We start from the raw sequence: 111,838 nt of genomic DNA, 5'->3' as shown, positions 1-111,838 counted from the left end.
GCGCGCCGCGCCGGTCGTCCGTCGATTCGTCCGCGCGCCGTGCGGGTCGTCCGTCGATTCGTCCGCGCGCCGTGCGGGCCGTCCGCCGAAAACCTGCCGTCCGTCCGCTGAACCCCCTCGTCCGCCGCTTCGTCTGCCGCCCGGAGGCCTGACCCATGCGACAGTTCACCGCCGTCGTCAACCCCACCGCAGGGGGTTCCAGTGGCACGGCGGGTCTGCTCCCGCTGGCCCGGCTGCTCCGGGAGGCGGGCGCGCGGCTCGACACCGTCTACAGCCGCAGCCTGGAGCACGCGCGGGAGATCGCCCGGGAGGCCGGCGCGCGCGGCCACGTCGTGCTCGCCGTCGGCGGCGACGGCATGGCCGGCTGCGTCGGCGGGGCGCTCAGCGGCACGGACACGGTGTTCGGCCTCGTGCCCGCGGGCCGCGGCAACGACTTCGCCCGGGCCCTGGGGCTGCCCACCGACGCACCGCGGCTCGCCGAGGTGCTGCTCGAGGGCACGCCCCGGGCCGTCGACACGATCGAGGTGGAGTCCGCGGCACACGCCCGGGTCTGCGTCCTCGGGAGCGTGTACGCCGGCGTCGACGCGGTGGCCAACCGCCACGCCAACCACTCGCGGCTGCTGCGGGGAGCGGCGTCGTACTACGTCGGCGGCCTTCGGGCCGTCCTCGCCTGGAAGCCCGCCACGTACCGGCTCACCGTCGACGGGGAACGGCACGAGCGCACCGGATACACGGTGGTCGCGGCGAACTCCGGCTTCTACGGCTTCGGCAGGAACATCGCGCCGGGCGCACGGCTCGACGACGGTCTCCTCGACGTCGTGGTGATCAAGGCGGCGCCGAAGCGCCACTTCTTCGCCATGATGAACGAGCTGAAGACGGGCGCGCACCTGGAGCGACCCCAGGTCGAGATCCTGCGCGGCAAGGAGATCCGGATCGAGGCCGACCGCCCCCTGCCGTACGGCGCGGACGGCGAGGTCGACGCCACCCTGCCGGTGACGGTCCGCGTCCGGCCCGCCGCCCTCAACGTCCTGGCTCCCTAGGGTCCTCCCCGGGAAACGCCCGGCCCGGGCCGCCCGGCCTGGGCCGCCCGGCCGGGTCGGTCCGGCCCGGGGGCGGCCGGCCCGTGGCCCGGCTTCACGCGGGCGGCGTCGGGGCCAGGACCACGAAGTCCGCGTTCGACGGGTCGAGACAGACGGCGAGCCGGCCCACGCCCTCCGCGTCGGCCGGCCCCATCTGCACCGAGCCGCCGTTCGCCGTCACCGCCGCGGCCGCCGCGTCGCAGTCGTCGACGGCGAACACCGGGTGCCAGTAAGGGCGCCCGCCGGCCAGCGCCAGGTCCTCCTTCGACAGCTCCATGAGACCGCCCTGCATCCGCTCCTCGGGCAGACCGACGGGCGTGATCAGGGTGTACGTGCCTCCGCCGCCCGGCAGTTCCATGTCGCTGAACTGCCAGCCGAGGACGCCGCCGTAGAACTCCCGTGCCGCGGTCGCGTCGCTCGTGTACAGCTCGGTCCAGTTGAGCGAGCCCGGCTTGTCGACCAGCTCCACGCCCGTGTTCGTCCCGGGCTGCCAGACGGCGAACTGGCCGCCCAGCGGATCGGTGTACTGGGCCATCCGGCCCCACTCGTCCAGGTCCCTGGGCGCCACGCGCACCGTACCGCCCGCGCTCTCGACGGCCTCCGTCGTGGCGTCCGCGTCGGTGACCGTGTAATAGATCATCCACGCCGACCGCGCGCCCTCCTCGGTCAGCTTGCCGAGGCCCGCGACGATCTTGCCGTCCTTCCGGAACATGCCTCCCTCCATGTCCTCGCTCTCTCCCATCGACTCGTAGTCCCAGCCGAGGACAGCGCCGTAGAAGTCGGCGGCCGCGCGCACGTCCGGCGCGCCGAGGTCCAGCCAGCAGGGGGTGCCGGGGGTGAAGTCCGTGGTGATCATGGGCCTTGCCTTTCACGGAAGCGCGGGGATGCGCGGGACGGAGGTGCTGGTGTGTCTCCTGCGGTCATTCGTCCGTACGACCACAGCCTGACATCCGCCACTGACAGTCGCCCCCCGGCCGTCAGCGCCCGCAGGTCGTGCCCGGACCGACCTTCGTGAGGTGCACCAGATAGTCCTCGACCTTCCGGTCGACGCACGCGTCACGGCCGTAGCCGGTGTGGCCCGCCCCCTCGAAGGACAGCAGCATGCCGCCGGGGAACTGGCGGGCCAGGCTCACCGCCTCCTCGTACGGCGTGGCCGGGTCGCCCGCCGTGCCCACGACCAGGACCGGCGGTACGCCCGGTGCGTTCACCCGGTGCGGGCGCTGCGGTCCGGCCGGCCAGTCCTTGCAGACCAGCTCGCCGGTCAACCCGCTGGTGCCGTACACCCCCGCCGCGCGGTCGGCGGGCCCCAGGGCGTCCCAGTAGGCGCGCTCGTCCCGCGGGTGGGGCACGTCGAGGCAGTTGACCGCCAGCAGGGCGGCGTCGCTGTTGTCCTCGGGCACGGAGTCCGCGGACGCGGCTCCCGTCTCACCGTCCACCGACCCGTCCTCCTCTTCCTGCCCGTCCCCCTGTACCGGCTGCTCTTCCTGCTCCTGTTCCTGTTCCTGTTCCTGCTCCTCGTCCTCGGGCCGGGCCTCGTCGCCCGCCGCGAGAGCCGCCAGCTTCGTACCGTCACCGCCGTCCGCCGCTGCAAGCGCCTCGGACAGGGCCTCCCACTGGGCCTCCGGCGTGTACATGGACAGGCTGAGCGCGGACACCAGCGTCGCCGCGTCCAGGCCCGAATCGGAGCCGTCGACCGGCAGAGGCTCGCGCTGGGTGCGCTCCAGGAGCCGGTCTATCAGCGCCCGTATCTCCCCGGGCGTGGCACCGGGACAGCCGTCGCCCACCGTCTCGCCGCAGGTCCGCGCGTAGTCCTCGACCGCGTCCCGGAAGCCGGTGGCCTGGCTCAGCATCCGCTGCCGCCAGTCGAGCGACGGGTCCACCGCCCCGTCCAGGACCATCGCCCTCACCCGGTGCGGGAACTGCTCGGCGTACGAGGTGCCCAGGCTCGTCCCGTACGACCAGCCGACGTAGGTCAGCTTGCGCTCGCCGAGCGCCGCCCTGAGCACGTCGAGGTCCCGCGCCGCGTCCACCGTGCCGACGTGCGGGAGCAGCGGGCCGCTGGCCTTCCGGCACGCGTCGGCGGTCGCCCGGGCCTCGGCCAGGACCTCGGCGCGCTCGGCGGCGGTACGGGGGTGGAGCGGCGCACCGGACGCCTCGGCCGTGTCGCCTGACGCCTCGCCCGACTCCGACTGTCCGGGGGTGAGGCAGGTCAGGGCCGGCCTGCTCTCCCCGACCCCGCGCGGGTCGAAGGCCACGATGTCGAAGTGCTCGCGCACGCCGCGGCCCAGCTCGTCGGCCAGGCCGTCCCTGAGCGCCTGGACGCCGCGCTCGCCCGGCCCGCCGGGGTTGTAGAGCAGGGCGCCCGTGCGCCGTCCGGCGGTCGCGGTGGCCGCCTTCGCGACCGGCAGCACGAAGGTCCTGCCGTCGCCGGGCCGGGAGTAGTCCATGGGCACGGTGAGCGAGGCGCACGCCAGGTCGCCGCAGGGCTTCCAGTCCAGCTTCTGCCCGTAGAAGCGCCGCAGGTCGGGGCGTTCGGCCGGATCCACGGCGGCCCTGGCCCCCGGCCTTCCGGCGTCGGGGCCGGATCCGGCCGTGCATCCGGCCGCCAGGGAGGCGGCGCCGAGGACGGCGAGGGCGATGACGAGTGCCTGGCGGCGGCGAACGGCGGCGCGTATCACGAGTTGCTCCCTGAGTGGTCGGTCCGGGGAAGCTTCGCGCGCGGATGCTGAGGATTTCGTGAGGGCGTGAGGGCGTGAGGGCGTGAGGGGGCGTGGGCGTGCGTGGGGCGCGAGGCGTGAGGGTGTGAAGGTGCCACGCGTAAGGGTTGGGCCGGCGCCGCCTGGCCTACCGGCGGATCAGTCGGGTGTCGGCAGGCGCAGGACGAAGCGCGCCCCGCCGTGGGCGGTGACGGGTGCCGTGAGGGTGCCGCCGTGGGCGTGGGCGACCCAGGAGGCGATGGAGAGGCCGAGGCCGGTGGAGCCCGAGCCGCTGCGGAAACGCTCGAACAGCGCGCCCGCGACCTCCGGAGGCAGGCCGGGTCCCGCGTCCTGCACCGTCAGCGTGCCGTCCCGCGTGACCGTGAGCAGCACGTCCGCCGGAACGCCCGGCGCGTGGCCGTGGGTCAGCGCGTTGCCCAGCAGATTGCCCACCGCCCGGCGCAGCAGGTCGGGATCGGCGAGGACGACCGTCTCCTCGGCCTCGACCCGCACCCGGTGGCCGCGCGCCGGTCCGTCGGCGGCCTCCTCGGCGACCGCCTCCACCAGCTGGTCGAGGCGGAGCGGCTGGCGCGCCACGGCCGCCGTCCCGGACATCAGCCGGGCCCGGGTGAGCAGCCCGTCGACCAGCCGGCCCATGCCCTCCGCCAGACGCAGCGTGCGCCGGTGCACGTCCGCGCTGTCGGTCTCCCCGCGCAGGGCCGTCTCCGCGAGGGTCCGCAGCGAGGCGGCGGGGGTGCGCAGGTCGTGCGCGGCGTCCGCGAGGAACGCCTCCTGCTGGGAGAGGGCCGTCAGCGCCGGCCGTACCGCCCGCCCGGAAAGGACGTGACCGACGGCCGCCGACAGGAGCACGAGCACCGCGCAGCCGCCCGTCACCAGCCACACCAGACGGCGGTGGTCGTCGCGCTGGGCCGTGGCGTCGGCCAGCGTCACCAGGACGCCCTGCGGACCGTCGGCCTCGGCGCCGTCCGCCGCGGTCTCGTCGTCCGACGGATAGAACGGCATCGCGAACACCCGTACCGGCGCGCCGTCCGTCGTCCGCCGGTCGAAGGCGCGCGGCTCACCGGCGCGTGCCGCGGCCCGGCCGGCCTCCAGGACGGCGCCCGGGCCCACCGTGAGGCACGGCCCCGCCGGGGCGTGCCGGACGGTGAGGTCGCCCGGGTCGTCGCCGTTCACGAGGAGGACGGTGAGCGGCGGGCACGCGGTGTTCACGTTGTCCGCCAGGACGCCGGTGTCCAGCCGCCCCTTCTCGTCGGTCTCCAGGAGACCGAGCGCCCAGCTGGTGTCCGCGTCCATCGCGTGGTCGAGCTGCTCCCGCCAGCGCCCGCTGTCGCTGCGCACCGCCAGCACGCCCATCGTGATCAGGCCCAGCGCGCTGGTCAGCGCGAACAGCAGGCTGATGCGGCGGCGTAGCCGCAGCACGCGGGCGGTGGGCGTGAGCGGCACCGCGGTCCGTGACCGGCGGGGGAGTGCGGGCCGCCGGGCGCGGCGGACGGCCGTCACGGCGCGCCGGGCGGCGCGAGCCGGTAGCCCACCCCGCGCACGGTGTGGATGAGCGAGGGGTCACCGAGCTTGCGGCGCAGCTGGGAGACCAGCACCTCCAGCACGTTGGACTGCGGCTCCGCCATCTCGTCCCAGCAGCTCTCGATCAGCTCGGCCCGGGGTACGGCCTGGTCGGCGCGGGCCGCGAGCACCTCCAGGACGGCGAACTCCCGGCCGGTGAGCGTGAGCAGCACTCCGCCCCGGCGGACGTGCCGCCGCGCCGTGTCGATCTCCAGGTCGCCGACGCGGTGCACCGGCGGGCGTACGACGGCGGCGCGGCGGCACAGGCTGCGCACGCGGGCGACCAGCTCGGGCACCGCGAACGGCTTCACGAGATAGTCGTCGCCGCCGCTGGCGAAGCCCTCCACCCGGTCCGCCACCGTGTCACGCGCGGTCAGGAACAGCACCGGCACCGCCCGCCCGGCGCGCCGCAGCCCCTCGACGTAGCCGGCGGCGTCCCCGGACGGCAGCATCCGGTCGAAGACCGCGCAGTCGTACGCGGTCACGAACAGCGCCTCGTCGGCCTGGGGCAGATCGGCCGCCTCGTCGACGGCGAGCCCCGCGGCCCGCAACGCGGCGGCCACACCGAACCGGAGGTTTTCGTCGTCCTCGACGAGCAGAACGCGCACGTCGCACACCTTAAAGGGTGGCCGTGCCGGGGTCAGGTCGCGGTACCGTCCCGCCATGTACCCATCATCCGAGAACGGCGCCTCCAGGCCGCCCGTCACCGCCGAAGACCTCCACCACGCCGTACGCCTCGCCGTGGCCGCGCTGCGCGAGGCCCCGCCCGAGGCGTGGGACGGCAACGCCGGCTCACTGGAGTGGGACTGCTGGGAGACCGTCGAGCACCTCGCCGACGACCTCTTCGCGTACGCCGTGCAACTGGGCCCCTCCGCACCGCCCCTGGACGCCGACGTGCCCTTCGTCTGGCACAGCCGGCGCCCCGGAGGTCCCCAGAACGCCGTCCACGCCGACCGGACCGCGGGCCCCGCCGGACTGCTCCAGGTCCTGGAGGCGTGCGGGGCGCTGCTGGTCGCCATGGTGCGCACCACGCCCGCCGAGACCCGCGCCTACCACTGCTTCGGGGTGTCGGACCCCGAGGGCTTCGCGGCCATGGGCATCGTCGAGACCCTGGTCCACACCCACGACCTCGCGCAGGGCCTCGGTCTGACCTGGGAGCCGCCCGCCGCGCTCTGCGCGAGGACCCTCGCCCGGCTCTTCCCGGACGCGCCCTCCGACACGGCACCCTGGCCCACCCTGCTGTGGGCCACCGGCCGCGCCCCGCTCGCCGGACACCCGCTCCGCACCAGCTGGCGGTGGGACGGCACGCCCCGGCCGTAGGCCGCCGGGTACGGGCGACGGCGGCCGTCGGGCGGCCGTGGCCGGGCGTTGTCAGACCCTCCTCGTAACGTCGGGGGAGAAGGGTCCGGAAGACGCCGGACCCACGGGCGCGAGGGAGCGGTCATGGGTGAGATCAGTGTGGACCGGCGGCAGCTCGACCATCTGCTCGCGGACAGCGCGAGCGGGTACGACGTGCCGTACCAGGAGGCCTTCGCCGCCCTCGCCGCCTCCCACCGCGGGCGGCCCGTCGAGACGATCGTGCCGCTGCTGCGGGCGGCGGCCGAGCGGTCGCTGCTCGGCTTCACCCCGGCCGACCTCCTCGACCAGGCCCGGGCCATCAGCAGCGGAGCCCCGTACGAGCTGCGGATCCGCGTCACGGGCAGATAGCGGCGCACCGGGCGCGTCAGCGCCTGCCGGTGGCTCAGCGTCCGCCGACGGTTCAGAGTCTGCCGGCGATCAGGGCCTGCCGACGGTTCAGCATCTGCCGGTGGCTCAGCGCCTGCCGGTGGTCAGGGCCTCGCGGCCGATGCCGAGTTCGCGGACGAGTGCGTCGTCGACCCACTCCAGCATCGTGGCGCGGCTGAGCGCTCCTCCGTACGAGGTGGTCTGCACGGCCAGTCCGTCGAGCAGGGCGGTGAGCCGCCAGGCCGTGTCCTCCGGGCTGTCGCAGACGAACTCGCCGGCGGCCACGCCCTCCGCCACGACCTCGGCGATCGCGGCCTTCCACCGACGGTCGAGGTCGTGGGTGACCTTGCGCAGCGCGGGTTCGCGCAGTGCGGCGGCCCAGCCCTCGATCCACAGCCGCCAGCCCTTGGCCTGTCCGGTCGGCGCGTACCAGCGCACCGCCGACCGCAGTCGCCGGGTGGCGCTGGTGCGCGGCTTGTCCACGATCGCGCGCAGCTGGGCGAGGTCGCCCTCGGCCGCGTGGGCGAAGGCCTCGGCGACGAGGAGCTCCTTGGTGGAGAAGTGGTACAGCACCAGCGAGCTGCTGACTCCGAGGGCCGAAGCGACGTCCGACAGACGCACGTTGCCGATGCCGCGGGCCTCGATCTGCTCGACGGCGACGCGCAGGATCTCCGCCCGCCGTTCCTCCACGCTCAACCGGACTCTGGCCACGGGCTCACCCTACACAGGCCACCACGGGAAGCGTCATGCGTAGCAGCCGAAGCGTCCGGCGATCTCCGGCAGCCGGTCGGCGACCAGGCGGTGCGCCGCGACCCGTGGCGTGGTCCCGTCCGCCTCGGCGCGGTCCAGTACCTGTCCGACCAACGCCCGCATGGCGTGCCGGATGTGCGCGAAGGCCTCGTCCGCGTCGGCGCCGATGTCACCGAACAGCGTCCACCACCACCATGCGTTGGTGGCCGAGTTGACCACGACGTCCGGAAGGACCGTGATCCCCCGGGCCGCCAGGCGTTCCTCCGCCTCCGCGAGGACCGGCATGTTGGCCGCCTCCACGACCCAGCGGGCCGTGATCCCGGCCTCGTTGTCCGCGTCGACCGCGTACGACACGGCCGCCGGGACCAGTACGTCGGCGTCCGCCGACAGCCAGGCGTCGCCGGGCAGTTCGGCGTCGCCGGGACGCAGCGCGGCCCGGTCCACCGTGCCGTACGCGTCGCGCGCGGCCAGGAGCGCCTCGACGTCCAGTCCCTCGGGGTTGGCGACGGTGCCCTTGACGTCGGCCACCGCCACCACCCGCAGCCCGGCCGCGGCCAGGAAGCGGGCGGTCGCCCCGCCCATCGTCCCGAAGCCCTGCACCGCGACGCGCGTCCCCGCGTGCGGCACCCCGGCCCGGTCCAGCGCGGTCAGCACGGACTCCGCGACACCGCAGCCGCCGGCCAGCTCGTCGAGCCCGATGCCGTCGACTTCCACCGCGAACGCGTCGGCGAGCCGCCGCCGCGCCGCGGCCTCGTCGTCGAGCAGCGGGTAGACCGCCTGCACGGAGGAGACCAGGCCCGCCTCGGCCACCGCCCGGTCCACCAGGTCCTGGGTGAGCCCCAGGTCCTCGCCGGTGGTCCAGAACCGCTCGACGTACGGGCGCATCGCGCGCAGATAGCGGACGAGCACGCCGTACGCCTCGGGGTCGCGCGGGTCGCAGTCGATGCCGCCCTTGGCGCCGCCGAGCGGGACGTAGCGGGCCCGCGGGTCGTAGTGCAGGGCCTCCTTCATCGTCATGCCGCGGGCGAGTCCGGTGACCTCGTCGAGGGTGCAGCCCGCGCGCATCCGCAGCCCGCCGCTGGACACACCGCGCACCAGCCGGTCGATGACCAGAAAGCCCTGACGTCCCGTCACCTGGTCGGTCCAGGTGACCGAGAGGAGCGGGGCGGCGCCCGGCGCGGGGCCGGCGGAAGAGGCCGGGACCGGGGCAGCGGCCGGGACCGGGGCAGTGGCCGGGGCAGGGGCGGACGTCGTCATCGGGCGGACTCCTCGGGGACGGTGACGATGGTGGGGCCGGGGGCGGTCAGGGCCGTGGACAGGGCGGCGGCGAGTTCCTCCGGCGAGCGGGTGACGGCGCCCCGCCCGCCGTACGCCCGGGCCAGCGCCGGCAGGTCGACCGCCGGCAGGTCGACGGCCACGGGCTCGTCCCCGCGCGCCGCCATCTCCTCGCGGATCTCGCCGTACCCGCCGTTGTCGAAGACCACGACCGGCAGCGGCAGGCCCGACTGTACGGCCGTGGCGAGCTCCTGCACGGAGAACTGCAGCCCGCCGTCACCGCTCAGGGCCACCACCTGCCGGCCGGGGCACGCGGTCTTGGCGCCGATGGCGGCGGGGAGCGCGTAACCGAGGGTGCCGAACCCGGTCGGGTGGAGGAAGCGTCCCTCGGGGCCGACCGGCAGGTGCGGCAGCGCGCCGTAGTAGCAGCACCGGGCGCTGTCGGAGGTGATGACGGCGTCCTCCGCGAGCACCCGGCGCATCTCCCGCAGATACGGCCGCCAGCGCGCGTCGCGCGTACGGGTCTCGTCGTCGCGGGTGGTGCGCAGATCGGTGACGAGCGCACCGACGTCGGCCTCGTCGTCGCGGCCCGCGGCGTCACGGTCCCGCCCCCGGCACGCGTCGAGCAGCGCGCCGAGGACCGCTGCCGCGTCCCCGACCAGCGGGACGTCCGCCGGGAGACCCGCGTACATCTGGGCCGGGTCGAGGTCGACCCGGATCAGGCTTCCGCCGAGCGCCGGCAGCGGACCCCAGACGTCGGACTCGGCGAGCTCCGTGCCGACGGCGAGCACCACGTCGCGGTCCGCCAGCCACTTCTGCACGGCCGGGCTGTGCAGGGACACGCCCAGCGACAGCGGATGCCGCTCGTCCACGACGCCCTTGCCGTTGGCGGTGGTGACCACCGGCGCGCCGAGCAGGGCGGCGAGCGCCCGGCACTCGGCCGAGGCAGCCCGCGCGCCGCCGCCCAGGACGAGCGCCGGCCGGCGGGCCGCGGACAGCGCGTCCGCCGCCGCGCGGACCGCGGCCGGATCGGGCAGCGCGGGCCCGGTGGGCGGCGCGATGCGGACGGGCCCGGCCGGTTCGACGGCTTCCAGCAGGTCCAGCGGCACCTCGATGTGCACGGGCCGGGGCCGGCGCGTACGGAAGAGGGTGAAGGCCCGCGCCACAGCCGCACCGATCTCGTCGACGGAGGACACCCGGTGGCTGACCGCGGCCACGCCCCGCAGCGCGTCCGTCTGGCTGCGCATCTCGTGCAGCAGACCGGTCGACTGCCGAGGGTGCCGCAGCGGCATGCCGGGCGACACCACGAGCAGGGGAACGCTGTCGGAGTACGCCTGGCCCACCGCCGCCGCGATGTTCAGGAGCGCGGGACCCGTGGTGGTGACCGCGACGCCCGGACGGCCGGACAGCCGGGCGTAGGCGTCAGCGGCGTAGCCCGCGCCCTGCTCATGACGGCTCGTCACATGCCGGATTCCGTAGGGGCGGAGATGGCGGTAGATCTCCAGGTTGTGCGTCCCGGGAATGCCGAACGCGTCCGTCACGCCGTGCGCGGCCAGCGCGCGGACGACGGCCTCGCCGCCGGTGAGCGACCCGGCGCCGGTGAGGGGCCGGCCGTGGCCCGGGGCCTCGCGTGACCCGGGGGCCGGCTCGGTCGGGAGGTCGGACACGGTCTCTCCTGGCAGGGTGCGGGCAACGGGCCTACTGACTGAACCGTCAGTCAGTATCAGGAGCGGTGGGTGCGACTGTCAACGCCTGGAGGGAGGTCACCGCCCCGGGGGGGCGCGAGCGCGGGGCGGGAACGATTCCACCGGGGATCCCGTAGGGTCGGAAAATGGCCAAGTACTTCGACGTCCACCCGCAGTCCCCGCAGCCGCGCACCATCGGCACCGTGGTCGACAGCCTCCGGACCGGAGCGCTCATCGCGTACCCCACGGACTCCTGCTTCGCGCTGGGCTGCCGGATCGGCAACCACGAGGGACTCGAGCGGATCCGGTCCATCCGACGCCTCGACGACCGGCACCACTTCACCCTGGTGTGCGAGAACTTCGCCCAGCTCGGGCAGTTCGTCCACGTCGACAACAACGTCTTCCGCGCGGTCAAGGCGGCGACGCCGGGCAGCTACACCTTCATCCTGCCCGCGACGCGGGAGGTCCCGCGCCGCCTGATGCACCCCAAGAAGAAGACCGTCGGCGTCCGCATCCCCGACCACAACGTCGCCCGCGCCCTGCTGGCCGAACTCGGCGAGCCCCTGGTGTCGAGCACCCTGCTCATGCCCGACGAGGACGAGCCGATGACCCAGGGCTGGGAGATCAAGGACCGGCTCGACCACCTCGTCGACGCCGTCCTGGACTCGGGCGACTGCGGCACCGAACCCACGACCGTCGTCGACTTCTCCGGCGGTGAGCCCGAGATCGTACGGCGCGGGGCCGGTGACCCGACGCGCTTCGAGTGACCGGGGCCCCTCCCGTCAGACCGTCCGCAGCCCCAGGCCGGGGAAGGCGAACTCGTACGGAGGGCGGTACTCGGCCTCGCCGCCCAGCAGCAGGTCCGCGGGCCGCTCGACGCCGGCCGCGATCGCCGTGCGGACCAGCAGCCGCGCCACGGCACCCGCGTCGACCTCGCCCGGACCGCCCGCGTCGGTCCGCCACGGGGCCTCGCCGTCGAGGCGCGGATCCTGACGGCCCGGCGGCAGCGACTCCCCGCGCGACCAGCCGAGAGCGGCGGCGTGCTCCCCGCGGGCCGTCTCGGCGACGTCGTACTCGGTGAAGTCGAGGCGGAGACGCGTGTCGGACGTGATGCAGAACAGCAGCGGCGTCGCCGTGCCGGGGATCCGCCCGTACAGCGGCATGCTGTGCGCGATGCCGAGCGCGTACGTCTCCGCCGGGAGCGTGCGCAGCAGGACGGCCAGGCCGAGGCCCAGGTCCTCCCAGTCGCGCGGCTGCTCGTGGCGCGGATGGTCGATGCCGAGACCGGAGTCCTGCCCGACTCCCAGGAAGCCCGTGCCTTCCCGCTGGTACCACTGCTCCCAGATGCCGCTCGGTTCGAGCACGAGCTCCGGTCCCTCGGCGCCCGCCCGCAGCTCCAGGGTGGTCCCGCCGCGCCACCAGCGCAGGAAGGGCCGGCCCCAGCGGGGATCCGTCCGCGGGCCGGGCGGGCGGCGGTGGCCGTGCGCCCCGAGGAAGCCCGGCAGACCCAGTTCCTCGCGCAGCGCGTCCCCGACACGCCGGAACTCACGCGCCTGCGCGAGGGCGTCCGCGGCGGGCCGGCTCACCGGCAGCACGAGTCGCGCCGCGTCCCCGTACACCTCGGCCGGCTGCCCGAGCCGGTCGGCGAGCTCCCCCAGCCCGTTCGCGGACCCGTCGAGGTCCCAGGCCGCCTCCGCCATCGTCCGGGCGGCCGTCACCATGGTCTCCGTGCTGATCATGGAGCCATGCTGTCAGCCGTGACCGACAGCCGGGGCACCCGACCTGCTGCGATGTCGGCGGGCCGGGTTAGTGTGCCCTCATCGGCGAAACGGCATGACAGAACGACGAACCGACGCAGAAGACGCAGAAACGGAAGAACGGAGGCCGACCATGGGCAGAAACCGTGCCGGCCGGCCGCCGGGCACCCGGATCAACCACGACGGGCTGACCCAGCGCCAGCAGCAGATCCTCGACATCATCCGCACCCACACCCGGCGGCACGGGTTCCCGCCCTCGATGCGCGAGATCGCCGCGGGTGCCGGTCTGCTCAGCACGTCCAGCGTCTCGCACCAGATCCGGGCCCTGGAGAAGAAGGGCTTCCTGCGCCAGGACCCGCAGCGTCCGCGCGCCTACGTCCTCGCCGACGCCAGGCCGGACGACGACGCGGCCGACAGCGGCCGCGAGAGCCGTCTGGAGCGGGAGGGCGAGCGCCAGGCGGTGACCGTGCCGCTGGTCGGCCGGATCGCGGCAGGCGTGCCCATCACGGCGGAGGAGATGGTCGAGGACACCCTCGTGCTGCCCGCCCAGGTCGTCGGCGCCGGCCGGCTGTTCGCCGTGACCGTCGTCGGCGACTCCATGCGCGACGCCCACATCGAGGACGGCGACGTGGTCGTCGTGCGCGCCCAGGACACCGCAGACGACGGCGACATCGTCGCCGCCATGCTGGACGGCGAGGCCACCGTCAAGCGCCTCTCCCACGACGGCCCGCACGTCTGGCTCAACCCGGCCAACCCCCGTTACGAGCCGATTCCGGGCGACGAGGCGGTCGTCCTCGGCAAGGTCGTGTCCGTCCTGCGCCGCCTCTGAGCCTCCGGCCGGGCTTCGACGGCGGCCGGCCACCGCGGCGACCGGCCACCGCGGCGACCGGCCACCGCTGTGCCGGACCCCCGTCCCCGCACAGCGGCACCGGGCGCACCGGCCTCGACTCGGGCGGCCGGACTCCGGCTCAGTTCAGCGCCGAGGCGTCGGGCACCACGACCCCGTACACGTCACCGATGGTCGCGAGCGCGCCGAGGTGCAGCTGTTCGGCGGAGACCACGCCGCCGGGCGTGGCCAGCGGGCGCGTGGCACACGCGTCGGCCACGACCGTCGGGCGGTTGCCCCGCAGGAAGGCGCCGGCGGACGTGAACGCCACGCACATGTGGGTCATGAACCCGGCGACGACGACGTCCTTGTGGCCCGCGGCGTCCAGGAGCTCCCCGAGACCGGTGCCGACGAACGCGTCGGGCGCGGTCTTCACCACGACCTGCTCGCCCTCGGCCGGCGCCACCCGCGGGTGGATCTGCCCGATCTCGGCACGGATGTCGTAGGGGGTGCCCTCGCCGCCGTCGTTGATGACGTGGATGACCTCGGCGCCGGCGGCCCGGGCCTTGGCCAGCAGCTCGGCGGCGGCGTCGAGGGCCGTCTCCCAGCCGGTCAGCTCGAGCACGCCCTGGGTGTAGGTGTTCTGGTAGTCGACGAGGATCAGCGTCGACGCGGCGAGCGAGGCCGGGGTCTGGTCGAAGCCGCTGAGCTCGCGCAGGCTGGTCGAAGGCATGCTGGTGGACATGGGTGTCCCTTCTCGGGGTGTGGTCGGACACGGCCGGAGGAGCGGGCCGCGACCGCTTCGCGCGGTGGCCCGGTGGCCGTGCGTCCACGCTACGAACCGGCCCTGGATGGCGGCAATGTCATGTGACTTGCAGATCCGGACATCGCCGCCGCCCTGATCGTCGAGCGGGGCCCGATTCCCCGATTCCCCGATTCCCCGATTCCCCCGATCTCCCGGTCAGTCCGTCAGTCGTTCAGTCGGTCAGTCGGGCGGTCGGGCAGCCGAGCGGGGGCTCGCCCGGCCGGGCGTCGGGGACTCGCCCGGCCGGGCGAGGACGCCGGCGGTGGCCGCCCGGCCCCCCCGGGCACGGGCGGCCGCCTGGTGCGGGCGAGGGCAGCGATGCCTCGGTCAGGGGCGGTCAGGAACGGCCCCGTCCACCGTCCCGGCCCTCCCCGGACCGCGTGCATCGCCACCGCCCTCGCCCCGGCGATCATCCCGGCGGCGAACCGGGTCTTCCCCAAGCCCGGTTCGCCGCCGACGAAGACCGCCCGTCGCGCCCCGAGCGGGCTTCCCGAGGACCACGGCGAGGCGGGCTCATCTCCTCATCCCGGTCCACGGTTCCCGACGGGCCGGGCCGGTGCGGGCGTGCGGATCCGTCATCCGCCTCCCGCTCCGGCCCGCTCGGCGGCGCGTCGGGGACGACGATAGGAAGCGGCCGGGTGCCGCTTGCAGCCGTCCGTTTGGGGGGCTTGCGGGGTGGGGTCACCCGGCGTCGAGACTGTCCTCGCGGACCCGTCGGGCGAGGTCGATCTTCGTGTACGCGGGGCGGCCGGCCTGCTGGTACTTGGCCTTGACCCGGTCGAGGTAGTCCTTCGCCGTGTGCACGGTGATTCCGGCGCGCCGGGCGGCGGACTTGAGGGTCAGGCCGGACGCGTAGTCGAGCAGGATCTCCCGTTCGCGCGGCGAGAGTCTCGGCCGGGAGGGGCTGTCGTCGTGGGCGCAGGCGAAGGCGAGTTCGGGGGAGTGGGCACCGTGTCCGGCCACCACCTCCTTGATGGCGGCGACGAGGGTCGGCAGGTCGTTGTCCTTGGTCAGATAGCCGTCGGCGCCGGCCCGCAGGGACTCGATGACCCGGGTGCGGTCGGGGACGGTGCTGATCACCAGGACCCGGCTGCCGGCGGCGAGCAGCCGCCGGATGTTGTCGGCCGGGGCCGAGTCGTCGCGGAGCATCAGGTCGAGCAGCACGATGTCCGGCGGCGCCGGAGCGTCGGCAGGAGTCACCGTGGCCAGCAGTTCCCCGACCGTGGCCGCTGTGGCCACCAGCCGCAGCTCCGGTACGCGGCCCAGCCAGGACCGCATGCCGTCGAGCAGCATCCGGTCGTCGTCGACCACGGCGACGGTGATCACGCCGGCCATCGCAGCTCCACCCGTACGCCTTCGCCGGGCGCGGTGTCGACGACGGCCCGGCCGCCCACCTCGGCCATCCGGGCGTGCACGGATCCGCGCAGCCCGAAGCCGGGCACGTGGTGCTCGGGGTCGAAGCCCGGTCCCCGGTCGACGACCGTCACCACGGCGCCCGCTCCGTCGGCCTCGCCGGTCGCGGTGAGATAGGCGTGACCGGTGCCCGCGTGGCGGCGCACGTTGTTGAGGGCCTCGCGGGCTGCGTCGGCGAACGCGGCGGCGACGGCGGGCGGCACCTCGGGCAGGTCGTGGTACTGGGCGGTGACCCGCAGCCGGAGGCTCTCCACGGAGCTGACGGCCTCCTCCAGGGCGGCGCCCATCGCGGGGTGGTGGACCTCCTCGGCGGTCTGCTGCACGAGCCGGCGCAGGTACGCGGCCTCGCGGGCGCAACGCTCCCGCACCTCGGGCGCGTTGGCGTCGATCCCGCCGGCCGCGAGCGTGGTCAGGGTGGCGAGCACGGTGTCGTGCAGCGCCCGGTGGTGGTCGAGCCGTTCGGCGTAACGGGCCTTCTGGGTCTCGGCGGCGAGCGCGCGGGCGTTCGCCTCGTCGAGCAGCCGGCCCTGCCGGCGCAGGTACCACCACATGACCCAGGCCATCACGGCGGAGGACAGCAGCGAGTTGAGGTGTCCGCCGAGCACGGCCCGGCTCGCGCCCACCAGGTGGTAGCCGACGAGGTGGGTCGCGACGAGCAGGGCGACGGCCACGAGGGCCTGGAGCCGGGGGAGGGCGATGGCCGCGGCGGCGCTCGCCGAACCGCCGAGCAGCATGGCCCAGCCGATCGCCGGCGTCTCCCGCAGCCCGCCCCACGCGTACAGGGCGAAGGGCAGCAGGCAGCCGGTGACGAGGACGTCGGCCCGTACGTGCCGGGCGTCGAACCAGCCGCGCCGCAGGGCGGTTCCGTACACGAGCAGGCTCAGGCCGAGCGCGGCCGCCATTCCCAGGTAGGGCAACGGCTGGCCGGAGCGGCGCTGGGCGACCGCGAGGACGCCGACGGTGAGATGGCTCGCGCGGTACAGGAGGGTGGTGAGGATCATGAAGGACCGGGCGCGCTGGAGCGCGGACCCCACGCCCTTGGACTGCCGCCGCGCACGCGCCGCGGTCGCGGCGCACCACCCCATGGACCGCGACCAGACCATGGACCGCGACCACGTCACGGATCGCGCCCACGCCGCGGATAAGGACCCCACCGGCAAGACCGTGCCTCCCGTACCACCATGCCCCCGACCGTCCCCGTCGTCCCGCATTCTGCCCGAGTGCGCACCGGCCGGCAGGGCCGCTACCAGCCGATTTGTGGACGATGCGAAGGCGGTGTGCGGCTGTTGTGCCCGGAGGTCGTACTGAGGGGTAACAGGCCCGTGCCGAGGGCTTGTTGAGGGCGGTACGGTCATGCTTCCCTCGGGGGAGCCTTGCTCGCTTACCGCCGGTAAGCCCTGTCCGGAGCCGGAAGAAGGAACCCCCATGCCCTCTCCCCGTACGCCCCGTCCCGAACCCCTCCCGCGGTCCCCGCGCGGCCGGCGCCGGCGGATCGGCGGCTCCCTCGCCGCCGCGCTCGCGCTGCTCGCCGCCGTCGCCGGCTCCGGCGCCACCGCCGCGCCGGCCGCCGCGGCCCCGGCCGCCGCCGACGTGGGGCGCAGCGCCGCCGGACTCCGCGAGGTGATGTTCGTCGGCAACAACTGGGACGGCACCGCCGACGTGATCGAGTCCCGCGGGGAGTTCCGCCGGGTCGGGCGCGTCAACGTCATCCCCGACCGCGAGGAGCGGATGCGGGAGATCTACCTCGACCCGGTCAAGCTGGCCTTCTTCCTGGGCGTGCGAAACGGGCCGGGCGAGGGCCACGACCAGTTCGTCGACGACATGTACGCCACGCCCGACGGCTCCGCGATGGTCGTCTCCCGGCCCAGCTTCGCCGACGTGGTCTCCGTGGACCTGCGCACCGGCCGGATCAACTGGCGCTTCCCCGTGGCCGGTTACCGCTCCGACCACATGGCCGTCTCGCCCGACGGCACCCGCGTCGCCGTCTCCGCGTCCACCGCCGACACCGTGCACGTCCTCGACGTCGTCACCGGCCGCCAGCTCGGCTCCTTCAAGACCGGCGCCAAGCCCCACGAGAACGTCTTCACCTCCGACGGACTGCTCTGGAACATGTCCATCGGCGAGGTCACCACCGCCCTCGACGCCCCCTGGCTCGACTGGACCAAGGGCGACCGGAAGATCACCGTCGTCGACGCGAACACCTTCAGGACGGTACGCGTCATCGACATGCGCGAACGGCTCGACGCCTTCGGCCGCGGCGACCTCTCCGACGCCGTGCGCCCCCTCGTCTTCACGCCCGACGAGAAGAAGATCTACTTCCAGGTCTCCTTCTTCAACGGCTTCCTCGAGTACGACGTGGCCACCGACCGGATCACGCGCCTGAAGACGCTGCCCGGCAACCCGGCGACCGACCCCGACCGCACCACCTGGGTCAACGACTCCCGCCACCACGGCCTCTCGATGAGCCCCGACGGCACCAAGCTGTGCGTCGCCGGCACCATGGACGACTACGCGACCGTCGTCGACCGCGCGACCCTCGCCCATGGTCCGCTGGTCGAGACCGCCAAGCCGTACTGGGCCACCGTCAGCGGCGACGGCCGCTCCTGCGTCGTCTCGGAGAGCGGCGCCGACCGGGTCAGCGCGATCGACTTCGCCACCGGCGAGCGGGTCGCCTCCGTCCAGGTCGGCGACCACCCCCAGCGCGTACGGCTCGCCCACGTGCCCGCCGACTGGACCGGCCCCACGACCGGCTGACACCGAGCCGACGCGCCGTCATGGCGGAAAGGGGCCTGCCGGGCACTCCCGGCAGGCCCCTCCGTACGTCGACCCCTTCGACGCCCGGCGGATCAGGACCTGGTGACCTTCACCTCGTAGAGCGAATAGCCCCAGCCGGTCGCCCGCCGCTCGCCGTGGACCCGCACGTAACGGGCCGGCTGCGAGGCGAACTCCGCCGTGTCGTAGCCACCGTCACCGGAGTCCGTGGACCACACCGAGCGCCAGGTGCTGCCGTCGTCCGACAGTTCGATCCGGTACGCCCGCGCGTAGGCCGCCTCCCAGTCGAGGGTGACCCGGCCGACCCTGCGGGACGAACCGAGGTCCACCTGCCACCACTGGTCGTCGGACCACTCGCTGGCCCAGCGGGTGCCGGTGTTCCCGTCGGTGGCGAGTCCCGGCGAGTAGTCCACGAACGGGTTCCACCACTGGGTGGTGCTCGCGGCGGTCGGCGCCCCGGACGCGAGGTTCACGCCGAGCTCGTGCCGCTCGGTGGCCTTCCAGGTCGTCAGGTACGACTCGGCGCCGCGCGACAGCTCCTCCACGACGGCCGGACCGCCCGGCGTGAGGCGGATCTGCTCGATCCAGTCCGGGACCAGACCGTTGTGCGCGGCACCGTCCTTGTTGAGGTCCCAGGTGCGTTCGCCCGTCACCTGCCGGTCGAGCACCGAGCCGCCGTCGAAGCTCTTGAACGGGTACTTCACCGCGTTCGGGGCGCTCTCGCCGACCGGACCCGGCCAGCCGCCGACACCGTTCATGTCGGTGCCGTACCCGAGGCCGACGCCGTACTTCTTCCGCAGGTCCGCCTTCTGCGCGGCCTCGCCGACGAAGCCCTCGGCGCCGTGCATGTACGGGGCGACGAAGCCGCCGAGGCGGTAGAGCCGCTCGGTCCAGTCCAGGTCCATCCAGCTGTGGGTGGACAGGACGCCCGGGTACTCCTCGGACTCCAGGATGTCGAGCGCCCGGCCCGCCGCCTTGACGCTCATGTGGTCCAGCTCCAGCATCATCCCGCGCTGCATCATGCCCTTCACGGCGTACTCGCCGAGCCGGGTGAGTCCGCGCTTGTTGCACCGGGCGTCGGAGGCGTACGAGGGGACGGTCACGCCGGCCGGCAGCTTCTCGGCCATCGCGGCCGGGGCGGCGGCCAGGCCGATCGGGTTGTCGGTCTGCGGGCCCGCGCACTTCTCCGTCGCCCAGAACGTCCCGGTGGACAGGAACTGGCCGATGTTGACCGCGACACCGGTGGTGCCGCTGTCGAAGCGGACGCCGCACAGCGCGTTGTCGAACTTGTGGCACAGGAACATGCTGCGCACGCCGAGGCCGTACAGCTCGTCGAGCCCCTTGTCGATGTCCGCCTGGTCGCACTGGGCGACGTCGAGGATCATCTTGCAGCCGAACGGCTCCGAGGTCTCCACGCCGAGGACGACCGCGAGCTTGCCCTGCTCGATCACCGAGCGGGCCTGCGCCGAGTCCGTGACGACGCGGAACCAGCCCTTGCCCGGGCCGCCGTACATCCGGTCCACGTAGTCCTGCAGCTCGTAGGTCTTGCGCGCCTCCAGACGGATCGCGTCCATCTCGTCGCAGCCGCGGTCCCGCGGCAGGAGCGAGCAGATGAGGCCGTTGGTGACGAGGTCGTTGACCAGGACCCGCTGGCCGCCGCGCCAGGCCCGCTCGACCCACGCGTAGTAGTTCTGCTGGTGGCTCAGGGAGTCGTGGGCCGGCCAGTGCGTGAAGGTGGGCCAGCCGACGGGGTCGTGCTTGCCGTTGTCACCGCCGGTGAGGTGCTCGAAGAGCGCGCCCGAACCGTCGGGGTAGTGCTCGGGACAGTCCTTGAGCGCGTCGGCGATCCCCGCGGCGGAGAAGGTCTGGCCGCAGATCATGCGGCCGCCGAAGCCCTCGTTGGACATGAGGTGGTTGTGGGCGTCGACGAAGCCGCGCACCTTGCCGGAGGCGTCCGTCCCCGTGAACGGCGCGCCCGTGACGTTGATCTGGGAGTCGGGCGCCGGACGGGCGGCAGGCTCCCACCAGGAGCCGCCCGTGTCGGCGGCGGGGACCGGACCGGCGCCGAAGACGACGGTGGCCAGGGCGATGAACAGGGACACGAGCGCGAACCGGCCGCCCGCCCCGCGTGTTGATGGTCGATTCATGGTCAGCGATGCCTTCGGTCATGGGGGATACCGGGCTGCGAGCCGTCCAGGGGTGTTTCTTGCGGTAACAGCGGCTCCGGGCCGAGGATCGCGAGGAACGCGGAGTGAGTCAAGAGTCCGGGTCACATGACCTGTTGACGATCGCTCAGCCCTCGACGAGCGCCACCAGGTGGTCGGCGGTCGCGTCGAGCAGCGCCTCGGCGGCGCGGTCGTCCCCGAGCACGAGGTACTGGAGGGTGAGCCCGTCGATCGTCGCCGCGAGCACCCGCGCGACCAGTTCCACCGGCACCTTGGGCGCGATGCCGCGCACCGCGCACACCTGCTCGACGAGGACCACGGCGGACGCCACGTACTGCTCGTACTGGGCCCGTGCGAGCCGTTCGAAGCCCTCCTCGCGCAGCGCGTACTGGGTCAGTTCGTAGGTGAGCATGTGCTCGGCCGGGTGCTCCGTCACGTGATCCCAGTACGTCCCGAGCGCGGCCCGCACCGTCTCGCGCAGCGTCGCGCGCGGCTCGACCGCCGACATCACGCGGGCCACGTAGGTGCCGGTGATGGAGCCGATCGCCGCCTCCAGGAGCTCCTGCTTGGAGTCGAAGCAGTAGTGGAAGACGCTGAGCGAGACCTCCGCCTCGGCGCAGATCGCCCGCGTCGTCGCCCGCGCCACCCCGTCCCTGGCCATGACCCGGACCGCCGCCTCGACCAACTGCCGGCGTCGCTCCGCCGACGGCATCCGTGCCATGCTGCCTCCTCGCGTCGGGCGCCAGGGTAACCGCCCGCGCGCTCACACCACCGGGTACGCCCCCTGGAACGCGAGCCGCGCGTCCGCGTCCGCCCCGATGCCCCCGAGCACGTCGTCGAGCTCCAGGAACACCTCCCACCGCTCCCTCCCGCGGGCCGCGAGCCGGGCCACGACCAGGTCCTCGAGCTCGGGCAAGCGCCTGTTCTTCCACACCTTGACGGCGAGGCTCACCAGCAGGTCCTCGATCCCGATGCCCGGCCCGCCCCACGCCGCGTGGGTCGCGGCGAACCGGGCGAGCCGCGGCGGCACGCCCTCGGCGAGCAGGAGGTCCCGGCCGGCGGGTTCGTGGGCGGAGCCCGGCCCGGACAGTTCGGCGCGGTGCCGGACCTTGCCGATGTCGTGCGTGGCGGCGCCGAAGAGCACCGCCTGGCGGTCCACCTCCAGATCGGGGAACCGCTGCGTGAGTTCGTCGAGAAGGCGTACGGCGACGTCGTGCACGGCCCGCAGATGCGCCACCAGGCGCGGCGGCGCTGCCAGTCGGGCGAGGAGTTCGGCGACGGGGCCGGGCAGCGGCCGTAGCGGCGGGTCGTCGAGGTCGTCCAGGGCGAGGGAGAGGAGCGGGGCGGCGGGCATCGGATCAGGCTAGGCCGTTTCTTTCGGACCCGGCCAGGATCCGGAAGATACGGCCTGGCCGCGACCGGCGGAAGGGGCCGTTCCGTGTCGGCTTTCCGAACTGACGGGTACGCAGACCTTGTCAGTGCAATTTCACATTACTATGTTACAGCTCGCGCGGTGAGCTCGACGACCGTCAACTCCCCTGCGAGCCAGGGGAGTTCGCCGCGCGCACGCCATCCCCCACTTCCAGGAGTCCAGGTTGTCCCAGCACAGAGTCGTGCGCAGCTCCCTCCTCGCCACCGCCGTCGCGGTGACCCTCGTCGCCTCCGCCGGACAGTCCGTCCAGGCCGCCGAGCGACCCGCCCCGGCCCGCGCGCAGGCCCCCGCGGCCTTCCCCGCACCCGCGCCCAACCCCTTCGACGAGGTCGAGCACCTCGCCGACGCCCGCGTCGCGAAGCCCGCTCCGGCCCCCGCCCCCGGCGGCATCCAGGCCCGCGTCCCCGGCCCCGCCACGCCGAAGGCCAGGGCGGCCCGCACCACCGCACCGGCCCTCGCCGCGGGCGTCCCCTGCACCCTCGACGGCGTCACGGGCCTGTCACCCGAGCAGTTCGCCGACTTCCTCGCCGACCCCGCCGTCACCGCCGACGGCTGTCTGCGCAACCTCATCTGGACCTGGGACGCCCGCCTCGCCCCGGTGATGTCCGACGCCCACGTGCAGGCCGTCGCCCGCCGGATCTCCACTCTGGCCGCCGCCCACGACGGCCGGAACTCCACCCACCTGGAGGAGATGTTCACCTACCTCCACGCGGTGGCCTACCACGACTTCTCGCGCATCGAGATCGACATCACCGACGCCCCCACCGTCGACGCGGTCCGCCGCGCGATCGCCGACCTCGGCAACGCCGCCCGCACCTTCGACGCCACCGCCTCCAACGCCCGCACCCTGCGCGAGGCCCTCTACATCGGCAGCGCACCCGGCCTGCGCCAGCACCAGCTCGGCCTCATCGTCAAGGTCCTCGCCACCATGGACGGCGCGCACACCGCGACCAATCAGGACCCCACCTGGGGCGGCGCCGCCCTCGCCGCGCTGTCCGTCAACTACCTCGGCGTCTACCCCGGCAACCAGGACACCGCGTTCCACGCCGCCGCCAAGGCCGACCCCGCCTACCGGGCCGCCTTCAAGGCCTTCGCCGGCCACACCCACCTCAAGGGCACGGCCAACGCCTGGGTGGTCCGCGACGCGCTCTCCGAGTACGGCCGCTTCGGCCAGATATCCGGCCTCAAGGACGCGGTCACCGCCGATCTCGGCGGCCTCCTCGCCCCGGTCGAGTCCCGCTTCGGCGCCGGCAGCGCGCCGTGGGCGAGCCTGGTCAACTGGCTCAACTTCTACGAGGCCTGCGCGCCCTACAACGTCTGCAAGGCCGACATCGAGAAGCGCATCTTCCCGTACACGTACACCTACGACAACGGCGCCATCAAGGTCCGCACCGGCCTCGACCGGGCCACCGTCGACCAGCTCTACTACGCGAGCAAGCAGGTCAAGGCCCAGTACCACCGCGTACTCGGCACCGAGCAGCCGCTCGCCGGAGACCCCAACACCACCCTCAACATCGTCCTCTACGCCTCCCGCGCCGACTACGAGAACTACCACCCGATCCTCACCGGGTACTCCACCAACAATGGCGGCATCTACATCGAGAACGGCGCCACCTTCTACACCTACCAGCGCCGCGTCCCGCAGGACTCCACGCTCACCCTCGAAGAGCTCTTCCGTCACGAGTACACGCACTACCTCAACGGCCGCTTCGCGGTCCCCGGCTTCTTCGGCGAAGGCCCCTGGTACGAGGGCGACCGGACCACGGCCATGGACGAGGGCACCGCCGAGTTCTTCGACGGAGCCACCCGCGACAACGGCATCGCCGTCCGCAAGTCCCTGGTCCGCGGCATCATCAACGACACGGCCGGCGGCGGCCCTCGCATGAGCGTGCGCCAGCTCCTGCACGCCACCTACGACGGCGACGGCTTCCGCTTCTACAACTACGCGGGCACCTTCTTCGAGTTCCTGTGGACCGAGCGGCCGTCCCAGCTCCGCGAGATGTACGCGCGGCTGCGCGCCAACGACGTCGCGGGCTACGACGCCTGGCGCGAACGCCTCAGCGCCGACGCCGGCCTCCAGGCGGCCTACGACCGCTTCCTCGACGCCCAGATCGCCAAGGTCAACGACCTGTTCGTGCCGAACACCACGTTCACGCCCAACGAGCAGCTCACGTACTCCACCGTGGCGGGCGTCAGGACGGCCTTCGCCGGCGCCACCTACAGCAACCCGGACTGCGTCGAGAACGGCGACCCGGGCAAGCGGCGCTTCGTCTGCACCGGCCGGATCACCGCCAACCTGAGCAACGCGAACAGCGGGGACCAGGTCTTCAAGGACATGTCCGAGACGGTCGACTACTTCATCCTGGACCGTGCCTCGGAAGCCCGTCTGAACAACCTCGACGACATGAACTGCTCCTTCGGCCCCGTGGAGATCTGGTCCACGAGGACGGCGGGCACGTCGAGCTACCGCTGCGAGGGCCCGCTCCGCACCTGATCACCACTGGTCAGCACCTTGGTCATCACCTGACCCACCGTCAACCCGGTGCCCGGGGGCCGGAACCCCTGGGCACCGCCTGAAGAATGTGACATATTACTGTCGTGCCCAAGAGACACTCCCTGGACGCCGTGATCATCGGTGCCGGCGTCGTCGGAGCCGCCTGCGCGTACTACGCGGCCCGCTCCGGACTCACCGTCGCCGTCGTCGACCGCGGTCCCGTCGCGGGCGGCACCACAGGTGCCGGGGAAGGCAATCTGCTCGTCTCCGACAAGGGGGCGGGCCCCGAGCTCGACCTCGCGCTGCTGTCCACGAGACTCTGGCGCGAGCTGTCCGACGCACTCCCGGCGGACATCGAGTACGAGCCGAAGGGTGGGCTCGTCGTGGCGCACGACGAGCCCACCCTGAAGGCCCTCCGCGTGTTCGCCGAGTCGCAACGGACCGCGGGCGTCCGCGCCGACGAGATCGCCGCCGAGGACCTGACCACACTCGAACCCCACCTCTCACCGGACCAGGCGGGCGGCTTCCGCTACCCGCAGGACGCCCAGGTCCAGCCGGCCAAGGCCGCCGCGCGGCTCCTGGAGGCGGCCCGGGTGCCGGTCCACCTCGGCGAGGAGGTCACGGAGATCCTGCGCACGCCGAGCGGCGGAATCGCGGGCGTCCGCACGACCCGCCGCGAACTCCTCGCCCCGGCCGTGGTGAACGCCGCCGGAACCTGGGGCGGGGAAGTGGCCCGCCTCGCGGGCACGCACCTCCCCGTCCTGCCACGCCGCGGCTTCGTCCTGGTCACCGAACCGCTGCCCCGCATGGTCCGCCACAAGGTGTACGCGGCGGACTACGTCGCGGACGTCGCCAGCGGCTCCGCGTCGCTGCAGTCCTCCGCGGTGGTGGAGGGCACACCGTCCGGCCCGGTCCTCATCGGCGCCACCCGCGAGCGCGTCGGCTTCGACCGCTCGCTCTCCCTGGAGGCCCTGCGCCGCCTCGCGACCCAGGCCGCCGGGCTCTTCCCCTTCCTCGCCGACGTCGAGGTGATCCGCGCGTACCACGGCTTCCGCCCGTACCTCCCGGACCACCTCCCGGCGATCGGCGCCGACCCGAGGGTCCCGGGGCTGCACCACGCCTGCGGCCACGAGGGCGCGGGCATCGGTCTGGCCCCGGCGACCGGAGCGATGGTCGCGGCGGCCCTCACCGGCTCGGAACCGCCCATGGACCCGACGCCCTTCTCGCCGTCCCGGGACTTCGCCCACCACGAGGGAGAAGCCGGATGACGAACGGAAGCGGCCGCCGCCGCAACGGCCCCGACGCACCCACCGACCACCCAGGAGCCACGCCTTGACGACCCCGCGCGACCTCGTGGGCGGCGCGCCGCGCACCACCTTCACCCTGACCTTCGACGACCGCGAACTCCCGGCCCAGGAAGGCCAGTCCGTCGCCGCGGTGCTGTGGTCGGCCGGCATCCTCGCCTGGCGCACCACCCGGAACGGCGCCGCGCCGCGCGGAGTCTTCTGCGGCATCGGCCAGTGCTACGACTGCCTGGTCACCGTCAACGGCCGCCCGAACCAGCGCGCGTGCACGGTGCAGGCCCGCCCGGGCGACACCGTCACCACCCAGGAAGGAACGGGCCGTGCCGCACTCGACCGCTGACCTCGCCGTCGTCGGGGCGGGCCCGGCCGGCCTCGCCGCCGCCGTCACGGCCGCGGACCTCGGCCTCACGGTGACCCTGCTCGACGCGGGTGCCCGCCCCGGCGGCCAGTACTACCGCCACCCGGCGCCCGGCCTCGGCGCGGCGCGCCCCCAGGCCCTGCACCACGACTGGCGGCCCTTCGCGGCACTCACGCGGCGCCTGGAGGCGCACCGCCGGCAGGGCCGGGTCGGCTACCTGCCGAACCACCACGTCTGGACGGTCACGCCGGCGGGCGACACCGGCTCCTGGTCCGTCCACGCCCGCACCGACGGCGCCGCCGAGCCACCCGCACCCGTCACCGCCCGCGCGGTCCTCCTCGCCACCGGCTCGTACGAGCGCCAACTCCCGTTCCCCGGCTGGACGCTGCCCGGGGTGGTCGGCGCGGGCGGCGCGCAGGCCATGCTCAAGGGCGGTCTGGTGCTGCCGGGCCGGCGGATCGTCGTCGCCGGCAGCGGCCCGCTGCTGCTCGCCGTCGCCGCCTCCCTGTCGGCCGCCGGAGCGCGGGTCCCGGCCGTCGCCGAGGCGTCCGGGTACGGCGGTTACGCCGCCCACGCGGCCACCCTCCTGCGCAACCCGGCCAAACTCGTCGAGGGCGCCCACTACGGCTCCGCGCTCGTCCGCCACCACACCCGGTTGCTGACCCGGCACGCCGTGGTCGAGGCGCACGGAACGGACCGGGTGGAGGCCGTCACGGTCGCCCGCCTGGACCGCGACTGGCGCCCGGTCCCCGGCACCGCCCGCCGCATCCCGTGCGACGCGGTGGCGGTCGGTCACGGCCTGGTCCCCGAACTGTCCCTGGCGACGGCGCTGGGCTGCGCGACCCGGACGGCCGCGGACGGCACGGTCGCCCTCGCCCTCACCGACGACCTGCGCACCTCGGTGCCGGGCATCTGGTCGGCGGGCGAGACCGGCGGCATCGGCGGCGCCCAACTGGCCCTGGTGGAAGGCGCTCTGGCCGCCCATTCGATCGCACGGGCCGCACTCGCCACGGACACCGCACACGCCGCGGACGCCGCACGTGCCGTTCGGCCCGGTGCCACCGCGCCCGCCGCCCCCGCGCCCCTGCGCCGCGCCCGCGCCCGCCTCCGCGCCTTCGCCGACGCGATGGGCTCGGCGCACCGTCCCGGCGCGGGCTGGACCGACTGGCTCGCCGACGCCGCAGACGTGTGCCGCTGCGAGGAGGTCACGGCGGGCGAGGTCCGCGAGGCCGTCACGGAACTGGGCGCGCGTGACGCGCGGACGGTGAAGCTGCTGACCCGTGCGGGCATGGGCTGGTGCCAGGGCCGGATGTGCGGCCAGGCCGTCGCGGCACTGTGCGGCGCGGCCGCGGCCGACGGCGCCGCCGTGCCCCCGGCGCCCGACCGCCGCCCCCTCGCCTGCCCGGTCCCGCTGCGCCAACTGGCCTCGCTGCCCGTCGACCTGAACTGATTTCCTCCGCCACGGTCTTGTGACCGACGTACACCACTCAATAAAATGTCACACACTACTAAGGAGAGTTGCCGATGAGCGAGAGCGTGACCGCCTCCCACTGGAGCCCCACCCGCCCCTGGCGCGGCATCATGGTCGCCACCGCCCTCCCGCTGCGCGACGACCTCTCGGTCGACCACGACGCCTACGCGGAACACGTCCGCTGGCTGATCGAGAACGGCTGCGACGGCGTCGTACCCAACGGATCCCTGGGCGAGTACCAGACCCTCACCGACGAGGAGCGGGCCCAGGTGGTCCGTACGGCGGTCGAGGCCGCCGGTGACGGCGCGCGGGTCATGCCCGGCGTCGCCGCCTACGGCAGCGCGGAGTCCCGGCGCTGGGCCGAGCAGGCCGCCGAGGCCGGCGCCGGCTCGGTGCTGCTGCTGCCGCCCAACGCGTTCCGCGCGGACGAGCCCACCGTCCTCGCCCACTACGCCGAGGTCGCGAAGGCCGGCCTCCCGATCGTCGCGTACAACAACCCGATCGACACCAAGGTCGACCTGACGCCCGCCCTCCTCGCCCGGCTCCACGCCGCCGGAGACATCGTGGCGGTCAAGGAGTTCAGCGGCGACGTCCGCCGCGCCTACGAGATCGCCGAACTGGCCCCGGACCTCGACCTGCTGATCGGCGCGGACGACGTGCTGCTCGAACTGGCCCTGGCGGGCGCGGTCGGCTGGATCGCCGGCTACCCCAACGCGCTCCCGGCCTCCTGCGCCGAGCTCTACCACGCCGCCGTCGCCGGCGACCTGGCCACCGCGCTGCCCCTCTACAAGTCGCTGCACCCGCTGCTCCGCTGGGACTCCAAGACGGAGTTCGTGCAGGCCATCAAGGCCTCCATGGACCTCGCCGGCCGGCCCGGCGGCCCCACGCGGCCGCCCCGCCTCCCGCTCACCGGAGCCACGGCCGCCGCCGTGCGCGCCGCCACCGAGAAGGCCCTGGCCGACGGCCACCACTGAGAGGTCAGGACGTACCCATGCGCACCCGTCACGTCTACCACGCCGTCGACTCGCACACCGAGGGCATGCCCACCCGGGTGATCACCGGCGGCGTCGGGGTGATCCCCGGCGCCACCATGGCCGAGAAGCGGCTGCACTTCATCGAGCACCTGGACCACCTGCGCACCCTCCTCATGTACGAGCCGCGCGGACACGCCGCCATGAGCGGCGCGATCCTCCAGCCGCCCACCCGCCCCGACGCCGACTACGGCGTCCTGTTCATCGAGGTCTCGGGCCTGCTGCCGATGTGCGGCCACGGCACCATCGGCGTCGCCACCGTCCTCGTCGAGACCGGCATGGTCCCGGTGACCGAACCCGTCACCACCGTCCGGCTCGACACGCCGGCCGGCCTCGTCAGCGTCGACGTACGCGTGGAGGACGGCGCGGCCACCGCCGTCACCCTCACCAACGTGCCCGCCTTCTCCGTCGGCCTCGACCTGAAGACCGAGGTGCCCGGCCACGGCACGGTCACCTACGACCTGGCCTACGGCGGCAACTTCTACGCCTTCGTGGAGCTGGACTCCCTCGGCCTGCCCTTCGACCGGGACCGCAAGGAGGACCTGCTCGCCGCCGGCCTGGCCGTCATGGATGCCATCAACGCGGGCCCCGACCGGCCGGTCCACCCGGAGGACCCCGCCCAGGGCGGAGTGAAGCACGTCTACCTCGCCGCCCCGGGCTCCGACGCCCGCCGCTCGCGGCACGCCATGGCCATCCACCCCGGCTGGTTCGACCGCTCCCCGTGCGGCACGGGCACCAGCGCCCGCATGGCCCAGCTGCACGCCCGCGGACTGCTGCCGCTCGACACGGACTTCGTCAACGAGTCCTTCATCGGTACGGAGTTCACCGGACGCCTCGTCGCCGCGACCACGGTCGGCGGCCGGCCCGCCGTCGTACCGACGGTGACCGGCCGGGCCTGGATCACCGGCACCGCACAGTACTTCCTCGACCCGACGGACCCGTTCCCCGGAGGGTTCCTCCTGTGAGCCCGACCGGTCTCCGCCCCACCGAGATCCGCACCATCGACTACCACACGGCGGGCGAGCCCTTCCGGATCGTCTCGGAGGGCCTGCCCCCGCTCCCCGGCGACACCGTCGCCGAACGCCGGGCCACCCTCCTCGGCCCGGGAGGATCCGGCACCGCCCCGCGCCCCGGCGCACCGGACGAGCTGCGGCGACTGCTCGTGCGGGAACCCCGCGGCCACGCCGGCATGTACGGCGGATTCGTCGTGCCGCCGGACGACGACGGCGCCCACCTGGGCGTGCTGTTCTGGCACAAGGACGGCTACTCGACGGCCTGCGGTCACGGCACCATGGCCCTCGGCGTCTGGGCCGTCGACACCGGCCTGGTCACCGCCTCCGCCGACCGGGACGACGTCCAGGTCCGCATCGACGTCCCCTCCGGGCGGGTCACCGCCACCGTGCACCGCGCGGCGGGCCGCACCACCGGTGTCACCTTCCGCAACGTCCCGGCCCGCGTGTCGGCCCGCAAGGTGCCGGTGACCACCAGCCTCGGGACGGTCGAGGTGGACCTCGCGCACGCCGGCGCCTGTTACGCCTCGCTGCCCGCCCAGGCCCTCGGCCTCACCGTCGACCGCGCCGCGCTGCCCGCGCTCACCCGGGCCGGCCGGGAGATCCGCGACGCCCTCGCCGGCCACCCCGCCACCCGGCATCCCGGGGACCCGCTGCTCTCCGGGGTGTACGGCGTGATCCTCCACGAGGAACTGCCCGATACCCCGCGCGGCCCGCACCAGCGCAACGTCACCGTCTTCGCCGACGGCCAGATCGACCGCTCGCCCTGCGGCTCGGGCACGTCCGCCCGGCTGGCCCTCCTCGCCGACGAGGGCCGCCTGGGCGCGGGCGACGTGCTCACCCACGAGTCCGTCACCGGCACGGTGTTCACCGGGCGGACGGTCCCCGCGGCCACGACGGAGGACGGCCTCGTCACCGAGGTGACCGGAACGGCCCACCGCACGGGGGAGCACCGCTTCCTGCTCGACCCGGACGACGCCCTCGGCACCGGGTTCGCCCTGTGAGCCCGGAGGCGATCCGGCGTGCCGCCCGGCCCGGCACGCCGCGCGTCACGCCGCCCGGCACCCCGCTGGACGCTCCGCTCGACGCCCCGGCCGTCGCCCGGCTGCTCTCCCCGGCCGGGGCCGTCGACGCGCTGGCCGACGTCCTCCGGGAAGGACTCGACCCGGAAGAGTGCCCGCCGCGCACCGCCGTGCCCGTGCCGGCCGGCGAACTGCTGCTGATGCCCGCCGCGTCGGCCTCCTGGGCGGGGGTGAAGATCGCCGGAGTGGCGCCGGGCAACCCGGCCCACGGGCTGCCGCGCATCACCGGCACCTATCTGCTCCTGGACGGCCCGACGCTGCGGCCGATGGCCGTGATCGACGGAGCCGCGCTCACCTCCCTGCGCACCCCGGCGGTCTCCGCCCTGGCGGTCCGTCACCTCACCGCCCCCGACCGCCCGTGCCGGCTCGTGCTGTTCGGCTCGGGCCCCCAGGCGTACGGGCACCTGGAGGCGGTGCTCGCCGTGCGGGAGGTGACGCGGGCGGTGGTCGTCGCGCGGAACCAGGAGCGCGCCGGCCGCCTGGTCGCGCACGCCCGTGACCTGGGCGTGCCGAAGGCCCGTACGGGCGCGGCCGGGGACGTGGCCGACGCGGACCTGGTGCTCTGCTGCACCACGGCCCGTACGCCCCTGTTCGACGGGCGGCTCGTCGCGCCCGGGGCCACGGTGGTCGCCGTCGGCTCGCACGAACCGGACGCCCGGGAGACCGACTCGGCCCTGGTACGGCGGGCGGCCGTCTACGTCGAGTCGCGCGCCGCCGCGGCACGCGAGGCCGGCGACCTGCTGATCCCGGAGGCGGAGGGAGCCGTAGGACCCGGGCACATCGCGGGAAACCTGGCCGAACTGGTCACCGGCCGGACGGCCCCGCCCGATCCGGAGGCGCCGCGGCTCTTCAAGAGCGTGGGCATGGCCTGGGAGGATCTTGCCGTCGCCGTCGCCCTGTACCGCGCGGCGTCCGGCAGCGAAACGTGACATTGTACGCTGTCCTCCTGCGAGTTCTCGGAGGATCAGCGTGGGTGACCTGAAGCAGCACAGTCTCATCAAGGCCCAGGAGAGGCTCCGCGACCAGGTGGGCCACGCGCTGCGCGCCGCCCTGATAGCGGGCGAACTCCGGCCGGGCAGCGTCTACTCGGCGCCCGGCCTGGCCGCCGAGCTCGGCGTGTCGGCCACCCCGGTGCGGGAGGCGATGCTCGACCTCGCCCGCGAGGGCCTGGTCGAGCCCGTCCGCAACAAGGGCTTCCGGATCACCGAGGTCAGCGAGCGCGAGCTGGACCAGTGCACCGAGCTGCGCATGCTGATCGAGGTGCCCACGGTCGGCCGGGTCACCGAACTCGCCGGCCGGGAACAGCTGGAGGAACTGCGCCCGCTCGCCGAGGACATCGTCGTCAAGGCGCGCGAGCACAACCTCATCGGCTACCTGGAGGCCGACCGCCTCTTCCACCTCACGCTGCTCGGACTGGCCGGGAACGACCGGCTCGTGGAGACCGTGGGCGACCTCCGCAAGCGCTCCCGGCTCTACGGGCTCACCGGCCTCGACGAGGCCGGCAAGCTGGTCTCCTCGGCGGAGGAACACCTGGAGCTGCTGGACCTGATGATCTCCGGCGACCGGCAGGCCGCCGAGGCCTGCATGCTGCGCCACCTCGGCCATGTCCGCTCGCTGTGGGCCGAGGCCCGCGACGAGCCGGTCGAGCGCCCCGCCGGCCGCCTCGGCCCGGTCCGCAAGAACTGACCCGCCGCGGTCCGGCGGGTCAGCGCAGGGACTGCCCGTACACGTGCTCCACGGGCATCCGCATGAGCACCCGCCGGTCGGCCACCATCACCGTCCGGTACTCCTCCCAGTCCGGGTGCTCGCCCGCGGCCAGCCGGTAGTACTCCACGAGCGCCTCGACCTCGGGCCCGTGCGGATCGGTCCCGGGGCCGATCAGCGTCACCGTGCCCTCGGCCGTCGCCCAGGACCGGCCGTCCTCGCTGGTCACCTCCAAGGCCGCGCGCGGGTCACGGCGCAGGTTGGCCGTCTTGGCGCGGCCCTCGGTCATCGACACGTACAGCGTCTCCGTCTCCGGGTCGTAGTACGGCATCACGGGAGACAGCTGCGGACGGCCGTCCGCCTTGAGGGTGGCGAGCACGCCGAGCCGGCTCTTGGTGAGGAGGTCACGGGCGTCGAAGGATGTCGTCGTCATGTCCTCCTCCAAGTCCCGCGTGCCGCTGGTTTGTTCCCGCCGCGAGCCCTTTCTTCCCGCCGGGCCCGGACCGGTCCGTCAAGAACGGGGCCGGACGAGGGCGAGAGCGAGGCGGGGCCGCGAAGGCGGCCGGGACAGCAGCGCCTCCGTCACCGTCAGGGCCGTCGCCGCGCTCGCCAGACCGAGGACCGCGCCGGCCGCGACGTCACCGGGATAGTGGACGCCCGTGTGGACGCGGGAGTAGCCGACGGCGCAGGCCAGCATGCCGAGCGGGGCCGCCGCGGGAGGCAGCACCACGCCCACGGCCGTGGCGAAGGCCACCGCCGAGGCGGTGTGCCCGGACGGGAACGAGGCCGAAGTCGGCATCCGCACATGCCGGTCCACCGTGACCCGGGCCGCCTCGCGGTCAGGCCGTGGCCGGCGGACCAGCCTCTTGCCGAGCAGGTTGCCGACGGCCGAGGCGACCGCGATCGCGCCGACCCCGGCCGCCGCCGCCCTCCGCGGACGCCCGCCGGGCAGCGCGAGGGCCGCGGCCACGGCGAGCGAGATCTTGGAGTGGTCGGCGGCGTGCGACAACCGGCGCAGCGCCCGGTCGAGCGCCGGGGTCGGCGTCGCGGCGACCGCCGCGTAGAGCGCGCCGTCCACCGCGCTGAGGTCGGCGAGCACCTCGCGGAGCGGCGATCGGGGCCGGCCCGTGCCGTCGGGCAGCGGGACGGACCCACCGGTGGCGGGCGGTTCAGCCATGGGAGCCTCCTCGACGGATACGGGGGCCGAAGGCGAGCACCAGGATCCGGTACCAGTTGGTCGGCGGGGCGGCCGGCACCGTACCGGGCCGGTCCCGGGGGACGACGACGCGCAGCGCGCGCGGGCGGATGACACAGACGACCGGCGTCGGCAGGGTCAGCGCCTCGCCGTCGACCGCGACCGGCAGCGTGTCGGCGTCGGCGGTGACCTCCACCCGGTGCGCCGTCAGCACGTTCAGGCCGGTGGACTGCGCGCCGCGGACGGCGAGATCCGCCGCCTGCGCCACGCCCTCCACCCGGACGGCGATCACCCCGAGCAGGCCGCCGTCCAGACGGGGTCTGCGCCCGCCGCTGATCGGATCGGGCGAGTTGTACGGGTTGTTGCTGACGAGCAGCGCCTGCTGGTCGCGCAGCGCGGTCCTGTCGGCGCGGGCGTCGAGGCGCCGCCCGGTGTCCGCGGCCAGCAGGTCCGGCATCATGCTCAGGGCCGTCCCCGCCTTCGCGTCGCGGTACTCGGGGCGCTGCACGACATCGGCGTACACGCCGAACGAGACCGTGTTGACGAACGGCCGCCCGCCGACGTCACCGAGGTCGATCCGCAGTTCCTCGCCGTCGACGAGGGCGTCCAGACAACGGGACGGATCGGAGCGGTCGAGGCCCAGGTCCATGGCCAGGTGGTTACGGGTGCCCGCGCTGATCACCAGGAAGGGCAGGTCGTGCTCGGCCGCCACCGCCGCCACCAGCGCCTGGGTCCCGTCACCGCCCGCGACGCCCAGCAGGTCGGCGCCCTCCGCGACCGCCGCGCGGGCGAGCGCGGTCACGTCGACGGGCTCCTCGCCGGGCGCCGGCGGGTCGAGCAGCACGACCTTCGCGCCGAGCCGCTCCGCCTTCTCGACCAGCTCGAACCGGCCGACCTTGCCGCCGCCCGACTGCGGGTTCATCACGAGCACGGGCCGCCGGGGCCGCGGCGCCGGCCGGACGCGCCGACCGCGCCGGGGATGGCGCAGCGCGGACCGCGCGCAGAACAGAGCCCCGCCCCACAGCAGCAGCGAGGTCAGGGCGGAGCGCCACAGACCGCGGTCGACGTAGAGGAGCAGCACGGCGACCGGTGTGGCGGCGGCGAGCAGCGCGCCCAGGAGGCGCACCGGTCCGCGGTGGGCGAGGAACCACCACACGCCCGCGGCGCACAGCGCCAGCCCCGCCAGACCGCTCGCGACGATCAGCAGTCCGCCGCTGCCGAACGGCACGAAGAGCGAGACCACCGCGAGGGCGGCGGCGAGCAGCGCGCACCGCGCGAACAGGCGCGGCCGCGTCCGCCTCCGTATCCGATCGCGGTCCTCCGTGGTCACCGTCAGCCCTCCCGGGTCCGTGGTCCCCGCCCCAGCGTGGGGCTTCGCCGTACGTCGTACCGTCCGCGCGGGGCCGTTCGGGTGGTGCCTCGGCGGGTGCCCGCGCGGGTGCGTCCGGATCGTCCGGATACCGATTGTGGCACGGCCGGATTGACGACAAGATCGTTCGGGTGCGTGATGATGCGAAGCTCTCCGACGGGTTCGTCACCCTGTCACCGCTCGACCCCGCCGACGCGGCCCGCCTCCCCTTTGCCGCTCCGTCACCTCCCGGCGCGCCCTGGCGCGTCCACGGGCCCGCGCGCACCTTCGCCGTCCGGGCCGGGCGGCTGCTCGGCGCCGTCCAGGTGCGCCCGGCCGCCGCGGGTCCGGGGGACCTCGGGGGCCTCGCGGACCACGACGTCGACCTGAGCTACGTCCTCGCACCGGAGGCCCGCGGCCGCGGCTTCGCGACCCGGGCCGTCCTCCTCGCCTGCGACCACGCCCGCGCCGAGGGCGCCCGCCGCGCCGTGATCGTCACCGCCGCAGGGGACACGACCGCGTCCGCCGTCGCCCGGCGGGCAGGCTTCGCGCACCGGGGGCAGATCAGCCATGCGGACGGCACCCTCCTCGACTGGTACGTCAGGCCGCTGGACCGGCTGTAGGGAGCGTTTCCGGGGCACCGGTCCGCCGGACCGGCGGCGGCTTGGCCGGAAGCGGCCGGACGGGAAGCGACCTGACTGGCGGCGGTCCGGACCGGAAGCGGCCGGACCGGAAGCGGCCGGACCGGAAGTGGCCGGCCCGGAAACGACCTGACCGGGCAGCGGCCGGACCGGCGGCCACCGGCCCGGTGCGCGTTCAGGCCAGGATCCCGCTGCCGTGCGGGGCGTACAGGTCGAGCAGGCGGACCCGGGTGACCTGGAGGCGGTGGGCGAGGATCTGGCCGACCCAGAACATCACCGAGGAGCCGAACATCGGGTCCGTGCGGCACATCGAGCGCACCGCCGCCCCGTCGAACTCGTACGCCCTGACCGGCGTCATCGCCTCCGCGCCCGACTGGCACAGATACGGGGGGAACAGCCACGACAGGCCCACCAGCTCGCCGTGCCGCAGCGTCTCGATGACCGGCGACCCGCGCCCCGGCACCTTGGCGTCCAGGGTGACCGCGCCCGTCTTCACGATCCAGAACCGGTCCGCGCGGTCCTGCTCCTCGAACAGCCGGTGACCGACCTCGAAGTACACGTCCTCGGCGAAGGCCATGAGCCGCTCCCGGTGCTCGGGCGGCAGCGTACTGACCTTGGGTGCGGCGGTGCTCATGACGGCCTCCTCGGAGCTGCGGGGGTGCGTCCCGACTCCAGTGTCCGCCGCACACCCGCCGTACGCCGACACCGCACCGGCCCGTCACACGGACGCCGCACGCGTCCCCACGACCGCCGGACCGCCGGTGGCGGGGCCGTCACCCTGCGCTTACGGTGAGGGCGTTCCGGCGTGCGCTCACCAGGCGCAGGGCGGAGCATGAACGTGGGGAGGAAGCGCCGACACGGGGGCGGACCCAGGAGGGTGCCATGGCCGTCCCGCAAGGGGGCGACGCACTCGTCGTCCTCGAAGACGTCGACAAGCACTTCGGCACGCTCCACGTGCTCCAGTCCATCGACCTCACCATCCACCGCGGGGAGGTCGTGGTCGTCATCGGGCCGTCCGGGTCCGGCAAGTCCACGCTCTGCCGTGCCATCAACCGCCTGGAGACCATCGACTCCGGCACGATCACCATCGACGGGAAACCGCTGCCGGCCGAAGGGAAGGCACTGGCCGCGCTCCGCGCCGACGTCGGCATGGTCTTCCAGTCCTTCAACCTCTTCGCGCACAAGACGGTGCTGGCCAACGTCACCCTCGGGCAGATCAAGGTCCGCAAGACGGACCGCAGGAAGGCCGAGGAGCGCGCCCGCACGCTACTGCAGCGGGTCGGGGTGGCCAACCAGGCGGACAAGTACCCGGCGCAGCTGTCCGGAGGGCAGCAGCAGCGCGTGGCGATCGCCCGCGCGCTCGCGATGGAACCGAAGGTGATGCTGTTCGACGAGCCGACGTCGGCGCTCGACCCGGAGATGATCAACGAGGTCCTGGAGGTCATGCAGCAGCTGGCCAGGGACGGCATGACCATGGTGGTCGTCACCCACGAGATGGGCTTCGCCCGCTCGGCGGCCAACCGCGTGGTCTTCATGGCCGACGGCAGGATCGTCGAGTCGGCCCCGCCGGACGAGTTCTTCGGCAATCCGCGCAGTGAGCGCGCCAAGGACTTCCTGTCCAAGATCCTCAAGCACTGACCGGACGGCGGACCGCACCACCACCGCCGGACCACCGACCCGACCTGGACCACCGACCGATCCGGACCACCGACAGACCTGGACCGTCGACCCGACCCGTACCCCCGACCCCACCCGTACCCCCGACCCCACCCGTACCCCCGACCCGCCCCGTACCCCCGACCCGCCCCGTACCCCCGACCGCCCCGTATCACCGTGATCAGCGTGGAGTGATGACCATGAACCCGCTCAGGAACCGCAGGCTCACGATCGCCGCGGCCGCCGCGATCGTCCTCTCCTTCACCGGCGCCGCGTGCAGCGACGACGGTGACGGCGGGTCGGGCGGCGGAGACGGCGACAAGATCACCGTCGGCATCAAGTTCGACCAGCCCGGTCTCGGGCTCAAGACGCCGGACGGCAAGTACACCGGTCTCGACGTGGACGTGGCGACGTACGTCGCCAAGGAACTCGGCCACGACCCGGGCGACATCGTGTGGAAGGAGGCGAAGAGCGCCGACCGCGAGACGCTGCTGCAGCGCGGCGACGTCGACTTCATCGCCGCCACCTACTCGATCACCGACAAGCGGGCCGAGAAGGTCGACTTCGCCGGTCCCTACCTGCTCGCCCACCAGGACGTGCTGATCCGCGCCGACGATAACTCCATCACCAAGCCGGCCGACCTCAACAACAAGAAGCTCTGCTCGGTGACCGGCTCCACCTCCGCGCAGAACGTCAAGACGAAGCTCGCCCCGCAGGCCCAGCTCCAGGAGTACGGCGGCTACTCCGAGTGCCTCACCGGCCTGGAGAACAAGGTCATCGACGCCCTGACCACCGACGACACGATCCTCGCGGGTTACGCGGCGCAGCCCGAGTTCAAGGGCAAGTTCAAGCTCGGCGGCTTCAAGATGAGCAACGAGAACTACGGCATCGGCGTCCAGAAGGGCAGCGAACTCAAGGCGCAGATCAACAAGGCGCTGGAGAAGATGGTCGCCGACGGCTCGTGGCAGGCCGCCGTGGACAAGAACCTCGGACCCGCCGGTTACAAGAACGAACCCGCCCCGAAGATCGGCGTCGTCGTTCAGTGAGCAGGCCGCCGTGTTCGACTTCCTCGAGGGCTACGACATCCTGGGAGCGTTCTGGACCACGGTCCAGCTGACGTTCTACTCCGCGATCGGCTCCCTGGTCTGGGGGACGCTGCTGGCCGCCATGCGGGTCAGCCCCGTCCCCCTCATGCGGGGCTTCGGCACCGTCTACGTCAACGTCGTCCGCAACATCCCGCTCACCGTCATCATCGTCTTCACCTCGCTCGGCCTCTTCCAGACCCTCGGTGTCAGCCTCGGCGCCAAGGACTTCACGTCCATCAACTTCCGGCTCGCCGTCCTCGGCCTCATCGCCTACACCTCCGCGTTCGTGTGCGAGGCGCTGCGCTCCGGCATCAACACCGTGCCCCTCGGCCAGGTCGAGGCCGCCCGCGCGATCGGACTCAACTTCACCCAGACCCTGCGCCTGATCGTGCTGCCCCAGGCGTTCCGCTCGGTCGTGGGCCCGCTCACCAACGTCCTGATCGCCCTGACCAAGAACACCACCGTCGCCGCGGCCATCGGCGTCGCCGAAGCGGCCCTGCTGATGCGCGAGATGATCGAGAACGAGGCCCAGCTGATCCTCATCTCCGCGATCTTCGCCTTCGGCTTCATCTGCCTGACCCTGCCCACCGGGCTGTTCCTCGGCTGGGTCGCCAAGAAGGTGGCGGTGAAACGATGAAGGAGAAGCCCACCGTCCTCTACGACGTCCCCGGCCCGCGCGCCCGCCACCGCAACGTGCTCTACACCGTGCTGTTCCTCGTCGCCGTGGCGGCGGTCGTCTGGTGGGTGGTGGACAGCCTCGAAGCCAAGAACCAGCTCGAGGGCGAGAAGTGGGAGCCGTTCTTCACCGACCCCCGGGTCTGGAACACGTACATCCTGCCGGGTCTGAAGAACACCGTGATCGCCGCCGCCCTCGCCATGGTCATCGCCCTGCCGCTGGGCGCGCTGTTCGGCATTGCCCGGCTCTCCGACCACGCGTGGGTGCGGGCGGCGGCCGGCACGGTCGTGGAGTTCTTCCGCGCCATCCCGGTCCTGATCCTGATGCTCTTCGCCAACGCCGCCTACTCGGAGTTCACCGACGTCAGCCCCGAGACGCGCCCCCTGTACGCGGTCGTCACCGGCCTCGTCCTCTACAACGCGTCCGTGCTCGCGGAGGTGGTCCGCGCGGGCATCCTCGCCCTGCCGTCCGGGCAGACCGACGCGGCCAAGGCGATCGGCATGCGCAAGGGCCAGACCATGACGAACGTGCTGCTGCCGCAGTCGGTCACGGCCATGCTGCCGGCCCTCGTCAGCCAGCTCGTCGTCATCGTGAAGGACACCGCGCTCGGCGGCGCGATGCTCGGCTTCTCCGAGCTCCTGGCCTCCGTCCGCCCGATGAGCGCCAACTACGGGGCGAACACCATCGCCTCCTTCACGATCGTGGCCATCGTCTTCGTCGTCCTGAACTTCCTCCTCACCTCCTTCGCCTCCTGGCTGGAGGGCCGCCTGCGCCGCGGCAAGAGGACCACCGGCGCGGTGGTGGGCGTAGAGGCGGTCGAGGAACTCGCCCGCCCGGGCGAACACCCACCGGAACCGGGCGAACGGCAGTGAGGCAGCCGGACATGGCGACGCCAGCCGGAGGGGGCCGGAGTCGGCCGCTTTTGAGCGGAGGTCGGCGACCGGTCGGGAGGGGGGCGTTCGTTGTCGGCCGGGGCTGTCGGGCGTCCTCGGTCGGAGGGCGGAGGTGCCCGTGAGAGAGGCGGAGACGGGGTGCGCCCGGCTGGAGGCCGGCGGGCGCCCCTGCCGTCGTCGGCGAGCCGGCCCGCCGGACGGCCCGTGCGGCCTCCTCAGCCAGAGCCCCCGCTCTGCCGAGAATGCAGGGCATGAGCGACACGCCGCCCGCAGCCCGTCCGCCGTCCTCGTCCTCCCCGCCGCCCGGCCGCACCGACCGGCTGCTCGCCGCGCTCGCCGGGATCCTCGCCGGATACGGCGGACTCGCGGCCGCCGCGCTCGTCGCCGTGCTGGTGCGGCCCGAGGCCGGGCCGGTGCCGGCCGTCGGGGACGCCGTCGTCGACCTCTCGCCGACCGCCGTCAAGGAATGGGCGATCCGGACGTTCGGTGAGAGCGACAAGGCCGTCCTGGAGTTCGGCATCCTGGTGCTGCTCGCCGCCCTCGCGGCCGCCCTCGGCCGACTCGCGCTGCGCAGCACGGCCGCCGCGCTCGCCGGCGTCGCCGTGGTCGGTGCTGTCGGCGCGCTCGCCGCCGTCACCCGGCCCGACTCCGAATCCGCGAGCGACGCGCTGCCCTCGCTCGTGGGCGCGGCCACGGCCGCCGCCCTGCTGTACCTCCTGGTGCGGCGGCTCACCCGGGCACGCCCGGCCGCCGCCGGGGGCGCGGGCCGGCGCGGCTTCCTCGTCGCCGCGACGGGTGTGGCGGCGGGCGCCACCGGCGCCCTGGTCCTCGGCCGCACCGTGGGCTCCACGCGTTCCGAGCACGCCACGGCCTCCCGCAACGCCCTGCGGCTGCCCCGGCCAGCCTCGCCCGCGCCCGCCGTGCCACCCGGAGCCCAGCTCCCGGTCGACGGCATCAGCCCCTTCGTGACCCCGAACCGCGACTTCTACCGGGTCGACACCGCCCTCGTCGTCCCGCGCGTCGACGCCGACACCTGGCGGCTGCGGATCCATGGCAGAGGCGTGGCCGGCGAGCGCGTCCTCACGCTGTCCGAGCTGCTGCGCCGCGAGGTGATCGAGCGCGACATCACCCTCGCCTGCGTCTCCAACGAGGTCGGCGGCCCGCTCGTCGGCAACGCCCGCTGGCTCGGCGTCCGCCTCGCCGACCTGCTGCGCGAGTGCGGCGTGCGACCGCCCTCGGCCGGCGGGCCCGCCGACCAGCTCGTCGCCCGCTCCGTCGACGGCATGACCATCGGCACGCCGGTGGAGGACGTCATGGACGGCCGCGACGCCCTGCTCGCCTTCGGCATGAACGGCGAGCCGCTCCCGTTCGACCACGGCTTCCCGGTGCGCATGCTCGTCCCCGGCCTCTACGGCTACGTGTCGGCCTGCAAGTGGATCTCGTCGGTGGAGCTCACCACCTTCGACGCGTACGACGCCTACTGGGTACCGCGCGGCTGGGCCGCCCAGGCCCCGGTCAAGACCCAGTCGCGGATCGACACGCCCCGCGCCTTCGGCCGCGTGACCGCGGGGACGGTCGCCGTCGCCGGAGTCGCCTGGGCCCAGCACCGGGGCATCTCGCGGGTCCAGGTACGGGTCGACGAGGGGCCCTGGCAGGACGCCGAGCTCGGTGCCGAGGACAGCCGCGACACCTGGCGCCAGTGGCTCTACCGCTGGCCGGCCGCCCCCGGCCGGTACACCCTGACCGTACGCGCCACCGACGGCACCGGCGCCGTGCAGACCGAGCGGCGCACCGGCACGATGCCGGACGGCGCGACCGGCCTCCACTCCGTCGTCGTCACCGTCGACGCGGCGTGAGGGGCCGGGCGGGCCGGCTGGCGGTCCGTCCGGCCGTCCGGCCGTCCGGCCGTCCGGCCGTCCGGCCGTCCGGCCGACCGGCCGACGGGCTGACCGGCTGGCGAGCTGGCTGTCCGTCCGTCCACCCGTCCGGCTAGCCGACTGGTCGGCTGACCGGCCGTCTGGCTGCCGACCGGCTGACGAGCCGACCGGCTGGCTGGGTGTCCGTCCGTCACCCGTCCGACTGGCCGACTGGTCGGCTGACCGGCCGTCCGGCTGTCGACCGGCTGACGGGCGGACCGGCTGGCCGTCCGGCTCCCGACCGGCCGACCGGCCGACGGGCCGACCGGCCGACCGGCTGGCTGGCTAGCTGTCCGTCCGACCACCCGTCAGGCTGGCTGACGGGTCGGCTGAGCGTCCGGCCGACGGGCCGACGGGCCGATGGGCTGACCGGCCGACCGGCTGGCGGGCCGGGTGGCGCGCCGGCCGCCGGTCCGGCTGACCGCCGGTCCGCTCGGTCGCCCGTCCGGCCGTCCGCCGGTCCGTCCGGCTGCCGACCGGCCGACCAGCCGACCGGCCAGAGGTTCGGCCGACCCTCCGGCCGGGCGACCGGGCGGACCGGCCGTAGCCTCCGGGCACCGATCCGGCCTCCGACCGGCCCTCCGGCGTCGGTCACGCCGAGGTGGGAGGCCCCGGCCCGCCAGGCCGAGCTCGTCCCGGATGCCCCCCGCCCCCGAACGGCGCACCATGAAGACATGGACGGCACACCCGAGTTCGGCGAACTCAGCGCGCCGAGCCGCGTCGCCGGGCCCGACGAGGGGATCAGCACCGCCGAGCTCGCCCTCGCCGCCCGTAACCACGGGCTGCCCCTCGAAGCCCTGCGGTACGACACCAGCCCGCCCGGCCTCCACTACGTCCTGGTCCACTACGACATCCCGGCCGCCGACGCCGAGGACTGGCGGCTCACCGTCGACGGCCTGGTCGACCGGCCGCTCTCGCTCGGCCTCGCGGCGCTGCGCGAGCGCCCCGCCGTCACCCACCGCGTCACCCTGGAATGCGCCGGCAACGGCCGGGCCCGGCTCGCACCCCGCCCCGTGAGCCAGCCCTGGCTGGTCGAGGCCGTCGGCACGGCCGACTGGACCGGCGTCCCGCTGGCCACGCTGCTCGCCGAGGCGGGCATCCGCGAGGGAGCCGTCGACGTCGTGTTCACCGGCGCCGACCACGGCGTCGAACGCGGCACCGAGCAGGACTACCGCCGCGCCCTGCCCCTCACGGTCGCCGCCGACCCGGCCCGCGCGGTGCTCGTGGCGTACGCGATGAACGGCGCACCACTGCCGCCCCAGCACGGCAGCCCCCTGCGCCTGGTCGTACCCGGCTGGTACGGGATGGCCTCCGTGAAGTGGCTGCGCGCGATCACCGTCACCGACGCCCCGTTCACCGGCTTCCAGCAGACCGTCGCCTACCGCTTGCGGCAGCGCGCCGACGAGCCCGGCGAGCCGGTCACCGTCATCGCGCCCCGCGCCCTGATGATCCCGCCCGGCTTCCCCGACTTCATGACCCGCGCCCGGGTCGTCCCTCCCGGGCCGGTGCCGCTCACGGGCCGCGCCTGGTCGGGACACGCGCCCGTCGTGCGCGTCGAGCTCAGCGACGACGGCGAGGAGAGCTGGACCGACACCGAGGTCGTCGCCGATCCCGAGCGGCCCTGGGCCTGGGCGGCCTGGCGGACCACCTGGACGGCGACCCCCGGCACGCACCTGCTCGCCGTCCGCGCCACCGACGCCGCAGGCCACACCCAGCCGCTCACGGCCCCCTGGAACCGGGGCGGCTTCGCGAACAACCTGGTCCAGCGGGTCGAGGTGCACTGCCTGCCGTAGCCGCGCCGGTTCCGTAACCGGGTCCGCTCCGTAACCGCTTCCGCCCGTAGCCGCTTCCGCTCCGTAACCCCGTCCGCTTCCGTACCCGCGCGTCCGCGTCCGCTTCCGTAACCACGTCCGCGTCCGCTTCCGCGTCCGCTTCCGCGTCCGCTTCCATAGCCGCGCTCGCCCGCCCGCGGAGCCTCACACCGATGCCAGGCTCCGACCACCCTGCCCTGCTCCCAACAGCACTGCCCTGGCTCCGACAGCGGTGGGCCTGGCTCCGCCCGTGCCAGGAGTGCCGTACCCGCCCACCCCGGTCCCCTCCGGGCCCGGGTTAGAGTCGTCCGCGGACGTCCGCCGCACACCACCGCATGACCGAGGAGCATTCCGTGACCGACCCGGAGACCACCGCCCTGCAGCAGCAGATCGCCCGGGAGCTGGAGGTCTCCGAGACCTTCGACCCGACGGCGGAGATCGAGCGCCGGGTGGCCTTCCTCACCGAGCGCCTCACCTCCACCGGGCTGCGCTGCCTGGTCCTCGGCATCAGCGGCGGCGTCGACTCCACCACCACCGGCCGGCTCTGCCAGCTCGCCGTCGAGCGGGCCCGCGCGGCCGGCCACGACGCGACCTTCTACGCCATGCGCCTGCCGTACGGCGTCCAGGCGGACGAGCACGACGCCCAGCTCGCCCTCGACTTCATCCGGGCCGACCACGTCCTCACCGTGGACATCAAGCCGGCCAGCGACGCCGCCCTCGACGCGACCGTGGCCGCCGGTGTCGTCTTCCGCGACGCGCACCACCAGGACTTCGTGCACGGCAACATCAAGGCCCGCCAGCGGATGATCGCCCAGTACGCCGTTGCCGGCGCGTACGACGGTCTCGTCGTCGGCACCGACCACGCGGCCGAGGCGGTCTCCGGCTTCTTCACCAAGCACGGCGACGGCGCCGCCGACGTCGTGCCGCTCACCGGCCTGACCAAGCGCCGCGTGCGCGCCGTCGCGGACGAGCTCGGCGCCCCCGCCGAGCTGGTCTGGAAGACGCCGACGGCCGACCTGGAGACCCTGGACCCGGGCAAGCCCGACGAGGACGCCCTCGGCGTCACGTACGACGAGATCGACGACTTCCTGGAGGGCAAGCCGGTCGGCGACGCCGCCTTCGCGTCGATCGTCCGCCGTTACGAGCTCACCGACCACAAGCGCCGCCTGCCGATCGCGCCCTGAACCCCCGCCCGGACGCCCACCGGGCGCTCCGCGGCCGCCCGTCACCCCCGGGGTGACGGGCGGGGGACCATCCGGCCGTTTCCGCGTGGCGGGGGCGGCCGGCCGAGCGGGCGGTGGTGTGCCCTGAGGTGACGTCAGCAGACGTACCACCGAAGGGAGAACCACCCGTGTTGTTCGGCAGCACCCCGGCATTCAGCAGCTTCTCGGTCGACGACCTCGACGCGGCCCGCGCCTTCTACGGCGACACGCTCGGTCTTCAGGCGGGCGAGGAGGGCTCCGGCGACATGCGCATGCTGTTCCTCACCCTCGCCGGCGGCGCGAAGGTCCTGGTCTACCCGAAGGGCGACCAGCACAGCCCGGCGAGCTTCACTGTCCTCAACTTCCAGGTCGACGACATCGAGGCCGCCGTCGACGCCCTGAAGGACAAGGGCGTCGAGTTCCAGCGCTACCCGGGCTTCGAGTTCGACGACAAGGGCATCTGCCGGGACACCCACGGCCCGGCCATCGCCTGGTTCACCGACCCGGCGAAGAACGTCATCGCGGTGCTCCAGGACTGACCCGGCCCCGTGCGGCGGCGCACCCCCGTCATGTGATCCACTGGCCTGGCGGGGGCGTCGGCCCCGGGCGGCCGGCATGGCGGGTCCCCTACGGGCGTCCGACACGGGCTCCGTCACCGGTGTCCGACACGGTTGTCCGCCGCACCGGTGTCCCACACGGCGGGTCCCGGACACGGGTCCCGGTGTCACGAACAGGAGCACGAAGCCTTGTCCACGTACCGTCAGCCCGGGCTCGTCCTCACGGACCGCCGCTTCACCGTCCCCCTCGACCACGAGCGCCCCGACGGCGAGACGATCGAGCTCTACGGACGCGAGGTCGTCGCGAGCGACAAGGCGCACCGGACCGACCTGCCCTGGCTGCTGTACCTGGAGGGCGGACCCGGCTTCGGCGCGCGCCGGTTCATCGGACCGCAGGCCTGGCTGGGCCGGGCCGTGAAGGAGTTCCGCGTCCTCCTGCTCGACCAGCGCGGCACCGGACACTCCACCCCGGCCAACCGGCAGACCCTGCCGCTGCGCGGCACCCCGGCGGAGCAGGCCGCCTACCTCGCCCACTTCCGCGCCGACTCCATCGTCAGGGACTGCGAGCTGCTGCGCCGCGAACTCACCGGCGGCGCCCCCTGGACCGTCCTCGGCCAGAGCTTCGGCGGCTTCTGCGCCACCCACTACCTGTCCACCGCGGCCGAGGGACTGGCGACCGTCCTCGTCACCGGCGGACTGCCGTCGCTGCACGCCACCGCCGACGAGGTCTACCGGGCCGCGTACCCGCGGATCCGGCGCAAGAACGAGGCCCACTACGCCCGCTACCCCGACGACGTCGAGCGCGTCCGCCGCATCGCCGCCCACCTCCACGAGCACCAGGTCTCCCTGCCGGGCGGCGGCACGCTCACGCCCGAGGCCTTCCAGTCCCTCGGCATCCTCCTCGGCGGCGGCAGCGGCAGCCACCAGCTCCATCTGCTCCTGGAGGAGGCCTTCGTGCCGACCGCGGCCGGTCCCGCGCTGTCCGACGCCTTCCTCGAGGGCGTGCAGGCCCAGCTCTCGTATGCGGGACACCCGCTGTACGCCGTGCTCCACGAGGTCATCTACGCCCAGGGCCCGAGCCTCGGCCACGGGCCGACCGACTGGGCCGCGCAGCGCGTGCGGACGGAGTTCCCCGAGTTCGACGCGGCGAAGGCGCTCGCCGGCGACGGACCCGTCCTCCTCACCGGCGAGAGCATCCACCCCTGGCACTTCACCACCGACCCGGCGCTGCGCCCGCTGCGCGAGACCGCCGAACTCCTCGCCGCCCGCGCCGACTGGGCGCCGCTCTACGACCCGGCGCGGCTCGCCGCCAACGACGTGCCGGTCGCCGCGGCCGTCTACCACGACGACATGTACGTGGACACCGCCCACTCCCTCGAGACGGCGCGGGCGATCCGGGGCCTGCGCACCTGGGTCACCGACGAGTTCGAGCACGACGGCGTGCGGGCCGGCGGACCGCGCGTCCTCGACCGGCTCCTCGCGCTCGTCCGCGACGAGCTCTGACGGAACCGGTCACTCCGCGCCCGGGAGCACTCCCCGGGCGCGGAGACGGCAGCCGCAGCCGCAGCCGCGGCCGGCGTCCCGCGCCTGCCACCGGACCGGCGGCGGTGGCCCGGACAAAAGTCCAAGCGGTGCCCACCGATTGCTCATGGTGCGGCCGTCCCACAGGGGATAGACATCGGTCCGAGCTCCGGGCTCCGAGCTCCGGGCTCCGAGCCCGAGCCCCGAGCCCGAGCCCCGAGCCCGAGCTGCCCCGAGCCCAGAGTCCGAGCCCCGAGACGGTGTCTCGGCGTGTCTGGAGAGGACGGACATGACCACCCACGTCGAGACCGAGATCGCGAGCCAGCCGGACTGCTGGCGGCGCGCCGCCGAGACCGCCGCCGAGCGGGCCCGGCTGCTGCCCCGTACCGGCGAGCGGATCGCCGTCGTCGGCTGCGGCACCTCGTACTTCATCGCCCGCTCCTACGCCGCCCTGCGCGAGTCGCTCGGCGAGGGCGAGACCGACGCCTTCCCGGCCTCCGACCCGACCCCGCTCGGCCGCGGCTACGACCGGATCGTCGCCCTCACCCGCTCCGGCACCACCACCGAGGTCGCCGGGCTGCTCGCCCGAGCCGCAGGGCGGATCCCTACCCTCGCCCTCACCGGCGTCCCCGACAGCCCGGCCGGCCACCACGCCGACACCGTCCTCGACCTCGGCTTCGCCGACGAACGCTCCGTCGTCCAGACCCGGTTCGCCACCACGGCGCTGCAACTCCTGCGCGCCGGCCTCGGCGTCGACCTGGAGGCGTCGGTCATCGACGCCGAACTCGCCCTGTACGAGCCGCTGCCCGCCGCCTGGGAGCGGCACGGCCAGTTCACGTTCCTCGGCACCGGCTGGACCGTCGGTCTCGCCGACGAGGCCGCGCTCAAGCTCCGCGAGGCGGCCCGCGCCTGGTCGGAGTCGTACCCGGCGATGGAGTACCGGCACGGACCGATCAGCATCAGCGACCCGGACAGCCTGGTCTGGTGCCTCGGCCCCGTGCCGCCCGGCCTCGCCGACGAAGTCAACGCCACCGGCGCCCAGTTCGTCGCCGACGCCGTCGACCCGGTCGCCGCCCTGGTGCGCGCGCAGCGGCTTGCCGTCGCCCTCGCCCGCCGTCGCGGCCTCAACCCCGACCGGCCGCGCAACCTCACCCGCTCGGTCATCCTCGCCGGGGCCCGCTGACCGGGCACCACCGGACACCACCGGACGCCGCCGCGCCCCGGCTCGTATCCTGCGCTCATGATCGAGAAAACCGAACAGGCTTCGCAGCTGGCCGAGATGCCCTCCGACTGGCAGCGCGCCCTCGCCGTCGTCGCCCACCCCGACGACCTGGAGTACGGCTGCGCGGCCGCCGTCGCCCGCTGGACCGACGAGGGCAAGGAGGTCGCCTACCTCCTCGTCACCCGCGGCGAGGCCGGCATCGACTCGCTCGACCCGGCCACCTGCGGGCCGCTGCGCGAGCAGGAACAGCGGGACAGCGCCGCGGTCGTGGGCGTGCGGACCGTGGAGTTCCTCGACCACGAGGACGGTGTGATCGAGTACGGGCTCGGGCTGCGCCGCGACATCGCCGCCGCGATCCGCCGCCACCGGCCCGAACTCGTCATCACCCTCAACCACCGCGACACCTGGGGCCCGGAGCCCGGCGGCTTCTGGAACACGCCCGACCACCGCGCCGTCGGCCGCGCCACCCTGGACGCGGCGGCGGACGCCGGCAACCGCTGGATCTTCCCCGAGCTGACCGAGCAGGGCCTGGAGCCGTGGAACGGCGTGCGCTGGGTGGCCGTGGCCGGCTCCAACCTGCCGACCCACGCCGTCGACGCGGGCCCGGGCCTGGAGCGCGCCGTGCTCTCGCTGCGCGCCCACCGCACGTACATCGAGGCGCTGACCGAGCAGGACGTGGAGGAGTACTGCCGGTCGTTCGTCGCCGAGTCCACCGCCCGCGCCGCCGACCGCTTCGGCGGCCGCCCGGCGGTGGCCTTCGAGGTGTACCCCCGCTAGGCCGTTTCCTCCGGATCCCGGCCGGGTCCGGGCCCTGATCCGAAAGAAATGGCCTGGCCGGGCATCACTCCGCGGCCAGGGCCGGCCCGGCGCGCGGTCGCCGGACCGGCCCTGGACGGTGGACCCGCCCCGAGTGGCGTCACCCGCGCCGGCTCACATGCCGGGAGCGGGCTTCAGGACCGCGAAGGGTGCGCCGAACGGATCCGCGAACCAGGCGATCCGGCCGACGTCCGGGACGTCCGCCGGCGGCATGAGGACCGAACCGCCGCTCTCCTGCACGGTCGTGGAAGTCGTGTCGGGGTCCGACACCATGAAGTACGGGATCCAGCGCGCCTTGTCGGCTCCGCCCTGGAGCGGTGCCGCACCGCCGAACGAGGTGTCCTTCAGGTCGCCCTCGGCCGTCGAGATCACCCGATAGGTCATGCCCGGCGCCTCCATCTCCTCCCAGCGCCAGCCGAACAGCGCGCGGTAGAAGGCGAGCGTGGCCTCCGGGTCGACGGTGTGCAGCTCGACCCACAGCAGCGTGTTGGGCTCCGAGGTCCGCTCCAGACCCTTGACCCGGCCCGGCTCCCACACCGCGAACTGCGCGCCGCCGCGGTCGGTCAGCGCCGCCATCCGGCCCGCGTCCATGACGTCGAAGGCGGCGAGCCGCACCGTGCCACCGTTGTCCTCGGCCGTCTGGGCGGTCGCCTCGGCGTCCGGGGTCTGGAAGTAGACGGTCCAGGCGCTGCTCGCGCCCTCCTCGGTGAGCGGGCCGAGCGCGGCGACGGTCTTGCCGTCCTGCTGGAAGAATCCGTAGCCGCCGGCGTCGGGGCCGGCCGAGACGAAGTCCCAGCCGAAGACCCGGCCGTAGAACATCGCGGCGGCGTCCGTGTCGGGGCTGCCGAGGTCGAGCCAGTCGGGCGAGCCGGTGGTGAAGTCCGTTCCGAGCATGGGGGTGAGTCCCGTCCTTCCGGGTGGGGAGGCCGTGCCGTGACGGCGGGTGGCGGGTGTTCCGGCCACCATGGCCGATCCTTGCCGCCGGGCCAGGTCCGCGCAGCGCCGCCCGCCGGGTTTCATCCGCACGGCGCAGCGCGCCCACCGAGCCTCACACCCCCCGCTCCTTGTCAGACACCTCAGACCCCTCAGGCCGCGCCGGCCGCCGTCGCCCTGCGGTCCAGGTCCGTCATCAGCAGGTCGCCGTTGACCATGGCCGCCGCCCGGTAGCCGCCGCTCGCCGCGTTCACCACCTGCTCGTGCGCGCCGATCGCGTTCCCGGCCGCCCAGACGCCCGGGACGCTCGTGCGGCCCGTCTCGTCCACCGTGACGAAGGTGCCGAACGGCGTCTCGTGCGTGGCCGCGCCGAGCGCCGTGAGCAGTCCGTCGCGGGGCACGGTCCGGGTCCCGACGAACACCACCTCGCGGGCCACGACCCGCCCGTCCGCCATGCGTACGCCCGTGATCCGGTCCTCCTCGACCACCAGCCCGGCGACCTCGCCCCTCACGACCGTCACACCGGCCGCCGCGAGTCGGGCCGTGTCCTCGGCCGAGGGCTCCGGGGCGGTGTGCAGGAAGAGGGTCACGTCGGCGGACCACTGCGAGACCATCAGCGCCTGGTGCGCGGGCATCACCGGGTGCGCGATCACGCCGAAGGCCCGGTCGCGCACCTCCCAGCCGTGGCAGTACGGGCAGTGGATCACGTCACGGCCCCAGCGCTCGGCGAGACCGTCGATCGCCGGCAGCTCGTCGACCAGACCGGTGGTGACGATCAGCCGGCGCGCGCGGACCACCCGCCCGTCCGCCAGACGCACAGCGAAGCCCTCGCCGGAGCCGCCGGTCGGGCTGCCGTCCGAGGTGCCGGACGGGCTGCTGTCCGAGGTGCCGGACGGGCTGCTGTCCGAGCTGCCGTCCGAGCCGAGGTCCGAGTCGCGGTCCGAACCGACTCCCGAAGCGAGTCCCGAAGTGGCTCCCGAACCGTCGTCCGCACCGCCAGTCGGCTGCCGCGTCACGGACGTGACCAAACCCTCCGTCCACTCCACTCCGTACCCGGCGATCTCCCGCCGCCCGGCCGCCAGGAAGTCGGCCGGGCTCATGCCGTCCAGGCCGAGATAGCCCTGCATGTGGCCGGCGGGCGCGTTGCGCGGCTCGCCCGCGTCGATCACCAGGGTGGTGCGCCGGGCCCGGCCGAGGACCAGGGCCGCGCTCAGGCCGGCCGCGCCGCCGCCGACCACCACCACGTCGTAGTCGGTCCGCGTGTTCCGCGTGCTCCCCATGTGCCGCGTGTTCTGCATGCTGTGTTCGCTCATGCCGCGAGGGTCACCCTTCGGCGCACGGTTGACAAACGAAGTTGCCGTTTCTGCAATGGGGGCATGACCGAAGACGCCCGCATCGAAGCCGTCCTCACCGAGGTCGGGCCCCGGCTCCGCCGCATCCGCAAGGAGCGCGGGGCGACGCTCGCCGAGCTGTCCACCGCCACCGGCATCTCGGTGAGCACGCTCTCGCGCCTGGAGTCGGGACAGCGCAAGCCCAGCCTGGAACTGCTGCTGCCGATCGCCCGTGCCCACCAGGTGCCGCTGGACGAGCTGGTCGGCGCCCCGCCGGTCGGCGACCCGCGCGTCAAGGCCCGGCCGATCGTCCGTCACGGCCGCACGATGTACCCGCTCACCCGCCAGCCCGGCGGCCTCCAGGCGTACAAGGTCGTCCAGGAACCCGGTTCCGAGGCGCCCGACCCGCGGGTCCACGAGGGCTACGAGTGGCTGTACGTGCTGTCCGGGCGGCTGCGCCTCGTGCTCGGTGAGCACGACGTGGTGCTCGGCGCCGGCGAGGCGGCCGAGTTCGACACCCGGGTGCCGCACTGGTTCGGCCCGGCGGGGGACCGGCCGGTGGAGTTCCTCAGCCTGTACGGGCCGCAGGGCGAGCGCATGCACGTACGGGCGCGCCCGAAGAGCTCCTGAAAATCCGACGGCGGCGGAAAGACGACTCGCGCGTCCGGTTCCGCGAGGCCAAGCGACCGCTTAGTATGCCGTGGACCACGCAGGACGGACGACGGCACCTGGAGGCCCGGATGCAGGCATGGCGAGTGCACGAGAACGGCGAACCGGGCGAGGTGATGCAGCTCGACGAGACCGACCGGCCCGTGCCCGGCGAGGGCCAGGTGCTGCTCAAGGTGCGCGCCACCGGCCTCAACTTCCCCGACGCGCTGCTGTGCCGGGGTCAGTACCAGGTGCGCCCGCCGCTGCCCTTCACCCCCGGCGTGGAGGTCTGCGCCGAGACCGAGGACGGCCGCCGCGTCATCGCGACGCCCGCACTGCCCTACGGCGGACTCGCCGAGTACGCGGTGGCCGACGCGGCCGCGCTGCTCCCGGCCCCCGAGGCGCTGGACGACGCCGAGGCCGCCGCCCTCCACATCGGCTACCAGACGGGCTGGTTCGGACTGCACCGCAGGGCCGCCCTGAAGGAGGGCGAGACCCTGCTCGTACACGCCGCCGCGGGCGGTGTCGGCAGCGCCGCCGTGCAGCTCGGCAAGGCGGCCGGCGCCACCGTCATCGGCGTCGTCGGCGGCGCCGACAAGGCCGCCGTCGCCCGCGAACTGGGCTGTGACACCGTCGTCGACCGGCATGCCGAGGACGTCGTCGCCGCCGTCAAGGAGGCCACCGGAGGCCGCGGCGCGGACGTGATCTACGACCCGGTCGGCGGCGCCGCCTACCAGCAGTCCGCCAAGGTCGTCGCCTTCGAGGGCCGGATCGTGGTCGTCGGCTTCGCCAGCGGCACCATTCCGAGCCCCGCCCTCAACCACGCCCTCGTGAAGAACTACGCGATCATCGGCCTGCACTGGGGCCTGTACAACCTGAAGGACCCGGCCGCCGTCCTCCGCTGCCACGAGACCCTCACCGAACTCGCCGCCAAGGGCCTGATCAAGCCGTACGTGAGCGAGCGCGTGCCCTTCGCCGGCGCGGCCGACGCCGTGCAGCGGCTCTCCGAGGGCGTCACCACCGGCCGGCTCGTCGTCCTCCCGGAAGGGGCCCGGGCATGACGCAGACCACGCTCGACGCCGCCGAACTCGTCGACCGCACCCGGCGCCTGCTCGCCGAGCACCCGCCCGCGACCACCGGCCGCACCGACTTCCTGCGCGCCCGCTTCGACGCCGGACTCGCCTGGGTGCACTACCCGGTGGGCCTCGGCGGTCTCGGCGCCCCGCGTTCGCTCCAGGCCGTCGTCGACGCCGAACTCGCCGCCGCCGGAGCCCCCGACAACGATCCCCGCCGGATCGGCATCGGCCTCGGCATGGCCGCCCCGACGCTGCTCGCCTACGGCTCCGAGGAGGTCAAGGAGCGCTTCCTGAGGCCGCTGTGGGTCGGCGAGGAGGTCTGGTGCCAGCTGTTCAGCGAGCCCGGCGCCGGCTCCGACCTCGCCGCCCTCGGCACCCGCGCGGTCCGCGACGGAGACGCGTGGGTCGTCAACGGGCAGAAGGTGTGGACGTCCAGCGCCCACGTGGCCCGCTGGGCGATCCTCATCGCCCGTACCGACCCCGACGTGCCCAAGCACCGGGGCATCACCTACTTCGTCTGCGACATGACCGACCCGGGCGTCGAGGTCAGGCCGCTGCGCCAGATCACCGGCGAGGCCGAGTTCAACGAGGTCTTCCTGACGAACGTCCGCATCCCCGACGCCCACCGCCTCGGCGAGGTCGGCGACGGCTGGCGCGTCGCCCAGACCACCCTCATGAACGAGCGGGTCTCCATCGGCGGCACCCGGCTGCCCCGCGAGGGCGGCATGATCGGCAAGGCGGCCGAGACCTGGCGGAACCGTCCCGACCTGCGCACCCACGACCTGCACCGCCGGCTGCTCGACCTGTGGGTGGACGCCGAGGTGGCCCGCCTCACCGGCGAACGGCTGCGCCAGCAGCTCGTCGCGGGCCAGCCGGGCCCCGAGGGCAGCGCCACGAAGCTCGGCTTCGCCCGGCTCAACCAGGCCATCAGCGCCCTGGAGGTCGAACTCCTCGGCGACGAGGGCCTGTTGTACGGCGACTGGGCGATGGTACGGCCGGACCTGGTCGACTTCACCGGCCGTGACGCGGGCTACCGCTATCTGCGCTCCAAGGGCAACTCGATCGAGGGCGGCACCACCGAGGTGCTGCTCAACATCGTGGCCGAACGGGTCCTGGGCCTGCCGCCCGAGCCCCGCAACGACAAGGACGTCGCCTGGAAGGACCTCGCCCGATGACGCGTCAGCCGGACCTGCTCTACTCCGAGACCGAGGACGACCTGCGGGCCGCCGTCCGCTCGCTGCTCGCCGACCGGGCCGATGCGCAGGCGGTGCTCGGCCGGATCGAGGACGAGCGCCCCTACCTCCCCGGACTGTGGGACGCCCTCGCGGGCGGGATGGGCGCCGCCGGACTGCTCGTCCCGGAGAAGCTGGGCGGCCAGGGCGCGAGCCACCGAGAGGCGGCCGTGGTCCTGGAGGAACTCGGCCGGGCGGTCACGCCGGCGCCGTACCTCACGAGCGCGGTGGTGGCGACCGGGACGCTGCTGGCGCTCGGCGCCGGAAGCGGCCCGGCGGCCGACCTGCTCGCCGGGCTGGCGAGCGGTGAACGCGTCGCCGTTCTGGCCGTGCCGTTCGCCACCGCACCCCGCACGGTGATCGACCCGGTCCGCCGCGTGCCCGCCGTCGCGGACGCCGCCGCGGCCGATGTCCTCCTCGTCCCGCGCCCCGACGGGCTGTACGCCGTCGACGCCCGGGACGCCGAGGTCACCCGGCAGTCCTCGCTCGACCTGACGCGCCCGCTGGCCGTCGTCGACACGCGCGGGGCCGCGGGTGTCCGGCTGGCGGACGCCGAGGCGGGGCGCGCCGCGGTCCGGCAGGGGCTCCTCGCGGGCGCCGGGCTGCTCGCCTCCGAGCAGCTGGGGATCGCCGAGTGGTGTCTGGAGGAGACCGTCCGGCACACCAGGGAGCGCCACCAGTTCAACCGGCCGGTCGGCTCCTTCCAGGCGCTGAAGCACCGGATGGCGCAGCTCTGGCTGGAGCTCGTGGGCGCCAGGGCGGCGGCCCGCGCCGCCGCCGACGCGCTCGCGACGGGCGCCCCGGACGCCGAGCTGACGGTCGCCGTCGCGCAGGCCTACTGCTCGAAGGCGGCCGTCCACGCGGCGGAGGAGTGCGTGCAGCTGCACGGCGGCATCGGCATGACCTGGGAGCACCCGGCGCACCTGGCGCTCAAGCGGGCGAAGTCCGCCTCGATCGCGCTGGGTTCGGCCGGCCGCCACCAGGACGCCGTCGCCGACCTGATGGACCTGCCGGCCCCGCGGTGAGCGTCCGCATCGCCCACCGAGGCGCCCGGTAAGGGGCCCATGTGTCCGCACCCCTTTACATACTGTTTTAATTGCGAAGTCTTCGCAATAACAGTTGATCTTCAAAAGGGGTGTGGACACCATGGCCAGGACGGCCGCCCGACCGGTCCGACGCGCGTCCGCCGCGCTACTCGCCGGGGCCACCGCCCTCACGGCGGCGGCCTGCTCGAACCCCGGCGGCGGCGCCGGACCCGGCGGCCCCCAGGACTCCGCCGTCGTCGGCATCGCCTTCGAGCCCGAGACCCTCAGCCCCCTCCTCGGCTACGGCAAGGACGGCAACTCCAAGATCTTCGACGGGCTCCTCGCCTTCGACGCCGGCATGAAGCTGCGGCCCGCGCTCGCCGCCGCGCTGCCCACCGTCAGCGCCGACGGCCTCACGTACACCTACAAGCTGCGCCAGGGCGTGACCTTCAGCGACGGAAAGCCCTTCACGGCCGAGGACGTCGTCTTCACCTACCGGACGATCCTCGACCCGCGGACCAACAACCCCTCACGGACCGAACTCGACGCCCTCAAGGACGTCAGGGCCACCGGCGATGACACCGTCGTCTTCACCCTCAAGTACCCCTACGCGCCCTTCGCCGAGCGCACCGTCCTCGCCATCGCACCCGAGCACGTCGCCGGCCGGCAGGACGTCAACACCGGCTCCTTCACCACCAGGCCGGTCGGCACCGGCCCGTACGTCCTCACCGGCTGGTCCAAGGGCGAGAAGCTCACCTTCCAGGCCAACCCGCGCTACTGGGGCGGCGCCCCGGCCGTGAAGAAGCTCACCATGGCCGTCGTCAAGGACGACGACGTCCGCGCCACCCGGCTGCGCGCCGGCGACCTCGACGCCGCGATCCTGCCGCCGAACCTCGCCGCCGGCTTCAAGGGCGACAAGACGAAGAAGACCTACACCGCCACGACCTACGACTACCGCACGGTCACCCTGCCCACGCACCACCGCGTCGCCGGCGACCCCGCCGTCCGCCGCGCCCTCGACGTCGCCGTCGACCGGCAGACCATGGTCGACAAGATCCTCGAAGGCGCGGGCCGCCCCGCCTACGGACCCGTCCCCACCGACAGCCCCTGGTTCGCCAAGGGCACCGAACGCCGCCACGACCTCGCCGGCGCGCGGAAGATCCTCGACGAGGCCGGATGGAAGCCCGGCCCCGACGGCGTCCGCGTGAAGAACGGCGTCCGCGCCGCCTTCCCGCTCTGGTACCTCTCCGGCGACCGGCTCCGCCAGGACCACGCCCTCGCCTACGCCTCCGACGCCAAGAAGGCCGGCATCGAGATCACCACCCAGGCCGGCACCTGGGAGGTCATCGAACCGCGGATGAAGACCGACGCGGTCCTCGCCGGCGGCGGCTCGCCCGGCGACCCCGACTTCGACCAGTACCTGCTCCTGAAGTCCACCCTCGGCGGCGACGGCTTCAACAACATGGCCTGGTACGACAACAAGACCGTCGACCGCGCCCTGGAGGACGGCCGCCGCACCGGCGACCCGGCCAGGCGCAAGGCCGCGTACGACACCGTCCAGCGCGAACTCGTCAAGAACCCCGGCTACACCTTCCTCACCCACGTCGACCACCTCTACGTCGTCAGCGACCGCTGGGACACCGCCACCGGCGGCCTCACCACCCAGGTCGAGCCGCACGACCACGGCCTCGGCTCCGGCCCCTGGTGGAACATCGAGGACTGGAAGCCCAAGAGCGGCGGAACGAGCGCGAAGTGAGCCGCCGCCTCCCCTGGGCGGCCATGACGCGGATGACGGGACGGCGCGCACTCGCCGCCGTCCCCGTCCTCCTCGGCGTCACCCTCGCGGTCTTTGCCGTCGCCGCCGCCTCCCCGTTCGACCCGGTCAAGGCCTACGCGGGCACCGCGGGACTCACCGCCTCGCAGGAGAACCTCGACCAGATCCGCGCCAACCTCGGCGTCGACCGGCCCTGGCCCACCCAGTGGTGGGACTGGCTCGGCCGGGCCGTCCAGGGCGACTTCGGCGACTCCGCCGTCATGCGCCTGCCCGTCGCCGACGTCATCGCCGAGCGGGTCGGCTGGTCCGCGCTGCTCGCCGCCACCGCCTTCCTCGTCGCCATCGCCCTCGGCACCACTCTCGGCGTGCTCGCCGGACGCCGCCGCGGCGGCCTCCTCGACCGCGCCGTCAGCTCGCTCGCGTACACCCTGGAAGCCGCCCCCGCCTTCTGGCTCGGCCTGCTCGCCATCTGGTTCTTCGCCCTGAAGCTCGGCGCGCTGCCGGCCGGCGGCCTCACCGACACCGCGAGCGACACCGTCACCGCCGGTCAGGTCGCCACCCACCTCGTGCTGCCCGCCCTGGTCCTCGGCATCTCCCAACTGCCCTGGTTCTTCCTGTACGTACGCCAGGGCGTCGGCGACGCCCTGGAGGAGGACCCGGTCCGCGGCGCCCGCGCCCGCGGCCTCGCCGAACGCACCGTCCTCACCGGCCACGCACTGCGCTCCGGCATGCTGCCCATGCTCACCCTCGTCGGCTCCCGCGTGCCCGAACTCATCACCGGAGCCCTGCTCGTGGAGACCGTCTTCAGCTGGCCCGGCATCGCCGCCGCCACCGTCCAGGCCGCCGTCTCCGCGGACTTCCCGCTGCTCGCCGCGCTCACCGTGCTCGCCACCGCCGCCGTGCTGCTCGGCAACCTCCTCTCCGACCTCCTCTACGGGCTCGCCGATCCCCGGGTGGGATTCGATGGCTGACACGCAGCGGGCGACCGCCCGCCGACGGCCCCGCGCCGCCGCTCCCGCCGACGCCACCCGCCGGATCCGGCTGTGGACCTCCGCCCTGATCCTCGGCGCCGTCGTCCTCGCCGTCCTCCTCGTCCCGCCGCTGGTGCGGCTCGACGAGCAGGCCGTCGACCTGGGACGGAAACTGCTGCCACCGTCCTGGGACCATCCCTTCGGCACCGACGACGTCGGCCGTGACCTGCTGCTCCGCTGCGTCTACGGGCTGCGCGTCTCGCTCCTCGTCGGCCTGGTCGCCGCCGTCGCCGCCACCGTCGTCGGCACGGCCGTCGGCGCCGCGGCCGGCGCGCTCGGCGGCCGCGCCGACCGCCTCGTCATGCGCGTCGTCGACGCGTTCTCGTCCGTGCCGCACCTGCTGCTCGGGATCTTCGTCGTCGCCATGTTCCGGCCCGGCGTCTGGCCGGTGATCGTCTCCGTGGCGCTCACCCACTGGCTCTCCACCGCCCGGATCGTCCGCTCCGAAGTCCTCTCGCTGCGCTCCCGGCCCTTCGTCGACGCGGCGATCTCCGGCGGCGCGTCGCGGTGGCGGATCGCCGTGCGGCACCTGCTGCCCGCCGTGCTGCCGCAGGCCGGACTGGCCGCCGTCCTCATGGTGCCGCACGCCATGTGGCACGAGTCGGCGCTGTCCTTCCTCGGGCTCGGCCTGCCCAGCCACCAGGCCAGCCTCGGCAACCTGGTGCAGGGCGCACGCTCCTCGCTGCTCGCCGGCGACTGGTGGCCGACCCTCTTCCCCGGCCTCTTCCTGATCGTGCCGACGCTCGCCGTCGCCGGCCTCGCCGGCGTCTGGCGCGACCGGCTCAACCCGCGCCGCCGATCGGAGCTGATGCTGTGACCGCCCCTGACGCCCACCTCGTACGGGCGCTCGAAGCCGTCAGCGCCGAACGCGCCGCGGACGCCGTCCTCAGCGTCCGCGGACTCACCGTCCGCTTCCGCATGCGCGGCGGCCGGAGCGTCGCGGCCGTCACCGACGCCGACTTCGACCTCGCGGCGGGGGAGTGCCTGGCCCTCGTCGGCGAAAGCGGCTGCGGCAAGTCCGTCCTCGCCTCCGCCCTCCTCGGCCTGCTCCCCGGCAACGCGGAAACGGAGGGCACGGCCCTCCTGACGACCCCGGCCGGCCCGGGGCGGCCCGACCGGGGCCGGCCGGGGCCGGACCGGGGCCGGCACGACGGCGGCGGCCGACACGACGCCGGCGGCCGGCAGGACGGTCGTCCGCGGGGCGACCGTCCGCAGGACGTCCTCGACCTGCTCGCCGTCGGCGAGCGGACGCTCGCCCGGGCCGTACGGGGGCGGCGGATCGGCCTCGTACCGCAGAGCCCGGCCGCCCATCTCACCCCGGTGCGCACCGTACGGGCCCACCTGGAGGAGACCGTGCGGGCCCTCACCGACACCCCGCGGCGCGAGCGGCGTGCCGCGGCGGAAGCCGCCGCCGAGCGAGCCGCGTTCCCCGCCGGGCACCTCGACCGCTACCCGCACGAACTCTCCGGCGGCCTCGCCCAGCGCGCCGCCACCGCCCTCGCCCTCGTCGGCGACGCGCCGCTGCTGCTCGCCGACGAACCCACCACCGGACTCGACCGCGAGCTCGTCGACCGCACCGCCGACGAACTCCGGCGCCACGCCGACCGCGGCAAGGCGCTGCTGCTCATCACGCACGACCTGGCGGCCGCCCGCCGGGTGGCCGACCGGGTGGCCGTCATGTACGCCGGACGCATCGTCGAGATCGCGCCCGCGGCCCGCTTCTTCGGCGAGCCCGGACCCCGGCACCCGTACGCACGCGGACTCCTCGACGCCCTGCCGGAGCGCGAGTTCACGCCCATCCCCGGACTGCCGCCCGCACTGTCCGACCTGCCCGAGGGCTGCGCCTTCGCCCCGCGCTGCGCCCGGGCGAGCGCGGCCTGCGCGGTGCGGCCGGAGTTCCTCGCGGGCGCCGCCTGCCACCATCCCCTGGGAGCGACCCGTGCTTGAACTGCACTCCGTCACCGCCGGATACGAGCGCCGCACCCCGGTCTTCCGCGACGTCTCCCTCACCGTCGCCGCCGGCGAGTCCGTCGGCCTGCTCGGCCCCAGCGGCTGCGGCAAGTCCACCCTGGCCCGGGTCGCCGCGCTGCTGCACCGCCCCGACGCGGGCCGGGTCGTCCTCGACGGCACCCCGGTACGGGCCTGGCGCCACCGTGCCCCGCGCGCACAACGCACCGCGATCGGCGTGGTCTTCCAGCAGCCGCGGCTCTCCGCCGACCCGCGGCTGCGCCTCGCCGACCTCGTCGCCGAGCCGCTGCGGGCCACCGGGCGACGCGGCGAGATCCCCGCGCGGCTCGCCGAACTGCTGCCCGCGGTCGGCCTCACCGAGGACCTGCTCGGCCGCCGCCCGCACGAGGTCAGCGACGGGCAGCTGCAACGCGCCTGCCTGGCCCGCGCCCTGGTGCTGCGCCCCCGCTGGCTGGTCTGCGACGAGATGACCGCGATGCTCGACGCTTCCACGACCGCGGCCCTGGTCGCCGCCGTCGAGGCCTACCGCGCCGAGACCGGCGCCGGACTGCTCGCCGTCGGCCACGACCGGGTGCTCCTGGAACGCTGGTGCGACCGCACGGTCCACTGGACGGAACTGACAGAAGCCCTGGCCAGCGCCTGAGGAACGGCCTGCTCCGGAAAGTCACCCGGATGGCCGCCCTGCCATACCGCCGTCCGGATCGTCCCTTACGTCACACTGTCCGCCGAACGCCGCAATTCCCGTGCGGCGCGAGGAGGGTGAGTCCGGTGGCCATTTCCGTTTCCGTCGTCATGCTGCTGCTGATCCTGGCGGTGATCTTCCTCCGCAACGGAGGCCTGAAGTTCTCGCACGCCATCGTCTGCGCCCTGCTCGGCTTCTTCCTGGCGAGCACCAGCATGGCCCCCACCATCCAGAACGGCGTCGCCGCCACCGCCAACGTGGTGTCCAGCCTGAAGCCCTGAGGGCCGAAGCCCCGAGCCTCGACCTCTGAGCCCCGACCTCGGCGCGCAGCAGCGTTTCAAGGTCATGAAGTGCCCGTGAATCCGGGCGCACTTCCATGTACATCTCACGCACTCGGGCCTAGCGTCGGCCGCCGGCGCGACCTTCGCACGGACCCGAGGAGCCGCATTGACCACCCGACCGCCCCGTAGGCGAACCCGCGCACTCGCGCTGATCGCCGCGGTGGGCGCGACCGCCCTCGCGCTCGCCACGCCCGCCGCCCTCGCCGACGAGATACCGCTCGCCCCGGGCCACCGGCTCGTCGACCACTACGACGGCGCCCCCGCCACCGCACGGCCGGTCCCCGGCGAAGCCCCGCCCCAGCACCCGTATCTCGCCCCCAACGGCCGCAGCGGCATGCACGCCGACGCCGCGGGCAGCGGCACCCACCCCTACTCCGGGCCGCTGGGCCGCGACCCGAAGGTGGACAGCGAGAAGATCGCCGCGCTCGGCGGCGAGTGCGCCACCGTCACCTTCGACGCCGGCGGCCGGCTCGTCACCGTCTGCGGCACCTTCAACGGCTTCCTGCTCAAGCTGCTCGACCCGCGCACCCTCGACACCCTCGCCGAGTACCAGCTGCCGCAGCGCTCCTCGACCGTCGAGGCCATCACCCGCCTCGACTTCGAGAAGATTTTCAAGGACACCTCCGGCGGCGCCTACTTCTACCTCGACGACCGCGACCGCGTCGTGCTCGCCGACTCCCGCCAGCACGTCCTGCGCATCGCGCACCGCCGGCAGGCGGACGGGGACTGGGAGTTCGTGGTCGAGGACGACTGGGACCTGACGCCGCTCGTCCCGCACGACTGCGTCAGCTGGACCAACCTCTTCCCGAGCGGCGTCTGCGACCCCGTCACCTCCGTCATGCCCGACTGGCAGGGCCGCATCTGGTGGGTCACCCGCCTCGGCCGGGTCGGCACGGTCGACCCCGCCACCGGCGCGCTGCGCGCCGTCCGGCTCGACGGCGAGGAGATCCAGAACTCCTTCTCCGTCGCCGAGGACGGCGTCTCCATCGTCTCCGACCACGCCCTCTACAGCTTCCGCGCCGACGCCGACGGAACTCCCCGCGTCCAGTGGCGGCAGACCTACGACCGCGGCACCGGCACCAAACCCGGCTCGGTGAACCAGGGTTCGGGCACGACGCCCGACCTCTTCGGGCAGCGCGGCGCCCGCTACGTCGCCATCACCGACAACGCCGACGACCGGATGAACGTGCTCGTCTACCGGCGCGGTACGGACGTTGCCGAGGCCGACCGCCTCGTCTGCAAGGTCCCGGTCTTCGGCGCCGGCGCCTCCACCACCGACAACTCCCTGATCAGCTGGGGCGACAGCCTCGTCGTCGAGAACAACTACGGCTACGAGAACCCCACGTCGCTGACCTTCGGCCGCAGCGTCGTCGGCGGCGTCACCCGCATCGACGTCCGCCCCGACGGCAGCGGCTGCGACACCGTCTGGGAGAGCGACGTCCGCTCGCCGTCCACCGTGCCGAAGCTCTCCACCGCGAACGGCCTGCTCTACTTCTACGAGAAGCGCCCCCACCCCCTCGGCATCGACGCCTGGTACCTCACGGCCGTCGACTTCCGCACCGGCGAGCGCGCCTGGTCCCGCCTCACCGGCACCGGTCCCGCCTACGACAACAACTGGGCACCGATCACCATCGGCCCGGACGGCACCGCCTACGTCGGCGTGTTCAACGGCATCGTCTCCGTCCGCGACGGCGGCTGAGGCCGCACGCACGGGTGCCCGGGACCTGCGCGGTCCCGGGCACCCGCATCCCGTGGGGGCTCTGCGGAGATCACTCCATCTCGGGCATCTCACCGACCGTCGTCCGCACGTCGATCACCGCGAACGCCGCGCCCTGCGGGTCGAGCAGGGCCGCGAAACGGCCGAAGGGGCTGTCCATCGGGCCGAAGACCTTGCGGCCGCCCGCCGCCTCCGCCGCCTCGACGGCCTTGTCGCAGTTGTCGACGGCGAAGTAGATCTGGATGTACGCGGGGATCTCGGCCGGGAAGTCGTCCGCGGTCATCACCATGCGGCCGAGCACCGGGTCGGCACCCAGGTCGAAGACCCGGTAGTCCATGTGCTCGTCCTTGATCTTCTTCGAGGCGAAGCCGAAGACCTCCGTGTAGAACGCGTCGGCCTTCGCCGGCTCACGCGTGAACACCTCGGCCCAGACGTAGCTGCCCGCCTCGCCCTGCAGCTCGAAGCCCTCGTGGACACCGGCCTGCCACACGCCGAACACACAGCCCGTCGGGTCCTGCGCGAGGCACATCGAGCCGAAGTCGCCCACCTGCATGGGCTCCATCAGCAGCGTGCCGCCCGCGCCCTTGATCTTCTCGGCGGTGGCGGCGACGTCGGGCGAGGCGAAGTACAGACACCAGGCCGAGTGCGTCTCGCCGTCCTGGTCGGGCATCGGCGGGACGACCGCCGCGACCGCCTTGCCGTTCTTGTACGCCTGGGTGTAGTTCCCGTACTCCGAGGCGGACTCGCCGAAGGTCCAGCCCAGCACGTCGCCGTAGAACGACTTCGCACCCTCGATGTCGGTGAACATCGCGTCGGCCCAGCACGGCGAGCCCTCAGGTCGTGGGGTCATGACGATGACTCTCTTCCGGATCGTTGACGTCGTTGTCTCCAGGCCACGCTAGCCACGTCCGACCCGCTCCGCTCGGTGACGCACGGTGACGGACGGACGTTCGAGTGAACGCTCAGCGACGGTACTCCCGCGCGTGCGGGAACAGCTCCTTCACCAGCGTCCAGAACACCGGGAAGTCGGGGATGTCCTTCGCCTCGCGGGCCCAGCGGCCCGCGCCGGCCGTCCGCACCACGACCAGGCCGTCCCCGCGCCACTCGCAGCCGCGCACCCGCTCCCACGGCGCCGTGCCCGACGGCAGCGCGATGCCCCGGCCGTCCACCGCGACCTCACCGAACGTGACCCTCTCACCCGCCTCCAGGGCGGTCACGGCGGGCGGCAGCGCGCGGCGCACGGTCTCGTCCAGGACGATCTGGGCCAGTTCGCGGATCTGCGAGTCCGCGGGCCGCGCCACCCTCTCCTCGTTCAGGAACCCGCCCACGGTCACCCCCTGCCCCGCGCCCGTCAGCAGCCGGTACGCGTAGTGCGTGCCCGTGTAGCCGCCGTTCACATAGGTGCGGGTGACGTCCTGGTGCATCGCCGTAACGGCCCGCCAGGGCACCGCCCGCGCGGCGCCGCCCTCACCGGGGCAGACCAGGCCCCGCTCGTACAGGTACACGTATTCCTTGGGCCGAAGCCCCGCCGGCGGCGGCCGGAAGGAGCGCCACAGGAACCAGCCGAGCACGCCGAACGGCACCAGTAACAGCGGCACGCCGAGCCAGGCCCCCACGAGACGGGTGGCGACCGCCGGGAGCGCGAGACCCGCCGCCCCCAGGAGGAGCAGGAGCAGCGTCCGGCGGCGTCGCCGCCCCGGCCGCGCCGCCGCCCGCGCGTCGTCGCAGTGCCGGGCCCGGAAAGCCCGTAAGTAGACACCCAGTCCCGCCTCGCGCGCGGCGCGCGTCGCCGCCTCACCCGGCGGAGGCACCGTCGCCCGGTCGAGTCCCCGGTCGCGTCGCTCCATTGCGCATCCCCCCGACGGCATGATGTCAGCGGTGCCGGGGCCGTGCCAGGGTGTCGGCGGCGTCGGCGAGCCGATCGGTGTCCGCGAGCTCAACGGCGCGGCGTCACGTCGTAACGGTGGAAGGGGCCCTGGGGCAGCGGCAGTTCGGGCCGCCAGAACCGGAGGGCCTGGGCGGAGGGCACGAACAGGGCGTCGGGCAGCCGGTCCGGCGCGAACCACTCCCAGCGCTCGATCTTGTCGGGCTCGGCGACGGCCGGGGTGCCCGTGTGGGCGTGGACCACCGTCGCCGCCGTCAGCCGGGTCAGCTCGGCGGAGGTCTCGCTGTCGAGGACCAGACCGATCACGGACACGTCGGCCGGGTCGGCGACGAGCGTCGTCTCCTCGGCGAGTTCGCGCGCGGCGGCCTGCTCGATGGACTCGCCCGGGTCGACCTTGCCGCCGGGCAGCTCCCAGACTCCGGAGCGGTGCAGCCCGAGCAGGACGCGGCCGGCCGCGTCCGTCACCACGACACCCGCGCCCAGGGAGGCCTGGGCCGCGGGCGGCACGACGTTGCGGTGGGCGGGGTCGGTCATGATGTCTCCTCGTACGGGGCCGGGGCCGGTGCGCCTCCCACCCAACACCATGGCATCGACAGCCCCGTGCCCTTCGTACGCCTGCGGCCTATTGTCTGTCCGGCGGACCACGGCCGGGTCCGCGGCGCCGGACACCCCCTAGAGGACCGCGATCCCCAGCGGCCGGGATCCGGCGGCGAGCCGGTGCGAGGAGCCGTCCGTCAGGTCGACGACGGTCAGGCCGTCCCAGTACCCGTCGCGGGTGAAGCCGCCCGTCACGTAGGCGGTGCGGCCGTCGTCGGACACCGCGACGTCCTCGTGCGGGCCGTCCAGCGGGAAGACCCGCTCGGTGCCGTCCGGCGCCCGGACGGTGAGCGAGGGGCCGCGGTCGGTGGCGGGGTCGACGGGGCCCGTGCCGACGGTGAGAAGGGTGCCGTCGGGTGTGATCGTCGTGCCGTGCTGGTGGGTGTTCGCCGTCATCCGCAGGACCTCGGAGCGGCCGGTGGCCGGGTCGACCACCACGAGCCTCTCGCCCTCGAACGGGAGCAGCAGGCGTCCGTCGGAGGGGCGCACCGCCGTGTAGTGCGGCTTCAGCCAGGAGCCGAGCCCGCCCTCGGTGCCGTACGGGGCCACCTCGATCCGGCGGGTGCTCAGGCCGTCCGCCCGTACCACGGTGACGTCGAAGGAGTCGTGGTTCGTCGCGTACACCTCGGAGCCGTCGCGTGAGACGTCCACGTCGAAGGGCCGCCGGCCGACCGGGACCCGGTCGGTGACCTTCAGGGCGGCGGTGTCGATCACCTCCAGGGCGCCGTTGCCGCCGGGCACGTTGACGCCGACGTACACCCGTCGTCCGTCGGGGGAGAGCGCGATGCCCATGCCGCCGCCCCGGTACTCGCCCGTCGTGGCGGGGCCGGTCGCCGTGCGGTACGGCACGAGGGCGAGGCGCGTCCGTGTCTTCGTGTCCACGACGGCGACGCCCTCGGCGGTGGCGACCCAGGCGCGGCCGTCGGCGCCGACGACGAGCCCGTACGGGGCGGTTCCGACCTCGACGGAGGCGAAGGCGCCGCGGGCCGGGTCGACGAAGGTGACGGTGTCGGAGCCGAAGTCGGTGACGAGGAGGGTGCCGGAGGGAGTGACGCCGCTCGTCGTGCCGGAGCCTGCTCGGGAGCCCGAGGGGGAGGGCGGGGCCGTGGCCGGGCGGCTCTCGGCGGATCGTGGGGGCTCGCCGGAACGGGTGGGCTCGGCGGACCGGGTGGGCTCGCCGCCGCTCTGCGCGCAGCCCGCGAGCAGCGCGACGGAGGCGGCCAGCACGGCGAGGGCGCGGCTTCGGTTGCGGCTTCGGTTCATCGGGCGGCTCCCAGGAAGTCGGGCGGTCGGGCGGGCGGGTGCGGCCCCGTCTTCCATGCTCGGGCCGTTCTCGGCCGCCCGAGTCAGCCGATCGGCTGACCCGGGCGTCGGCGCCTCGTACGACCCGGTCGCGACCGCCCGGCACGGCTGCGGCATACTGACGCCCCCTCGATCAACAAAATGTTTAAGGAGGAGTCTTGGCCGCCAGTTTCAAGACGGTCATCGAGGTGGCCCCGGCCCACCTCGGTCAGGCGGAGGCCCTGGCCCGCGCCTTCCAGGAGGCCATCGCCCCAGCCACCGTCAACTTCGACTTCGACCACATCCGCGACGCCGCAGCCGCCATCCCCGACAGCGACATCGTGCGGATGGTCCGCGGCTGGGGCCTCCAGGACGAGGCCCCCGTCCTGGTGATGGTCCTCTCCCTCAAGGAGGCGGTGCGCCAGGCGCTGCCCGCCGAGGCGGCGGAAGCCGCGTTCTGGGAGACGATCGAGCGCGAGCTCGTCAGCGCGTTCACGGGCCTCGCCGAACAGGAGGGCCTGCCGGGCCTCTCGTACTACGAGGAGGGCCCGGACAGCACCCGCTACTACCGTGACGTGTTCTTCGCCCTCCAGGACGAGGAGACGGGCGCGTACCTGTACGCCGTCGCCTTCTGCATCGACGTCACGATCGGCCGCGACAAGGCCCGCGTCGGAACCCTGGGCATGACCGACACCGTGCCGTTCGCGATCCGGCTCAACGCGATCGTGGTCCGCCAGGACCTGGCCCTCACCACCGCCTGACCAAGCCGCGACCGTGCCAGGCCCGCCGTCCCGGGCCGTGGTCAACCGCCCTACCGGAAGGTAGCGTCCGTGCCGGAAGTCTGGCAGGGACACGGCGAGGGCGAGCGCGCCGGTGAGCGCGCGGGCGAGTGCGAGGGTGAGGGACACCGATGAACCAGCGGTTCGGCGACTACCAGAACGAGATCTACCTCAACGGGCTCTTCGGCACCCTGCCCAGGCTCCCGATGGACTTCGCCGGGCTCGAACGACGTGCCGAGGCCGCGCTGCCGCCCTCCGTCTGGTCGTACGTCGCCGGCGGCGCGGGCGACGAGAGCACCCAGCGGGCCAACACCGAGGCCTTCCGGCGCTGGGGCCTGATACCCCGGATGATGGTCGGCGCCGACCGACGCGACCTCTCCGTCGAGCTGTTCGGGCTCCACCTGCCCACCCCGCTGCTCATGGCGCCGGTCGGCGTCATCGGCCTGTGCGCCCAGGACGGACACGGCGACCTCGCCACCGCGCGCGCCGCCGCCCGCACCGGCGTCCCGATGATCGCCTCCACGCTGAGCGTCGACCCGCTGGAGGACGTCGCCGCCGCGTCCGGCGACACCCCGGGCCTCTTCCAGCTGTACACCCCGACCGACCGCGCCCTCGCCGAGAGCCTGGTCCACCGGGCCGAGGCGGCCGGCTACCGAGGCATCGTGGTCACCCTCGACACCTGGGTCACCGGCTGGCGCCCCCGCGACCTCGCCGCCGGCAACTTCCCCCAGCTGCGCGGCCACTGCCTGGCCAACTACACCTCCGACCCCGTCTTCCGGGCCCGGCTCGCCAAGACACCCGAAGAGGACCCACAGGCCGCCGTCCTCGAGTGGACCGGCATCTTCGGCAAGCCGCTGACGTGGCCCGACCTGCCGTGGCTGCGCTCGCTCACCGAACTTCCCCTGATCCTCAAGGGCATCTGCCACCCGGAGGACGTCCGCCGGGCCAGGGACGGCGGCGTCGACGGCATCTACTGCTCCAACCACGGCGGCCGCCAGGCCAACGGCGGCCTGCCCGCCCTCGACGCGCTGCCGGAGGTGGTCGCCGCCGCCGACGGACTGCCCGTGCTCTTCGACTCGGGCGTCCGCAGCGGCGCCGACGTGGTCAAGGCGCTGGCGCTCGGCGCCACCGCCGTCGCCGTCGGGCGGCCGTACGCCTACGGCCTGGCCCTCGACGGCACCGACGGCATCGTCCACGTGCTGCGCTCGCTGCTCGCCGAGGCCGACCTGATCATGGCCGTCGACGGCTACCCGACCCTGGCCGACCTGCGCGCGGAGGGTGCGCTGCGCAGGCTCTGAGCGGGCGGAGCGGAGCCGCGGCGCGGCGCGGTGCGGGGCAGCGCGGGGCAGTACGGTGCCGCGCTGTCCGGTGCCGTGCTGTGCGGCACGGCGTGGTCCGTACGGAGCGGCGCGGCGCGGTCCGTACGGAGCGGCGCGGCGTGGTCCGTACGGAGCGGCGCGGCACCGCACAGCGCATGCCCGGTCAGCGCCGGCCGAGGACCTCCGCGATCCGGGAGAAGCCGTCGGCTCCGTGACCGAGGCCCACGGTCCTGCGGGCCAGGCCCTCGGCGGCGCGCATCACGCCCGCGTCGATGCCGTGCGCCTCGGAGGCGTGCACGATGTGGGCCATCGACGAGACCGCCGACGTCAGCGGATTGATCTCGCCGGAGTAGGTGCCATTCTCGATGTCCCCGGCGAACTCCTGGAACAGCGGCGGCAGGATCGCTGCGATGCCCTGCGCGAACGGGACCAGTTCGCCCGGCTTGATGCCCTCCGCGCCCGCCACGGCCAGCGCGTGCATGTAGCCGGCCATCGAGGTCCAGAAGATGTCGAGCAGCGCGATGTCGTACGCGGCGGCCCGGCCGACGTCCGCGCCGAGGTGGGTGTGCGTACCGCCGAGCACGTCGAGCACCGGCCGGTGCTCCTGGTACAGCTCCTCGGGCCCGCTGTGGAGGAACACCGCCTGCGGCGTGCCGATGGTCGTCGTCGGCGTCATGATGGCCCCGTCGAGATAGGCGATGCCGTGCTCGGCGGCCCACCGCCCGGTGTCCCGGGCCCGCTCCGGGGTGTCGGCCGTCAGGTTGACCAGCGCACGGCCCTTCAGCGCGGCCGTGACCGCCTCCTGGCGCAGCACGGCGTCCGAGGCGTCGTAGTTGACCAGGGAGACCAGGGTCAGCGGGCTCGCGGCGACCGCCTCGGCGGCGCTCGCCGCCCCGATGGCGCCGCGCTCGACGAGCTCGCGGTCACGTCCCGGGGTGCGGTTCCACACGGTGGTGCGCACCCCGGCGGCCACGAACGCGCCGGCCAGCGCCCGGCCCATGGGGCCGAGACCGATCACGGTGACGGCGGCCGGCTCCGTGGCGGACTGCGGGGAAGAAGACATGGGTGAACTCCCTTGTAAATGAGATGAGTGAGGTAAGTGGTAAGTGACGTAGGCACGGCAGGGCCGGCGCGGAACGGCATGCCGAAGGAAGGGAAGGACGAGGACGATGGGGCGTGTGCGAGCCAGGGACACGGACGTGTGCGGGGTCACCGCCGCCGTCGCGGTGATCGACGGCAAGTGGAAGACCCTGCTGCTCTGGCTGCTGGAATCAGGCCCGCACCGGCCCGGTGAACTGCGCCGGAAGGTCCCGGAGATCAGCGAGAAGGTGCTGACCCAGGCCCTGCGGGAGATGGAGTCGGACGGTCTGGTGCACCGCGAGGCGTTCGACGTGGTGCCGCCGAAGACCGTCTATTCGCTGACCGACGAGGGCCGCGAGCTCTCCGTCGCGCTGGCTGCGCTGTCGGAGTGGGGCCACCGCCGGCTCGACCGGCTGACCGCGGAGCGTGCCGTCTCCTGAGACACCCGCGCCCGGGGCGCCCATCCGCCTCGATCGCCCACGTCGCTCCGTGGCTTCCGGTGTCCCGTGGCTTGTGCCGGTGTTCCTACGCTCCCGAGGCGTGTGACGCCCCGTCATCCTCCTCCCGGTGTCCGTTCCCTCGGTCACCACAAGGCTCTCCCGTGGCCCGCCGCGCGACAAGTACCCACAAAAAAGTGGGTGTGACGGCGAGCCACGGGAGCGGAGGAACCGGAAGCCGCCTAGGCGGCGTCCTCGGTACGGCGGCCCCGGCGGCGTAGCAGGCGGCGTCGGCGGGGGCGGTCCGGGAGCCAGCCGAAGGCCAGGGAGCTGCCGGCCAGGCCGAGGAGCATGCCGATGAAGAAGCCGCCGAGGTTGGACGTGACCCAGCTCGCGAGCGAGGCGAGCACGCCGATCACCGAATAGAACAGCCGCTGGCGGGGGTTGAACACGATGAGCAGCCCGCAGACCGTCATGATGATCGGCAGCACGTAGCCCGCGAGGCTGTCGGCGCCGGCGGTGAGGATCACCGAGACGCTGGCCCGCTGGGTCACCAGGATCTCCGCGCCGCCGAGTGCGAGGGCGAGGCCCGCCCCGAAGGGCCGCCGGTGCCGCCAGCGCCGGAACGCCCGCCAGGGGTGCCGGCGGCCGTCCGGCCGCGCCGCCCGCCGGGTCTCCGCCCCGGCCCGCGACGCGGCCTCGTCCGTGCCCGACGTCATCCTCAGCAGCCCTTCGAGCTGAAGCCCATGTGGAGATCGGGCAGGGTGAACCGGGTCGCGGTCGTGGCGTAGTTGTTCTGCCGTACGTTCTTGATGCTGACGGTGTCGGCCTGCTGGCCGAACGAGCCGAGCGGGCCCTTGACCGGCGGCTTGTCGAAGGTGCTGGCGTCCCCGCCGATCTCGATGTTCTCGAACTCCGCCAGCTTCGCGGCCATTTCGGTCGAGTCGGTGGTCAGGCCGGAGGCCTTGACCGGGATGCCCTTGTTGCCCGCCGTGATCAGCAGATGGGTGCCGCCGAGCTCCACGCTCTGGCACAGGTTCGTCAGCTTCGCCTCGCGGAACGCGGTCACGATGACCAGGACCTGACCACCCGTGTCGCCCGCGTTCGGGCTGCCCTCCGCCATGTTGTCCAGCGCACCGAACTGCCCGAATCCGCTGCCCTCGAGGGAGTCGGCGGTCACGGTGAACGGCATGCCGGAGATGGCGAACTGGGCGGCGAGCGCACCCTGGGCGGTGAGCACCACCAGGGTCGAGGCGGCGAGGAGGGCGGGGACGCCCATCAGGGCGGCGCGGCGGTAGCGGACGCCGCCGCGTCTTGCGGAATCGGCCGGGTCGGGCGTCGACCCGGGTGCGGTGGTGCCTTCGGGCAGGGCCATGCGTCGCTCCTGACATGACTGGGGTAACGGAGCGCGGCGACGACGTCCTGGCGCGGACGGTTCCCCATCCACCTGGGTCTTCCCGGACTCGTGCGGAGGCGGCGGTGCCGCAGGGAACCGTAACGGACCGTACGCGCGGTAACAGGGCGCGTCAACCGGTCAGTAACAAATAGCGGTTGACGATCCGTCAGGAGTCGAGCGGAGCTCCGGAACGCCGCTTGGCTGTGCCGCCGCCGGCCCCGACGGGAGCCCCGCCACCGTCCTCTCCAGCCTCGCCGTCCTTCCCGGCCGCTCGCTCCGGATCCGTCGGGCAGCCGAAGGGGGACACGACCACGTGCACCAGCACGTCCAGGAGCCCGCGCAGCCCGTCACCTGCATCTGCGGTCTCTGCCGCCCCGGTCGACCTTGCCGTCCCCGTCGTCCCCGTCGTCCCGGTGAAGCGGCCCTCGTCCACCGCCCGGAGCACCGCCGCGTGGACGGCGCCGACCACCGCGTCCACGAGCTCGGCCCGCGCGACCTCCGGGGGGCCGGGTGGTGCGTCCGCGAAGAACCGGCGAAAACTGGCCAGAAGTTCGGAGCGTGCCCGGCGCCCGGCCGGCCCCACCGACTCGATTTCCACCACCATGGTGGCGAAGGCCGGGTTCTGCGCGAGCAGGGTCAGCAGCACCTCGAGCCCCGACCGCACCGCGGCCTGCCAGGCCACCGCGCCGCCCCGCTCCTCGTACGCCCGCTGCATCGCCCGTACCACCGTCTCCGTGCCGCCCCGGAAGGCGGCGAGCACCGCGTCCTCCTTGCCGGAGAACAGCTCGTAGAAGACCGGTCGCGTCACTCCGGCGGCCCGGCAGATGTCGCTGATCCGGGCGCCCGTGTAGCCGTTCGCCGCCACCGTGCGGGCCACCCCGTCGAGCAGCCGGTCACGCTGTCGTGAGGCCACCTGCTCGGGGCTCAGCCGGCGCGGCCCCGGGCGCAGCGAGCGCTCGGGCTCGCGGCCCGTGCGGGCCCCCGGCAGGACCAGATCCTCCTCGGCGCCGCGAACGCTCGTCATCGGCCACATCCTTCTGCGGTTGTTGACGTCACATACTCGACAGGATTACAACCCTCGTGGGTTTTCCTCTCGGTGTTCCGGGCGAGCACCGGCGGAGCCGCACCCCAGTGGGACGGGATGCGCCGCCGCCGCGCACCGCACACCGAGTATTACGCTCCACCCCGTATCGCGACACCGCCGCCGGAGAACCGTGGCGCCGGAACTCCGGCGGCGGTCGTCGCCGTCATGGCGCCGCCGCGTCACCACGCCATCGCCTCACCGTGCCCAGGCACCCGTTTCCCCGCACTCGTACGACGGCCGTCGGGCCCGCGAGCCGTGCCCGCACACCGTGGCCGTACGCCGTGCCCGGACGTGTGCCCGTACGGCGGGTGCGTGACGTGATCCCCGCGTGGCGAGCGCCCCCGCGACCCCTCCGTGCGCCACGTCCCCACGCGTGCACGGTCCCACGCAACGACCCACCCCAGCGACCCACCCAGCGATCCCCCAACGACCCACGCTGACCGCCGAGTTCTTCCACCCCTCCGCCTTCGCGCGAAAGGAACCCCCATGGACAAGCGTGCTCTCTCCGCGGCCTTCGGCGCCGCCGTCGCCGCGGTGCTCGCGGTGACCGCCTCGGCCTCCGCGACCGCCTCCGCCGGCGAGGTCCTGACCACCGGAAGCGCCGGCGGCACCGCCGTCGCCACCGGTGACGTCCTGTCCGCCTCCCTCGCCTCCGGTACGAAGGCGAGGATCGCCACCACCCCGGGCGGCAGCACGGGCATCACCTGCGGCACGTCCGCCTTCACCGCCACCGTGGACGGCAACCCGGCCGCTCCCGGCACCGCGACGGAGACGGTCACGGCGCACACCCTCAGCAACTGCACCACCAACATCGTCGGTGCCACGGGCGTGCAGAGCATCACCGTCAACAACCTGCCGTTCGCCGCCGCCGTCACCTCCGGCGGCTCGCTCACGGTCACCGCGGGCGCCGCGGGACCGATCCAGACGACCCTCAAGATCAGCACGATCCTCGGCACGACGACCTGCGTCTACCGTGCGAGCAGCCTCACGGCGACGCCGTCCAACGCCGACAACTCCCTCACCTTCACCGACCAGCTGTTCAGCAAGTACAGCGGACCCGGCACCTGTCCGGCCAGCGGCTACTTCAGCGCGAAGTACGGGCCGGTGCTCGACACCAGCCAGGCCGGCAGCCCGGTGGTGTTCGTGAACTGAACACGGGCGACACGGGCACCGGCTGCGAACCGAACCCGCCGGCGCCGGTGAACCGACGGGCGCTGAGCGCCGGTCCACGCCGACCGGAGGGCGGCACCGCAGCCTCAGGGCTGCCGGTGCCGCCCCTTCGTCATGCCCCGGCGGCCTGGGGCGCACGCCGGGCGGCCGCCGGCCGCTGGTCGCGCCTCGCGGGGTGCGGGTCAGCGGGACAGGGCCTCGACCGCGGTGGTGGTGAAGGAGTGGTCCTGCTCGGGCGCGCCGCCGCCGACGCCGATGGCGCCGATGAGGCGGCCGTCGCGGTGGATCGGCAGACCGCCCGCGATGAAGAGCAGGGGCCGGTCGAGGGCCGTGGTCAGCGAGTGGAACGGGCCGTCCGGCTTGACGAGGTCCACCAGGTCGGCGGTGGCGGCGTCGAGCTGGAGGGCGGTGTACGCCTTGCGGGTGCTGGTCTCGCCCGCGATCAGGACCGCGCGGTCGTCGCGTCGGAAGGCGAGCAGGTGTCCGCCGGCGTCGAGCACGGTGATGCTGACGGTGGCCCCGGCGGCCTCGGCCGCGCGGCGGGCGGCGGTGATCAGGACCTCGGCGTCGGCGGTGGTCAGCGGGGTGACGGTGGTGGTGCTCATGGCGCTTCTCCTTGAGGGGTGCGGTGGGTGGGGTGCGGTGCGGTGCGGTGGGTCAGTGGTGGACAGGGGTACGGACGGGAGTGGCGCCCGCAGCGCCCGCCTCGGTCACGCCGGCCACGCCGGTCACGCCAGCTACGCCCGCCGCGTCGGCTACCCCGGTCGCCCCGGTCGCCCCGGTCGCCCCCGTCGCCCCGCCAGGCGCGGCCGCCGCGGCCGCGGGGCCCCGGCGCTCCAGCGCCGCGGACCAGAAGGCGAGGCCGAGAGCGGCGGCGGCGAGGGCGGCGCCGACCCAGTTCGGGGACGTGTAGCCGAAGCCGGCGGCGATGACGACGCCGCCGAGCCAGGCGGCGAGCGCGTTGCCGAGGTTGAAGGCGCCGATGTTGACGGCGGAGGCCAGGGTCGGCGCGCCGTGCGCCTGGTCGAGGACGCGCTTCTGCAGCGGGGGCACGGTGGCGAAGCCGAGCGCCCCGACGAGGAGGATGGCGACCGCGGCGAGGATCTTGTCGTGGGCGGCCACGGTGAACAGCGCGAGAACGACCGCGAGCCCGCCCAGCGTGACGTACAGCAGGGGCATCAGCGCACGGTCGGCGTACCGGCCGCCGAGCAGGTTGCCCAGGAACATGCCGACGCCGAAGAGGACCAGCAGCCAGGTGACGGCGCCGTCGGAGTAGCCGGTGACCTCGGTCATCATCGGCGCGATGTAGGTGATCGCGGCGAAGACGCCGCCGAAGCCGAGGACGGTCATCGCCATCGCGAGCAGCACCTGCGGGTTGCGGAAGGCCTTCAGCTCGCCGCGCAGCCGGGTGCCCTCGGGGCGGGGCATCGCGGGCACGAGCCGGGCGATGCCGAGCAGACCGACCACGCCGAGCACGGCGACGATCGCGAAGGTGGAGCGCCATCCGACGGCCTGCCCGATGAAGGTGCCGAGCGGCACGCCCACGATGTTCGCCACGGTCAGGCCGGTGAACATGGTGGCGATGGCGCCGGCCTTCTTGTCCGGGGCGACGAGGTCGGCGGCGACGACGGACCCGATCCCGAAGAACGAGCCGTGGGCGAGCGAGGCGACGACGCGGCCGGTCAGCATCAGGCCGAAGCTCGGCGCGAAGGCGGAGAGCAGGTTGCCGGCCACGAACAGGCCCATGAGCATCATGAGCATCCGCTTGCGGCTCACCTCGTTGCCCAGGACGGTCAGCAGCGGCGCACCCAGGACGACGCCGAGCGCGTACCCGGTGACCAGCAGGCCCGCGGTGGGGATGGTGACGCCGTAGTCGGCGGCGATCTCGGGCAGCAGCCCCATGATCACGAATTCGGTCGTACCGATGCCGAAGGCCCCGACGGCGAGCGCGAGGAGAGCGAGGGGCATGGCTCGCCCCTTTCCGGAATTACTTGAGCGATCCCTTTGCATGCTTCGACAATAGTTGCAGACGCGCCATAAGTGCAAGCGCGGGTATGCGCGGAGTGGGAGTGTGCGGGCGTGGCGACATCGCGGCCGGCTCCGGCGGGAGGTCACTCACATCCGTCGCGCAGGCGAGCGGCGAGAACGGCGACGTCGTCCTCGTACGCGCCGTTCGCCAGGTGGGCCAGAAGCGTGTCGAGCATGTCGTCGAGAGGGCGGTCCGCCGGCAGGCGCACCGTCTCGAGCGCCTGCACCGAGGTGTCGATGTCCGCGCCGCGTCTTTCCACCAGCCCGTCGGTGTAGAGCAGCAGCGTGGTGCCGCGGTCCAGGCGGAGGGTGAGCGCTTCGTGGCTGCCGAGTCCGGTGCCGATGGGCGGGCCGGCCGGGAGCCAGAGGACGTCGACGCTGCCGTCCGGTCGCGCGGCGGCGGGCGGCAGATGTCCTGCGCTGGCCGTCGTACAGGTGCCGGCAGCGGGATCCACGAGCGCGAGCAGGCATGTGGCGAGGCGGTCGAGGCCGAGGTGCGCGACCTGGCGGTCGAACTCGTCGAGGATCTTGTCGACGGCCGCGCCGGAAGCGGCGATCGTGCGCAGCAGAGAGCGGTACTGGCTCATCGCGACAGCGGCCTGGAACCCGTGGCCCATCACGTCGCCCATGACCAGCAGGGTGCGGGAGTCCGGCAGGGGAATCGAGTCGTACCAGTCCCCACCGACGAGGACACTGCGGCCGGAGGGGAGGTAGCGGGCGGCCACCTCCACAGCGGGGTGGGGCGCGCGGGGTTCGGACAGCAGGGCCCGCTGGAGTTCCAGCGCCATGGTGTGTTCGTAGCTGTAGCGGCGAGCGCTGTCGATCGAGACGGCAGCCCGTCCGGCCAGCGCCTGGAGCGTCACGAGGTCGTTGTCGTCGAAGGGCTGCGATGCGCCGGCCCGGCCCAGAAGGACGACGCCGACCGGGCGGCCCGCTGTGAGCAGTGGGGTGATGAGAAGCGAGTGGACGCCGGCCGCGCGAAAGATCCTGGCCCGTTCGGGGTCCACCGTCACCTTCTGGAACAGCTCGTCCGAGGCCAGGTTGCCCAGCCACGGCCGCCCGAAGTCCAGGCAATGCCGTGTGGCGACGCCGCGGGGAACGTCGATGTACGGCCCGGGTCCGCCCAGCTGGTGCAGGACCCATTCCCACCCGGGGGGTGCCGAGCCCCTCACCTTGCGCAGCCGCAGGAAACCGGGCGGAGGCGGGGGAGCGCCGGTGAATTCCTCCTCGACGATGCCCACCGCGGCCAGGTCGGCCAGCGAGGGGGCCAGGAAGTCGACCAGCTCCTGGCACGTGGTGTCGATGTCGAGCGTGGTGCCGACGCGTGCGGCCGCGGCATCCAGCAGGGCGAGCCTCCGATGGGCGGTCTCCAGGTCGTCCAGATAGCGCCGCAGACTGCTGATCTCCACGCCGATTCCGCACAGACACACGCCCCCTTCCGGCAGTTCCATCCGGTGATAGACCGCTCGCCAGAGCCGCTGCCCCAACGGCGAGGCGACCTCTGTCGTGCCCGAGATGGTGGCCTCCCGGGGCTGCCCGTCGGCGAGTACCTCGAACAGGACGTCGTCCGGGCTGTGGAGATCCGGCAGCACCTCCCCGAGCGTGCGTCCCAGGAATGCGGTGGCGGGCACGCCGCTGGCCCGGACCCACGCCGGGTTGACGTAGAGATGGCGCAGCTGCGCGTCGAGAACGACGATGGGAGCCATCGTTCCTTCGACAAGCTGACGCGCCGCAAGGCCCGCACCTTCCGGAAGAAGCCACTGCGGCATGGAGCCCTCACCGTTCACAGGTTCCCTCTCGTTGTCGTCACCGAAGCCGATGCCTACCCCGTCGACGAAGCGACTTCTCGGGGTGAGATGCGTGTGGAGCCGTCACGACGCCGCCGGCGCCGACCCCCTTCTCCTCCACGGTCTCCGGGTTTCTCCGTAAGGGGCGAGCCCCGACGGCGGGGACACCGGCCGGCGCTGCGCATAGGACTCCCGGAGTGAGGGAACCCATGCGTCGAGGAAAGGGGGCTGTTGTGACGGGTGAGGACTCGGTCGGATCGCGGTGCGCGGAGGGAGACGCGCGTCGCCGGGCACCGGGACCCGCTCGGCCCGTGCAGGTCCCTGCCGGCGCGGCCCCGGTGGCGTGGAGGGAGACGGAGGGCGCCCACCGCGTGGTGCATCGATACGGTGTTCTGGGCGCGCTGTTGAGGGCGGGTGTCGATGCGGACCGGATACAGGTGTTCCATGACCCGGAGGGCGACGGCGCGTACTGGGTGGTGGACCTGGACGGCGCACGGACGGCCGTGCTGACCGACGACACGGAAGACCATGTGGTGCACATGGAAGGACCGTGGCCGTTCAAGGCCGTGTTCCTCGGCGCGGACGGCGGCGCCCGGACGAAGGTCGATCACTCGATCGAGGACCTCACGGCCGACCTCGTGACGTGGTGTACCGAAGCGGTGGGGCTCCCGGACGACACCCGCTGACGATCGGGCCGGACATTCACCTGGAGCGCCGGCCGCCCCGACTCCTTGACGGCAACGGCGGTCGCCGGCGGTGTACCGCAAGCTCAGCACTTCGGCTCCGCGGTGCAGCACGACCGTGTCCGCCTTGTCCGTGGCCGATACTGTCCGCATGGGGGATCACGACACCGTCCACACACGTCTCCGCACGGCCCTGAACGCCGACGATCCGTGGATCGCGCTGTACGCGCTGAACGCCGACCGGCCCGGCTGTCTCGCCGGGCCCGTCGAAGAGCTGTACCGATCGGACGCGGACCGGGCGGCCTTCGGTCCGTACCTCACCGGGCTCCTCGGGATCATCGGCGAGCCCGGCGACGCGGTACTGCTGCGGTTGCTCGCCGAGCCCGCGTTCGCTGCTGATGACCGCCGGGACCTGTTGAGGACCGCCGTGGCGCGCGGGCTGCGCCTGCCCGCCGACGTGCTGCGCGCGTACGCGAGGGAGGTGCCGGGGTCCGGCGCGGGCGGGCATCGCGCCGGCGGGCCGCTCGCCCCCGAACTCGTCGACGCCATGGGGCTGTCCGGCGACCCGTCGTTCGCGCCGTGCCTCGGCGCTCTCCTCGACGACCCCGCCGCCCCGCGCGCCAGAGCCGCGCTCGCGCTGGGCCGCCTCGGGGCCCGCGAGTGGACGGAACAGATCGCCGGGCGGCTGTCCGAGGTGACCGGGCTCGACCACACCGCGTTCGTCGTCGCCCTGGAGCTGATGGGCGACCCCGCCGCCGTACCGCACTTGCTGCGATGGCTGGCCGAGAGCGGTGAGGAGCGGGTGCACGACGTCCACCACGCCCTTGTGCGGCTCACTGGACGTGACCCGCTCCTGCCCGAGGGGCCGGGCAGGGCGGCCTACGCGGCGGCCGTGCGCGCCGCCTGGGCCGACGGCCGCACCGAGCGCGCTCCCGCGGTGGTGCGGGACCTGGTCATCGAGTCCGGTGCGCGGGCCCGGTTCTCCGTCGACGGGGGTGCGGGCCGGATCAGGATCGCCTTCGACCCGCCGTCGCCCGGCTCGTCCTGGCCGCGCTGGGACCGGTCCCTCACGTTCGACGGGAAGCCGCTGTACCGGGTCGGCTCGGTCTGCGACACCTGCGAGCTGAGCCTGAGGCTGCTGGACTGGCCGGAAGGCGAGGCGTCCCGGATCGCGGCCCGCATGCGCGGGCGGCTGGCCGGCCTGGACCGGCTCGACGCCGCGCTGCTCGCCGAATGGAGCCCCGTGCTCGGCGAGCTGGAGACGGGCCATTACCGCGCCCTGCTGCTCGATCTTCCACTCGGGCAGGTGGCCGAGCCGGCCCGGTCGTGGTGGAACCGCCGGGTGGCAGCCCGGGCGCGGGAGGACGGCGACGACCACGACTCCGCCTACGACTCCGACTCCGCCTACGACTCCGACTACGGCTCCGAATACGGCCGTCAGGAGGACCACTGGCCCGGCGTCGCCCACTACCAGCTCACCACGCCCGTTCCGGGCAGCCGGGTGCCGTTCACGTACGGCGCCGTCCTGCCCTCGCAGCCGCCGGAGGCGCTCGACCCCCTGACGGTCGCCCGGCACGCCGGCGCGATCGCGGCGGGGGAGCGGCCCGCCGCCGTGCTCCTCGGCTGGATCGACGAGCGTTACGTGCAGGCCCAGTACGAGGAGCGGTGGCTGGTCGGCGTGGTGCTGGACGGCCACCACCGGCTCGCCGCGTACGCGGCCGCCGGCGTCCCGGCCCGGGTGGTCCTGATCGCCCGCGCGGGCGAGGGCGGGATCGCGGACGGCGACCTCGAGGGACTGGCGGAATTGGCCGCCGCATACGGCTGCTGACCGTGGCGGCTGCCGGGCCGAGGGCTTCGAGTCGAGCCCTCGTTCACGGTCCGGGGAGGCGAGGACGATCGCGTTGCCCCTGCGGCCCGCGGGCCGGCCCCAGGGGGCCTGTGCGCCCCGCCTCCACGGCAATCACCCGAGCGGCAGAGGTCGTGAGGCCGTGTCAGGCGACGGCGGTGCCCTCCAGCTCGACCAGCCGGCCGGGGATCGCCGGCCGTGTCACCCCGAGCATCGTGGTGGTCGGAGCCACCCCGGCGGCGCCCAACCGCGACGCCAGCACGCCGTCTGCGCACTGCCCTTCATCACCGCGCCGCCGCGATGGCCGCTCGTTACGAGGCCCCCTCGCATGACCGAAGCCGGACCACCCGCGCCCGGCGGTCCACGTCGCCGGACTCCACGGCGGGCGCGCAGCCCGGGGAAGGTGTTCGGTCCGGGCCGGGCACACAGGTAGGGTGACGGCCGGTTCTTGACGTGTTGTTGTCGCCTTTCTGACGGGTTGCCGACGCATCGCGGCGAGCCACCAGGAAGGAGCCCCGGAACCTTGGCCACCGCGGCGCGACAGCGCGCACGCTCGTTCTTCTCCGCGCACCCGGCCCGGACGGTCGTGCTGTCCTTCGCGAGTGCCGTCGTGATCGGCACCGCGCTGCTGATGCTGCCGGCCGCCGCCGAGGACGGCCGGGGGACCAGCCTGCTGACCGCGCTGTTCACCTCCACCTCCGCCGTCTGCGTGACGGGACTCGCCGTCGTGGACACCGGAACGCACTGGAGCGGCTTCGGCGAGGGCGTCATCCTCGCGCTGATCCAGATCGGCGGCTTCGGCATCATGACCCTGGCCTCCATGCTCGCCCTGCTGGTCTCGGGCCGCCTGCGGCTGCGCATGCAGCTCACGGTGCAGGCCGAGACGAAGAGCCTCGGCATCGGAGACGTACGCCGGGTCCTCCTCGGAGTCGCCGGCACGACGCTCATGGTGGAGCTGGCTGTCGGCGCGTTCCTCGCCCTGCGCATCCGCTTCGGATACGGCGAAGGGCTCGGGGAATCGGTCTACCTCGGCTACTTCCACGCGGTGTCCGCCTTCAACAACGCGGGCTTCGGCCTGCACGCGGACAACCTCACGCGCTACGCCCAGGACCCCTGGATCACCCTGCCGATCGCCCTCGCCGTCATCCTCGGCGGCATCGGCTTCCCCGTCCTCCTGGAGATGCTGCGCCACCGCCACCGGGCCCGTACGACCGGCCGGAAGAACTGGACCCTGCACACCAGGCTCACCGTCATCACCACGGTGGCCCTCCTCGTGACCGGCACGCTGCTCACGGGCCTCCTGGAGTGGACCAACCCCGCCACGCTCGGCGCGCACGACGTCTGGGGCAAGCTCCTCAACAGCTTCTTCCACTCGGCGATGAGCCGGACCGCCGGCTTCAACTCGCTCGACATCGGCGCCCTGCACCCCTCCACCCTGCTGATGACCTGCATGCTGATGTTCATCGGCGGCGGCAGCGCGGGCACTGCCGGCGGCATCAAGGTGACCACCTTCGCCGTCCTCGCCGCCGCGATCCTCGCCGAAGTGCGCGGTGAGACCCACTCCGTCGTCCTCGGCCGCCGCCTCGCGCCCCACGTGCTGCGCCAGGCGCTGACCGTGGCCCTGATGGGCGTCGGGGTGGTCATGGCGGCGACCCTGACGCTGCTCTCGGTCAGCGAGGCGCCGTTCGAAGCGGTGCTCTTCGAGGTCGTCTCGGCCTTCGCGACGGTCGGTCTCTCCACGGGCATCACCGCCGACCTGCCCGGCATCGGCCAGCTCGTCCTCATCGCCCTGATGTTCATCGGCCGCATCGGCCCCATCACCCTGGTCTCCGCGCTCGCCCTGCGCGAACGCACGCGACGGTACGAACTGCCCGAGGAGCGACCTGTCATTGGCTGACTTCCTGCACAACCTGCGCGAGCGCCGCCAGCGGCGGCTCGCCCACCAGCACAAGGCGCCCGCCGACCAGCGGGTCGCCGTCATCGGCCTGGGCCGCTTCGGCTACTCCCTCGCCAACGAGCTGATGCGCCGCGGCTGGGACGTGCTCGGCATCGACGCCGACGCCCGGCTCGTCCAGAAGTACAGCGACACCCTCACCCACACCGCCGTCGCCGACTCCACCGACCCGGAGGTGCTGCGCCAGCTCGGCGTGCACGAGTTCACCAGCGCCGTCGTCGGCATCGGCAGCTCCATCGAGGCGAGCATCCTCATCAGCTCCAACCTCCTCGACGCCGGAGTCCCCAACATCTGGGCCAAGGCGGTCAGCCGCCAGCACGGCCAGATCCTGGAACGCCTCGGCGTCCACCACGTGGTCCTGCCCGAGCACGAGATGGGCGAGCGCGTCGCCCACCTCGTCACCGGCCGCATGCTCGACTTCATCGAGTTCGACGACGATTACGCCCTCGTCAAGACCGTCGCCCCCGTGAGCGCCACCGGCCGGCCGCTCGGCGAGTCGCAGGTGCGCAGCAGGTACGGCGTCACCGTCGTCGGCATCAAGCGGTCCGGTGAGGACTTCACCTACGCGACCGCCGAGACGGTCGTCGAGAAGGGCGACATCATCGTCGTCACCGGAAAGACCCAGGCGGTCGAGGTCTTCACCGAGCTGCCCTGAGCACGGCAGTGATCACCATACGAGGCGGGGAAATGCAGCACGGATACGTGGAGGAGTACGAGGGACTGCTCACCGACGTCGCGGCGAGCGGGAGGCGACTGAGCCGGGACGAGGTGGAGCGGCGCCGGGAGTCGGGGGAGAGGGCCGCCCGCGAGGGGCTCGCGCTGCGCGAGTCAATCGGCCATCACCTGGCCGCGGTCCGCGCCGCCTGGCCGGAGCAGCCCCTGTCGCGTCGGACGACGCTGGACCTGCTGACCGCCGTCGAGCAGTCCGTCGACGCCTTCTGCGGAGGCTTCGAGCGGGCCCAGCGGCTGGCGGTGCGCCAGGAGGAGGCGGAACGACGGGAGTTCGTCGACGACCTGCTCTACGGCCGCAGCGACATCGGGCGCATAGCCGAGCGCGCCGAACGCTTCGGCCTGCGCCTGTCGCAGGCGCACGCGGTCGCCGTGGCGCGCGGTCCGCAGGCGTACAGCGAGGCCGACCCGGTGCCGCAGCGGGTGGAGCGGGCACTGATCGGGAGGTTCGGCGACCGGCACATCCTGCTCACCACCAAGGGCGGCCGCATCGTGTGCGTCGCCCCCGGAGACCAGGCCGACGTCCTGACGTACTTCGCCAAGCAGGCCTTCGCCGCCACGGGCGGCGGCCAGGTGGCCGTCGGGCGGCCCCAGCCCGGGCCCCGGGGCGTCGTCCACTCCTACGAGGAAGCGCTCGGCGCCCTCGACCTCGCCGACCGCCTCGACCTCGACGCGCCCGTCCTGCACGCCGCCGACCTCCTCGTCTACCCGGTCCTCACCCGCGACCGGCAGGCCATGGAAGACCTCGTCCACAGCGTCCTCGGCCCGCTCCGTTCGGCACGCGGCGGCGCGGAAACGCTCCTCGACACGCTGACCGCGTTCTTCGACGCCGGCTGCGTCACCACCCAGGCGGCCCGTCACCTCAACCTGTCCGTGCGGGCCGTCACGTACCGCCTCGACCGGATCCACCGGCTTACCGGCACCGACCCGTCCGACCCGGCGAGCCGCTACACCCTCCAGACCGCCGTGATCGGGGCCCGTCTCCTCGGCTGGCCCGGCAAGGGCGCCTGAACCGCCCGCCCCCGAGGGCTCCGGGGCGTCGCACAATGCACCGGGGACCGGGCGCGATCATGCCGGAGCCCGGCAACCTCCGCCGCGCCGGACTGCCGTCAGCAAGTCGTCAGGAAGCCGTATGGAGCCGATAAAGTTGCCCGCGGTGTGCCGGGAAGTCTGGTCGGCGAGCAAGGGAGGACTCTCTTCGCGGATCGGAGCCTGGCGACCATGACGTTCATCGCAGTTCGGCGCGCGGTCGCGCCGTGCTCTCCGCGGCGTGACCGCCGGGCCGGCCCGGGCGGCTCGCCCACGCCGGCGCGACCTCACCGGCGGTCCGCGGTCCGGACGTCGGGGGGGGCGATCCGAGCCGGCCACAGGCCCCCCGGCCGACTCAGTGGAACCCGTTCCTCCGGCACCCAGCCCTCCGGCACCACACCCCACAGGAGCAGCACCATGTCCGCCCGTGATCTCGCCGAGCCCTATCCGCACGTCACCACCGACGACAGTGCAGTGGACGCGGTCCGGCTGCTGGCCGAGCACAATCTCGCCGCGCTGCTGGTCCTGGACGCCGACGGCGCTCCGTACGCCGCCGTGCCCGGCTCCCAGCTTGTCCGCCAACTGGTCCCCGAATACGTGATGGAGGACCCGCTGCTCGCCCCGGTCATCGACGACCGGCACGCCGAAGCGGTCGTCGGGGAACTCGAGGGGCAGACGGTCTCCCAGTGGCTGCCCGCCCGCTCCTTCAAGCCGCCGTACGTCGGCCCGGACGCGGGCACGATGGAGATCGCGGCCGCCATGGCACGCACCCACGTCCCCCTGGTGGCGGTGGTCGAGCGGGACGGCAGCGCGACCCGGCTCCTCGGCGTCGTCTCGGCGGCAGGGCTGATGCGGCACCTGCTCGCGGCCGGGGGCCGGGCATGAGCGACTGGCAGAGCTGGGCCGCGGTCGCCGTCTTCGCCGGCGTCTACGTCCTGATCATCACCGAGTGGGTCCACCGCGTCGCGGCGGCCCTCGGCGGCGCGGGCCTGATGCTCGCCCTCCGCGCCACCGACGACGCCTCCGCCTTCCACTCCGACGAGACCGGCATCGACTGGAACGTCATCTTCCTGCTCATGGGCATGATGATGATCGTCGGCGTGCTCAGGCGGACCGGACTCTTCGAGTACCTCGCCATCTGGTCGGTGAAGAGGGCCAGGGCCAGACCGTTCCGGGTGATGGCCATGCTGGTCGTCATCACCGCCCTCGCGTCCGCGCTGCTCGACAACGTCACCACCGTGCTGCTGGTGGCCCCGGTCACGCTCCTGGTGTGCGACCGGCTGAAGCTGCCGGCCATGCCGTTCCTGCTCGCCGAGGTCTTCGCGTCCAACGTCGGCGGAACCGCCACGCTCGTCGGCGACCCGCCCAACATCATCATCGCCAGCCGGGCCGGCCTGACCTTCAACGACTTCCTGGTCCACCTCGCCCCGCTGTGCGCGGTGCTGATAGTCGTCCTGGTGCTGCTGTGCCGGGTGATGTTCGCGAAGTACTTCGTCTACGACGAGAGGCGCGCGGCCGAGGTGATGGAGCTGCGCGAGCGCGAGGCGATCACCGAACCCCGTCTCCTGGTGCTGGGCCTGAGTGTCCTCGCCCTCGTCGTCGCCGGGTTCGTCCTGCACCCCGTGCTCCACTACGAGCCCAGCGTGGTCGCCCTGCTCGGCGCCGGTCTGCTCGTCGCCGTCTCCAAGGTGGAGACCGGCGAGGTCCTCGGCGAGGTGGAGTGGCCCACCCTGGCCTTCTTCGCCGGCCTGTTCGTCATGGTCGGCGCGCTGATCGAGACGGGCGTCATCGGGGAGCTGGCCGGTTTCCTCGCGGACGCGATCGGCGGCGCGGAACTCGGCGGATCCATGCTGCTGCTCGGCGGCTCGGCCGTCCTGTCCGGCATCGTCGACAACATCCCGTACGTCGCCACGATGGCGCCGATCACCGGCGAACTGGTCACCGACATGGGCGGCGACCCCGACCACGTGATGTGGTGGGCCCTGGCGCTCGGCGCCGACCTCGGCGGCAACGCCACCGCCATCGGCGCCTCCGCCAACGTCGTCGTCCTCGGCATCGCCGAACGCAACCGCCAGCCCATCTCCTTCTGGCAGTTCACCAGGTACGGCCTGGTCGTCACCGCCGCCACGGTCGCCGTGTCCGCCCTCTACCTGTGGCTGCGCTACTTCGCCCTGGCCTGACACCGACGGAGGCCCGCCGTCACTCTGCCGCGGGCACCGTGGACCCGTCAGTCCGTGACGCGGACCGCGCGGGCCGGGCGGATGGCGGCGGCGCGGTGGGCCGGGCCGACGGTGGCGAGGAGCGAGGCGGCGAAGGTCGCCGCGGCCAGGCCCACGATGCTCGTCCACTCGACGGGGAACCCGCCTTCGAGCCCCTGGAAGGCGGCACTGTTGCGGTACATGAGCCACGTGGTGAGGACGCCGAGCAGGGAGCCGAGGACGATGCCCTCCGAGGCGACGAAGGCGCTCTCCCAGAGGAAGGAGCGGCGCACCGTGTGCGCCCGGAAGCCGAGGGCCCGCAGGATGCCGATGGTGCGGCGGCGTTCGCGTACGGCGCGGACCATGACCACGCCGAGGCCGGTGATGCCCACGCCGAGGCCCAGCGCGAGGAAGCCCTGCATGAGGCGGAAGAAGGCGGTGCTGGAGTCGAACTGCCGGCGGATCTCGGAGGCGATGGGCGTGGCGACCAGGCTGGACGACAGCTGCTCGCCCTGCAGCTGGGCCGCCAGCGCGTCGGCGGAGGTCCCGGGGCTCGTGGCGACGAGGGCGGACGCGTTCCGCGCCTGGTCGCCGAACAGTCCGCGGATGCCCCGTTCTCCCATGACCACGGGATAGGTGGTCGAACTGGCCCCGGTGCCCGGATAGAAGACCATCCCGTTGCTGAGCACGCCGGCGATGACCTTCTCCTCGGCGCGGCCGGTCCGCGGGTCGGTGACGGTGAGGGTGTCGCCGGGGTCGTAGTAGTCGCCGGCCGGGCCACCGGTGCTGCCGAAGAAGCCGTCCAGGACGACGTACCGGGGGTCGGCGGCCAGGGCGTGCCAGACCGCCGGGTCGTCCGCGAGTCCGGGCAGCCGCTCGCGGAAGGTGATGCCGGTGATCGCTCCGTCCGGCACCCCCACGGCGGCGACGTCCAGCGGCTGGGCGCTGCGGCGGCCCGGGTCGGTGGCCCGGCCGCCGGCGTTCAGCAGCGGCGTGACGGCGGAGATCCCGGCGGCCGAAGGGCCGCCGCGCAGGTCGGCGACGAGCCGGTCGCCCGCGACCTGGGGGTTGTAGTCGAGCCGCAGGGAGTAGCCGGCCGTGGCGTCGGCGACGACGCCGTCGACGCCTGCGCGGAGGATGCCGGAGATCTCCGTCAGCAGGACGAGCACGAACACGATCAGCGTGTACATCACGAGCGTCGCGCCCGTGCGGAACCGCTTCGCCAGCGGGTACGCGACGGCGAGCCGTGCCGCGAGACCCGACTCCGACGGACGGTCCAGCAGCCGCCGCACGGGCCGCAGCAGCGTCTTCTGGTTGTCGCTGACGAGGACCACCGCGGAGAAGGCCGCGAGGGCGCCCTGGATGACGTACACGGACATGGACGGTGTGTCGAAGATCCGTGGGCGAAGGACGGGCGCCAGGAGGGTCCACGCCAGCACGGCGCCCGCCACGAGCGAGGTGGCGGCGTGCCGGGACATCACGCGCGTCAGCGCGGGGACGGCGAAGGCGATCGCGAGCGTCGGCATGAGGTAGGTGCCCTCGGCCTGGCTGCGGGCCACCGCGGGGACGGCGGCGAGCGCGAAGAGGACCGACAGGGCACCGCACACGACCAGCAGCCTGCGGCGCGGCCGGCGGCCGGGCTCCGACGGCAGGTCGCGGATGGCAGCGATGATGTTGAACCTGCTGATGCGCACGCTGGTGGCGACGATCGCGGCGAACGCGATGAGCAGGCCCATGGCCACCCCGTTGAGGACGCTCGTCGGGGTGACGGCGAACGCGATCCGCAGGCTGCTGCCGCCGACCGACCAGCCCTCGAAGATCTCCGCGGCCACCACGGCCACGCCCCAGCCGACGGCCACCCCGATGGCCACGCCCGGCAGGGCGGACAGCAGCGCGTACGCCGCCCCTTCCAGGGTGAACGAACCGACCAGCCGCGAGCGCTTCATGCCGATCGCCCGCACCATGCCCATCTGCGCCTTCCGCTCCTCACCGAGCATGACGAAGATGTTCACCAGGAGCAGGGCGCCCGCGATGATGCTGAAGCTGCCGATCATCAGGAACAGCGCGCCGAGCGAGTCCCCGGCCCGCTGGGCGTCCCGCAGCACCGTGTGCTTCGGGGTGTCGACGGCCACCTGGCCGGCGAGCGGACCGAGGGCCTCGCGGATGTCCTCGGTCACGCGCGGGGTCAGGGCGTCGCCGCCTTCGACGCCGCCGCGGTTGGACACGAAGGTGACCGACAGCGGCTGCGCCCCGGCGGCCCGGGCCGCGGCGTCCAGGGTGCCCGGCGCCAGGAAGACGTCACGGTTCAGCCTGCCGCCGAGGCCCACACCCGCCAGGCCCCGCTCCGGCACCACACGGTCCACCCGGAACGTGTGCGGGGACCCGAACAGGTAGAGCGTGACCGACTCCCCGGAACCGACCCGCAGGGACTGCGCCAGCGGCTCGTTGAGCACGACCTCGCCGGGCCCCGGGGCCGGTCCGGCGAGACCGGAGGCCCCGTTCGGGGCGCCGAAGCGGGAGGCGTCGTCGAAGTCCATCTGCCAGGCGAGGACGCGCGGTTCGGCGACCGGACGGCCGTCGCCACGGCTGACGGCCGACGCCTGCGCGGCCCGGGCGTCGAGTACGCCGTCGACGTCGGGGTCGTCCGTCAGGGAGGCGAGCCGTTCGGCGACGGCGCGTCCGGCCGGGCCGGGCGGCGCGACGACCCGCTCGTCCACCGGCCCCAGAGTGCGGTACGCCTCCTGCCGCACCGAGAAGTCGAGCGTGTCACCGACCACCAGGGCGCCGATGATGATGGCCGTGCCGAGGACGGCTCCGCCGGTCACCAGGGCGGCCTCGGTGCGCCTCCGGGCGAGCTGCCGGAAGGCCAGACGGCGAGAGACCGGCTGCCGGACCGCCACCCAGGCGAGCCCCACGAGGACGAGCGCCAGTGCGACGAGCAGCGGGACCAGGAGGTTCGGGTACATCGTCAGCCCCGGGAGACGTCGGTGACCGGATCCGGGCCAGGGACGACCTGCCGGAGGTCGTCGACCAGCCGCCCGTCGCGCATGCTGATCAGCCGCGGGACGCGGGCCCCGATGGCACTGTCATGGGTGACCAGGACGATCGTCTGGCCCTCGTCCCGGTTGAGGTCGCACAGCAGGTCCATGACCTGGTCGGCCATCGCGCTGTCGAGGTTGCCGGTCGGCTCGTCCGCCCACACGATGGCCGGCCGCCCGGCGAGGGCCCGCGCGATCGTCACCCGCTGCTGCTCACCGCCGGACAGTTCGCTGGGCCGGTGCTCCACGCGGTGGCCGAGGCCGACGCGGTCGAGCATGGCCAGGGCCCTGCTCCGCGCCTCGCGCGGCCGGGTCCCCACGAGCAGCAGGGGGAGTTCGACGTTCTCCGCCGCCGAGAAGACGGGGATGAGGTTGAACGACTGGAAGACGAAGCCCATCGTGCGGGCCCGGTGCTCCGTGCGCTCGGCGTCCGACATCGCGAACAGGTCGCGGCCGTCGATCTCCACCCGGCCGCCGTCGATGTCGTCGAGCCCGGACAGGCAGTTCAGCAGGGTCGTCTTGCCGGAACCCGACGGGCCCATGACCCCCACCAGCTCTCCGTGGCGCACGGCGAGATCCAGGTCGTCCAGGGCGGTGACCGCCACCGAGCCCGTCCGGTAGGTCTTGCGGACTCCCGTGGCGACCAGGAGGGGCAGGTCGCTGTTCATGCCTTCCATCCGAATCCCCGGAGGCGACGGGCGGCTACGGCCGTCCAGTCCCGGGCAAGGGTCCGAACGGCCCAATCCGGCTCCGCGGGAACCCCACGCGTCCCCCAGGATCCGGCGGCCCGACGACCGCGTGACGGCCGCCCGGTCCGCGCGACGAACCGGACGCACGCGCCCATACTGAGGAGGACGGCAGCGGTCCCGGGTTGCGTACGGACGGGAATCGCGGTGGCGATGCAGCAGGTGCCCTTCGACGAAGTGACCACCAGTGCGGCGAGGGACGCCGGCGGGTGGCTGGGGGCCCTGCCGGTGGCCGTGGTCGCCACCAGCGCGGACGGGGCGATCGTCCGCTGGGACCACGCGGCGGAGGACCTGCTCGGCTACACCCCGCACGAGGTGCTCGGCCTGCACATCGCCGACCTGCTCCATCCGGGTGCGGACCGGAGCCTCGGCCGGTCGCTGTGGGAGGGCGCGGCCACCGGACGCGGCGTGATGGGCATGGTGACCGCGTGGCACAAGGACGGACGCCCGCTGGACCTGGAGATCTGGGCGTGTCCGGTCCCGGCCCGGCACCGGGGCGGCACGACGGTGCTCGTCTTCGCGGCGCAAGCGGAGGCCGCGCGGCGGATCCGCGGCTCGTCGGCGGTGTGGGACGGGCTGTTCGCCCGCTCCCCGGTCGGCATCGCCATCCTCGACACCCAGCTGCGGTTCCTCCGCGTCAACCCGGCACTGGAGGCCATGAACGGTCTTCCCCAGGCCGCCCACATCGGGCGCCGGCTCGTCGAGATCCTGCCCGACGTCAACGCCGCCGACATGGAGCGCGCGATGCGCCGGGCCCTCGACGAGGGAAGGCCCGTCCTGGACTCGCGCCGTACGGGCCGCACCCCGGCCGACCCGGACCGCGACCACGTGTGGTCCGGGTCGTACGTCCGGCTGCAGGACACCGACGGACGCCCCATCGGGGTGGCCGCCACCCTGATCGACATCACCGCCAAGGAACAGGCGCAGCTCGAGGCCGAGGCGGGCCGGCGCCACCTCGCCCTCGTCAACGAGGCCACGCTCAAGATCGGCACCAGTCTGGACCTGGAACGCACCGCACAGGAACTCGCCGACGTGTCCGTCCCCGACCTGGCGGACGCCGTCACCGTCGACGTCCTCGACAGCCTCGCCGCCGGCGGCGAGCTCGGCACCGGCCTGGTCGGCGGCGCCGTACTGCGCCGACTGGCCAAGGCGCCGCTCGCCGGATCCCCCGTCACGAACGTCCTCGCCCCGCTCGGACGCACGCTCGCCTTCCCGGCCAGCGCGCCCTACGCCCGGGCGCTCGGCGCCCACCGCCCGTACGTGATCGCCCGGTTCGACGAGCAGGCCATCGCCCCGGCGGCCGCTCACTCCTCCGCGCCCGCGGAGCTGCTCCGGCGGGGAGTGCACTCGTTCATGATGGTCCCGCTGCTGGCCCGAGGCGTGGTGCTCGGCCTCGCCACCTTCTACCGCACCCGCCCCGTCGGCCCCTTCACCGACAGCGAGGTCGCCCTCGCCGGCGACCTGGCGGCCCGCGCCGCCGTCTGCGTGGACAACGCACGCCTCTACCGCCGGGAACACGACACCGCCGCCGTGCTGCAGCGCAGCATGCTGCCGCAGCACATCACCCCGCCCCCGGGGATCGAGGTCGCCCACCGCTACCTGCCCGCCAGCGACGTCAACGAGGTCGGTGGCGACTGGTACGACGTCATCGCCCTGGACGACGGCAGGGCCGTGCTCGTCATCGGCGACGTGATGGGGCACGGCATCGCGGCCGCCGCGGTGATGGGGCGGCTCTCCGCGAGCGTCCGGGCCCTCGCCCGGCTCGACCTGTCATCCGAGGACCTGCTGTCCCAGCTGGAGGCCGCCCTGCACGACCTCGCCGAACCCATGCTCGCGACCTTCCTGTCCATCGTGGTCGACCCGGCCACCGGCCGCTGCAGCATCACCCGTGCGGGCCACCCGCCCCCCGCGGCCGTCGCCCCCGACGGCACGGCCCGCCTCCTGGACGTGCCGCCGGGACTGCCGCTCGGCGTCGGCGGCGTCCGCTTCACCACCACCGACATCACCCTGCCTCCCGGCAGCCTCCTCGTCCTGTACACCGACGGCCTCGTCGAGGCCCGCAGCAGCGACATCGACGCGCGCCTCGGCGAACTGACCGACCTGCTCGCCGAGCCCGGCCCGTCCCTGCCCGCCCTCTGCGACCGGCTGCTCACCCACCTCGTCCCGGCCTCCGCCGACGACGACATCGCCCTCCTCGTCGCCCGCATCACCGGCACCGCCTGAGCACCGGGTTCCGCCGCGCCGCCGGGGAGGTCAGTCGTGAGGGACGACGGCGACCGGCGCCCGGCTGTGGTGCAGCACCGAGTGCGTGACGCTCCCGATGTGCGCGCCCAGCGTGGACCCGCGGGTGCGCCTGCCGACCACCACGAGGCCCGCGTCGTCAGAGGCCTCCACCAGCTCCACCCCGGCCGATCCGACCACCACGCGCGCGGCCGCGGGCACGTCGGGGTGCTTCTCCCGCCAGGGTTCGAGGATCTCGTCGAGCGAACGCTCGATCCCAGGGGCCACGGCGGGCCGGACGTCCGGGACCATGGCGGGCCCGAGGGCGCCGTAGAGCGGGAGCTGCTGGGCGTACACGGCGTTCACGCCGGTGCTCCGCCGGGCCGCCTCCTCGAACGCGAACTCCAGGACGGCGTCCGCGGGCTCCTCCGCGTCGACCCCCACCGTGACCCGTCCGCGCGGGAAGGCGGTGCCGAGGGTGCGTACGAGCACGACGGGACGCCCGACGGCCCCGGCCACCGACAGGCCGACCGAGCCGACCAGGTAGCCGGCCACGCTGCCCAGCGCGCGTGAGCCCAGGACCAGCAGGTCACCCGTGTCGGCGGCGGCGACCAGACCCGGGACGGGACCCGAGGCCAGCACCCGGGTGGTCACCGGCAGTCCGGGACACGCGTCACGCAGCCGCCCGGCGGTCCGGGTGAGCAGTTCCTCGGCCCAGGACTCGTCAGGATCCGGCCACGGCTCCCTCGCGTGGACCAGATGGACACCGGTGCCGCGCAGCACCGCCTCGTTCGCCGCCCACTCGGCGGCGGCGTACGCCTGGTCCGTGCCGTCGACGCCGACCACGATGCCCTGCGTCATGATCCTCCACCTCCTGATGTGCTGTCGTCGCTCCCGTAGGTGAGCCGCGTACCGGAGACCGAGACGACTCCGTCGACCGTCGCGCACATGCGCTCGACGGCCGGGATCATGCCCCGGTACGCCACGGTTCCGCCGAGTTCCACGCGGCCGTCGCGCACCTCGACCGACAGGTCGGCCGGATCGAGCCCCAGCACGCCGCCGAGGACGTCCTCGGAGATCTCGCGGCGGATGTCCTCGTCCTCGCGCAGGAAGATCCCGAGCAGGTCGCCGCGGCTCACGATGCCGACCAGCCGGTCCGCTCCGTCGACCACGACGAGCCGTTTGACGCCCTGCACCTCCATGAGACGCGCCGCCTCCACGACGGTCCAGTCGGGACGGGCGCACACCGGTGGCGCCGACATCAGCTCCTCCGCGCGGATGCCCGCGGCCTTGGCCCGCTCCCATGCCTCGAGGCCCGGCACGGCCGGCAGGTCCGAGGGAGCGGCGGCCTGGTCCGCGGTCTTCCGCAGCAGGTCGCCCTCCGACACGACGCCGATCACCCGGTTCTCCGCGTCCACGACCGGCACGGCGGTCACCCGGTGCCGCGACAGCACGCGCACGACCTCCTTGAACGGTGCGTCGCCGCGGACACTCACCACCTCCCGGGTCATCAGCCCGGCGATCCTGCGATGACGCATCACCCGCTCCTTCCAGGCGCGGACGCACCCGCCCGTCGGCACCGGGGGAGCCGGCACCAGGCGGTCGGCGGAGCCGTTCCCGCCGGCGAGAGGCGGACAGTCGTCCTTGGGTGGATCCCCACACTGATGCGCGGACCCTCCCGGCGGCAGTGCCGAACGGTCCCCTTCCGGGACCGTTCGCCCCTACGGGGGGCCGGCCGGCGCGCCCGCGGGGCCGACCGGCCCTACCCCGGGCGGCGCGCCCGGTGGAAGCGTGACAGGGAGCCATCTCGTACGCGGAAGGCGGTGGGGACGATGGAATCGCCCGTGGTGACAGGCCCCGTGCTGACGAGCCCCGTGGTGACAGACCCCGTGGCGACGCGCCCCGTGGTGGTGGGCGTCGACGGTTCCGACGCCAGTCTCGCGGCCCTCGACTGGGCGGTCGACGAGACGACGCGGCACGGACGCCCGCTGCGGATCGTCTACGCCTCGCTCTGGGAACGGTACGAGGGCGTCGCATCGGCCCCCAGCCCCGAACGGCCCTCCGAACAGGTCCTCGCCGAGGACATCGTCGCCACGGCCGTGGCACGCGCCCGGCGCCGTGCACCCGCCCTCCCCGTCACCGCGGACGTCCTCGCCGAGGACGCCTCCCGCGCGCTGCTCCACGAAGGCCAGGAAGCGCTGCTGCTGGTCGTCGGGTCCCGCGGGCGGGGCGAGCTGGCCGACCTGCTCCTCGGATCCGTCGGCCTGATGGTGGCCGCCCGGGCCCCCGGCCCGGTCGTCGTCGTCCGTGGCGACCGGCACGCCCTGGAGGCGCGCCACCAGCGCGTCCTCCTGGGCGTCGGCGACCACGACGTGGACTCGCCGGCCGTCCGCTTCGCCTTTCGCGAGGCGGCGGTCCGGGACGCGGAACTCGACGTCGTGTCCACCTGGCGGCGCCCCGCCCACACGCCGGCCGGTCACCCGCTCCTGGCCGGTGAGCCCGGCGCGTACTTCGAGCACCGCGCCTCCGAGCTCCTGGACAAGGCGCTCGATCCGATCGCGCGTGAGTATCCCGGGGTACGCCTGCGCAGGAGCACGGTCGAGGGTCCCGCCCACGGCGTGCTGACCGAGCGCTCCGCCGCCGCCGACCTGCTGGTCGTCGGGGCGCGACGCCGGGACCGTCTCGTCGGCCTGGAACTGGGCAGGGTGGCGCACCGGGCACTGCATCACGCCTCGTGCCCGGTCGCCGTCGTCCCGCAGCACCTTCCCTCCCCTACGGAGGGAGACCAGTGATGAACGCCGCCGTCCGGCACCACATGAGCGACCTCGGCCGCCGCGTCGAGGCCCGGCGCACCCATCTCGGCCTGTCCCGCGAGGAGGTGGCCGAGCGATCCGGATCCACGCCCGGTTACATCGGCCTCCTGGAGGAGCAGCTGCCCAGCCCCGGGATCGAGTTCCTGGTCCGGCTCGCGAACGCGCTGGAGACCACCGTCCAGGACCTGACCGGGTACGCCGCGGACATCGCCCCGGGAACGGGGCGCGCCGGCCGTCACGCCACGATGGCGGGCATCGGCGAGGCCGAGTGCTGGCAGCTGCTCGACGACCACGGGGTCGGCCGGATAGCCGTCGTGGGGGACGACGGGCCGGAGATCTTCCCCGTGAACTACCAGGTGGTGGGCAGGGAGGTGCTGTTCCTGACGGCAGCGGACACGCCGCTCGCGAAAGCGGCGGCCGCCGGCGTGACGATCGCCTTCGAACAGGACCGCGTGGACGAGGCCTTCAGCCAGGGCTGGAGCGTCCTCCTCGTCGGCCCCGCGCACGGGGTGTCCGACCCGGCCACGGCCCGGACGCTCAGAGAGGCCGTCTACTCGACGCCGTGGGCCGGCGACGGGCGGGACGTCCTCGTCGTGCTCACCCCGCACCGGGTGACCGGACGCCGGATCCGGGTACAGGGCGCTCCGGGGGACGGGGCGGGGGCCGGCCGTTGAAGGGTAGGCGGGGGCCGGCCGTTGAAGGGTAGGAGCCGCCGGTACCGAGATGCCGCGTGCTCACGCCAAGGGCGGCACAGCTCACGCACGCCCAGCACTCCCAGGCTCGTGCCCAAGTGCCCCCGCCCAAGAGGGCCGGGCAGGCCACGACCGGGACCGACCGGCCCCGGCACTTACGGACCGACCGGCCCCGGCCCGCTGACCCCCTCGGCACTGGGGCGCACCCCGTCCCCGGCGTCACCGTGGGAAACGAGAGCTCCCGAACGGATCCGTCCGCCGGGTCCCGTACCGGGAGCCGCACACGAGGAGCGGAACGATGACCGGAGACAAGGTGGAACGCAGGCACAGCTTGATCCCCGACTTCAGCGACTGGTTCGACCGCGAGTTCCCGGGGCTGCCCGGTTGGCGCCCCGGCGCCGCCGCTCACTCCATCCCCGTGGAGGTCACCGGCGGCGACGGCGGTTACGTGCTGCGGGCCGAGCTGCCCGGGATGGAGCCGGAGGACATCACAATCACCGTCGACGACGACACGATCACCATCAGGGCGGAGCACGCCGAGAGCGAGGAGGACAAGGAGCACTCGGAGTTCCGCTACGGATCCTTCCGCCGGACCCTGCGGCTCCCCGCCGCCATCCCCGCCGACGACGTCGACGCCTCCTACCAGGACGGCATCCTCACCGTCCGCCTCCCGATGCCCCAGGAGAAGGCCCGGACCGCTCGCAGCATCCCGGTGAGGCGCGGGGAGAGGGGAGCGACGTCATGAACGCCAAGCGCGTGCTGGTCGCCTACGGGAGCAGGCACGGGGCGACCGCGGGCATCGCCGACGAGATCGGCAGGACGCTCCGCGCCGACGGCGTCGACGCGGTCGTCCTGCCGGCCGACACGGTCACCGACGTGAGCGACTACGACGGTGTCGTGCTGGGTGGCGCCCTGTACGCCGGACGCTGGAACGGCAAGGCCCGCCGCTGCGCCCGGCGCAACGGGGACCAGCTGCGGAACCGGCCCGTCTGGCTCTTCAGCAGCGGCCCCGTGGACAGCTCGGCCGAACAGCGGGACATCCCGCCCGCGCCCGGTGTCGCGCGCCGGATGAAGAAGCTGGGAGCGCGCGAGCACATCACCTTCGGCGGCGCCGTGACCGCCGAGACGCCCGGACGTTTCGCCCGATCCATGGTCCGCCACGGCAAGGGCGGGGACTTCCGCAATCCGGCACGGATCCAGGAATGGGCGCACCACATCGGAAAGGACCTCGGCGCCATGCGCTGAGCGGTCAGGCGCTGAGCGGTCATGCGCTGAGCGGTACGGGTGCGGCGGCCGCCCTCCCGCCCCGGGTTCATCCCGGAGGCGGGAGGGCGGTCTCGTTACGCTTCTCGTTACGCTTCGTCCTCGGCGGCGGTGAGGTCGCACCGCACGTCCACCACGCCCTCGACGGCCCGGGCCAGCCGTTCCGCCACGGGGATGAGAGCGCCGTCGCGGACCTGTCCGGACAGGACCACCACGCCGCCGTCGACCCGGACGTCGACCCGCTGCCCCGAGAGCGGGAACAGGCGCTCGACGACCTCCCGCCGCACCTCCGCGGCGAGCTCGTCGTCCGGGCGCAGGAAGACCTTGAGGAGGTCGGACCTGCTCACGATTCCCTGGATCGTGCCGCTCGCGTCGACGACCGGCAGCCGCTTCACCCGGTGGGTGGCCATGAGGCGTGCGGCCCGCGGCAGCGACGCGCCGGGCGTGACGGTGACGGCGGGCGAGGTCATCAGGTCCTCGGCCCGGCGCGAGCCGGCCTTGGCCGTCGCGTCGAGCCGCCGTAGCTGTTCGACGAGGCCCAGACGGTGGTCGTGCAACTCCTCCTTGAGGAGCAGGTCCGCCTCGGAGACGACGCCGAGGACGCGGCCTTCGCCCGCGATGACGGGGACGGCGGTCACCTTCCACCGCTGCATCGTGGTGACGATCTCCTTGAAGTCCGCGCCGGGCAGGACCGCGACGACCTTCTTGGTCATGACGTCGGCGACGGTGAACGGCTGTGGGGTCATCGCTCGCTCCTCACGTGCGCAGTCGGCGTGCCGTCGCCGCGGCGACGGCCGCGGAGACGGCCTCGCCGACCGACGGGTCCTGCGAGCACAGCTCCCTGACGGCCCACCCGTCGAACTCGAGGGCGTGGACCTCGGTGGTTGCCGTGGCACTGAGGCGCCACAGGTATGGCGGCTCCAGCCACGAGCAACCGAGCAGGTCGCCCGACACGAGCGTGTCGACAGGAGCGTGGTGCCGGCCGGGAATGCGTCGGTCCAGGACGACTCGACCCGCTTCTATGATCCAGAAGCGGTCGGCATGCTGCCGCTCGTGGAAGATGCGGGTGTCCGCGGGGAACCGGACCGGGCGGGACCGTTGCAGGAGCCGCTCGCGCGCCTCCGGAGAGAGTTCGTTCAGCAGCATCCTCATGGTGCTCATGACGTGCCTCCAGCCCTCACCCACAGGCTGCCGCCGGGCGGCGTGCGCCGGGAGGGCCGCACGGGTCCCCCATGGGTCCCGATCGGCCCGGTCCGGCGGACCGCAACGGCCACGGAAGTCCGTACACGGCAGCCGGTCCACGGAAGTCCGTGCACGGCAGCCGGTCCATGGCGGTCCGTACACGGCCGCCCGTCCATGGTCTTCCGTCCACAACCTTCCGCCTACGGCTTCCCGCCTACGGCTTCCCGTGCGCGGGAAGCCGTCCGCGCCGGCGGCTTCCCGGGCGAACCGGTCCCGGTTGCGGCGCCCGAGGTTCGCGGAACCCTGGAAGGGACCGACGGGCCGGTCGGCCCCGGTTGTGGGCCGGTCGGCACATGCGCCGTCGCGGCGTGACGGCCGAGCCTGGGCGTGCCGCACATCCGCACCTGTGACAGAAGGGTGGGTGCCATGAAGGCAGCCGTCTTCCGGGGGCCGGGCGCCGCCCACGCCGCCCACTCCGCCGGCGCATCCGCCGCGTCAGGTGCCCCGTGAACGGTTCACCTCCGGGGGCTCCTCCAGGGGCTGCGCTGCCCCGAGCGGTCGTCCTCGACACCGACGGCGTGCTGCTCGACTCCGCCGTCGTCCACGCGGCGGCGTGGAAGACGGCGTTCGACGCCTGCCTCGACGAGCTGGCGCCCGCGCCGGGGGACTGGGTGCCGTTCGACGCGGACGCCGACTACCGGAGGTTCGTCGACGGCAGGTCGCGCTACGACGGGGCCAGGGCGTTCCTGACGGCCCGAGGGATCCGCCTGGGACCCGGGGAGCCGGGCGACCCGCCCGGCTGCGGGACGGTCTGGGCGGTCGCGGCCCGCAAGGAGGCGGCCTTCCTGGACCGGCTGGCCACACAGGGGGTCGCCGCCTTCGACGACGTCGTGACGGCCCTCGGCGCTCTCCGTTCGCTCCATGTGCCGTGCGCCGCCGTGTCGGCGTCCCGCCATGCCCGGGCGCCGATCACCGCCGCCGGGCTGGACCCGTACCTCGCGGCCGTCGTCGACGGAGGGGACGCCGCCCGGCTCGGTCTGCCCGGAAAGCCGGACCCCGCGCTCTTCCTGCACGCGACCGGGCTGCTCGGTGCGGACCCGAGCGGCACCGCGGTCGTCGAGGACGCGCTCGCCGGTGTCCGGGCGGCTCGTCACGGCGGCTTCGGTCTCGTCGTCGGCGTCGACCGCACCCCGGACGGCCACGACACCGCCGCTCTGCGGGAGCAGGGCGCCGACCTGGTCGTCACCGATCTCGCGGAGCTGGTCCGCGAAGTGTGGGGCGAGCGCGCATGAGCACGGGGTGGACGTGGCGGTACGACCGGTACGAGCCGGAACGTGAACAGCTCGTCGAGGCGCTCTGCACCCTCGGCAACGGGCGCTTCGCCACCCGGGGTTCCGCCCCCGAGTGCGCCGCCGGCGGCGCCCACTACCCGGGCACCTACCTGGCCGGCTGCTACGACCGGCGCACGTCGGCCGTCGCCGGTGCGGAGGTCGAGAACGAGGACCTCGTCAACCTCCCGAACTGGACGCCGCTGTCCTACCGCTGCCTGCCGGACGACGGACCGCCGGGCGCATGGCTGACGCCGGACGCCGACGCCCTGCGGCACCACGACGTACAGCTCGACCTGCACGGGGGAGTGCTCACCCGGAGCATGCTCTTCCGGGACGCCCGTGGCCGCGGACTGCGCGTCGGCCACACCCGCATCGTGCACATGGGAGAAGCACACCTGGCGGCCCAGCAGACCGTGTTCCGTGCCTACGGCTGGAGCGGAGCCGTCGAGGTGAAGAGCATGCTCGACGGCGCCGTCGCCAATTCCGGCGTGCCACGCTACCGCCACCTGGAGAAGAACCACCTCCGAGAACACCGGACCGGGTTCACCCCCGACGGCGTCTCCTGGCTCACCTGCCGTACGGCCGACCCGGGCTTCCGGATCGCCCTCGCCGTCCGCACCGTCACCCGCCCCGCCCGTCCCGCACGGGAGACCGCCACGAGCACCGGCACCGTACAGACCTACCGCCTGCCGATCGGCCCCGGCCGCTCGGCGACGGTGGTGAAGACACTGGCCCTGCGCGCGTCGACGGACCGCCCGGCCACCGATCCGCTCGCGGCGGCCCGCGACGACCTCGCCCTGGCCCCCGACTTCCCCCGGCTCCTCACCGGTCACCGGGCGGCCTGGCAACGCCTCTGGGAACAGGGCGAGTTGGACGTGCCGGGGGAGGCGGGCCGCATCCTGCGTCTGCACCTCTTCCACGTCCTGCAGACGCTCTCCCCCCACACGGCCGACCTGGACGTGGGCGTGCCCGCCCGTGGTCTGCACGGCGAGGCGTACCGGGGCCACGTCTTCTGGGACGAGCTGTTCGTCCTGCCCTACCTGGACCTCCACTTCCCCGAGGTGGCCAGGTCCCTGCTCCTGTACCGGCACCGGCGGCTCCCGGCGGCGCGCGAGGCGGCCCGCCGGGCCGGCGGCGTCGGCGCCATGTACCCCTGGCAGAGCGCCAGTTCCGGCCGGGAAGAGACCCAGGAACTGCACCTCAACCCGCGCTCCGGACGCTGGCTGCCCGACTTCTCCCGGCTCCAGCGGCACGTGGGTTCGGCCGTCGCCCACAACGTGTGGCGGTACGCGCAGACCACCGGAGACCGTGGATTCCTGCACTCCGCCGGCGCCGAGATCCTGCTGGAGATCGCCCGCCACTGGGCCGGGGCAGCGGCCTTCGACCCCGGCACGGGGCGCTACCGGATCCGTGGGGTCGTGGGCCCCGACGAGTACCACGACGCCTATCCCGGCGCCACGGTCCCCGGCATCGACGACAACGCCTACACCAACGCCACCGCCGCCTGGGTGCTCGCCCGCGGCCTCGACCTGCTCGCCGAACTGCCCGAGGCCCGCCGCTCGGAACTCTCGGAACGACTGTCCCTGGACACGGGCGAACTCACCCGCTGGGACGACGTGTCCCGCCGCATGTACGTGCCGTTCCACCAGGGCGTGGTGAGCCAGTTCGAGGGCTACGGGGACCTCGCGGAGCTCGACTGGGAGGCGTACCGGAGCCGTTACGGGGACATCCGCCGCCTCGACCGGATCCTGGAGGCCGAGGGCGACACGGTCAACCGCTACCAGGCGTCGAAGCAGGCCGACACCCTCATGCTCGGCTACCTCTTCCGGCCCGCCGAGCTGTACGACCTGTTCGGCCGGCTCGGCTACGAGCTCGACGACGAGGTGTGGCGGGCGACGGTCTCGTACTACCTGCGGCGCACCAGCCACGGCTCGACGCTCAGCAGCCTCGTCCACGGCTGGGTGCTGGCCCGGCAGCTGGGCGCCGAGGCCTGGCGGTACTGCGAGGAGGCCCTGCTCGCCGACGTGGCCGACGTCCAGGGCGGCACGACCGGGGAAGGCATCCACCTCGGGGCGATGGCCGGCACGATCGACCTGGTCGAACGCGGGATCACCGGCCTGGAGACGGGACCGGAAGGGCTCCGGGTGGCTCCGGTGGCCCTCGCGGAGATCCCCCGCTTCACCTTCACCCTGTGCGTCGGACGCCATCGAGGAGTGCGCCTGCGGATGCTCCCCGGGCGGCTGGCGGTCCGGGTGCCCGCCTCGCCCGAGGGCCCGCTCGCCGTCGTGCTCCCCGGCGGCCGGCGGCTCACCGTGGAGGCCGGACAGGAGCGTTGGTTCCGCCTGTGAGAAGCGCCTTACCCCCTGAGAAGAGGATCAGCTGAGAAGAGGATCAGCCGAAGGTGAGCACGTCGGCGACGGGCCGGCGCGGTGTGGCCTGCCCCTCGGGGCCGTAGCCCAGGCGGATCACCATGTGGACGAAGCCGATGGCCGAGCCGGGATCGCGGGCGTCGGAACGCAGTTCCGGCCATTCCAGCGGCTGGGACATGAGGGAGGTGGCAAGGCCGTCGAGGGTGGCCTGCAGAAGGACCCGTTGCATCGCCTGACCGGCCTTCAGCCAGTCCCGCGGCGTGTCCCCGACCGTGCCGAGCAGCGCGATCTGCGGCCTCTTCTCGAAGCGCGCCGACACCCGGCCAGGCACCCGTCCCGGAGCGCCGAAGTCCCTGACGGGCGAGGTCACGTCGTACTGCCTCGGACCGAAGGCGTACGAGGGAATGCCCTCGGCGCCGGAACCTTCTCCCGGCGCGCCGGTGCGCGTCCAGGCGGCGATCTCCGCGCGGACGGCCTCGTCCGCCGCCTCGAACAGCTCGGAGGTGTGCACGAGGTCCATGACGGTGTCGGTGTGCCACGCCCCGGGTACGACGAGCCGGCAGCCCTCCAGCAGGGCCGCGGCCCGCAGCCCGCCGATCACCTCGTAGGGGACCTGCTCCTCGGTGAAGGGGAAGCGGCTGGTGTGCCGGCGTCGCAGCGCGGCATGCAGCGCGTCCAGTTCGCCGTCGGCGTCGTCGGGACCGTCGAGGCGCACGTCGGCGAGGTGCCAGGGGTCGTCCGGAGTGGGCAGCAGCCGGACCGCGGGATGCCTGCCGCGGTGCGCGGCGGCGACCCGCAGCCCGAACAGCGCGGCGCCGCACCCCAGGTGCAGGGCACGGTGGTCCGGGTCCTCGCGCGGCATGCCGCGCGACGGATCGCCGTGCAGCTCGATGACGCCGCTGCCCGCCCTGCAGACGAACTTCCACGGCTGTGCGTTGTGCATGGAGGGAGCCGTGACGGCGTCTTCGATCAGCGAGGTCACGAGTGGTCGGGTCAGAGTGGTGGCAGTCACGGTTCGTCCCCTCTGAGGTGGGTCACCAGGTCGGTCACCAGGTCGATCACCAGGTTGGGTCACCAGGCGATGTCGTGCGGCGTCCGGGTGGCGGACGTGAGACGCGTGTCGTCCTCGTGCCAGGTCAGCCGGTCCACGACGGCGACGACGCCGTCCACCCGCTCGGCGAGCCCCACGAGCATCAGGGCCTGGCTGCGCCGACGCACCCGGCCGGCCAGCGTCACCACGCCGTCCATGACGTGCGCGTCGACCGCGTCCCCGGGCAGGTCCATGGCATCCGTGAGGACGTCCTCACGGATCCGGCGCCGGATCTCCGCGTCCGGCCGGAGGTAGACGCAGAGCAGGTCACGGCGGGTCACGATGCCCACCAGCCGTTCCTCCACGTCGACCACGGGAAGACGCTCGACCCCGAGGCGCACCATCAGCCGCGCCGCGTCGGCCACCGTCTCCTCGGCGTGGACCGTGACGGCCGGCGTCGTCATCAGGGCCCGTGCGGTCAGCTCGCGGTGGGCCAGGAGGTCGCTCTCGGAGACGACGCCGACGACGTGGTCGTCCTCGTCCACGACCGGGACCCCGCTGATCTCGTGCTCGGCGAGCAGCCTGGCGATCTCCCGGAACGACGTCCCGGGGACGGCGGAGACCACGTCGCCGGTCATGAGCCCGCCGATCTTCATGTGCTTCATCGCCGGGCCTCCTGTTCGAGGGCGAGGGTTCGGACGGTGTGCGCCGTCCCGCGTCACCACCCTCCGTCGCGCGCACGGGGCCGGGGAGGGGCCGAATGGTCCACCCTCGGGACCGAACGGGCTCGTCACCGCCGCTCCGGCGGCCGGTCCCGACCCCGGTGGGGACCTTCGGGCCCCGGCCTTGCCCCCAGCGGCCCTGCGGCAGGCCGGGACCAGCTGCCAGAGTGGAGGGAAGCGCTCGGACCGCGTGGAGAACGGTGCGGAGAACGGTGCGTGGAGAACGGTGTGAGGAGGAGCCATGGGCGGAACGACAGCTCGTCCCGGCCTCGGCAGGATCGTCGTCGGCGTCGACGGATCACCGTCCGCACGGACCGCGGCGATGTGGGCGGCGGACGAGGCCGCCCTCCGCGGCAGCTCCCTGTGCCTCCTCCACGCGGCGGACACGGACGCACCGGCCCCGTTCCTGCCGCAGCCGGAGATCGTCAGGATCCGGCAGGCGGGCCGGGAACTGCTCGACCGGACCGCCGGGGCGATCGCCGCGCGCCACCCCGAGCTGGCGGTCGTCACGGAACTCGCCGACGGCGCCGCCGCCGCCAGTTTGCGCCGAGCCGCCGCCCTGACCGGCACGATCGTCGTCGGCCACCGCGGACTCGGCGGATTCTCCTCCCTGCTGCTCGGATCGGTCGGTCTGGAGGTCGCGGCCGCCGCGACCACCCCCGTGATCGTGGTGCGCGGGGCCGCGGAGCCCGTCGAGGCCGGCGTGGTCCTCGCGGCCGTACGGAACGAGGCCGACGTGGGCTGTGCCCGCGCGGCGGCCGGCGAGGCCCTGCTGCGCAAGGTGCCGCTGCGGCTGCTGCACATCTGGGGCACGCCGCTGTCCGCCGGTTCGCGCGCCGTGCTGCGCAACGGTGGCGAGGAAACCGCCCGCGGTCACGTGCACGTCCTCGCCGAGATCTCCGACCGGATCCGGGAGGAGTTCCCGGACCTGACCGTGTACGCCGACGGCCAGAAGAGCCACAGCGTGCCCGGCGCTCTCGTCGAGGCATCGCGCCATGCGGACCTGCTGGTCAGCGGCGGTCGACGGTCGCCCGGCTACCTCGGTCCCACCATCGGACGGACCACGCTCGGCCTGCTGCAGCACGCCCACTGCCCCGTGGAGCTCATTCCCCGGAGCGGGCCGGGACACGGCAGCACGTGAGGACACGCGCCACGTGAGGACACGCGCCCACGTGAGGGCACCAAGAAGCACGTGAGGAAGGCACCAAGCTGAACTACCGCGAAGGGGCGCCCTTCTCGTGGTCGTGCTGGGGGTGCTCGGGGTGCTCCTGGTGCTCGTGTGCCTGCGCGGCGATGACGGCTGCCTGGACGCGGCGTTCCACGCCGAGTTTGCCGAGCAGCCGGGAGATGTGGTTCTTGACGGTCTTCTCCGACAGGTAGAGCCGCTTGGCGATCTGCCGGTTGGTGAGGCCTTCGCCGATCAGTTCGAGTACGGACCGCTCCCGCTCGGACAGCCCGGTGAGCCGTTCGTCCTCCGGCGGCTTCGCGGCCTCGGGGTCCCGGAGCGAGTGCATCAGCCGGGCGGTCGTCGCGGGGTCCAGCATCGACTGCCCGGTGGCCACGGTCCGTACCGCCGACACGAGGTCGGAGCCCTTGATCTGCTTGAGGACGTAGCCGGCCGCCCCGGCCATGATGGCGTCGAGCAGGGCGTCCTCGTCGTCGAACGAGGTCAGCATCAGGCAGGCGAGCCCGGGCATCCGGGAGCGGAGCTCCCGGCACACCGAGATGCCGTCGCCGTCCGGCAGCCGTACGTCGAGAACCGCCACGTCCGGCCGCAGGGCCGGACCTCTGGCCAGAGCCTGCTCCGCCGTCGACGCCTCGCCGACCACCTCCAGGTCGGGCTCGTCGTCGAGCAGGTCGCGCAGGCCCCGGCGGACGACCTCGTGATCGTCCACGAGGAACACCCGCGTGGCTGTGGCGGCTGTCGGCAGATCGGTCATGGCGGTCCCTGCGGTCGGTCGGTGGGTCCGTACCCGCCCCCACGAGGATTGTCCGTCATCCGCCGTCCTCAGTCCTCATGGGCGTCGAGGTCCATCCGGACGTCGACGACACCCTCCACCGCGCGCACGGCCCGTACGGTCAGCGGTACCAGGGACCGGTCGGCGAGCACGCCACGCACGGTGGCCACGCCCTCCCGCACCGAGATGTCCAGCCCTGCCGGTGCGGCCGGCTCGCCGAGGACGGAACGGCGGATGTCCTCCTCGATCTCGGCGTCCGGGCGGAGGAAGACCTTCAGCAGGTCGCTCCGGCTGACCACGCCCTCCAGCATGCCGAGGTCGTTGACCACCGGCAGGCGCTTCACCCTCCGCTTGGCCATGATCCGGGCCGCCTCGGCGAGCGTGGCGTCCGCATGGACGGTCACGGCCGGGCTCGACATGAGCTCCCCGGCACGCAGGGCCGCGGCCTTGGAGGCCTCGCCGAACTCGTCCGGGCGGGGCTCCACCTGCCGGAATTCCTCCTTCGGCAGGAGGTCCGCCTCCGAGACGACCCCGACGACGCGTCCTTCTCCTTCGAGGACGGGCAGGGCGCTCACCTTCCACTCGTCCAGGAGCGCGACGATCTGCTTGTAGGGCGCGTCACGGCCGACCGCGATGGCGGTGTGGGTCATGACGTCGCTGACGGTGTAGGGCGATGCGGGCATGACGTCCTCCTGCGGCGGAGACGGGGCGGCGCGGATCACGTACCCGCTGCCGTGTGCCGTACGGGGGCCGGATGTCCGCCATCCGCATTCATGCGGAGGCCGGGCCCTCGTCGTCGTTCTTCCTCCGCTCTCAGTCTCAGCCCGCGCCCGCGCCGGGGTGGAGGGCTGGACGGCCCCCTTTTCGGGTACCGCTCGGCCTTGCCCGACGGCGGGAGTCAGTCGAAGAGGGCGACGACTCCGTTCACCCAGACCGCGAGGAACGCAAGGGCCCCCACCAGGCAGCCGACGCCCGCCAGCACACCGCCGACCGTCCGCGGCAGCGAGGGCGCCTCGTACTCCGCCTCCAGGCCGTCCCGGTACGACGCCGGATCGTCCCAGTCGACGGGGTGCCCCAGCTCCTCGGCGCATGCGGTCCGCACCGCGACCAGCTGCCCCTCCGCGAAGGCAGTGGCGGCCATGCCCTCCGGGCCGCGCCAGGCGAGAGCCCTCATCCGCCACTCCGGAGACCCGTACCGCGCCTCGAAGGCCGCGGTCTCGTCCGCGTCGCGGTCCTCTTCGAGGTACATCCAGCGTCCGGCCTCCGCGGCGTCACCGTAGAGCCGGTACACCTCGGCCAGACGCCGGCGGAGCGTCAGGTCGTACGGGAAGGACGAAACGAGCCCGCGCAAACGCTGACGCGCGACGGGGACCCGGCCGGCGGCCAGGTCCGCGTCGACTCGGGCAAGGGTCTCTCTCAGGGACATGAACGCATGATCGGGTACGGCACCGACGCACGTCGACCGGGTTTGCCGCCCGGCAGCGGCTCGCTTCCGACGGGCGATGGCGGTGCGGGCGGACTCCTCGTGCGCGTGCTGCGGGCGGAGTTCGAGGCGGGCCTCTCGGTGACCGCTCACGGTGACCGCTCCCCGGGGCGGAAGAGCGGTCAGCAGCCTTCGCCGTCATCCCATCAGTCGTCCGCGCACCGAGCGGGCCGCCCGTTGCACCGCGGAGCGGGTCTCCGGGGTGTGGTCGACGGCCTCGAAGCCGTGGTGGGCCGTGGGGACGTCGATGCGTTCGACCTCGGCGCCGGTCTCCTCCGCGACCGCGAGGAAGTGGTCGACCGTCGCCCGGAACATCGGGTGCTCCAGACCCGCCCTGGTCAGCACGACCGGCGGGGACGCCGCCGTCATCCGGTCCGCCGGACGGAACCGGTCCTCCACCCGGCGCCAGTCCGGCAGCGGTGCCAGGACGGGATAGTTCAGGGCCACGCAGCGCAGCCACGGCGGCGGGGCCGCGAGCCAGTCGGCCGCGAGCAGGCCACCGGCCGAGAAGAACCACAGGGCGATCCGGTCGGCGTCGACCCGCGGGTCGGCGCGCACCAGCTCCACCGCTTCGGCGACGTCGTCCGCCGCCAGCGGATAGTCCGCGAAGCCGTACAGCCGGTGGTCCAGGGTCGCCCCGACCAGGCCGAGGCCCGCCGCAAGACGGCCGTAGCCGAGGAAGAACGGCGAGTCCCGGGGCGTCGGCACCTGCTCCGGAGTGACCGGGCCGCCGTGCACGAACAGTACGGCGGGGCGCGGTCCTTCGGCCTCCGGGAGGTGGAGGTCCACCCGGCCCCGGCGCTCGCGCGGGCGCTCCGGCACGTCGAGCACGAAGGAGCCGCCGTCGGCGGGCGGCGCGGAGTCGGGGAGCTTCAGGCGCACGCCCCCGTCGGCCGCCGCCCGGCGCAGGACGTCGGCGAGCGGGCCGGGTGCGGAGAGCATCGGCCAGTGGCCGGTGGGGAGTTCGAAGAAGCCCACATCGGGACCGGCGAGCGCGCGGAAGCGGGGCGGCCCCGACGCCACCAGCATCTCGACCATGGAGACCGACCCGCCGTTGGCCGTGCACAGCACACCGGTCACCGGCCGGTCGAACGGGCTGCCGGTCAGCCGCAGCGGCTCGGTGAGGGTCCGCACCGGCTGCGGCGCGGCCAGCCGGTCGAGGCGTGCGACGGCCTCCTCGGTCAGCCCCTCCGTACTGCCCCAACGGCCCCACCCCGCACCCGAGGGCGCCGGGACCAGACCGGTCCCGTCCGCTTGCCCCACGGCGGACGGGTCCGGCACGAAGGCGCTCGCCGGGTCGCCGTCCGCCGGCATCCCCGCATCCAGGTACACCACCCGGGCGCACCGCCCGGGCCGCCGGTCCGCGGCCCCGAGCACCGGATGGATCCCGTAGTCGTGGCCGACGAGCACCACCCGGTCGTGCCCGTCGGCCGCGGCCCCGTCGACCGCCCGCAGCACGTCCTCGACATGCGTCTCCAGACCGGTCCCGTCCGCCGCCGTCCCACCGGCCGATGTCCCGCCGGCCGTCGGCCCAGCGGCCGTCGGCCCACCGACCGATGTCCCGCCGGTGGCCATCCCGTCCCCGCCCGCCATGCCGGTCAGCGTCACCGGATACGCGGCGGCCCCGGCCTCCCGCAGCAGCGCCGCGGTCTCCTCCCAGACCCACCCGCCGGTGAAGGGCCCCGACACCAGCACGAAAGCGGTCATCGTCGCCTTCCTCTCCTCGTCCCGTCCGTCCGTTCCGTACGCGGGGCACCGTAGGAACTCCCGCTGGGGGAGGTTCAAGTACGCGCCGTCGTAGGCTCGTGCCCATGGGTCTGGACATCACGGTGCTGATCGCCGACTGGTCGTGGCTGAGCGCGGCTCCCGCTCCGGAGCGGCCGGGGCTGCTGCGTGACGCGTGGTACGACGACGCGACCGGGTTCTGGGAAGCCGACGCACCCGTCACCGACGGCGGCTGGATCCTGCCGCGCGGCCCGCACCAGGACCGTTTCGCACTCTACGAGTTCACGCGGACCACCGGTTCGTTCAAGCCGCACTTCTGGGCCGGCAGCCGCTGGGAAGACATCCGCGACCACGTCGACCGGTCCCTGCGCGCCGACCTGGACACCGTGCTGCACGGCCTGATCTGGGACGGCTTGGAGGGAGTCGAACTCCGTGTCGAGCACGAGGTGTTCGGCGACGGGCCCGAGGCCTACGGCGTGCTCCTCGCCCGCACGCCGGCCGGCGTCCGGGAACTCGCCGCCGCCTGGGACCGGGCGGCGAGGAGGCCGCCCGGACTCGGCGTGCTGCGGGCACCGTTCGACGCGTACGCCGCCGATCCCACCGGCTGGGTCGGCGAGTTCGGCGAGTTCGAACTGCTGCTGCGGGACTGGGGCCTGATCCTCACGGAGGCGGCTCGCAGGGGCTGGGCGGTCGTGGGGCTCAGTGAGTAGCCCCGGCGGCGGGCAGCGAGGCGCGGGGCGAGGCCTGGCATCAGGCGCGGGAGCCCGTGCGGGGCGAGGCGCGGGGTCCGGCGCGGAGAGAGGCCCGGGGTCAGGCGCGGGAGCCGGCGCCGGGGCAGACCCGGGATCAGGCGACGGGCTGTGGAGCATCGGCGAACTCGCCGAGCGCGCCGGAACCACCGTCAAGACCGTCCGCTTCTACTCCGACCGCGGCCTTCTGCCCGAGACCGGCCGCACCGGCGGCGGGCACCGGCGCTACGGGCCCCCGGCACTGGAGCGGCTACGGCTGATCCGCTCGCTGCGCACCCTCGACCTGCCGGTGACCGACGTGGGCCGCGTCCTCGACCAGGACGACGCGCTCGAGGACGTCGTCGCGCGCCGGCTGCGCGAGGTCGGAGGCCGGCTCACCGCGCTGCGCTGGCACGAGGCCTCGCTGCGGCTCCTCCAGGACTGCCCTCCGTCTGACCGTGCCGAACGGCTCCGGCTGCTCGGCGGGTTGTCCACGCCGCCCGACACGACCGCGCTCGCCCGGTTCTGGCGGCGCACCCTGCCCGTCCGGTTCCCGGCGCGGCTCGCGGCCTCGGTGGTGGAGGCGGCCGTGCCGCAGCCGCCGGACGATCCCACGCCCGCGCAGGTACTGGCCTTCGCGCGGCTGCACGACCTGGTCGCCGCGGCGCCCGCACCCGCCGTCCATCTGGCGGACGTGGACCATCGGCCGGCCACGCTCTACGCCGGGCTCGCGGAGGCGTACGAGCTGGCCGCCACCGAACGGGCCGCCGCGGAGCGGGCCCTTGCCGAACGGGCCACCGGCGTACGAGCAGACGGCGAACCCGCAGAGGAGGCCGGGACAGTCCTCGGCCGGACAGCCGGCGAGCGGACAGTCGGCGGCCGGACAGTCCTCGGCCGGACAGCCGGCGAGCGGACAGTCGGCGGCCGGGCAGTCCTCGGCCGGACAGCCGGCGAGCGGACAGTCGGCGCTTCGGCCGGTGAACCCCCGCCGCCCGCCCCGGGAGGCCAGGCCCTCGGCCGCTTCGTGACCGCCTACGCCGACGCGCTCGGCGCGCGTGACACCCCGGCCTTCCGTCGCCGGCTCGCCGGACTCCTCGTCGCCGGCGCCGATCCGCTGATCGGCCGCTACTGGCAGCTCGCCGGCGAACTCCGCGGGACGGCGGACGGCCCCACCGTCGGAGCCGTCCACGGCCGCCTGTGCCTCGCCCTCAAATCGGACCTCACGCGGCCGGAGCGGGCCGAGTCCGTCCGGGCATGGGGCGAGTGAATCCAGAATGGGCCCCTCTCAGGCGAGGAGGGCCGCCGTGCACTGCTCGGTGAGGTCCTCGGCGTGCGGGGGCAAGGGGTCGCCCGCGCGCAGGTGACGGCGGACCACGGTCAGCGGGAGCTCGACGAGCGCCAGGGCGACGCGGTCCCGGGCCTGCTCGTCGTGGGCGCCCAGCGCCTCCGCCAGGCGGGCGAGCGCGGCGAACACGCGGCTGTTGCCGGCGTCGGCGCGTCGCACGTGCTCCTCGGACCAGTCGCTGCGGCCGAAGTCGGCGGCGCCGTACAGGAGGAGGGCCGCCTCGTCCGGGTGCTCGCGGCACCAGGCCACGACGTGCCGCGAGGCCGCGCGGGCGGCCCTGCGCGGGTCCGGTTCTCCGGTCAGGACCGCGAAATAGCCCTCCTGGAAGCGCTCCACGGTACGCAGCCACACCTCGGCGAGCAGTGCCGTGCGTCCCGGGAAGCGGTGGTACATCGAGCCGCTGGGCGCGCCGACGGCCTGGGCCACGGCCGACATGGTCACGGCGGCGGGGCCGCCGGAGGCCGCGAGCAGGACGGCTGCGTCGAGGAGCTGGTCCGTGTCGAAGCGGGGTGGTCTCGCCATGAATCAGAGAGTACCCTCCAATTAATTGGAGAGAGGTCTCCAATACTTCTCAGGGGAGGACCCATGGGCGTCTACAACGTGCACGAGCGCCTGCTGCCGGTGAAGGAGAGCGAGGTGGGCGCGCTCATCGACGGCCTGGCGAGCGGTGAGGGCGACCGGCTCTGGCCGGGCGCCTCCTGGGCGCCGATGGAATTCGACCGCCCGCTGTCCGCCGGCGCGCGGGGCGGCCACGGGCCCGTGCGCTACACCGTGGCCGGATACGCCCCCGGGCGCTGGATCCGCTTCGAGTTCACCGGGCCCCGCGGCTTCCACGGCTTCCACGAACTGGCCGTGCTCCCCGACGGCCCGGACCGGACGCGGCTGCACCACACCCTGGCCATGGAGGTCAGGGGCCTGGCCCGGCTGACCTGGCCCCTGGCCTGGCGTCCGATGCACGACGCCTGCCTGGAGGACGGCCTCGACCGCGCCGAACTCGCCGGCACCGGCGCCGTACGGCGGCCGGCCCGCTGGTCGCCGTACGTCCGCCTGCTCCGCGCCGCGGCCGGCGCCGCGACGCGCCTGAAGGCGGGTCGCCAGGGACGGCCCGCGGACGGGCGCTAGGCCGTCTCTTCCGGATCTTGGCCGGGTCCGCGGCGTCCGGCACGGCACCTCGCCGCGTTGCCGAAACGCACAGAGAG

The 111,838-nt window shown here is 73.7% G+C and carries 104 protein-coding genes and 1 pseudogene; 60 read left to right on the top strand and 45 right to left on the bottom strand.

Annotation, left to right across the window (positions count from 1 at the left end; genetic code table 11):
- The first annotated feature begins 155 nt into the window (after window positions 1-155).
- Window positions 156-1,040: a diacylglycerol/lipid kinase family protein gene (locus tag ACFWJO_RS19260; protein ID WP_386866606.1), complete on the top strand. Its 885-nt coding sequence runs from the start codon at window positions 156-158 to the stop codon at window positions 1,038-1,040.
- Window positions 1,041-1,134: 94 nt separating this feature from the next.
- On the opposite strand, the gene ACFWJO_RS19255 is transcribed toward ACFWJO_RS19260, so the two are convergent.
- From ACFWJO_RS19255 to ACFWJO_RS19240, 4 genes are all read right to left on the bottom strand, one after another.
- Window positions 1,135-1,935 carry a VOC family protein gene (locus tag ACFWJO_RS19255; protein WP_386866604.1) on the bottom strand — a complete coding sequence of 267 codons (801 nt, stop codon included), beginning with the start codon at window positions 1,933-1,935 and terminating at the stop codon, window positions 1,135-1,137.
- A 121-nt stretch (window positions 1,936-2,056) separates the two neighbouring features.
- Window positions 2,057-3,757 carry an alpha/beta hydrolase gene (locus ACFWJO_RS19250; RefSeq protein WP_386866602.1) on the bottom strand — a complete coding sequence of 567 codons (1,701 nt, stop codon included), beginning with the start codon at window positions 3,755-3,757 and terminating at the stop codon, window positions 2,057-2,059.
- Between the two features lie 177 nt (window positions 3,758-3,934).
- Window positions 3,935-5,239: a sensor histidine kinase gene (locus ACFWJO_RS19245; RefSeq protein ID WP_386866600.1), complete on the bottom strand. Its 1,305-nt coding sequence runs from the start codon at window positions 5,237-5,239 to the stop codon at window positions 3,935-3,937.
- A gap of 53 nt (window positions 5,240-5,292) precedes the next feature.
- Window positions 5,293-5,964: a winged helix-turn-helix domain-containing protein gene (locus ACFWJO_RS19240; protein WP_386866599.1), complete on the bottom strand. Its 672-nt coding sequence runs from the start codon at window positions 5,962-5,964 to the stop codon at window positions 5,293-5,295.
- 55 nt (window positions 5,965-6,019) lie between these two features.
- On the opposite strand from ACFWJO_RS19240, the gene ACFWJO_RS19235 reads away from it, so the two are divergent.
- Window positions 6,020-6,676 carry a hypothetical protein gene (locus ACFWJO_RS19235; RefSeq protein WP_386866597.1) on the top strand — a complete coding sequence of 219 codons (657 nt, stop codon included), beginning with the start codon at window positions 6,020-6,022 and terminating at the stop codon, window positions 6,674-6,676.
- A gap of 123 nt (window positions 6,677-6,799) precedes the next feature.
- Window positions 6,800-7,063: a hypothetical protein gene (locus ACFWJO_RS19230; protein WP_386866595.1), complete on the top strand. Its 264-nt coding sequence runs from the start codon at window positions 6,800-6,802 to the stop codon at window positions 7,061-7,063.
- A gap of 105 nt (window positions 7,064-7,168) precedes the next feature.
- On the opposite strand, the gene ACFWJO_RS19225 is transcribed toward ACFWJO_RS19230, so the two are convergent.
- From ACFWJO_RS19225 to ACFWJO_RS19215, 3 genes are read right to left on the bottom strand one after another with little or no spacing between them, the layout of a single operon-like run.
- Window positions 7,169-7,792 carry a TetR/AcrR family transcriptional regulator gene (locus ACFWJO_RS19225; protein ID WP_386866593.1) on the bottom strand — a complete coding sequence of 208 codons (624 nt, stop codon included), beginning with the start codon at window positions 7,790-7,792 and terminating at the stop codon, window positions 7,169-7,171.
- Window positions 7,793-7,825: 33 nt separating this feature from the next.
- Window positions 7,826-9,088 (bottom strand): Glu/Leu/Phe/Val dehydrogenase dimerization domain-containing protein, encoded by a 1,263-nt coding sequence (locus tag ACFWJO_RS19220; RefSeq protein WP_386866591.1) that lies wholly within the window; start codon window positions 9,086-9,088, stop codon window positions 7,826-7,828.
- Window positions 9,085-10,773 carry a thiamine pyrophosphate-binding protein gene (locus ACFWJO_RS19215; protein ID WP_386866589.1) on the bottom strand — a complete coding sequence of 563 codons (1,689 nt, stop codon included), beginning with the start codon at window positions 10,771-10,773 and terminating at the stop codon, window positions 9,085-9,087. The genes ACFWJO_RS19220 and ACFWJO_RS19215 overlap by 4 nt, the downstream gene beginning before the upstream one ends.
- 164 nt (window positions 10,774-10,937) lie before the next feature.
- Here ACFWJO_RS19215 and ACFWJO_RS19210 point away from each other — a divergent pair, with 164 nt between their 5' ends.
- On the top strand, window positions 10,938-11,558 hold the full coding sequence (locus tag ACFWJO_RS19210) for an L-threonylcarbamoyladenylate synthase (protein ID WP_384409446.1): 621 nt from the start codon (window positions 10,938-10,940) through the stop codon (window positions 11,556-11,558).
- A gap of 15 nt (window positions 11,559-11,573) precedes the next feature.
- Here the strand turns inward: ACFWJO_RS19210 and ACFWJO_RS19205 are convergent, their stop codons facing one another.
- Window positions 11,574-12,530 carry a hypothetical protein gene (locus ACFWJO_RS19205; protein ID WP_386866587.1) on the bottom strand — a complete coding sequence of 319 codons (957 nt, stop codon included), beginning with the start codon at window positions 12,528-12,530 and terminating at the stop codon, window positions 11,574-11,576.
- A 151-nt stretch (window positions 12,531-12,681) separates the two neighbouring features.
- Here ACFWJO_RS19205 and lexA point away from each other — a divergent pair, with 151 nt between their 5' ends.
- Window positions 12,682-13,377 (top strand): transcriptional repressor LexA, encoded by a 696-nt coding sequence (gene lexA, locus ACFWJO_RS19200; protein ID WP_385689144.1) that lies wholly within the window; start codon window positions 12,682-12,684, stop codon window positions 13,375-13,377.
- A gap of 139 nt (window positions 13,378-13,516) precedes the next feature.
- On the opposite strand, the gene ACFWJO_RS19195 is transcribed toward lexA, so the two are convergent.
- The 3 genes from ACFWJO_RS19195 to ACFWJO_RS19185 form a co-directional block, all read right to left on the bottom strand.
- Entirely contained in the window at window positions 13,517-14,107 is a 591-nt protein-coding gene (locus tag ACFWJO_RS19195; protein WP_386866661.1) for a cysteine hydrolase family protein, read from the bottom strand.
- Window positions 14,108-14,860: 753 nt separating this feature from the next.
- The gene (locus tag ACFWJO_RS19190) at window positions 14,861-15,514 is read right to left on the bottom strand and encodes a response regulator (RefSeq protein ID WP_386866585.1); all 654 of its coding nucleotides are present in this window, start codon (window positions 15,512-15,514) and stop codon (window positions 14,861-14,863) included.
- Window positions 15,502-16,713 (bottom strand): sensor histidine kinase, encoded by a 1,212-nt coding sequence (locus ACFWJO_RS19185; protein WP_386866583.1) that lies wholly within the window; start codon window positions 16,711-16,713, stop codon window positions 15,502-15,504. The genes ACFWJO_RS19190 and ACFWJO_RS19185 overlap by 13 nt, the downstream gene beginning before the upstream one ends.
- 304 nt (window positions 16,714-17,017) lie before the next feature.
- Between ACFWJO_RS19185 and ACFWJO_RS19180 the strand changes: the two genes are divergently transcribed.
- Window positions 17,018-18,346 (top strand): YncE family protein, encoded by a 1,329-nt coding sequence (locus ACFWJO_RS19180; RefSeq protein WP_386866581.1) that lies wholly within the window; start codon window positions 17,018-17,020, stop codon window positions 18,344-18,346.
- A gap of 92 nt (window positions 18,347-18,438) precedes the next feature.
- On the opposite strand, the gene ACFWJO_RS19175 is transcribed toward ACFWJO_RS19180, so the two are convergent.
- From ACFWJO_RS19175 to ACFWJO_RS19165, 3 genes are all read right to left on the bottom strand, one after another.
- Window positions 18,439-20,511: a discoidin domain-containing protein gene (locus ACFWJO_RS19175; RefSeq protein WP_386866579.1), complete on the bottom strand. Its 2,073-nt coding sequence runs from the start codon at window positions 20,509-20,511 to the stop codon at window positions 18,439-18,441.
- A gap of 145 nt (window positions 20,512-20,656) precedes the next feature.
- Entirely contained in the window at window positions 20,657-21,250 is a 594-nt protein-coding gene (locus ACFWJO_RS19170; RefSeq protein ID WP_386866578.1) for a TetR/AcrR family transcriptional regulator, read from the bottom strand.
- Between the two features lie 42 nt (window positions 21,251-21,292).
- A complete protein-coding gene (locus ACFWJO_RS19165; RefSeq protein WP_386866576.1) occupies window positions 21,293-21,883 on the bottom strand; it encodes an HD domain-containing protein in 591 nt (196 codons plus the stop codon).
- 241 nt (window positions 21,884-22,124) lie between these two features.
- Between ACFWJO_RS19165 and ACFWJO_RS19160 the strand changes: the two genes are divergently transcribed.
- The 9 genes from ACFWJO_RS19160 to ACFWJO_RS19120 all read left to right on the top strand — a co-directional run bounded on the left by ACFWJO_RS19160 (window position 22,125) and on the right by ACFWJO_RS19120 (window position 32,397).
- Window positions 22,125-24,455 (top strand): collagenase, encoded by a 2,331-nt coding sequence (locus ACFWJO_RS19160; RefSeq protein ID WP_386866574.1) that lies wholly within the window; start codon window positions 22,125-22,127, stop codon window positions 24,453-24,455.
- Window positions 24,456-24,559: 104 nt separating this feature from the next.
- Window positions 24,560-25,723, top strand: a complete 1,164-nt coding sequence (locus ACFWJO_RS19155; protein WP_386866573.1) for an NAD(P)/FAD-dependent oxidoreductase — start codon at window positions 24,560-24,562, stop codon at window positions 25,721-25,723.
- Window positions 25,724-25,787: 64 nt separating this feature from the next.
- A complete protein-coding gene (locus tag ACFWJO_RS19150; protein ID WP_386866571.1) occupies window positions 25,788-26,099 on the top strand; it encodes a (2Fe-2S)-binding protein in 312 nt (103 codons plus the stop codon).
- Window positions 26,080-27,567, top strand: a complete 1,488-nt coding sequence (locus tag ACFWJO_RS19145) for an FAD-dependent oxidoreductase (protein ID WP_386866569.1) — start codon at window positions 26,080-26,082, stop codon at window positions 27,565-27,567. The genes ACFWJO_RS19150 and ACFWJO_RS19145 overlap by 20 nt, the downstream gene beginning before the upstream one ends.
- Window positions 27,568-27,641: 74 nt before the next feature.
- Complete coding sequence (locus ACFWJO_RS19140; RefSeq protein WP_386866567.1) at window positions 27,642-28,562, top strand: dihydrodipicolinate synthase family protein; 921 nt, start codon at window positions 27,642-27,644, stop codon at window positions 28,560-28,562.
- Between the two features lie 17 nt (window positions 28,563-28,579).
- A complete protein-coding gene (locus ACFWJO_RS19135; RefSeq protein WP_386866565.1) occupies window positions 28,580-29,584 on the top strand; it encodes a proline racemase family protein in 1,005 nt (334 codons plus the stop codon).
- The gene (locus tag ACFWJO_RS19130) at window positions 29,581-30,633 is read left to right on the top strand and encodes a proline racemase family protein (RefSeq protein ID WP_386866563.1); all 1,053 of its coding nucleotides are present in this window, start codon (window positions 29,581-29,583) and stop codon (window positions 30,631-30,633) included. The genes ACFWJO_RS19135 and ACFWJO_RS19130 overlap by 4 nt, the downstream gene beginning before the upstream one ends.
- A 65-nt stretch (window positions 30,634-30,698) precedes the next feature.
- Entirely contained in the window at window positions 30,699-31,640 is a 942-nt protein-coding gene (locus ACFWJO_RS19125) for an ornithine cyclodeaminase family protein (protein WP_386866659.1), read from the top strand.
- A gap of 40 nt (window positions 31,641-31,680) precedes the next feature.
- Complete coding sequence (locus ACFWJO_RS19120) at window positions 31,681-32,397, top strand: GntR family transcriptional regulator (protein ID WP_386866561.1); 717 nt, start codon at window positions 31,681-31,683, stop codon at window positions 32,395-32,397.
- Window positions 32,398-32,416: 19 nt separating this feature from the next.
- Here ACFWJO_RS19120 and ACFWJO_RS19115 read toward each other — a convergent pair whose 3' ends face one another.
- The 3 genes from ACFWJO_RS19115 to ACFWJO_RS19105 form a co-directional block, all read right to left on the bottom strand.
- Window positions 32,417-32,848, bottom strand: a complete 432-nt coding sequence (locus tag ACFWJO_RS19115) for a PPOX class F420-dependent oxidoreductase (protein ID WP_386866559.1) — start codon at window positions 32,846-32,848, stop codon at window positions 32,417-32,419.
- Window positions 32,849-32,926: 78 nt separating this feature from the next.
- Complete coding sequence (locus tag ACFWJO_RS19110) at window positions 32,927-33,592, bottom strand: phosphatase PAP2 family protein (protein ID WP_386866557.1); 666 nt, start codon at window positions 33,590-33,592, stop codon at window positions 32,927-32,929.
- The gene (locus ACFWJO_RS19105; protein WP_386866556.1) at window positions 33,585-34,940 is read right to left on the bottom strand and encodes a diacylglycerol/lipid kinase family protein; all 1,356 of its coding nucleotides are present in this window, start codon (window positions 34,938-34,940) and stop codon (window positions 33,585-33,587) included. The genes ACFWJO_RS19110 and ACFWJO_RS19105 overlap by 8 nt, the downstream gene beginning before the upstream one ends.
- A 170-nt stretch (window positions 34,941-35,110) precedes the next feature.
- Here ACFWJO_RS19105 and ACFWJO_RS19100 point away from each other — a divergent pair, with 170 nt between their 5' ends.
- Complete coding sequence (locus ACFWJO_RS19100; RefSeq protein ID WP_386866554.1) at window positions 35,111-35,581, top strand: GNAT family N-acetyltransferase; 471 nt, start codon at window positions 35,111-35,113, stop codon at window positions 35,579-35,581.
- Window positions 35,582-35,774: 193 nt separating this feature from the next.
- Here ACFWJO_RS19100 and ACFWJO_RS19095 read toward each other — a convergent pair whose 3' ends face one another.
- Window positions 35,775-36,233, bottom strand: a complete 459-nt coding sequence (locus ACFWJO_RS19095) for a Crp/Fnr family transcriptional regulator (protein WP_386866552.1) — start codon at window positions 36,231-36,233, stop codon at window positions 35,775-35,777.
- Window positions 36,234-36,481: 248 nt separating this feature from the next.
- Here ACFWJO_RS19095 and ACFWJO_RS19090 point away from each other — a divergent pair, with 248 nt between their 5' ends.
- The 11 genes from ACFWJO_RS19090 to ACFWJO_RS19040 all read left to right on the top strand — a co-directional run bounded on the left by ACFWJO_RS19090 (window position 36,482) and on the right by ACFWJO_RS19040 (window position 48,915).
- Complete coding sequence (locus tag ACFWJO_RS19090) at window positions 36,482-37,237, top strand: amino acid ABC transporter ATP-binding protein (RefSeq protein ID WP_384409398.1); 756 nt, start codon at window positions 36,482-36,484, stop codon at window positions 37,235-37,237.
- 212 nt (window positions 37,238-37,449) lie between these two features.
- Window positions 37,450-38,301: a glutamate ABC transporter substrate-binding protein gene (locus ACFWJO_RS19085; RefSeq protein ID WP_384409396.1), complete on the top strand. Its 852-nt coding sequence runs from the start codon at window positions 37,450-37,452 to the stop codon at window positions 38,299-38,301.
- Between the two features lie 10 nt (window positions 38,302-38,311).
- Window positions 38,312-38,977 carry an amino acid ABC transporter permease gene (locus tag ACFWJO_RS19080; RefSeq protein WP_384409394.1) on the top strand — a complete coding sequence of 222 codons (666 nt, stop codon included), beginning with the start codon at window positions 38,312-38,314 and terminating at the stop codon, window positions 38,975-38,977.
- Window positions 38,974-39,888: an amino acid ABC transporter permease gene (locus ACFWJO_RS19075; protein ID WP_386866549.1), complete on the top strand. Its 915-nt coding sequence runs from the start codon at window positions 38,974-38,976 to the stop codon at window positions 39,886-39,888. Before ACFWJO_RS19080 ends, ACFWJO_RS19075 begins: the two co-directional genes overlap by 4 nt.
- Before the next feature lie 272 nt (window positions 39,889-40,160).
- Window positions 40,161-41,765, top strand: coding sequence for a molybdopterin-dependent oxidoreductase (locus ACFWJO_RS19070; protein ID WP_386866547.1), 1,605 nt, complete (start codon window positions 40,161-40,163; stop codon window positions 41,763-41,765).
- A 734-nt stretch (window positions 41,766-42,499) separates the two neighbouring features.
- Window positions 42,500-43,618 carry a sulfite oxidase gene (locus ACFWJO_RS19065; RefSeq protein ID WP_386866545.1) on the top strand — a complete coding sequence of 373 codons (1,119 nt, stop codon included), beginning with the start codon at window positions 42,500-42,502 and terminating at the stop codon, window positions 43,616-43,618.
- Window positions 43,619-43,971: 353 nt separating this feature from the next.
- Window positions 43,972-44,820: an ammonia-dependent NAD(+) synthetase gene (gene nadE, locus ACFWJO_RS19060; RefSeq protein WP_386866543.1), complete on the top strand. Its 849-nt coding sequence runs from the start codon at window positions 43,972-43,974 to the stop codon at window positions 44,818-44,820.
- A 170-nt stretch (window positions 44,821-44,990) separates the two neighbouring features.
- Window positions 44,991-45,377 (top strand): VOC family protein, encoded by a 387-nt coding sequence (locus tag ACFWJO_RS19055; protein WP_385689508.1) that lies wholly within the window; start codon window positions 44,991-44,993, stop codon window positions 45,375-45,377.
- 207 nt (window positions 45,378-45,584) lie between these two features.
- The gene (locus tag ACFWJO_RS19050; protein ID WP_386866541.1) at window positions 45,585-46,898 is read left to right on the top strand and encodes an alpha/beta fold hydrolase; all 1,314 of its coding nucleotides are present in this window, start codon (window positions 45,585-45,587) and stop codon (window positions 46,896-46,898) included.
- A 307-nt stretch (window positions 46,899-47,205) separates the two neighbouring features.
- The gene (locus ACFWJO_RS19045) at window positions 47,206-48,099 is read left to right on the top strand and encodes an SIS domain-containing protein (RefSeq protein ID WP_386866539.1); all 894 of its coding nucleotides are present in this window, start codon (window positions 47,206-47,208) and stop codon (window positions 48,097-48,099) included.
- Between the two features lie 57 nt (window positions 48,100-48,156).
- Complete coding sequence (locus ACFWJO_RS19040) at window positions 48,157-48,915, top strand: PIG-L deacetylase family protein (protein WP_386866537.1); 759 nt, start codon at window positions 48,157-48,159, stop codon at window positions 48,913-48,915.
- Window positions 48,916-49,068: 153 nt separating this feature from the next.
- Here ACFWJO_RS19040 and ACFWJO_RS19035 read toward each other — a convergent pair whose 3' ends face one another.
- Together ACFWJO_RS19035 and ACFWJO_RS19030 are read right to left on the bottom strand one after the other, a co-directional pair.
- Entirely contained in the window at window positions 49,069-49,848 is a 780-nt protein-coding gene (locus ACFWJO_RS19035) for a VOC family protein (protein WP_386866535.1), read from the bottom strand.
- 191 nt (window positions 49,849-50,039) lie between these two features.
- Window positions 50,040-51,167, bottom strand: a complete 1,128-nt coding sequence (locus tag ACFWJO_RS19030) for an NAD(P)/FAD-dependent oxidoreductase (RefSeq protein WP_386866657.1) — start codon at window positions 51,165-51,167, stop codon at window positions 50,040-50,042.
- 96 nt (window positions 51,168-51,263) lie between these two features.
- On the opposite strand from ACFWJO_RS19030, the gene ACFWJO_RS19025 reads away from it, so the two are divergent.
- The 11 genes from ACFWJO_RS19025 (at window position 51,264) to ACFWJO_RS18975 (ending at window position 62,694) form a co-directional block, all read left to right on the top strand.
- Window positions 51,264-51,848, top strand: coding sequence for a helix-turn-helix domain-containing protein (locus ACFWJO_RS19025; RefSeq protein WP_386866533.1), 585 nt, complete (start codon window positions 51,264-51,266; stop codon window positions 51,846-51,848).
- 110 nt (window positions 51,849-51,958) lie between these two features.
- A complete protein-coding gene (locus tag ACFWJO_RS19020; protein ID WP_386866531.1) occupies window positions 51,959-52,927 on the top strand; it encodes an NADPH:quinone oxidoreductase family protein in 969 nt (322 codons plus the stop codon).
- Window positions 52,924-54,117 (top strand): acyl-CoA dehydrogenase family protein, encoded by a 1,194-nt coding sequence (locus ACFWJO_RS19015; RefSeq protein WP_386866529.1) that lies wholly within the window; start codon window positions 52,924-52,926, stop codon window positions 54,115-54,117. The genes ACFWJO_RS19020 and ACFWJO_RS19015 overlap by 4 nt, the downstream gene beginning before the upstream one ends.
- Entirely contained in the window at window positions 54,114-55,199 is a 1,086-nt protein-coding gene (locus tag ACFWJO_RS19010; RefSeq protein ID WP_386866527.1) for an acyl-CoA dehydrogenase family protein, read from the top strand. The genes ACFWJO_RS19015 and ACFWJO_RS19010 overlap by 4 nt, the downstream gene beginning before the upstream one ends.
- A gap of 121 nt (window positions 55,200-55,320) precedes the next feature.
- Window positions 55,321-56,955, top strand: a complete 1,635-nt coding sequence (locus tag ACFWJO_RS19005) for an ABC transporter substrate-binding protein (protein WP_386866525.1) — start codon at window positions 55,321-55,323, stop codon at window positions 56,953-56,955.
- Window positions 56,952-57,944 carry an ABC transporter permease gene (locus ACFWJO_RS19000; protein ID WP_386866523.1) on the top strand — a complete coding sequence of 331 codons (993 nt, stop codon included), beginning with the start codon at window positions 56,952-56,954 and terminating at the stop codon, window positions 57,942-57,944. The genes ACFWJO_RS19005 and ACFWJO_RS19000 overlap by 4 nt, the downstream gene beginning before the upstream one ends.
- Window positions 57,937-58,821 (top strand): ABC transporter permease, encoded by an 885-nt coding sequence (locus ACFWJO_RS18995; RefSeq protein WP_386866521.1) that lies wholly within the window; start codon window positions 57,937-57,939, stop codon window positions 58,819-58,821. Before ACFWJO_RS19000 ends, ACFWJO_RS18995 begins: the two co-directional genes overlap by 8 nt.
- A 101-nt stretch (window positions 58,822-58,922) precedes the next feature.
- Window positions 58,923-59,951 (top strand): oligopeptide/dipeptide ABC transporter ATP-binding protein, encoded by a 1,029-nt coding sequence (locus ACFWJO_RS18990; protein WP_386866655.1) that lies wholly within the window; start codon window positions 58,923-58,925, stop codon window positions 59,949-59,951.
- Window positions 59,944-60,615, top strand: a complete 672-nt coding sequence (locus ACFWJO_RS18985) for an ABC transporter ATP-binding protein (protein WP_386866519.1) — start codon at window positions 59,944-59,946, stop codon at window positions 60,613-60,615. Before ACFWJO_RS18990 ends, ACFWJO_RS18985 begins: the two co-directional genes overlap by 8 nt.
- 125 nt (window positions 60,616-60,740) lie before the next feature.
- On the top strand, window positions 60,741-60,935 hold the full coding sequence (locus ACFWJO_RS18980) for a hypothetical protein (protein WP_384409353.1): 195 nt from the start codon (window positions 60,741-60,743) through the stop codon (window positions 60,933-60,935).
- A 166-nt stretch (window positions 60,936-61,101) separates the two neighbouring features.
- The gene (locus tag ACFWJO_RS18975) at window positions 61,102-62,694 is read left to right on the top strand and encodes a hypothetical protein (protein ID WP_386866517.1); all 1,593 of its coding nucleotides are present in this window, start codon (window positions 61,102-61,104) and stop codon (window positions 62,692-62,694) included.
- A 70-nt stretch (window positions 62,695-62,764) separates the two neighbouring features.
- On the opposite strand, the gene ACFWJO_RS18970 is transcribed toward ACFWJO_RS18975, so the two are convergent.
- From ACFWJO_RS18970 to ACFWJO_RS18955, 4 genes are all read right to left on the bottom strand, one after another.
- Window positions 62,765-63,562 (bottom strand): VOC family protein, encoded by a 798-nt coding sequence (locus tag ACFWJO_RS18970; RefSeq protein WP_386866515.1) that lies wholly within the window; start codon window positions 63,560-63,562, stop codon window positions 62,765-62,767.
- Between the two features lie 112 nt (window positions 63,563-63,674).
- Window positions 63,675-64,559: a DUF6585 family protein gene (locus ACFWJO_RS18965; RefSeq protein WP_386866513.1), complete on the bottom strand. Its 885-nt coding sequence runs from the start codon at window positions 64,557-64,559 to the stop codon at window positions 63,675-63,677.
- A gap of 89 nt (window positions 64,560-64,648) precedes the next feature.
- Entirely contained in the window at window positions 64,649-65,131 is a 483-nt protein-coding gene (locus ACFWJO_RS18960; RefSeq protein ID WP_386866511.1) for an NUDIX hydrolase, read from the bottom strand.
- 138 nt (window positions 65,132-65,269) lie between these two features.
- Window positions 65,270-66,457, bottom strand: coding sequence for a beta-propeller fold lactonase family protein (locus ACFWJO_RS18955; protein WP_386866509.1), 1,188 nt, complete (start codon window positions 66,455-66,457; stop codon window positions 65,270-65,272).
- Between the two features lie 197 nt (window positions 66,458-66,654).
- Between ACFWJO_RS18955 and ACFWJO_RS18950 the strand changes: the two genes are divergently transcribed.
- Together ACFWJO_RS18950 and ACFWJO_RS18945 are read left to right on the top strand one after the other, a co-directional pair.
- Window positions 66,655-67,236 (top strand): Type-2Aa cytolytic delta-endotoxin, encoded by a 582-nt coding sequence (locus ACFWJO_RS18950; RefSeq protein WP_386866507.1) that lies wholly within the window; start codon window positions 66,655-66,657, stop codon window positions 67,234-67,236.
- Window positions 67,237-67,385: 149 nt separating this feature from the next.
- Window positions 67,386-68,552 (top strand): alpha-hydroxy-acid oxidizing protein, encoded by a 1,167-nt coding sequence (locus tag ACFWJO_RS18945; protein WP_386866505.1) that lies wholly within the window; start codon window positions 67,386-67,388, stop codon window positions 68,550-68,552.
- Between the two features lie 184 nt (window positions 68,553-68,736).
- Here ACFWJO_RS18945 and ACFWJO_RS18940 read toward each other — a convergent pair whose 3' ends face one another.
- The gene (locus ACFWJO_RS18940) at window positions 68,737-69,636 is read right to left on the bottom strand and encodes an NAD(P)-dependent oxidoreductase (RefSeq protein WP_386866503.1); all 900 of its coding nucleotides are present in this window, start codon (window positions 69,634-69,636) and stop codon (window positions 68,737-68,739) included.
- Between the two features lie 106 nt (window positions 69,637-69,742).
- Between ACFWJO_RS18940 and ACFWJO_RS18935 the strand changes: the two genes are divergently transcribed.
- Window positions 69,743-70,093 carry a winged helix-turn-helix transcriptional regulator gene (locus ACFWJO_RS18935; RefSeq protein ID WP_386866501.1) on the top strand — a complete coding sequence of 117 codons (351 nt, stop codon included), beginning with the start codon at window positions 69,743-69,745 and terminating at the stop codon, window positions 70,091-70,093.
- Between the two features lie 239 nt (window positions 70,094-70,332).
- Here ACFWJO_RS18935 and ACFWJO_RS18930 read toward each other — a convergent pair whose 3' ends face one another.
- The 3 genes from ACFWJO_RS18930 to ACFWJO_RS18920 all read right to left on the bottom strand — a co-directional run bounded on the left by ACFWJO_RS18930 (window position 70,333) and on the right by ACFWJO_RS18920 (window position 72,510).
- Entirely contained in the window at window positions 70,333-70,809 is a 477-nt protein-coding gene (locus ACFWJO_RS18930) for a DUF6114 domain-containing protein (protein ID WP_386866499.1), read from the bottom strand.
- A gap of 2 nt (window positions 70,810-70,811) precedes the next feature.
- Complete coding sequence (locus tag ACFWJO_RS18925) at window positions 70,812-71,465, bottom strand: DUF6230 family protein (protein WP_384409331.1); 654 nt, start codon at window positions 71,463-71,465, stop codon at window positions 70,812-70,814.
- 187 nt (window positions 71,466-71,652) lie between these two features.
- A complete protein-coding gene (locus ACFWJO_RS18920) occupies window positions 71,653-72,510 on the bottom strand; it encodes a TetR/AcrR family transcriptional regulator (protein WP_386866497.1) in 858 nt (285 codons plus the stop codon).
- 546 nt (window positions 72,511-73,056) lie between these two features.
- On the opposite strand from ACFWJO_RS18920, the gene ACFWJO_RS18915 reads away from it, so the two are divergent.
- A complete protein-coding gene (locus tag ACFWJO_RS18915) occupies window positions 73,057-73,722 on the top strand; it encodes a Tat pathway signal sequence domain protein (protein ID WP_386866495.1) in 666 nt (221 codons plus the stop codon).
- A gap of 200 nt (window positions 73,723-73,922) precedes the next feature.
- Here the strand turns inward: ACFWJO_RS18915 and ACFWJO_RS18910 are convergent, their stop codons facing one another.
- The 3 genes from ACFWJO_RS18910 to ACFWJO_RS18900 form a co-directional block, all read right to left on the bottom strand.
- Window positions 73,923-74,345: a heme-binding protein gene (locus ACFWJO_RS18910; RefSeq protein WP_386866493.1), complete on the bottom strand. Its 423-nt coding sequence runs from the start codon at window positions 74,343-74,345 to the stop codon at window positions 73,923-73,925.
- A 52-nt stretch (window positions 74,346-74,397) separates the two neighbouring features.
- Complete coding sequence (locus ACFWJO_RS18905) at window positions 74,398-75,708, bottom strand: MFS transporter (protein WP_386866491.1); 1,311 nt, start codon at window positions 75,706-75,708, stop codon at window positions 74,398-74,400.
- A 143-nt stretch (window positions 75,709-75,851) separates the two neighbouring features.
- Window positions 75,852-77,537, bottom strand: a complete 1,686-nt coding sequence (locus tag ACFWJO_RS18900) for a SpoIIE family protein phosphatase (protein WP_386866489.1) — start codon at window positions 77,535-77,537, stop codon at window positions 75,852-75,854.
- 356 nt (window positions 77,538-77,893) lie between these two features.
- Between ACFWJO_RS18900 and ACFWJO_RS18895 the strand changes: the two genes are divergently transcribed.
- The gene (locus ACFWJO_RS18895; protein WP_386866487.1) at window positions 77,894-78,241 is read left to right on the top strand and encodes a hypothetical protein; all 348 of its coding nucleotides are present in this window, start codon (window positions 77,894-77,896) and stop codon (window positions 78,239-78,241) included.
- Window positions 78,242-78,389: 148 nt separating this feature from the next.
- Window positions 78,390-80,066, top strand: coding sequence for a hypothetical protein (locus tag ACFWJO_RS18890; RefSeq protein WP_386866485.1), 1,677 nt, complete (start codon window positions 78,390-78,392; stop codon window positions 80,064-80,066).
- 163 nt (window positions 80,067-80,229) lie between these two features.
- On the opposite strand, the pseudogene ACFWJO_RS18885 reads toward ACFWJO_RS18890, so the two are convergent.
- A pseudogene (locus ACFWJO_RS18885) lies at window positions 80,230-80,349 on the bottom strand (RidA family protein); the annotation flags it as partial.
- A gap of 258 nt (window positions 80,350-80,607) precedes the next feature.
- On the opposite strand from ACFWJO_RS18885, the gene ACFWJO_RS18880 reads away from it, so the two are divergent.
- The 5 genes from ACFWJO_RS18880 (at window position 80,608) to ACFWJO_RS18860 (ending at window position 85,976) form a co-directional block, all read left to right on the top strand.
- Window positions 80,608-81,981 carry a TrkH family potassium uptake protein gene (locus ACFWJO_RS18880; RefSeq protein ID WP_386866483.1) on the top strand — a complete coding sequence of 458 codons (1,374 nt, stop codon included), beginning with the start codon at window positions 80,608-80,610 and terminating at the stop codon, window positions 81,979-81,981.
- Window positions 81,974-82,693, top strand: coding sequence for a potassium channel family protein (locus tag ACFWJO_RS18875; protein WP_386866481.1), 720 nt, complete (start codon window positions 81,974-81,976; stop codon window positions 82,691-82,693). Before ACFWJO_RS18880 ends, ACFWJO_RS18875 begins: the two co-directional genes overlap by 8 nt.
- A 32-nt stretch (window positions 82,694-82,725) precedes the next feature.
- Entirely contained in the window at window positions 82,726-83,778 is a 1,053-nt protein-coding gene (locus ACFWJO_RS18870) for a PucR family transcriptional regulator (RefSeq protein ID WP_386866479.1), read from the top strand.
- A gap of 435 nt (window positions 83,779-84,213) precedes the next feature.
- Window positions 84,214-84,681, top strand: coding sequence for a CBS domain-containing protein (locus tag ACFWJO_RS18865; RefSeq protein ID WP_386866477.1), 468 nt, complete (start codon window positions 84,214-84,216; stop codon window positions 84,679-84,681).
- On the top strand, window positions 84,678-85,976 hold the full coding sequence (locus ACFWJO_RS18860; RefSeq protein WP_386866475.1) for an SLC13 family permease: 1,299 nt from the start codon (window positions 84,678-84,680) through the stop codon (window positions 85,974-85,976). Before ACFWJO_RS18865 ends, ACFWJO_RS18860 begins: the two co-directional genes overlap by 4 nt.
- 47 nt (window positions 85,977-86,023) lie before the next feature.
- Here the strand turns inward: ACFWJO_RS18860 and ACFWJO_RS18855 are convergent, their stop codons facing one another.
- Together ACFWJO_RS18855 and ACFWJO_RS18850 are read right to left on the bottom strand one after the other, a co-directional pair.
- Entirely contained in the window at window positions 86,024-88,960 is a 2,937-nt protein-coding gene (locus tag ACFWJO_RS18855) for an ABC transporter permease (protein WP_386866473.1), read from the bottom strand.
- A 2-nt stretch (window positions 88,961-88,962) separates the two neighbouring features.
- Complete coding sequence (locus tag ACFWJO_RS18850) at window positions 88,963-89,700, bottom strand: ABC transporter ATP-binding protein (protein WP_386866471.1); 738 nt, start codon at window positions 89,698-89,700, stop codon at window positions 88,963-88,965.
- A 231-nt stretch (window positions 89,701-89,931) separates the two neighbouring features.
- On the opposite strand from ACFWJO_RS18850, the gene ACFWJO_RS18845 reads away from it, so the two are divergent.
- Window positions 89,932-92,001 (top strand): SpoIIE family protein phosphatase, encoded by a 2,070-nt coding sequence (locus tag ACFWJO_RS18845; RefSeq protein WP_386866653.1) that lies wholly within the window; start codon window positions 89,932-89,934, stop codon window positions 91,999-92,001.
- 30 nt (window positions 92,002-92,031) lie between these two features.
- Here ACFWJO_RS18845 and ACFWJO_RS18840 read toward each other — a convergent pair whose 3' ends face one another.
- Both ACFWJO_RS18840 and ACFWJO_RS18835 read right to left on the bottom strand, forming a co-directional pair.
- Window positions 92,032-92,859, bottom strand: a complete 828-nt coding sequence (locus ACFWJO_RS18840) for a universal stress protein (RefSeq protein ID WP_386866469.1) — start codon at window positions 92,857-92,859, stop codon at window positions 92,032-92,034.
- Window positions 92,856-93,536 carry a CBS domain-containing protein gene (locus tag ACFWJO_RS18835; RefSeq protein WP_386866467.1) on the bottom strand — a complete coding sequence of 227 codons (681 nt, stop codon included), beginning with the start codon at window positions 93,534-93,536 and terminating at the stop codon, window positions 92,856-92,858. Before ACFWJO_RS18835 ends, ACFWJO_RS18840 begins: the two co-directional genes overlap by 4 nt.
- 351 nt (window positions 93,537-93,887) lie before the next feature.
- Here ACFWJO_RS18835 and ACFWJO_RS18830 point away from each other — a divergent pair, with 351 nt between their 5' ends.
- From ACFWJO_RS18830 to ACFWJO_RS18815, 4 genes are all read left to right on the top strand, one after another.
- Window positions 93,888-94,790 carry a universal stress protein gene (locus ACFWJO_RS18830; protein ID WP_386866465.1) on the top strand — a complete coding sequence of 301 codons (903 nt, stop codon included), beginning with the start codon at window positions 93,888-93,890 and terminating at the stop codon, window positions 94,788-94,790.
- The gene (locus ACFWJO_RS18825; protein ID WP_386866463.1) at window positions 94,790-95,485 is read left to right on the top strand and encodes a helix-turn-helix domain-containing protein; all 696 of its coding nucleotides are present in this window, start codon (window positions 94,790-94,792) and stop codon (window positions 95,483-95,485) included. Before ACFWJO_RS18830 ends, ACFWJO_RS18825 begins: the two co-directional genes overlap by 1 nt.
- A 316-nt stretch (window positions 95,486-95,801) precedes the next feature.
- Window positions 95,802-96,248 carry an Hsp20/alpha crystallin family protein gene (locus tag ACFWJO_RS18820; RefSeq protein WP_386866461.1) on the top strand — a complete coding sequence of 149 codons (447 nt, stop codon included), beginning with the start codon at window positions 95,802-95,804 and terminating at the stop codon, window positions 96,246-96,248.
- The gene (locus ACFWJO_RS18815; protein WP_386866459.1) at window positions 96,245-96,748 is read left to right on the top strand and encodes a flavodoxin domain-containing protein; all 504 of its coding nucleotides are present in this window, start codon (window positions 96,245-96,247) and stop codon (window positions 96,746-96,748) included. The genes ACFWJO_RS18820 and ACFWJO_RS18815 overlap by 4 nt, the downstream gene beginning before the upstream one ends.
- Window positions 96,749-96,855: 107 nt before the next feature.
- On the opposite strand, the gene ACFWJO_RS18810 is transcribed toward ACFWJO_RS18815, so the two are convergent.
- Window positions 96,856-97,512, bottom strand: a complete 657-nt coding sequence (locus tag ACFWJO_RS18810; protein WP_386866457.1) for a CBS domain-containing protein — start codon at window positions 97,510-97,512, stop codon at window positions 96,856-96,858.
- A 10-nt stretch (window positions 97,513-97,522) separates the two neighbouring features.
- Window positions 97,523-97,927 (bottom strand): cyclic nucleotide-binding domain-containing protein, encoded by a 405-nt coding sequence (locus ACFWJO_RS18805; protein ID WP_386866455.1) that lies wholly within the window; start codon window positions 97,925-97,927, stop codon window positions 97,523-97,525.
- 527 nt (window positions 97,928-98,454) lie between these two features.
- Between ACFWJO_RS18805 and ACFWJO_RS18800 the strand changes: the two genes are divergently transcribed.
- A complete protein-coding gene (locus tag ACFWJO_RS18800) occupies window positions 98,455-99,240 on the top strand; it encodes an HAD family hydrolase (protein ID WP_386866453.1) in 786 nt (261 codons plus the stop codon).
- Complete coding sequence (locus tag ACFWJO_RS18795; RefSeq protein WP_386866451.1) at window positions 99,237-101,627, top strand: glycoside hydrolase family 65 protein; 2,391 nt, start codon at window positions 99,237-99,239, stop codon at window positions 101,625-101,627. Before ACFWJO_RS18800 ends, ACFWJO_RS18795 begins: the two co-directional genes overlap by 4 nt.
- Window positions 101,628-101,670: 43 nt before the next feature.
- Here the strand turns inward: ACFWJO_RS18795 and ACFWJO_RS18790 are convergent, their stop codons facing one another.
- Window positions 101,671-102,660 carry an Acg family FMN-binding oxidoreductase gene (locus ACFWJO_RS18790; RefSeq protein ID WP_386866449.1) on the bottom strand — a complete coding sequence of 330 codons (990 nt, stop codon included), beginning with the start codon at window positions 102,658-102,660 and terminating at the stop codon, window positions 101,671-101,673.
- Between the two features lie 59 nt (window positions 102,661-102,719).
- Window positions 102,720-103,343 (bottom strand): CBS domain-containing protein, encoded by a 624-nt coding sequence (locus tag ACFWJO_RS18785; protein WP_386866447.1) that lies wholly within the window; start codon window positions 103,341-103,343, stop codon window positions 102,720-102,722.
- Window positions 103,344-103,641: 298 nt separating this feature from the next.
- On the opposite strand from ACFWJO_RS18785, the gene ACFWJO_RS18780 reads away from it, so the two are divergent.
- On the top strand, window positions 103,642-104,541 hold the full coding sequence (locus ACFWJO_RS18780; protein WP_386866445.1) for a universal stress protein: 900 nt from the start codon (window positions 103,642-103,644) through the stop codon (window positions 104,539-104,541).
- Window positions 104,542-104,614: 73 nt separating this feature from the next.
- Here ACFWJO_RS18780 and ACFWJO_RS18775 read toward each other — a convergent pair whose 3' ends face one another.
- The 4 genes from ACFWJO_RS18775 to ACFWJO_RS18760 form a co-directional block, all read right to left on the bottom strand.
- Window positions 104,615-105,340, bottom strand: coding sequence for a response regulator (locus ACFWJO_RS18775; RefSeq protein ID WP_386866443.1), 726 nt, complete (start codon window positions 105,338-105,340; stop codon window positions 104,615-104,617).
- Window positions 105,341-105,408: 68 nt separating this feature from the next.
- On the bottom strand, window positions 105,409-106,041 hold the full coding sequence (locus ACFWJO_RS18770) for a CBS domain-containing protein (RefSeq protein WP_386866441.1): 633 nt from the start codon (window positions 106,039-106,041) through the stop codon (window positions 105,409-105,411).
- Between the two features lie 215 nt (window positions 106,042-106,256).
- Window positions 106,257-106,784 carry a DUF6584 family protein gene (locus ACFWJO_RS18765; protein WP_386866439.1) on the bottom strand — a complete coding sequence of 176 codons (528 nt, stop codon included), beginning with the start codon at window positions 106,782-106,784 and terminating at the stop codon, window positions 106,257-106,259.
- 195 nt (window positions 106,785-106,979) lie between these two features.
- On the bottom strand, window positions 106,980-108,548 hold the full coding sequence (locus tag ACFWJO_RS18760; RefSeq protein WP_386866437.1) for an alpha/beta fold hydrolase: 1,569 nt from the start codon (window positions 108,546-108,548) through the stop codon (window positions 106,980-106,982).
- A 104-nt stretch (window positions 108,549-108,652) separates the two neighbouring features.
- Here ACFWJO_RS18760 and ACFWJO_RS18755 point away from each other — a divergent pair, with 104 nt between their 5' ends.
- Both ACFWJO_RS18755 and ACFWJO_RS18750 read left to right on the top strand, forming a co-directional pair.
- Window positions 108,653-109,276 carry a hypothetical protein gene (locus tag ACFWJO_RS18755; protein ID WP_386866435.1) on the top strand — a complete coding sequence of 208 codons (624 nt, stop codon included), beginning with the start codon at window positions 108,653-108,655 and terminating at the stop codon, window positions 109,274-109,276.
- Window positions 109,269-110,561 (top strand): MerR family transcriptional regulator, encoded by a 1,293-nt coding sequence (locus tag ACFWJO_RS18750; RefSeq protein ID WP_386866433.1) that lies wholly within the window; start codon window positions 109,269-109,271, stop codon window positions 110,559-110,561. Before ACFWJO_RS18755 ends, ACFWJO_RS18750 begins: the two co-directional genes overlap by 8 nt.
- A gap of 18 nt (window positions 110,562-110,579) precedes the next feature.
- Here ACFWJO_RS18750 and ACFWJO_RS18745 read toward each other — a convergent pair whose 3' ends face one another.
- Window positions 110,580-111,161 (bottom strand): TetR/AcrR family transcriptional regulator, encoded by a 582-nt coding sequence (locus tag ACFWJO_RS18745; protein WP_386866431.1) that lies wholly within the window; start codon window positions 111,159-111,161, stop codon window positions 110,580-110,582.
- Window positions 111,162-111,224: 63 nt separating this feature from the next.
- On the opposite strand from ACFWJO_RS18745, the gene ACFWJO_RS18740 reads away from it, so the two are divergent.
- Window positions 111,225-111,761, top strand: a complete 537-nt coding sequence (locus ACFWJO_RS18740) for an SRPBCC family protein (protein ID WP_386866429.1) — start codon at window positions 111,225-111,227, stop codon at window positions 111,759-111,761.
- Window positions 111,762-111,838: the final 77 nt, after the last annotated feature.

This window comes from Streptomyces sp. NPDC127092 (assembly GCF_042722475.1).
GTDB lineage: Bacteria > Actinomycetota > Actinomycetes > Streptomycetales > Streptomycetaceae > Streptomyces.
Note: the sequence above shows the minus strand (reverse complement) of the source record. Positions and strands in the feature narration are given on the sequence as shown.

What these genes read in the sequence shown, in the direction of transcription:
- ACFWJO_RS19260 (WP_386866606.1), top strand. Translation starts at nt 156, where the DNA reads ATGCGACAGTTCACCGCCGTCGTCAACCCCACCGCAGGGGGTTCCAGT.
- ACFWJO_RS19255 (WP_386866604.1), bottom strand. Translation starts at nt 1,935, where the DNA reads ATGATCACCACGGACTTCACCCCCGGCACCCCCTGCTGGCTGGACCTC.
- ACFWJO_RS19235 (WP_386866597.1), top strand. Translation starts at nt 6,020, where the DNA reads ATGTACCCATCATCCGAGAACGGCGCCTCCAGGCCGCCCGTCACCGCC.
- ACFWJO_RS19230 (WP_386866595.1), top strand. Translation starts at nt 6,800, where the DNA reads ATGGGTGAGATCAGTGTGGACCGGCGGCAGCTCGACCATCTGCTCGCG.
- ACFWJO_RS19220 (WP_386866591.1), bottom strand. Translation starts at nt 9,088, where the DNA reads ATGACGACGTCCGCCCCTGCCCCGGCCACTGCCCCGGTCCCGGCCGCT.
- ACFWJO_RS19210 (WP_384409446.1), top strand. Translation starts at nt 10,938, where the DNA reads ATGGCCAAGTACTTCGACGTCCACCCGCAGTCCCCGCAGCCGCGCACC.
- ACFWJO_RS19205 (WP_386866587.1), bottom strand. Translation starts at nt 12,530, where the DNA reads ATGATCAGCACGGAGACCATGGTGACGGCCGCCCGGACGATGGCGGAG.
- lexA (WP_385689144.1), top strand. Translation starts at nt 12,682, where the DNA reads ATGGGCAGAAACCGTGCCGGCCGGCCGCCGGGCACCCGGATCAACCAC.
- ACFWJO_RS19195 (WP_386866661.1), bottom strand. Translation starts at nt 14,107, where the DNA reads ATGCCTTCGACCAGCCTGCGCGAGCTCAGCGGCTTCGACCAGACCCCG.
- ACFWJO_RS19190 (WP_386866585.1), bottom strand. Translation starts at nt 15,514, where the DNA reads ATGGCCGGCGTGATCACCGTCGCCGTGGTCGACGACGACCGGATGCTG.
- ACFWJO_RS19180 (WP_386866581.1), top strand. Translation starts at nt 17,018, where the DNA reads ATGCCCTCTCCCCGTACGCCCCGTCCCGAACCCCTCCCGCGGTCCCCG.
- ACFWJO_RS19175 (WP_386866579.1), bottom strand. Translation starts at nt 20,511, where the DNA reads ATGAATCGACCATCAACACGCGGGGCGGGCGGCCGGTTCGCGCTCGTG.
- ACFWJO_RS19170 (WP_386866578.1), bottom strand. Translation starts at nt 21,250, where the DNA reads ATGGCACGGATGCCGTCGGCGGAGCGACGCCGGCAGTTGGTCGAGGCG.
- ACFWJO_RS19165 (WP_386866576.1), bottom strand. Translation starts at nt 21,883, where the DNA reads ATGCCCGCCGCCCCGCTCCTCTCCCTCGCCCTGGACGACCTCGACGAC.
- ACFWJO_RS19140 (WP_386866567.1), top strand. Translation starts at nt 27,642, where the DNA reads ATGAGCGAGAGCGTGACCGCCTCCCACTGGAGCCCCACCCGCCCCTGG.
- ACFWJO_RS19135 (WP_386866565.1), top strand. Translation starts at nt 28,580, where the DNA reads ATGCGCACCCGTCACGTCTACCACGCCGTCGACTCGCACACCGAGGGC.
- ACFWJO_RS19115 (WP_386866559.1), bottom strand. Translation starts at nt 32,848, where the DNA reads ATGACGACGACATCCTTCGACGCCCGTGACCTCCTCACCAAGAGCCGG.
- ACFWJO_RS19110 (WP_386866557.1), bottom strand. Translation starts at nt 33,592, where the DNA reads ATGGCTGAACCGCCCGCCACCGGTGGGTCCGTCCCGCTGCCCGACGGC.
- ACFWJO_RS19095 (WP_386866552.1), bottom strand. Translation starts at nt 36,233, where the DNA reads ATGAGCACCGCCGCACCCAAGGTCAGTACGCTGCCGCCCGAGCACCGG.
- ACFWJO_RS19090 (WP_384409398.1), top strand. Translation starts at nt 36,482, where the DNA reads ATGGCCGTCCCGCAAGGGGGCGACGCACTCGTCGTCCTCGAAGACGTC.
- ACFWJO_RS19085 (WP_384409396.1), top strand. Translation starts at nt 37,450, where the DNA reads ATGACCATGAACCCGCTCAGGAACCGCAGGCTCACGATCGCCGCGGCC.
- ACFWJO_RS19075 (WP_386866549.1), top strand. Translation starts at nt 38,974, where the DNA reads ATGAAGGAGAAGCCCACCGTCCTCTACGACGTCCCCGGCCCGCGCGCC.
- ACFWJO_RS19070 (WP_386866547.1), top strand. Translation starts at nt 40,161, where the DNA reads ATGAGCGACACGCCGCCCGCAGCCCGTCCGCCGTCCTCGTCCTCCCCG.
- ACFWJO_RS19065 (WP_386866545.1), top strand. Translation starts at nt 42,500, where the DNA reads ATGGACGGCACACCCGAGTTCGGCGAACTCAGCGCGCCGAGCCGCGTC.
- nadE (WP_386866543.1), top strand. Translation starts at nt 43,972, where the DNA reads ATGACCGAGGAGCATTCCGTGACCGACCCGGAGACCACCGCCCTGCAG.
- ACFWJO_RS19045 (WP_386866539.1), top strand. Translation starts at nt 47,206, where the DNA reads ATGACCACCCACGTCGAGACCGAGATCGCGAGCCAGCCGGACTGCTGG.
- ACFWJO_RS19040 (WP_386866537.1), top strand. Translation starts at nt 48,157, where the DNA reads ATGATCGAGAAAACCGAACAGGCTTCGCAGCTGGCCGAGATGCCCTCC.
- ACFWJO_RS19035 (WP_386866535.1), bottom strand. Translation starts at nt 49,848, where the DNA reads ATGCTCGGAACGGACTTCACCACCGGCTCGCCCGACTGGCTCGACCTC.
- ACFWJO_RS19030 (WP_386866657.1), bottom strand. Translation starts at nt 51,167, where the DNA reads ATGGGGAGCACGCGGAACACGCGGACCGACTACGACGTGGTGGTGGTC.
- ACFWJO_RS19025 (WP_386866533.1), top strand. Translation starts at nt 51,264, where the DNA reads ATGACCGAAGACGCCCGCATCGAAGCCGTCCTCACCGAGGTCGGGCCC.
- ACFWJO_RS19020 (WP_386866531.1), top strand. Translation starts at nt 51,959, where the DNA reads ATGCAGGCATGGCGAGTGCACGAGAACGGCGAACCGGGCGAGGTGATG.
- ACFWJO_RS19015 (WP_386866529.1), top strand. Translation starts at nt 52,924, where the DNA reads ATGACGCAGACCACGCTCGACGCCGCCGAACTCGTCGACCGCACCCGG.
- ACFWJO_RS19010 (WP_386866527.1), top strand. Translation starts at nt 54,114, where the DNA reads ATGACGCGTCAGCCGGACCTGCTCTACTCCGAGACCGAGGACGACCTG.
- ACFWJO_RS19005 (WP_386866525.1), top strand. Translation starts at nt 55,321, where the DNA reads ATGGCCAGGACGGCCGCCCGACCGGTCCGACGCGCGTCCGCCGCGCTA.
- ACFWJO_RS18995 (WP_386866521.1), top strand. Translation starts at nt 57,937, where the DNA reads ATGGCTGACACGCAGCGGGCGACCGCCCGCCGACGGCCCCGCGCCGCC.
- ACFWJO_RS18990 (WP_386866655.1), top strand. Translation starts at nt 58,923, where the DNA reads ATGCGCGGCGGCCGGAGCGTCGCGGCCGTCACCGACGCCGACTTCGAC.
- ACFWJO_RS18970 (WP_386866515.1), bottom strand. Translation starts at nt 63,562, where the DNA reads ATGACCCCACGACCTGAGGGCTCGCCGTGCTGGGCCGACGCGATGTTC.
- ACFWJO_RS18965 (WP_386866513.1), bottom strand. Translation starts at nt 64,559, where the DNA reads ATGGAGCGACGCGACCGGGGACTCGACCGGGCGACGGTGCCTCCGCCG.
- ACFWJO_RS18960 (WP_386866511.1), bottom strand. Translation starts at nt 65,131, where the DNA reads ATGACCGACCCCGCCCACCGCAACGTCGTGCCGCCCGCGGCCCAGGCC.
- ACFWJO_RS18955 (WP_386866509.1), bottom strand. Translation starts at nt 66,457, where the DNA reads ATGAACCGAAGCCGCAACCGAAGCCGCGCCCTCGCCGTGCTGGCCGCC.
- ACFWJO_RS18945 (WP_386866505.1), top strand. Translation starts at nt 67,386, where the DNA reads ATGAACCAGCGGTTCGGCGACTACCAGAACGAGATCTACCTCAACGGG.
- ACFWJO_RS18940 (WP_386866503.1), bottom strand. Translation starts at nt 69,636, where the DNA reads ATGTCTTCTTCCCCGCAGTCCGCCACGGAGCCGGCCGCCGTCACCGTG.
- ACFWJO_RS18935 (WP_386866501.1), top strand. Translation starts at nt 69,743, where the DNA reads ATGGGGCGTGTGCGAGCCAGGGACACGGACGTGTGCGGGGTCACCGCC.
- ACFWJO_RS18930 (WP_386866499.1), bottom strand. Translation starts at nt 70,809, where the DNA reads ATGACGTCGGGCACGGACGAGGCCGCGTCGCGGGCCGGGGCGGAGACC.
- ACFWJO_RS18925 (WP_384409331.1), bottom strand. Translation starts at nt 71,465, where the DNA reads ATGGCCCTGCCCGAAGGCACCACCGCACCCGGGTCGACGCCCGACCCG.
- ACFWJO_RS18920 (WP_386866497.1), bottom strand. Translation starts at nt 72,510, where the DNA reads ATGACGAGCGTTCGCGGCGCCGAGGAGGATCTGGTCCTGCCGGGGGCC.
- ACFWJO_RS18915 (WP_386866495.1), top strand. Translation starts at nt 73,057, where the DNA reads ATGGACAAGCGTGCTCTCTCCGCGGCCTTCGGCGCCGCCGTCGCCGCG.
- ACFWJO_RS18910 (WP_386866493.1), bottom strand. Translation starts at nt 74,345, where the DNA reads ATGAGCACCACCACCGTCACCCCGCTGACCACCGCCGACGCCGAGGTC.
- ACFWJO_RS18905 (WP_386866491.1), bottom strand. Translation starts at nt 75,708, where the DNA reads ATGCCCCTCGCTCTCCTCGCGCTCGCCGTCGGGGCCTTCGGCATCGGT.
- ACFWJO_RS18900 (WP_386866489.1), bottom strand. Translation starts at nt 77,537, where the DNA reads ATGCCGCAGTGGCTTCTTCCGGAAGGTGCGGGCCTTGCGGCGCGTCAG.
- ACFWJO_RS18890 (WP_386866485.1), top strand. Translation starts at nt 78,390, where the DNA reads ATGGGGGATCACGACACCGTCCACACACGTCTCCGCACGGCCCTGAAC.
- ACFWJO_RS18870 (WP_386866479.1), top strand. Translation starts at nt 82,726, where the DNA reads ATGCAGCACGGATACGTGGAGGAGTACGAGGGACTGCTCACCGACGTC.
- ACFWJO_RS18865 (WP_386866477.1), top strand. Translation starts at nt 84,214, where the DNA reads ATGTCCGCCCGTGATCTCGCCGAGCCCTATCCGCACGTCACCACCGAC.
- ACFWJO_RS18860 (WP_386866475.1), top strand. Translation starts at nt 84,678, where the DNA reads ATGAGCGACTGGCAGAGCTGGGCCGCGGTCGCCGTCTTCGCCGGCGTC.
- ACFWJO_RS18855 (WP_386866473.1), bottom strand. Translation starts at nt 88,960, where the DNA reads ATGTACCCGAACCTCCTGGTCCCGCTGCTCGTCGCACTGGCGCTCGTC.
- ACFWJO_RS18850 (WP_386866471.1), bottom strand. Translation starts at nt 89,700, where the DNA reads ATGAACAGCGACCTGCCCCTCCTGGTCGCCACGGGAGTCCGCAAGACC.
- ACFWJO_RS18845 (WP_386866653.1), top strand. Translation starts at nt 89,932, where the DNA reads ATGCAGCAGGTGCCCTTCGACGAAGTGACCACCAGTGCGGCGAGGGAC.
- ACFWJO_RS18840 (WP_386866469.1), bottom strand. Translation starts at nt 92,859, where the DNA reads ATGACGCAGGGCATCGTGGTCGGCGTCGACGGCACGGACCAGGCGTAC.
- ACFWJO_RS18835 (WP_386866467.1), bottom strand. Translation starts at nt 93,536, where the DNA reads ATGCGTCATCGCAGGATCGCCGGGCTGATGACCCGGGAGGTGGTGAGT.
- ACFWJO_RS18825 (WP_386866463.1), top strand. Translation starts at nt 94,790, where the DNA reads ATGAACGCCGCCGTCCGGCACCACATGAGCGACCTCGGCCGCCGCGTC.
- ACFWJO_RS18820 (WP_386866461.1), top strand. Translation starts at nt 95,802, where the DNA reads ATGACCGGAGACAAGGTGGAACGCAGGCACAGCTTGATCCCCGACTTC.
- ACFWJO_RS18815 (WP_386866459.1), top strand. Translation starts at nt 96,245, where the DNA reads ATGAACGCCAAGCGCGTGCTGGTCGCCTACGGGAGCAGGCACGGGGCG.
- ACFWJO_RS18810 (WP_386866457.1), bottom strand. Translation starts at nt 97,512, where the DNA reads ATGACCCCACAGCCGTTCACCGTCGCCGACGTCATGACCAAGAAGGTC.
- ACFWJO_RS18805 (WP_386866455.1), bottom strand. Translation starts at nt 97,927, where the DNA reads ATGAGCACCATGAGGATGCTGCTGAACGAACTCTCTCCGGAGGCGCGC.
- ACFWJO_RS18795 (WP_386866451.1), top strand. Translation starts at nt 99,237, where the DNA reads ATGAGCACGGGGTGGACGTGGCGGTACGACCGGTACGAGCCGGAACGT.
- ACFWJO_RS18785 (WP_386866447.1), bottom strand. Translation starts at nt 103,343, where the DNA reads ATGAAGCACATGAAGATCGGCGGGCTCATGACCGGCGACGTGGTCTCC.
- ACFWJO_RS18780 (WP_386866445.1), top strand. Translation starts at nt 103,642, where the DNA reads ATGGGCGGAACGACAGCTCGTCCCGGCCTCGGCAGGATCGTCGTCGGC.
- ACFWJO_RS18775 (WP_386866443.1), bottom strand. Translation starts at nt 105,340, where the DNA reads ATGACCGATCTGCCGACAGCCGCCACAGCCACGCGGGTGTTCCTCGTG.
- ACFWJO_RS18770 (WP_386866441.1), bottom strand. Translation starts at nt 106,041, where the DNA reads ATGCCCGCATCGCCCTACACCGTCAGCGACGTCATGACCCACACCGCC.
- ACFWJO_RS18765 (WP_386866439.1), bottom strand. Translation starts at nt 106,784, where the DNA reads ATGTCCCTGAGAGAGACCCTTGCCCGAGTCGACGCGGACCTGGCCGCC.
- ACFWJO_RS18760 (WP_386866437.1), bottom strand. Translation starts at nt 108,548, where the DNA reads ATGACCGCTTTCGTGCTGGTGTCGGGGCCCTTCACCGGCGGGTGGGTC.
- ACFWJO_RS18755 (WP_386866435.1), top strand. Translation starts at nt 108,653, where the DNA reads ATGGGTCTGGACATCACGGTGCTGATCGCCGACTGGTCGTGGCTGAGC.
- ACFWJO_RS18745 (WP_386866431.1), bottom strand. Translation starts at nt 111,161, where the DNA reads ATGGCGAGACCACCCCGCTTCGACACGGACCAGCTCCTCGACGCAGCC.
- ACFWJO_RS18740 (WP_386866429.1), top strand. Translation starts at nt 111,225, where the DNA reads ATGGGCGTCTACAACGTGCACGAGCGCCTGCTGCCGGTGAAGGAGAGC.